Consider the following 96904-nt stretch of genomic DNA (forward strand, 5'->3'; position numbering starts at 1 on the left):
GCGTCGCTCCGACTCGAGCTCGTACCGCGGCTCAGAGGGTCGCGGTTACGAAGGTCGCGGGTCGGACAACCGTGGCTCGGACAACCGTCGTCCCGCATCCGCCCCGCGCCAGGACGAGAACCGATCGGGTGGGTTCCGTAGCCGCACCGAGCGTCGTTCGTACGACGGTTTCGACGGGCCTGCACGCAGCCACTGATCCATTGTTCGAGGCGAAGTCCTGATTCGACGGGCTTCGTCGCTCGAACCCCGAGGTGCCGCATTCTTCGCGAATGCGGCACCTTTTGCGTCGTGTCGGCCGGCGTCGCACCCGACCCAGGGGGTTGGCTCGCGCGAAATCGCGCGGCAAGGAAAGCTGTCTGTATGACCTCAGCAGCAAAAGAGACAGAACTGGCTCAGATCGGAGTCACCGGACTCGCCGTCATGGGCTCCAACATCGCGCGTAACTTCGCCCACCACGGGCACACTGTCGCGTTGCACAACCGCAGTATCGCTAAAACCGACGCGTTGATCGCCGAGCACGGTACCGAGGGCAACTTCATCCGTACCGAGACCATCGAGGAGTTCGTGGCCGCGTTGGCGAAGCCGCGGCGCGTGCTCATCATGGTGAAGGCAGGCGACCCGACCGATGCGGTGATCGAGGAACTCGCCGGTGTGATGGAGGAAGGCGACATCATCATCGACGGCGGCAACGCGCTCTACACCGACACGATCCGCCGCGAGGCGGCCATGAAGGACCGCGGTCTGCTCTTCGTCGGCGCCGGTATTTCCGGCGGCGAAGAGGGCGCGCTCAACGGCCCGTCGATCATGCCGGGTGGTCCGGCCGAGTCCTACAAGGCATTGGGACCGTTGCTCGAGTCCATCGCTGCGCAGGTGGACGGCACGCCGTGCTGCACGCACATCGGCCCCGACGGCTCCGGCCACTTCGTCAAGATGGTGCACAACGGCATCGAATACGCCGATATGCAGCTCATCGGCGAGGCGTACAACCTCTTTCGCGACGCGCTCGGGTACTCGCCTGCGCAGGTTGCAGACGTCTTCACCGAGTGGAACAAGGGCGATCTGGAGAGTTACCTCGTCGAGATCACTGCGGAGGTCCTTCGCCAGGTCGACGCGAAGACCGGGCAGCCACTGGTCGATGTGATCGTCGATGCTGCCGAGCAGAAGGGCACCGGTCGATGGACCGTCAAGGCGGCACTCGATCTCGGAGTACCCGTGACCGGCATCGCCGAGGCAGTGTTCGCACGGGCTCTGTCGGGATCGCGGGCCCAGCGCAAGGCCGCTGTCGGCCTCGCATCGGGAACACTGGCCGACAAGCCGACCGATGCCGAGCAGTTCACTCACGACATCAGCCGGGCGCTGTACGCGTCGAAGATCGTCGCCTACGCACAGGGCTTCGATCAGATCGCGGCGGGTAGCGCCGAATACGATTGGAATCTGCATCCGGGCGATCTCGCCACGATCTGGCGTGGTGGCTGCATCATTCGGGCGCGATTCCTGAACCGCATCAAGGACGCGTACGACGACAACGCCGAACTACCGAGCCTCATCCTGGCGCCATACTTCCGTGACGCTATCGAGAACGCGATCGACAGTTGGCGGCGCGTCGTCATCACGGCTGCGTCGCTCGGCATCCCGGTGCCTGCGTTCGCATCCTCGCTCTCGTACTACGACGCGCTGCGTGCCGAGCGTCTGCCTGCGGCCCTGACACAGGGACAGCGCGACTTCTTCGGTGCGCACACCTACGAGCGCACCGATTCCGAGGGCAAGTTCCACACTCTGTGGAGTGGAGATCGCTCCGAGATCGAAGCCTGACATCGGTCCCCCGCCGGTGGCACCACGCGTACTTTCGTGCGGTGCCACCGGTGTGATCGGTCTTCGCTCGCTCAGAAGGGCACCGGCCCGAGTATCGGTTGCACCACCGTCGACGGAATTCCCTCCCACGGCAGTGCACCTTCGAGGTCCCTCCAGACGGCTTGTACGGCGCTGAAGCGTCCCGTGCCGTACACGTCGGAGGCGACGTACAGGATGTCCGCACAATCCGGTACATCGATGGCCAGAAGATCGAATCCTGCTGCTGCACAACCAATTCCGGATTCGATGTCCAACATCCCCGACGCCACCGAAGTCCCCAGCGCGTTCAGGATCATCGAGGATTCACGTGGCCCGCGTCCCGTCACGACGATTTCGGGACTGCCCAGGTCGGTGAGACCGACCGTGTAGCAGAACGCGGGATGAATGCCGTCTCGATCGACCTCCGATTCCACGTACTGCAGCGCCCACCCGAATGTCTCGATCGTTGCCCTCACATCATCGATGTAATTGTCGACACCGAACCCTCGGCACATCTTGCACATGACTCCCCCACCTTCGCCGTGCAACCGCCCCTGCGGAGATTGCGTCTCGAACGCCATTCGAACTCACGTTCTAGGGCAAGTATTGCGTGCGGTACCGACAAGAACGGTCGAACGCGTCGTCGATCCGGCGGTAAGGTCAGCTCCATGCCGGGTCAATCCACTCGATCGTTCGCAGACCTCGGTCTCCCCGTCGTTCTGGTGCACTCCCTCAGGAATGCAGGTGCTCGCGACCCGTTTCCCATTCAGGTCGCGGCGATCCCCGATGCCCTTGCCGGACGGGACGTCCTCGGGCGCGCACCCACGGGCTCGGGTAAGACCCTGGCGTTCTCACTGCCGATTCTCGTCCACCTCGCCGGCAAGCGAAGCGCACCTGCGGCACCGCGCGGGTTGATTCTCGCCCCCACGCGGGAACTGGCACTGCAGATTCGTGAAGTACTCGACATCCACGGTGCCACCTTCGGACTTCGTACCGTCGGCGTCGTCGGAGGTGTTCCGCTCGAACGCAACGTCCGAGATATTCAGCGCGGAGTCGACATCGTGGTCGCGACTCCCGGCCGGCTCATCGATCTCCTCCAGCGACGCTCGATCACACTCGAGCATGTCGAGGTCACCGTCATCGACGAGGCAGATCGCATGGTGGACATGGGTTTCCTGCCTCAGGTCGATTCACTGCTCGCTGTCACCCCGGAACACGGTCAGAGGATGCTGTTCTCCGCGACGCTGGACGGGGAGGTCGACGGGCTGGTCGAGAAGTTTCTGAAAGACCCCGCTGTGCACTCCACTGCGGCAGCCGTCAGCGAACCCGACATGACCCATTTCGTCTTCCGAATCGACGCGGCCCGAAAGACCGAAGTCGCTGCCGCACTTGCCAACCGCGACGGTAAGACACTTCTGTTCCTACGGACCACCCATGCCGTCGATCGACTCACCGACGAGTGCCTCGCACTGGGTGTGCCGGTATCGTCGTTGCACGGCAACAAGACTCAGGCGCATCGCACCCGATCGCTCGCGGCCTTCGGCGAGGGCACGTCCGTGGCTCTCATCGCAACCGACGTGGCAGCCCGCGGTGTTCATGTCGACGACGTGACTCTCGTCGTTCACGTCGATCCCCCGGTCGATTTCAAGGATTACCTGCACCGCGCCGGACGCACTGCACGTGCCGGTGCCCGCGGAACCGTCGTGACGCTGGCAACGGACGACCAGTTGGATCGCGTCCGATCGATGGCCGACGAGGCCGGCGTTGCCGCCACGGTCATCGATACCGATCTGGACCAGTCCGCGTGGCGTCGACCGACGGGCGCACGCACCCCGATCGGTCGACCGCTACCTGCCCCGGTACCGACGACGAGCGGTGCTGCGGCCGACACCCGAACTGCGCGCGGTGCGGGCCGGACGGGTACGCCGGGCAGGCGTGGGCGGAGCGATGGCACCGGGAGCCGGCGGGGTGGCGGTAGCAGAGGACGACGCGGGTGACCGCGTCCTGGCCGGCGGTCGTACTCGCACTGATTTCGGCGTTCCTGTTCGCTTGCGCGTCGGTCGCGCAACAGAGCGCGGCCGCGTCCGTCCCCGAAGGTGAATCCCTAGTTTCGGCACTGGTGCGTAGCCCGCGGTGGTGGGTGGGCGTCCTCGGAGACGGCGGTGGCTATGCGGTTCAGATCGCGGCGCTGTGGGTCGGCTCGGTGCTGGTCGTTCAACCTCTGCTGGTGACAGCACTGCTGTTCGCTCTCCCGATGTCGGCAAAGCTGGTCGGCAGAACACTGCCTGCCACCACCTGGGCGCTCGCCGTGGCGATGGCCGCGGCACTTGCCGTCTTCATCGTGGTGGGCGATCCGAGCGAGGGCAATACCGACGCCCCTTTCGTGCAGTGGCTCGTTCCATTGATCGTGGTGGCCGTCGTTGTCGGCTGCGCCGCCGCGGGCGGATTGCTGCTCACCTCGCCGGGAGTTCGGGCACTACTGCTCGGTGCAGCGGGAGGTTTGTTGTTCGGCCTGGCGGCTGCGCTGACCAAGAACGTCACCGACCTCGTCGACGGTAACCCGGTCGAGGCGCTGACGGCCTGGCAGACCTACACGCTGATCGGATCCGGCGTCGTCGGTTTCTACCTGCAGCAGCGTGCATTCCAGGTGGGTCCGCTGTCGGCGTCGATGCCGGCAGTGACGATCTGTGAACCACTCGGCGCGGCGTTCGTCGGAGTCACTGTCCTGAACGAGCGAATCAGAACCGAGGGCGCAGCCCTGACGGTCATCGTCGTAGCCGTGGCCGTCATGATCGTCACGACGGTCCTGCTGTCGCGTACGCAGGCCGCGAACGCGTCCGAACCGACCGCTCGGGACGGGGCGTCGAACCCAGGAAGTCCATCCGACCGGTAGTCTCGATCAACGTGCAGTTCCTCGATGGTCACCAGCCGCCCTACGATCTCACCTACGACGACGTCTTCCTCGTCCCGAACCGGACCGATGTCACTTCTCGTTTCGACGTGGACCTCAGCACGGTCGACGGGTCGGGAACGACCATTCCGATCGTGGTGTCGAACATGACCGCAGTATCGGGTCGGCGGATGGCCGAGACCGTCGCACGACGCGGTGCCATTGCCGTCATTCCGCAGGACCTGCCCACCGAGGCCGTGGCCGAAACGGTCGCATTCGTCAAGAGCAGAGATCTCGTTGCCGACACACCGGTCGTTCTCGGCCCCAACGCCTCGGTCTCCGATGCGCTCGCCCTGGTGCACAAGCGCGCTCATGGATCCGTCGTGATCGTCGAGCACGGCAAGCCCGTCGGTGTCGTCACCGAGAGCGCCTGCGCGGACGTCGATCGCTTCGCTCGGCTCAGCTCGGTGGCCGCGACCGACTTCGTGCGGGTGGCCCGCAACGCCTCACCCAAAGAGGTCTTCGAGATGATGGAGGCCGCCCACGCCCAGCTCGCGATCGTCGTCGAGGACGACGGTTCGTTGGCCGGTGTGGTGACGAACACCGGTGCCGTCCGCACCGGCATCTACGCCCCTGCCGTCGACGCGTCGGGACGGCTGCGGATCGCTGCCGCGGTCGGCATCAACGGCGACGTGGCGAAGAAGGCGACGGCACTGGTCGAGGCCGGTGCCGACGTCCTGGTGATGGATACCGCCCACGGGCACCAACAGAAGATGCTCGAAGCGTTGGCCGAAGTGCGTTCGCTCGATCTCGGCGTACCGCTCGCCGCCGGCAACGTCGTCTCCGCTCAGGGCACCCGTGACCTGGTGGCGGCGGGTGCGGACATCGTCAAGGTCGGTGTCGGCCCCGGGGCCATGTGCACCACTCGCATGATGACCGGCGTGGGTCGGCCGCAGTTCTCCGCCGTGGCCGACTGTTCGGCTGCCGCAGCCGAACTCGGTGCGTCGGTCTGGGCCGACGGCGGTGTTCGCCATCCTCGCGACGTCGCGCTCGCGCTCGCGGCCGGTGCCGCCAACGTCATGATCGGATCCTGGTTCGCGGGCACCTACGAATCTCCCGGAGACCTTCGCGTCGACGCGGCGGGCAACCGATACAAGGAAAGCTTCGGCATGGCGTCCAAGCGTGCCGTCGCGGCGCGCACTGCCACCGACGGGGCCTTCGACCGCGCCCGCAAGGCGTTGTTCGAGGAAGGGATCTCCAGTTCCCGGATGCGACTGGATCCGGATCGTCCCGGCGTCGAAGACCTCATCGATCACATCTGCGCAGGTGTGCGCAGCACATGCACTTATGCCGGGGCACGTTCCCTTCCCGAATTGGCCGAACGAGCCGTCCTCGGGGTCCAGTCGGCCGCAGGATTTGCCGAAGGGCGCCCCCTGCCGTCCGGGTGGTAACGCACCGACACGGTTAGACTCACCTACTACGAGTTCGACGACGTTCGCTGTCGTTGCCCGCGCCGAGACGACAACGTCGACTCGGCGCGGTGCGACGACGCGTCGGCCACCACCGGTGTGCCGCAACGCGAACCAGACAGAAGGGAATCAGGTGCCCGAGGCACCCACTATTTCGGTTGCCGGTTCGGCAACTGCGGAGCAGCACGACGACGGTTCCACATCGGAGGGATCCTCTATCGAGCCGGGAGAGAAACCCGGCGACACCGATTTCGACAGGTTTCCGCAGACGAGCGGAGCGGTACTGCTCTCTCAACTTCGGCGGCGTTGACCTGTGGCCACTCTCGTCACCATCGTCAGCCTGATCGGCTTCGTGGCGCTGACGGCAGGTACTGCCCTCTTCGTCGCGGCAGAGTTCTCCCTCACTGCTCTCGAACGCAGTGCGGTCGAGTCTCAGGCCGAGAACGGCGACCTACGCTCGCGCCAAGTTCTGCATGCTCACAAGACGCTGTCTTTTCAGTTGTCGGGCGCGCAGCTGGGCATCACGATCACCACCCTCATCACCGGTTATCTCGCGGAGCCGGTGCTGGCAGGATTCATTCGGCCGGTGACCACCGCGCTCGGTGCCTCGGACTCTCTCGCGTCGGGAATCTCCCTCGCGGTGGCTCTGATCTTGGCCACGTCGTTCTCGATGATCTTCGGTGAACTGGTCCCCAAGAACATCGCCATCGCGAAACCGATGTCGACCGCGCGGGTCACAGCCGGAGCGATGGCCGGGTTCTCCCTGATCTTCAAATGGGCGATCAACGGACTCAACGGCTCGGCCAACTGGCTCGTGCGACGGCTCGGCATCGAACCGGCCGAGGAACTGCGTTCGGCGAGATCACCGCAGGAGCTCGGTTCACTGGTCCGGACGTCGGCCCAGCAGGGCTCGATCGACGAGAACACCGCACGTCTGGTCGACCGGTCGTTGCAGTTCGGCGACCGCACCGCCGAGGAACTGATGACTCCGCGGGTCAAGATCGAGACTCTCGCCACCGACGCGACCGTCGCCGACCTGATCGAAACCGCTGCGCGAACGGGCTTCTCTCGGTTCCCGGTGGTCGACGGCGACCTGGACGACACCGTCGGTGTCGTACACATCAAGCATGCGTTCACGGTGGCCGGAGCGGACCGCCGGTCCACCACTGTCGAGTCCCTGGCGCGCGACGTTCCGGTCGTTCCGTCGAGCCTGGACGGCGACGCTGTGATGGAACGCGTGCGAGCCGACGGAATGCAGGTGGCCCTCGTGGTGGACGAGTACGGCGGCACCGCAGGCATGGTGACGATGGAAGATCTGATCGAGGAGATCGTCGGCGACGTGCGCGACGAACACGACGAGCCGGAACTGGACGTCGCTCGTTCGGGCGACGGCTGGGACTGCGCGGGGCTGCTTCGCATCGACGAGGTTGCGTCGGCGACGGGCTATTCGGCCCCGGAAGGCGAATACGAAACCATCGGGGGCCTGGTATTGATGCAACTCGGCCGGATTCCATCAGAGGGAGACGCGGTGCTTCTACCGTCCCCGGCGACGGAGGACGTCCCCGACGGCGACGGCGGGTGGATGGCGCGCGTGATCCGCATGGACGGCCGCCGTATCGATCGTGTGCTGATCCTGCCGGTCGACGCCGAAGCAGTGGCGCGTCTGCGATCGGACGGTGAGGTCGATGGGTGACTTTCTCGGGGTAGGTCTGGCAGTTCTGCTGCTGGCCGGAAACGCCTTCTTCGTCGGTGCCGAGTTCGCACTGATCTCAGCTCGCCGTGATCGTCTCGAAGCATTGCTGGCGCAGGGCAAGAAGCGCGCGCAGAGCGTCATCGAGGCCGGTCAAAATCTGTCGCAGATGCTCGCCGCGGCACAACTCGGCATCACGATCTGCTCGATTCTGCTCGGCCGCGTCGCGGAGCCCGCGGTCGCGCACTTGATCGAGGTGCCCCTGGAGCTGGTCGGCATCCCCGGCTCGTTCCTGCACCCGATCGCCTTCGCCATCGCGCTGACGCTCGTCGTGGTTCTGCACATTCTCGTCGGCGAGATGGTCCCGAAGAACATCGCCATCGCCGGCCCGGAGAGCACCGCCATGGTGCTCGTGCCCATCCACCTGATGTTCATCAAGGTGGCGTTGCCCCTGATCTCGTTCTACAACCTGTGCGCCAACCTGACGCTGCGCATGCTTCGCATCGAGCCCAAGGACGAACTGAGTTCGTCCGTCTCGGCGGTGGAGCTGTCGCAGATGATCGGCGAATCGCGCTCGGAGGGACTGATCGACGCCGAGGAACACCGCAGATTGCGCCAGGCTCTCGAGACCTCGGGCCGAACCGTGGCCGAGGTTCTGATTCCCTCGCATCAGGTTCGGAGTATCGAGCTGTCCGGGCCGGACCACACTCTCGGTCCGACCCTCGGTTCGGTGGAACGCGCAGTCATCGAAACCGGGTTCTCTCGGTACCCGGTGCGTGATGCGAGCGGTTCCCTGGTGGGCTATCTGCACCTGAAGGACGTGCTCGACGACATGGCCGACGACTCCGCCGGCCCGGAGACCGTCATTCCCCGCAGCGATGTCAGGGCCCTGCCCGTGGTGTCCATAGACACCGTGCTCGACGACGCGCTGACGAAGCTGCGGCGCGCCAGCAGCCACCTCGGTGCCGTGCACGATGCGACCGGTGCCACGGTCGGCATCGTCGCGCTGGAGGATCTGGTGGAGGAGTTCGTGGGCACGGTTCGAGACGGGACTCACCGTGTCGCCGGTCCCCGACCGGGTCAGTCCGCACCTACCGGTACCCCGCGGAACGTCTGAATGGGCGAATCGGCAACGCTGACCGAGGCGGAGTGGACTGCCCGGCGAGACGCGCACTCGGCTCGGGTGGAGAGTCTCGTCGGCAGCTATCTGGTCGATCGCGGACACGGCAATGTGCATCCGGTGGTGGATTTCTTGTTCACCTACTACAGCCATCGCCCGGGTCAGTTGCGCCGATGGAATCCCGGCCACGGCACGGTTCTGACGGGCGATCGGGCGCGTGACTTCGCCGAGTTCGCCTCGTACGAGCAGGTCGAGACTGCGGACGGTCCAGGATTCCGGGTGCGGTCGGATCTGCTCGAGCGACGCCGGCCCAGCATCGAGTTCGTTCTGGGTCTGCTGTCGGCGACGCGGGAGCGACCGCCCATGCTCGGCTGCTTCGGTCTGCACGAATGGGCGATGGTCTACCGCGGCGGCGACGCGGCAGTCCGGCACAGCCAAGTCCCATTGCGACTCGGTCATGAGGGAACCGACGCCGTGGTCGACTCGATGACGTTGCGGTGCACTCATTACGACGCCTACCGCTTCTTCACCGAGGACGCGGTACCGCGTAACGCCCTCGCGTTGTCCCCCGAGTCGCGCCTGGGGTCCGAGCAGCCCGGTTGCATCCACGCGTCGATGGATCTGTACAAGTGGTGCTACAAATTGGGTCCGTTGATCGACTCGGAGTTCGTGACCGACTGCTTCGAGTTGGCGTTGGAGGCTCGAACGATCGATATGCGCGCAAGTCCGTACGACCTGAGCGAGTACCATCTCGATCCCATCCGAATTGAAACTGCGGCTGGACGGGCAGAGTACGTTCGCGCGCAGGGAGAGCTGTCGGAAAAGGCAGCTCCCCTACGCTCGGCACTGATGGATCGGTGTCGAAATCTGCTCACCGGCGGCGGGTTCGGCGTCGGACCTACCGCCGAGTAACATCGACAGCGTTGTCGTGGGGACACCGTCACCGGTGTCCGTGACCGGAAAGAGTGAGGAATTCATGACCGATCGTGTGCAGGCTGGTGGACTTCAGGTCGCCAAGGTCCTATTCGATTTCGTCGAGAAGGAGGCGCTGCCGGGTACCGACGTAGATTCGGAGGCCTTCTGGGCCGGTGCCGCGTCGGTGATCGCCGATCTCGCTCCCAAGAACAAAGCGTTGCTGGCCGTCCGCGACGAGATTCAGGGCAAGGTCGACGCGTGGCACGGCGAGCATGCCGGTGCCGATTACGACCGCGCAGCGTACAAGGCCTTCCTGAAAGGGATCGGCTACCTGCTCGACGAGCCTGCCGACTTCCAGATCACCACGTCCGGCGTGGACACCGAGATCACCACCACGGCCGGGCCGCAGCTCGTGGTTCCCGTGCTCAATGCACGCTTTGCGATCAATGCCTCCAACGCACGATGGGGCTCGCTCTACGACGCCCTCTACGGAACGGACGCCATCCCCGAGACCGACGGAGCCGAGAAGGGCACGAGCTACAACAAGGTCCGCGGAGACAAGGTCATCGCGTTCGCGCGTGACTTCCTGGACGAGGCATTGCCGCTGAGCTCCGGCTCGCACGTCGGGACCACCGGATACGTCGTCGACGCCGCGTCGCTGACGGTGACGTTGGCCGACGGCAGCACCGTCGGCCTGAAGGATCCGTCCCAGCTGTTGGGCTACCAGGGCACACCCGATGCGCCGACGGCAATCTTGTTCGTGCACAACGGTTTGCACTTCGAGATCCAGATCGACCCCGAGAGCCCGATCGGCAAGACCGACGGAGCGGGCGTCAAGGACGTGCTCCTCGAGTCGGCTGTCACCACGATCATGGACTTCGAGGATTCGGTCGCCGCAGTCGATGCCGACGACAAGGTTCTGGGCTACCGCAACTGGCTCGGTCTGATGAAGGGCGATCTCACCGAGGAGGTCTCCAAGGGCGGCAAGACGTTCACTCGCGCGATGAACAGGGACCGCACCTACACCTCGGTCGACGGTTCCGAGCTGACGCTGCACGGCCGTTCGCTGCTGTTCGTCCGCAACGTCGGCCACCTGATGACCTCCGACGCGATCCTCGACGCCGAGGGCAACGAGGTTCCCGAGGGCATTCTCGATGCGCTGTTCACCTCGCTTGCCGGTCTGCATTCGTTGACCCCGGACAACGTGCTCTCGAACTCGCGTACGGGCTCGCTGTACATCGTCAAGCCGAAGATGCACGGACCGGACGAGGTCGCCTTCACCGCCGAATTGTTCGGCCGCGTCGAGCAGGTCCTCGGCCTGCCCACCAACACGCTCAAGGTCGGCATCATGGACGAGGAGCGCCGCACGACGGTCAACCTCAAGGCCTGCATCCAGGCCGCGTCCGAGCGGGTCGTGTTCATCAACACCGGCTTCCTCGACCGCACCGGCGACGAGATTCACACCTCGATGGAGGCAGGGCCCGTCGTTCGTAAGGGAGCGATGAAGGGCGAGAAGTGGATTGCCGCCTACGAGGACTTCAATGTCGACACCGGCCTGGCGGCCGGCCTGCAGGGCAAGGCGCAGATCGGCAAGGGCATGTGGGCCATGCCCGATCTGATGCACGACATGCTCGAGCAGAAGATCGGCCACCCCAAGGCCGGCGCGAACACTGCGTGGGTTCCCTCCCCCACCGCAGCGACCCTGCACGCCTTGCACTATCACAAGGTCGACGTGTTCGCCCGTCAACACGAGATCGCGAAAGCCAAGCGCGCCACCGTCGACGAGATCCTCGAGATCCCTCTCGCGCCGTCCACCGACTGGACCGACGAGGAGAAGCAGAACGAACTCGACAACAATTCGCAGTCCATCCTCGGATACGTCGTGCGCTGGATCGACCACGGCGTCGGATGCTCCAAGGTGCCCGACATCAACGACATCGCACTGATGGAAGACCGTGCGACGCTGCGCATTTCGAGCCAATTCATCGCGAACTGGTTGCGGCACGGCATCGTCACCGAGGAGCAGGTGCGCGAATCGCTGAAGCGAATGGCACCGGTGGTCGACCGGCAGAACGCGTCCGATCCGACGTACAAGCCGTTGGCACCCGATTTCGACACCAACATCGCCTTCCAGGCTGCGAGTGATCTGATCTTCCAGGGCACGAGCCAGCCCAACGGGTACACCGAGCCGATCCTGCATCGTCGCCGACGGGAGTACAAGGCCGTCAACGCCTGACGGACTTGTCGACCACGTGGGTGAACACCGGAACTCAGGGCGCGGACGTTCCATAGCCGCCGGGCCCGTGATCGTCGTACTGACGATCGCGGTCCTGGTGGCAGCCGTGTTCGGATGGTTTGCGCTGCGTGATCGAATTTCGGATCAGGGGATCGAGGCAGCCGACACCTGCGTGGAGGGACCGGCCGTCCTCACCGTGGCGGCCGACCCGGACATCTCCGCCGCGATCGAACAGCTGGCAACACGATTCGACGCGACGGCCCCGGTAATTCGCGATCACTGTGTGACAGTAGAGGTTCGAGCCATCGCGTCCGATGCGGTGCGGGCGGCACTGAACTCCGGCGCCGACAACTGGGATGTCGGTGCGCTCGGCGCTCGTCCGGGTCTGTGGATACCCCAGTCCTCGGCAGACGTCGAGGCCGTCGTCGACCGTGGAGCCATCGACGGTACGCCGCGGCCTGTCGCATCGAGTCCGATCGTCCTCGCTGCACCGAGCGCGGTGGCCGACGCCGTCGTCGCTGCAGGCTCTAGCTGGGCAGATCTGATACGACTGCAACGCAACCCGCAGGCTCTCGGACTCCCCGAGTGGGGTGGGCTTCGACTCGCCGTGCCGTCCGGCTCCGACACCGGCGCGAGCACTCTTGCGGTCACGGCCATCGCGGCAGGCGTACGCGGTGACCCGACCACCGCACTCACCGTCGATGAGGCCTCCTCGACGCCACTGGTGTCGGCGATGTCGGAGTTGGCGGTGACCGATACCGGCGCTGCCGCAACCTCGGCCTCCACCACGTACGACGCCCTCGCGGCGCTCGAGAATGCTGCAGGCCCCGACGCCGCCGTCCACGCGGTCCCGGTCACCGAACAGCAACTCGCGTCGACCGATTCCTCGACGCTGACCGCCGTTCGCCCACAGGGTGCAACGCCTGTCGCCGATCATCCGGCGGTCGTGCTCTCCGGTGACGAGACCTCCACCCGAGCAGCCGCGGCATTCGTGGATTTCGTTCGTCAGCCCGACGGTACGCAGACACTCCTGGACGCGGGATTCAGCGTGGACGAGCCCCAGGACGCGGGCATCGTCGCCCCACCATCGGGGCCGGTTGCCGACGCTCTGCTCGCTGTGCTTCGCAATCCGGTTCTGCCCCGCCGTGCCACTGTTCTACTCGACGTGTCCGAGTCGATGCGTACCACCGAAGGCGGTGCGACGCGGCTGCAGAACACCGTTCGCGCACTGAGCGAGCAGTTCCGACGAGTCCCCGACGCCACCGAACTCGGTCTGTGGAGTTTCAGCGAAGACCTGAACAACTCGCTGCCCTTCCGGGTGGATGTCCCGACCGGACCGATGACAGTTCCCGTCGGTACCACTCCGAGGCGCTCCGCCCTCGATGCGACCGCTGCGGCGTTGACGCCGGCAACCGGCTCGTTCACGTACGCGTCCGTCCTCGTCGCGTATCTCGACGCCGTGGCCGGTTACGTCCCCGGCCGCGTCAATTCGGTCGTGCTGATCACGGACGGCCCGGACGACTCACCCTTGTCGGCGGACGAGCTACTCACCGAACTGACATCGGCGTCCGATCCGGCGCGGCCGGTTGCGGTGAACATCGTGCGCATCGGCGACGACAGCCCTGCCCCCGTGTTCACCGACATCGCAGCTCCCACCGGCGGCACCGTGGACACGGTGCCGACATCGGATTCCCCAGACCTCCTCGATCGACTCGGAAAGTTGCTGTACTAGAACATGTCTCGTGTACTTTTTGTCGGCGTCTTCCTACTCCTCGTCACCCTCTTCCTGCACTGGCGGTTTCTCTCCGTAACGAGGGCACCGGCACGTGTCGGACGCCCGGCAGATCTGTTGCTGATACTTCTGTGGTTGTGCGCGGTGGTCGGCTTCGGCAGCGGCGTCGAGTTCGATCCGTCCTGGGCCCGCGGCCCGGCTTTCGTCGGTCTGACCTGGTTGGCGGTGGTGTTGTATCTGTTCCTCGGCACGGTCCTCGTTGCTCTGATCTGCGCCGTCGTGCGGGTGATGTTCGCACTGTCGCATCGTGATTCGACTGCTGCTCGGCTGCGCATATCGAGGGTCGGCTCCGTTGTCGTGGCTCTCGTCAGCGTCGTCGCAGTGGGGTACGGCCTCGTCGAAGCCGCCTCGCCTCGTGTCACACGCACCCAGGTTGCGCTCGACCGGTTGCCGGCCGAATTCGACGGTCTGCGAGTGGCATTGGTGTCCGATATTCACGCCGGACCGTCTCGCGGTGCGGGCTTCGTGCGCACGGTCGTGGATTCGGTCAACGCGCAGCAGCCTGATGTCGTGCTGCTCGACGGCGATCTCATCGACGGGACAGTGGAGTTGGTCGGAGAAGACCTCGAGCCGCTGCGCGACCTCGAAGCCCCTCTCGGGGTCTTCGCTGTCAGCGGCAACCACGAGTTCTACGCGGGCGACGGCGGAGAGTGGCTCGACTTCTGGTCGACCCTCGACATCGACGTGTTGCGCAACGAGCGCACGACGATCACCCGTGATGGCGTTGCCATCGATATCGCCGGCATCAACGACGCCACTGCCCCGGAACCGTACGAACCGAATCTCGGCGCTGCGCTCGACGGCATCGACCCGGATCGCTTCGTGCTGTTGATGGCTCATCAGCCCAAGCAGGCTGTGGAGGCCTCCGAGCTGGGCGTGGACATGCAGGTGTCCGGACACACTCACGGCGGGCAGATCTGGCCGATCCGCTATCTGGTGCCGCTCCAGCAGCCCAGTGTCGAGGGGCTGGACACGATCGGTGACACCACGCTCTACACCACCCGCGGTGCAGGCGCGTGGGGTCCGCCGGTGCGCGTGGCAGCCCCGCCCGAGATCGCGATGCTCGAACTCACGCGGGGCTGACCATCTGCCCGTCCATCGGGCGAACAGCAGGTCAGGCGAACGCCTCGATCGGCGGGCAGGAACACACCAGGTTGCGGTCGCCGTGCGCGCCGTCGATCCGCCGGACCGCGGGCCACACCTTCGGTCGGTCGTAGCCTGCGGGGTACGCCGCGAGTTCCCGCGAGTACGGGTGGTTCCAGTCGGCGACGAGGCATTGCGCCGTGTGCGGAGCGCCGCGCAACGGGTTGTCCTCTACGGTCCACTCGCCGGAGCCGACGCGGTCGATTTCCCTGCGGATGGAGATCATCGCGTCGCAGAATGCGTCGATCTCCTCCAGATTCTCGCTCTCGGTCGGCTCGACCATCAGGGTCCCCGGCACCGGGAAGCTCATCGTCGGCGCGTGGAAGCCGTAGTCCGCCAGTCTCTTCGCCACGTCGTCGACGGTGACGCCGGTGTCCTTCGTCAGACCTCGCAGATCGAGGATGCACTCGTGCGCCACCATGCCGTTGTCGCCGGTGTAGAGCACGGGGAAGTACTCGTCGAGGCGGCGCGCGATGTAGTTGGCCGACGCGATGGCGGTCAAGGTCGCCCGGCGCAGCCCCTCCGCGCCCATCATCGCGATGTATGCCCACGTGATCGTCAGGATCGACGCGCTTCCGTACGGTGCGCCCGCAACGGTCGGACCGTCGCCCAGTTGCGGTGCCAGCGGGTGGCCGGGCAGGTACGGCTGCAGATGCGAACGGACGCCGATGGGTCCGACGCCGGGACCGCCACCGCCGTGCGGGATGCAGAAGGTCTTGTGCAGGTTCAGGTGACTGACGTCTCCGCCGAAACGACCCGGCCGAGCCAACCCGACCAGAGCGTTGAGGTTGGCACCGTCGACGTACACCTGTCCACCCGCGTCGTGCACCGCGGCGCAGATATCGGATATCTCGTGCTCGTACACACCGTGGGTGGAGGGGTAGGTGATCATGATGGCGGCGAGGGTGTCGGCGTGCTCGGCGATCTTGGCCCGCAGGTCGTCGACGTCGACGTCTCCGTTCGGTCGGCACGCAACCACGACGACGCGCATCCCGACCATCACCGCGGAGGCGGCGTTGGTGCCGTGTGCGCTCGACGGGATCAAGCAGACCGTGCGACCGGTGTCGCCGTTGGCCTGGTGGTATCGGCGGATCGCAAGTAGTCCCGCGTACTCGCCCTGGCTTCCTGCATTGGGCTGCAGGCTGACCGCGTCGTAGCCGGTGATGTCGACGAGCCATTGTTCGAGGTCGGCGATCACCCGGAGTAGTCCGGGGACGTCGGTCGACGGCGCGAACGGGTGTTGGCGCGCGAACTGAGGCCAGGTGATCGACTCCATTTCAGCGGTCGCGTTCAACTTCATCGTGCACGATCCCAGCGGGATCATGCTGCGGTCGAGGGCGATGTCCTTGTCCGACAGCGCGCGAAGGTAGCGCAGCATGGCTGTCTCGGTGCGGTAGCGCGTGAAGGCGGGATGCGTCAGGTACTCGGACGTGCGGGCACAATCGGCCGGGACGGATTCGGCTCCCGGGCCGGCGGGCTCGGCACCGAATGCAGCGAGCACATCGACGATGTGAGCCTCCGTGGTTGCCTCGTCACAGGCGATCGCGACGTGATCGTCGTCGACCGGTCGGAGGTTGATACCGCGTTGTTTGGCGGCATCGACGACGGTGTGGGCCGCGCCGGGGACCGCGGCGAGCACGGTATCGAAGAACTCGGCATGCACCACGTCGATGCCCGCAGCCTGCAACCCTGCTGCGACGGTTCGAGCACGGGTGTTGACGCGACGTGCGATCGCGCGCAGCCCATCCGCGCCGTGGTAGCTGGCGTACATCGCGGCCACGATGGCCAACAGCACCTGGGCGGTGCAGATGTTGGAGGTCGCCTTCTCACGGCGAATGTGCTGCTCGCGCGTCTGCAGGGCCAAGCGGTAGGCCCGATGTCCGTCTGAATCGACGGACACTCCCACCAACCGCCCTGGCAGCTGGCGCGAGTGACCGGAGCGCACTGCGAGATAACCGGCATGCGGACCGCCGTACCCCATCGGAACCCCGAAGCGCTGGGTGGTTCCGAAGCAGACGTCGGCACCGATTTCGCCGGGCGCGGTCACCAGGGTGGCGGCCAGCAGATCGACCCCGACTGCAACCAGCGCACCGCGCTCGTGTGCTGCCTCGATCGTGGCGGTGTGGTCCACCAGACGGCCTGATGCTCCCGGCAGCTGCGCCAGCACTCCGAAGAAGTCGCCTTCGGGCAGGCCGTCGGCGAGGTCGGCGTACACCAGCTCGATCCCGAGCGGTTCGGCGCGCGTAGCGAGCACGGCTTTGGTCTGCGGGAAAATATCCGAATCGACGACGAGGCGGGGTGACTTCGAGCCTCGGTTGGCGCGACGCATGAGCGTCATGGATTCGGCTGCGGCAGTGGACTCGTCGAGCATGGAGGCATTCGCGACATCCATACCGGTCAGGTCCGACACCATCGTCTGGAAATTGAGCAGTGCCTCGAGTCGGCCTTGACTGATCTCGGGCTGATAAGGGGTGTAGGCGGTGTACCAGGCCGGATTCTCCAGGATGCCGCGCGTGAGCACCGGAGGCGTCAGGGTGTCGTAGTAGCCCAGGCCGATCATCGAGGTGGCCACCGTGTTGCGGCCGGCGAGATCGGCCAGCGCGGCCAGCGCATCGTGCTCGCTCAGAGCAGGCGGCAATGTCGCCAGGCCATCGGGAACCCCGTCGACGACGGTATCGAGAATGGACTCGGGAACAGCCTTGCGGGCCAGCTCGTCGAGGCTGTCGACACCGATTGCGTCGAGAATGCGGGCCAGTTCGGTGGTGTCGGGGCCGATGTGTCTGTCGACGAAAGCCGATGCGGTCGAAGTCATTCGGTCGGTCACGGTCTACTCCCAGGGGTCCCAAGACAAGGCGTCGGACGGCCGGGGCATACGCGCCGACCGCTCCTCCCCCTCTGTCGTGTGCTCGCTGACGCGTGCGCCTGAGAGATTCGGTAGAACACGGCGCGCTGACGTGCGCGCACCGGCACCTTTCCCCTTGGGCGGGTGGGTGCTCCCACCACTTTCCAGAGTTGTCGAAGCCCACACGGTCCGTGTGCCTGAGAGATTGACGGGGAGGTATTGCTCCTTCGGCGTCCGAGACTGGATGCCTCGGAACTCTCCCGCGCAGGCGCGACGGTGAGAAGTCTAGCCGGTCTTACGACTCGCGCGATTCTTGCGGCGGGACGCCAGTTCGTCTTCGGGGCTCGGCTGGCTCTCTCCGCCGTCTGCTCGCTCGGCCGGGAAGTCGGCGATGGTGCCGGTGAGCTCGCGCATCGCGCCGTTGACGGCGATACCGAAGACGCCCTGCCCGCCCTGCAGCAGGTCGACTACTTCCTCGGCCGACGTGCACTCGTAGACGGTGGTGCCGTCGGAGAACAGGGTGATGTTGGCGAGGTCGCCGACGCCACGCTGGCGCAGGTGATCCACGGCGACGCGGATGTTCTGCAACGAGATTCCGGTGTCGAGTAGGCGCTTGACGATCTTGAGGACCAGCATGTCCTTGAACGAGTACAGCCGCTGGCTGCCCGAACCTGCTGCGCCTCGGATGGACGGTACGACCAGGCCCGTACGCGCCCAGTAGTCGAGTTGCCGATAGGTGATGCCGGCAATCTGGCACGCGCTGGGTACGCGATATCCGACGAGTTCGTCAGGGACCGAATCGTCGGGGAACAGGCCGGGTTGAATGTCCTGCGGCTGTGCGACAGGGCGATTCGACGCCTCGTCGGGGGTCTCGACCCGAGCATCGGCTGCGGACGCGTCCTCTGTCCGGCTTGCGGCGTCGGATTCTCGACTGCCGTGATGCTGCTGCGGCTGATCTCCCACTGACTGCTCCCTCTCGGATGTCTCACTGCGTTCGGATCCAGTCAGTACTGGGATCCGTCCGAAGCGCGCCTGAACGCCTCGGTGTACTCGCGTGAAGTCATACCGTGTACCAGGGCCAGACTACGCCTCGGCGGCAACCGAAGAGGCGTGAACTGCGTCGGTCCGGACTGCGCCGGCGATGAACTTCACTGGCACGAACGTTATGGGGGCGATCGACCAGATTCAACGCAACGCGCCGTAAACCTGAACCTAAAGTTGAGGTTGAGACTATTCCGTTACCCGTCGGTGGCCTTGAAGTCGTCCGGCGACACCGATTCGAGGAATTCCTTGAACTTCTCCACCTCGTCCTCCCGCTCGTCCGGCATCAGCAGGCCGGCCTCGGCGAGCACAGGCTCCTCCGCATAGATCGGGACTCCGGCACGGAGCGCGATGGCAACCGAATCCGACGGCCTCGCCGACACGCGGATGTCCTTGTCGAATACGAGATCGGCGTAGAAGGTGCCTTCCTGGAGGTCCACGATGCGCACCTCCTTGAGCTCGTGCCCCAACGCAGAGATCAGGTTCTTCACCAGATCGTGCGTCAGCGGCCGAGCCGGCTGCACACCTTGCTGCTCCAAAGCTATTGCGGCAGCTTCGGTTTGGCCGATCCAAATCGGGAGGTACCTATCTCCGTCGGATTCACGCAGCAGCAACACGGGCTGGTTCTGCGGCTGTTCGACACGAATACCGACCACACGCATTTCACTCATCGTGTCCACCTCACACCTCGAGAAATCTTCGCTGGTCGTCGCTGGTCCAGCTCACCAGAACCGAGTCTATTGGAATCCGAACCGGCGCGAGCGAACCTCACCGGTCGAGCGCACCACGCACCGCTGCTTTGACCAGACACGTATGCAAGGTCAACGACAGAGCTGCCAATTCCCGGATCATCTCTTCGGCACGATCACGTGCACCGGCATCGCGCCCCTTGGCGACCGGCCCGGCGATCTGAGCGACGAGACCCGCTTCGCGGTCCGCCGCGAGCTTGAACGCACGGAGGTGACGAACCTCGAGCCCGAACTGCAACATCGCGTGCGCGGTACGAGCGAGCGTGACGGCACCGTCGTCGTAGAACCCGGCCTGCCCGGGAGTGATCAGACCGCTGCGCAGCAACTCGGTCAGGAAGGCGTCGTCGATGCCGGCCTGAGCCAGTAGATCTGCCTTGCTGATGCGGACCTCGCGATCGGGCAGGAACTCCTCCGGCGAGACTTCACCGGCCGCGATCGTCAACGACCGTGGGCGCTTGACCGAGGCGTCTGCTCTCTCGACGGTTGCAACGCCGTGGTCGATCGCTTCGAGTTGTTCCTTGATCACCTTCAGCGGTAGGTACTGATCACGCTGAGCGGTGAGCACGAACCGCAGCCGTTCGCAGTCCGCGATCGAGAAACGCCGATAGCCCGACGGAGTGCGCTCCGGAGAGATCAGACCCTCGGCTTCGAGGAATCTGATCTTCGAGATGGTCACGTCGGGAAAGTCGGGCCGGAGTCGATCGAGGACGGAGCCAATCGACATCCCCCCGCTGGACTGCTGCCCGACGGCGGTCACTGGCTTCCTGCACCCGCAGACGACTCGCCGACTGCAGATCCATTGCCGCCACGGGGCCCGGTGAGGAAGACCAGACGGAACTTGCCGATCTGCACCTCGTCACCGTTGGCGAGCACGGCGGAGTCGACCGGCTCGCGGTTGACGTAGGTGCCGTTGAGGCTGCCCACGTCGACGACCTGGAAGTCGTCCTCGTCCTGGCGGAACTCTGCATGTCGACGGCTCACGGTGACGTCGTCGAGGAAGATGTCGCTGTCGGGGTGACGACCGGCCGACGTGGTCGGCTGGTCGAGCAGGAATCGGGATCCGGCGTTGGGACCACGCTTGACGACGAGCAGGGCAGCTCCGACAGGCAAGCCCTCGACACCCGATACCGGAGCTTCGGTGCTCTGGGCGGTAGCGGAGTTGTCCAGCTCCTGGAGGAAATCGGCGCGGAAGACCGAGGTGGTCTCGGCCGGCGACTCCCCGTAGTTGCTGTCGTTGTCGTTCTGGCTCACCGTTACTCCTTCTCAGTCCGTTGACCCGGGCAACGATCACCTCGGGTAACGCAGTACATGGTCTTCACTTCTGGTTCTGCTGGCGTTCGGTGGTGCGTTTCGGTTCCTCGGTGCGTGGCGGACCACTCACCATGCGCGACCTTCGCCCCGACAGGCTGTTCGCTCGGTGTCGACCGTACCCTGCGCGCCGAGGACCTGTGGTCGGTTGGCCGGTGTGTACGGCCCTTCGTCACTCAGCTGTGATGAGAGCATATCCGGCGGCATCGAGCATCGGTGCCAGCGCCGCGTCCAATGCCTCCGAGGATGCGACCTCGAGCTCGATCAGCCACCCGCCGGTGTACGGTCCGGAGTTCACCTTCTCGGGTTCGGAATCCAGATCTTCGTTCACGGCAACGACTTTGGCCGTGAGAGGACTGAACACGTCGGACACGCTCTTGGTCGATTCCACTTCACCGAGAGAATCGCCCGCGGTGACGCTGTCACCGATCGCCGGAAGCTGAACGAACACGACGTCGCCCAACTGAATCTGGGCGTAGTCGGTGATACCGATTCGAACCGTCGCAGGCCCCGTCCGCTGCACCCACTCGTGCTCGGGGGTGTAAAGCAGATCAGCTGGTGTGTCGATGTCGCTCAACGCGGCATTCCCTTCCATCGTGGCCCGGGGCGAGCGGGCGATCAGTTTCCGGGCTGAGCGTATTGACGTGGGCGCGGATCTCGCAAGGCGGAGACCGTGACCTGGTCCGATCGCTCGACTCGCGAGCTCGCTCCGTTGCGAGCGACCGTGTCGATCACCCCTCCCGGAATGTTCAGTGCAGCTTCCAGAGTCGCCGGATCTCCGATGGCAGTGAAGGTGTAAGGAGCGCGTAGTTCTCGGCCGTCCACCACGACTCGGCCGGCCGGTCCGGCCATCCACGAATCCACACCGATGCGGACCGCGACCCCACCACCGTCGATCTGCAACGCCTCGGCACCGGCGGCCCGCAGCTCCTGCAACGCGTCGAGCAGAACCTCTGCTCCGACGCCGGCGTCGGTGTCGTCGATCGTCAACGTGACGCCGGGTCCTCGGGCCGCCACGGTGCCGATCTGAATGGACAACGCGGACAGTCGTTCCTGGGCTTCCCCCACCGCGGCGTCCGACCCTGAACCGGACTGCCGGAGGGTGGCGAGCGTGCCCTGAAGCGCGCTGATCTCGTCGCGGATCGACGCCTCGCGTCGCGTCAGTGAGTCCAACACCACCAACAGGTCCTCGGGCCGCGAATTCTCCAGATTGCCCGACGTGCTCGTTTCGCGCACCTGTGTCGCGATTCCGATTCCGAGGGCACACATCAACACGAGAGCGAGAATGCCGAACCACGTGCGCTGTCCACGTCGGGTGCGCCGACCGTGCCGTCCGGGGCCTGCGTTCATCGGTCAGGCACCGAAAAGCCGTCGGCGCAACGCAGCGGCGTTGCCGAAGATACGTATACCGAGCACGACGACGATGGCGGTGGACAGTTGCGTTCCGACTCCGAGCTGGTCGCCGAGCCACACGATGAGCGCCGCGACGAGGACGTTGAAGACGAACGACACGACGAACACCTTGGCGTCGAAAATGCCGTCGAGAAAGGCGCGCACGCCGCCGAACACTGCATCGATAGCGGCCACGACGGCGATCGGCAGGTAGGGGGCGACGACTGCTGGAACTCGAGGCCCGGCGACGAGACCGATCACGACTCCGACGACGAGCGCGACCAATGCTGCGAGCGCGAATCCGGCGCGGCCGGTCGCGGCGGGCTCGGTGCCGCCGGGCACCTCGGGACCGGGGCTGCCGGAGTCGGATGGCTCGACGTCCGGGACGTCACTCGCCGTCATCGTGGGGCCACCTCCTTCGCCTCGAACGACTCCCTGGCGACGGCCGGCCCGAACTCGAGATCGGTGGCAGGCCGTACCGAGAAACCGACACCGTAGAGCTGAGCGACCGTGCTCATGCGCAGGTACGCATCGCTGACGGCGAACTGCACCTGAATGCGCTGCGGTGGACCGATCGCATCGATGTCGTAGGGCGAGGTGATCGGGCGATTGTCGAGCAGCATCGCGCCGCCTGCCTGTCTGATCGTCACGTTCGGCCCGACTCGATTGCCGTCGACGGACACCGCTTCGGCACCGCTGGCCCACAAGGAGTTGACGACAGCAGCGATGTCGCGGTCGAGAACGGTTGCGCCGGAACCGGTACGGACCGATCTGTCGGATGCACCGCCTGCGGCAGGTTCTGTCACGACGACCGACAAGCCGGGACCGGTCACCGAGTCGATACCGGCGGCCGACTCGACCGCATCGAGACGGTCCAGGAGCTCGCTCCCGGCAGCATCGGACTGGAGCGCGCGATCACGCTCGGTCGATACCTGCGCTGCGAGTTGATCCCTCGTGACGTCCAGTTCGGCTTCACGCTCCTGGGCAGCACGCACTGCAGCAGAGGCGTCGGCACTGGCCCGGTCGATCTCCGCCGCGTCCGAGGCCAGCTGCGACGTCGCGACCCCGAAGACCACTCCGACAGCGACGGCACCGGTGATCAGCCAGAGGACAGGCGGCACTCTCGGGTTACGCACGTGGTGCGCCGACCGTTCGACGGCAGCGGCTGCGTAACCCGGATCGAGGTGATCCGTCAACAGCGATGTGAGCAGTGACGGAGTCGGGTTCCTCTTCGGTCGTGCTGGTGGCTGCACCGTCACCTGCCCGGTGCGGAGGTGGGCGCGATCGCTCGCGCGACGGCCACTGCCTTGCCGAGGTACAACGCACCGGTCCACGTGTACAGCACCGTCCCCCAGATCAGGAGCGCGTAACCGAGGGGCCCAGCGGCGTCGGCCACGGAACCGGTGCCCACGGAGACCAACAGCACCGGCAGCGCGATCATGACCACGAACGTGGCTGCCTTCCCGAGATAGATCACGTCCGGAGGCGGGAGGGAGCGACGTCGGTAGACGAACATGGTCAGGCCGAGAACCGCGTCTCGCCCGATCAGGATGGCAGCGACCCACCACGGGATGATGCCGCGCACCACGAATCCGACCAGCGTGCTGACGACGTACAAGCGATCGACGAGCGGGTCGAGAATCGCCCCCAGCCGCGACGACTGCCCGAGCAAACGCGCGAGTTTTCCGTCGAGCCAGTCGGTGCCGCCGCTGACGAGCAGAATGACCAGCGCCCAGCCGTCTGCCTGGGGGCCGAGAAGAAGAAACAAGAACAGCGGAACGCCGGCGAGTCGCACGGCACTGAGCAGGTTGGGAACAGTTGCGATCCGATCCGTTACCTCGAGTTCGCTCTTGTCCGTCACCGCTCACCTCCTGTCGCCTCTGGCGTCGTGGCAGCCGGCGCGAGCGCACCGACGGTTCGAGGCCACGTTAGCGCCACGCGAACACCGGCTGCTCGAAGTCCGCGACCCGGGTGTGTCGACCGCGAAGGACCACTTCACGAAACTGGTGCACGATCGCACCCGTGGGAGCATGGATGGCACCGGTTCGGAACGGCCACCGAATCACGGGTCGGGGCGACTCGGGGATCGTGACGAATTCCGCATCGACATCGAGTTCGGCCTCGGTCACCTCGAACACTTCGGCCACCTCGTCGGCACTGGGCTGCAGCGACGACGAATACTCGCCCACCCACACCACGAACGGTGTGATGACGTAACCCGAACGGGTGACGTAATCGTCGAGGCGCCCGAGTACCTCCCCCGGGTCGGTACGAATGCCCAACTCTTCCTGGAGTTCACGCAGGCAGGCCTGTGCCGGGGTTTCGCCCGGATCGACTCCGCCACCAGGTAGCGCGTACTGACCCGGGTGAGCGCGCAATCGGCTCGGCCGTCTGGTCAACAGCAGGCGATGGTCTCCGCGCTCCCCGCCGACCGCCAGAGCAACAGCTGCGTGGCGCAGACCGTCGGCATCTGCTGTCCGAAACTCGAAGTGGCCGAGTGCGCGCTCCATCGAGTCGCGGCCGAGGCAGTCGCTCGACTCGTCGCTACGCGCCATGAGTACCCACCGATTCGATTGCCGTCACGCGGAATCCGCGAGACGCGCGGCCGGAGGAAGGAGTTCGTCGGCGGACGCGGGCCAGGCCAGTGCGTGCTCGGCCAACCCGGCGAGTTGCTCCACTTGTGTTCGACACCAGGGCGATACATCGATTCGGTCTGCGAGCACGTCGGCCGAAAATTCGGACCAGGACACCCATCGCGTTTCGTCGACCTCGTCAGGATCCGGGTCGAGTGTCGCGTCGTCGCCGACCGTCACTCGGTAGACGGGGCAGATCTCGTTCTCGACTATCCCGTTGTCCATCACAGCGCGGTACCTAAAATGCGGCAGCACCAGTTCCGCGGACCGTGCCTGCAGACCCAGCTCTTCGCCGATGCGCCGGAGCACTGCCGACTCCAGGTCCTCGCCGGGTGCTGGATGTCCACAACAACTGTTCGTCAACACGCCGGGCCATGTCGTCTTGCTCGACGCCCGTCGCGTGAGCAACACGGCACCGTCCTCACGCACCACGTAGCTGGAGAACGCCAGGTGCAGCGGGGTCTGTTCGGTGTGCACCGTGGTCTTGTCCTGGGTGCCGACGGCGCGGCCTTCGTCGTCGAGCAGCACCACGTGCTGCGCAGGGGATCGATCCATCGTTCCATGCTCCCACGGACGGACGGCCGGTCTAGTGTCGAACCATGGGACAGGACGACAAGGACAAGACAGACGGCGGCACCTCGACCGAACACGACACGGCGGACTCCCCCAAGGGCGGCCGCCCCGGACCGGTGGACGGCGGAGGCGGCGGTGGGATGGCGACACGAGAGAACGCCCCGGAGATCGCCGACGATCAGGAGTGATATTTCCCGGTGCCGTCGCTGTTTGAATCACAGAGATTGCGTCAATACCCCCGATGTTCCCGCGCTGCGCGAGAGCACGAACCTCCATCAACGGAAGGACCTCGATGAGCATCAACGACGACGACATCACCACCTCAGGCGGATCTGCAGGCGAAGGACCCGCTGACGGCGGATCCAATCCCGGCGGACACGACGGCGGAGCAGACGGCCCGGCCGGAGCAGGCGAAGGACCCGCTGACGGCGGATCGAATCCTGACGGACACGACGGCGGAGCAGACGGCCCAGCGGGTGGAGAAGGCCCGGCCGACGGCGGATCCAACCCCGGCGGACACGACGGCGGTGCGGACGGTTCCGCTTGATCATCGAGTCGAACGACGAGCGCGGACCGGGCAACCGGTCCGCGCTTCGTCGTCTCACCGGAATCGACGCCGCCACTTTCGCGGAGCGTCACTGGGGCACAGCACCCAAGTTCACCCGATCTGCCGAACTGTCCGGATCGTTCGAGGATCTGATGACGGTCGACGCGGTCGACGAGTTGATCGCCGAGCGCGGCGTACGCACCCCGTTCGTGCGGATGGCCAAGGACGGCCGCCTGCTGGAGAAGAACAAGTTCACGGGGTCCGGAGGGTTCGGCGCCGAGATCACCGACCAGGTCGATTCCGCGGCGGTTCTGTCGGCCTTCGCGGCCGGCAACACTCTGGTGCTGCAGGGCCTGCATCGCCTGTGGCCGCCCTTGATTGCTTTCACCGGCGAGCTCGTTCGCGAGCTCGGCCACCCGGTACAGGTCAATTCCTACGTCACTCCGGCTGCGTCCCAGGGCTTTTCGCCGCATTACGATGTTCACGACGTGTTCGTCGTGCAGATCGCCGGAAGTAAGCGGTGGACGATTCACTCGCCGGTGCATCGCCATCCACTGAACAATCAGCCGTGGTCGGATCGACGAGCAGCAGTGGAACGTCACGCCGACGACTCCCCGGAGTTGGACATCGTGCTCGAGCCCGGTGACGTTCTGTATCTCCCGCGCGGCTGGATCCATTCGGCGCAGGCCCTGGGCGAGACGACGGTGCATCTGACGATAGGCGTCGCGTCGTTCAACGATTACGACATCGCCCATCACACCCTCGGTGCTCTTCAGGACGTCGAGGGACTGCGCGCACCGTTGCCGGCCGGATGGGACCCGACCGACTCCGAGTCCGTTCTCCCCCACGTACGCCGCGTCCTCGGCGACATGCGCCGAGCTCTCGACGAGTTGGATCGAGATCCTGAGGTGCTGCATCTGATCACCGAGCGTGTTGCGAGTCGGTACGACGAGCTGGTTCGACCCGAACCGGTGCGCCCCGTTCGCAGTGTTGCCCAGATGGGCGCGCTGCGGGGTCAGGACTCGATTCGGCTCAGGGCCGGGGTGATCGCGCGAGTGGTGCGAACCCCCGAGTCCGCGGCTGTCGTGCTGCGCGACAAAACCGTGTCGATGCCGCCTCAGTGCGCCGATGCTCTCGAATTGTTGCTCGAAGGATCGCCGTGCCGGTTGGATTCTCTGCCCGGCCTCGACACCGACGATGCTGTCGTGGTCGGTCGCAGGCTCGTGCGCGAAGGCATCGCAGTCACCGCCATCGAGTGATGGCGAGCCCGACCATCAGGTGATGGTCACGCCGCCGTCCACTGCGATGGTCTGGCCCGTCACGTATCCGCCCGCGTCGGACGCGAGCCAGACCGCGGTGGCGGCCAGTTCTTCGGGGTCGCCCTTGCGTCCGAGGATCATTCGGGGAGCCAATGCCTCGAGGTATCCCGGCTGGTAGGAATCGGTCATCTCGCTCTCGAAGAAACCAGGCGCAATAGCGTTGACGCGGATGCCTTTTCGAGCGCCCCACTGTTGCGCGAGGTCACGAGTGAGACCGACGATGGCCGCCTTGCTGGCACTGTAGGCAGCCTGAGGCAGACCGGCGGTGGTGAGCCCCAGAATGCTGGATATGTTCACGATCGAGCTTCCGGGCTGCATCACCCGTCCACACGCCTGAGCGGCCCAGTAGGAGCCGTTCAGGTTGATGTCGATGACAGAGCGGAACTGCTCGGGAGTCTCACGGGTGGCGGGGTACGCCGTGCCGACGCCGGCGTTGTTGATCAGCACGTCCACCTTGCCGAACTCGGCGACGGCGGCCTCGACCATGGCCGTGCACTGGTCGGGATCGACCACATCGGTTGCCACGCTCAGCGAACGCCCACCGACGCTGTCGATCAGTGCGGCAGTCTGTGCCAACTTGTCGACGCGACGGGCGGCCAGCACCACGTCGGCTCCGGCCTCGGCCGCCGCTTTCGCGAAAGACACTCCCAAACCGGACGATGCGCCCGTGACGATGACGACGCGGCCGTCGAGGCGGAATTTGTCCAAGATCGACATGTTCTGAAATCTCCTTGTATCGGGTGTCTCGTGCTCAGAACCAGGCGGGTGACATATCGAGGGTCGTTCGATCGAGAAGCGCCAGCAGATCGAGCTGTGCATCGACCTTCGGTAGCTCGTAGACGAAGAAGTACCGTGCAGCAGAGCGCTTTCCGTCGTAGAAGTCTCCGATTCGGTCTCCCACGGCAAGCAGCTGCTCGAGCCACATCCACGCGATGACCGTGTGGCCCATTGCCTCGAGGTAGGCCGTGGAATTCGCCAACGCCACGGCGGCGTCACCGGTACCCCAGACTGCGGCGGTGACCTCGACGATCCTCGAGAACCTGTTGTTCAGTTCGGTGCCGTACTGCTCGGCCGCTCCCCCGTGAGTCGATGCTCGCGTCACGGTCTCGGCGATTCGCTCGGCGAGCAGCGCCAACCCGGCACCGTTCTGCATGACGACCTTGCGGCCGAGTAGGTCCAAGCCCTGAATGCCGTGTGTACCTTCGTGAATGGGGTTGAGCCGGTTGTCGCGGTAGTGCTGTTCCACGTCGTAGTCGCGGGTGTAGCCGTAACCCCCGTGCACCTGAATGGCAAGACTGTTGGCCTCGAGACACCACTGCGAGGGCCAACTTTTGGCGATCGGTGTCAGTACGTCGAGCAACAGTGTCGATCGAGCTGCGTCGGCGGCGTCCGATGCCGAATCCTGGTGGTCCACCAAACGCGAGCAGTAGAGCCCGAGGGCCAATGCCCCCTCGACATACGACTTCTGCGCCAACAACATTCGGCGCACGTCGGCGTGCTCGATCAAAGCGACCGGAGGCGCGGCAGGATCCTTGGCTCCCAGTGGCCGTCCCTGGGTGCGCGTCTTCGCGTACTCGACGGACTTCAGGTAGCCGACGTAGCCGAGTGCGATCGCCAGGAATCCGACGCCGATCCGGGCCTCGTTCATCATGTGGAACATGTACGACAGACCACGGTTCTCCTCGGCGACGAGATAGCCGACTGCCCCGGCTTTCCCACCGGGAGAATGGGTTCCGTCGCCGAACGCGAGCAGAGTGTTGGTGGTACCGCGGTTGCCCATCTTGTGATTGAGCCCGGTCAGCACGATGTCGTTACGTTCGGCGATGCCGCCCTCACCGTTCGGCAGGAACTTGGGAACGATGAACAGCGAGATCCCTTTGACGCCGGGAGGTCCACCCGGCGTCTTCGCCAGAACCAGGTGCACGATGTTCTCGGTCAGTTCGTGATCTCCACCGGAGATCCACATCTTGGTACCGGTGAGCCGGTAGCTGCCGTCGTCCTGCGGCACAGCCTTCGTGGTGATGTCCGCCAGCGACGACCCGGCCTGCGGTTCGGACAAGCACATGGTGCCGAACCAACGCCCGTCGATCATGGGCCGCACGTAGTCGCGCACCTGCTCCGGAGTGCCGTAGGTGGCGATCAGATTGGCGTTGGCCATCGTCAGGAACGGATACGAGGACGTTCCAGCATTTGCAGCCTGGAAGAACGCCATCGCAGCACGAGAGACGGTGGCGGGCAACTGCATACCGCCGATCGATTCGTCGAACTGCCCGGCGATCAACCCCGCGGCGCGGTACACGTCGAGAGCGGCCTTGACCTCGGGGATCAGCTCCACCGAACCGTCCCTGTTCATGGTGGGCTCGTGTGCATCGGCCTTCTTGTTGTGCGGGGCGAAATGCTTGTGGGCGATGTCTGCGCTCAGGTCCAGTACCGCATCGAACGTTTCGCGCGAGTGTTCCGCAAAACGTGGCCGCTCCGTCAACGCAACCACATCGAGCCATTCGTACAACAGAAAATCCAGGTCGCGGCGTGAGAGAACGTCCGACATTTCGCTGCTCCGATCGAGAGGGGTGACGCGTGAGCCGACGGCGTGAGCTCTACGAGGGAGCGGCAACCGCGTCGCACGTGACGTGCAACTCACCATACAAGTCGAGTTCGGTCGTCCACATCGAGTACCTACGCCGCCCGGATACGCGACGGTTGCCCGGCGTAGCAGTACGCGAGAAAGGTTGAAACACAGACATTTCCGGCCAACTGGACTATGAGCAGCGTCACGATTACCTACTCGGCCACGGGCATATACTTACCTTTGATAACGATATTCGACGTACGAGCACGATGATCCGGCGTCGTCCGGTGCATCGTGGAGGGGAGCGAAGCATGACCCGAACAATTGCCATGAAAAGCACAGGGGCCGTCGACAGCGAACACGATCGAGACATCCGCCAACGAGACCGTTTCCAGCATCTGCACGACAGCGATCCGGAGTTCCGGGCTGCCGAGCCGGATCGGTCGGTTGCCGACGCGGCTCGTGAACTGGCACCCAACCTCGCTCGCGTGGTTGCCGAGATCATGACCAGGTACGCCGACCGCCCCGCCCTGGGACGCCGCGCGCGCATGATCGAGGACACCGAAGGCAGCACTACCGCTCGCTTGCTCCCCCGATTCGACACGGTGACCTACGGGCAGGCCTGGGCCGACGCGGGAGCCTTGGCGTCCGCCCTCGGTCACGACGACGGCGGCATCGCTGCAGGCGACTTCGTGGCCACGCTCGGTTTCGCCGGCATCGACTACGTGATCACCGAACTGGCCACCATCCGTGTGGGCGCAGTCGCAGTTCCACTGCAGGCCGGAGCCACCGCAGGTCAACTGAGGGCCATCGTCGACGAGGTCGAGCCGGTGGTCCTGGCCTCCGACGTGGACAACCTCGCCGTCGCGATGGAGGTCGCCGGTCACTGCCGGTCGATCCGCACAGTGGTCGTACTCGACTACGACGACCGAATCGATGCCGACACCCGCGCGCTGACGTCCGCGCGCGAGGGTGTCCACGGGTCCGGCATTGCTGTTCGACCGCTCACCGAACTGGTGGACGAGGGTTCCCGACTCCCCCAGGTGCCGTTGTTCGACGTCGAGGATCCCGAGCGCCTCGCCGCACTGATCTACACCTCCGGCAGCACCGGTACTCCGAAAGGGGCGATGCATACCGAGCAGATCGTGTCCGGTGCGTGGACCGGGGCCTGGCATCGGACGGGTGCCTCGTCCGAGGGTGTCGACGAGCCGGCTTTTCCCGTCATCACTCTCGACTACCTACCGATGAGCCACCTTGCGGGCCGCGGGCTCGTTTTCTCGACTCTGGCGGCGGGCGGCACGGTTCATTTCGCCGGCTCCAGCGACCTGTCCACGTTGTTCGAGGACTTCGCTCTCGCGCGACCCACGCTGGCGTTGTTGATTCCGCGGGTGTGCGAGATGATTCGCCACACCGTGCTCGCCGAAATCGATCGTGCGGTCGACGGTACCGATGCGGGCGAACACGAGCAGATTTCGCGAGGCGTGCTCGAGCGCGTGCGGTCCGAGCAGTTCGGTGGACGAATCCTGGCTGCAATGGTGGGCACCGCACCCATCGCCGCCGAGGTCAAGGATTTCGTGACCGACTTGCTCGACGTTCGGGTTCGCGACAATTACGGCTCGACCGAAGCCGGAATGGTACTTCTCGACGGGATCGTCGCCCGGCCACCGGTTCTCGAATACAAGTTGGACGACGTGCCCGAACTCGGCTATTTCTCCACCGACACTCCCCATCCACGTGGTGAGCTCCTACTCAAGACGACGTCGATCATCCCCGGCTACTACAAGCGGCCCGATGTGACCGCAGACGTCTTCGATTCGGACGGGTTCTACCGCACCGGCGATGTCGTGGCCGAGCTGGAACCGGACCGGCTCGCATACGTGGATCGTCGCAAGAACGTACTGAAGTTGGCCCAGGGCGAATTCGTTGCGTTGGCGCGCCTGGAAGCGGTGTTCGGTACGAGCGAGCTGGTGGATCAGATCTTCCTGTACGGCAACAGCCAGCGGTCGTATCTGTTGGCAATCGTCGTTCCTGCCCAAGCGAACTCGACTGCGGGCGCGATCATGGAGTCGCTACAGCGGATCGCTCGCACGGAGTCGCTGAATTCGTACGAGATACCTCGCGAGGTCGTGCTCGAACCCCAGCCTTTCACTCAGGACAACGGTCTGCTGTCGGGTGCCGGAAAGCAATTGCGCCCCAAACTCGTCGAGCGGTACGGCGACGAACTCGAACGTCGCTACGCAGAACTCGAATCGGGGCAGACCGACCGACTGCGTGAGCTTCGGCGTTCCGGTGCCCAGGCACCCGTGCTCACCACGGTCGGGGATGCCGCCCAGGCTCTGCTCGGCTGCTCGGGCGCAGACATCCGACCCGATGCCCACTTCACCGATCTCGGTGGTGACTCGTTGTCGGCGTTGACATTTTCCACGTTGCTGCGCGACATCTACGACGTCGACGTCCCGGTCGGGGTGATCACCGGACCCGCCATGGACCTGTCGGCCCTTGCCGACTACATCACGTCCGCGATCGACAACGATTCCGACACAGCGACATTCGCGTCGGTTCACGGACGCGAAGCGACCGTCGCGCTCGCATCGGATCTGACCCTGTCGGCATTTCTGGACGCCTCCCTGCTCGATGCCGCTTATCGAATTCCAGGCCCTCGGCCGGTAACGAACACCGTGTTGCTGACGGGAGCGAACGGCTACCTGGGCAGGTTTCTGTGCCTCGAATGGCTCGAGAAGATGGCAGCCGCCGGCGGAAGAGTCATCTGTCTGGTGCGCGGACGCTCCGATGCCGATGCCCGCGGTCGGCTCGACGCCGCCTTCGACAGCGGGGACGCGACGTTGTCCGATCGATATCGCGCCTTGGCCGACGCCGCACTCGACGTGATTGCAGGCGATCTGGGCACTCCCCGGTTCGGGTTGACCGACGATGTCTGGGAAGAACTTTCTCGCCGCGTGGACCGCGTCGTGCACCCGGCAGCACTGGTCAATCACGCGCTCCCGTACGAGCACCTCTTCGGACCGAACGTCGTCGGAACGGCCGAGGTGATTCGGTTGGCCTTGACCGACCACATCAAGCCGGTGACCTACCTGTCGACGGTCGCGGTTGCCGTCGGTGTCGACGACTTCCACGAGAACGGTGACATTCGGGTGGACAGTCCGCAACGAGCAGTCGACGAGTCGTACGCCAACGGTTACGGAAACTCCAAGTGGGCGGGCGAAGTGTTGTTGCGCAACGCTTTCGACGAGTACTCGCTGCCCGTCTCGGTCTTCCGATCCGACATGATCCTCGCCCACAGCACCTGGTCCGGTCAGCTGAACGTGCCCGACGTATTCACGCGACTGATCCTGTCGGTGGTCGCAACCGGGCTGGCACCGAGAAGCTTCTATGCCACCGATGCCGGAGCGCCGACCGACGAGCAGGGCAGGCCACTGGCTCACTACGACGGATTGCCTGCGGACTTCAGTGCAGCGGCCATCACCTCGATCGCGGGCGACGACGTGACGGGCTACCGAACCTTCGACATTTTGAACCCCTACGACGACGACATATCGCTGGATACGTTCGTGGATTGGCTACGTGACGCGGGGTGCACCATCGACATCGTCGACGACTACGACGAGTGGTTCGAAAGGTTCAGCGCGGCAGTGCAGGAACTACCGGAGAAACAACGGTCACACTCGTTGTTGCCGCTGATCCACTCCTACGCGCATCCCCAGCACCCGTCGTCGGGGGCAATCCTGCCGGCAGACGAATTCGCGTCGGCTGTCGGCGATATCCCACACCTGGGGCGAGAACTGATCGAGAAGTATCTGGCCGATCTGGTAGCACTCGGCCTGGTGGCCAAGAGCTGACCGTTACCTGGTGTGGGCCCTTCGGCTCGCACCAGGTAGCCCCGCCCACTACCGCGGTACAGTCGTAAGCCTATGTGGATCGGATGGATAGAACTGGATTTTTTGTTGGGCGACGTGCACTCCCTGAAGGAGAAGCGCTCGGTGATTCGGCCCCGTGATCTCGGAGCTGCATCGAAAATTCGCGGTGTCGGTCGCCGAAACCGACCATCGCGACCTGCACAGACGGGCCGAAATCGGAGCGTCGGTGGTAGCCGGCGACCTCGACCACGTGACCGACATCCTCGACCGGGTCGAGCGGATGGCGGCGTCCCGACCGGAGCTTCACCTCGTAGCCGTTCGGCGGCGCACCCTGAAGAGCGACGACATCTGATCGCGCGCTGTCGACGAATCCGGGTCGACAATTACGGTCATCGACGGACGTCGAACACCTGCTTCTGGATGCCGTTGTCGTACACCTCGTGCTCCACCAGATCCAGGTGAGTCGTGGCCTTGTCGCTGGAGCTGAACAGCCGCTTGCCCGCGCCGAGCAGCATCGGGAAGACCAACAGGTGGTAGCGGTCGACGAGACCGGCATCGGCGAGGCTGCGACCCAGCGTTGCGCTACCGTGCACCGAGATCGGCCCGCCTTCGGTCTCCCGGAGTTCGGCGACGTCGTCGATGCTGCGCAGAATGGTTGCCGGCCAACGGTCGTCGCTGCGCTCCAATGTCGTCGACACCACGTATCTGGGCATCGAGTTGTATCCGGCGAAATCGTCCATCGTGGGCCACACGGGAGCGAACGCCTCGTAGGAGGTACGCCCCAGCAGCATGGCCGTGGCCTCGTCCTGCTCGCGACCCTTGATCTCGTACGCCGCTGGATCGAACTCGATGTCCTTGAACGTCCACCCCGCGTTGCGGTAGCCGACTTCCCCACCCGGCCCCTCCATGACGCCGTCGAGCGATACGAACGCGGTCACGATCACGGTGCGCATGGCAATCCTCGGTTCGGTGTGAGGCAGAAGCGGAACAGGTGCCGGAATCGTAAACCACGCGTCGAACCGACGACAGGCAGTGTCGGGTGGCAAGGTGGTCTCATGGCCGAGCAAGTGGAACGCACCGAAGACGGTCACTATGTCGTCATCAAGGGTCGACGGTGGCGCGCTACCGATCCCGACATTCCCGAGGATCGCAACGCCGAATTGCGCTCGATCCTCATGGCGTGGCGCAGAGACGTCAAACGCACCTCCGGTGCCACAGAGTCTCGCGCGGGCGTTCAGGCCGCCAAAGTCGCCCTGGGAGAACGAGGTACGCCGTGGTGGGAACAATCCCCGGACGAGCGACGGGCCCGCTGGGAGGCCGAGGTGCCGCGGCCGACCGATACCGATCTCGAGAACTGATCACACAATTCGTTGCCATATCGGAAACTATCCAATATGGTTTCCGATATGGAAAGCATCGATAAGCCCACCTCGTCCGAAGCTCGAACGACTCTCGACGACATCGACCGCGTGCAACGCGCCGTGCGCGACACTCCGTGGCCGGTCTGGTTGTACGCCGTCAACGCAGTGCTCATCGGTGCGTTGGCACTCACGCCACTGCTCACCGACTCCCACCGCACTGTCGCCCTGCTAATTCTGGCCGCGGCCATTGTGGCAACGAACGTGATCACCGGGTACCGAATGGGCACACCGTGGGCGCTGCCTACCAGCCGTGGATTTCTGGCGTCGGTCGCACTGTCCGTTGCTTTCGTGGTGGTGGCACTGGCATTCGCGCAGCCATCCCTGCCGAGCTGGACGCTGGTGCTCCTCGCTACAGCAGCGACGGCGACCTACTCGTTCGGTTCGATCGCTCACTACCGGAGCACACACCGATGACGGACGATCTGGATCCGATCATTCATCCGGCAAACCGGCTGCGGATCTGCGCGCTGCTGGCGGCAGGTACGACGCTCGAGCTCGCCGTCGTGAAGGAACACAGTGGATTGAGCGCATCGGCGCTGAGCAAGCAGGTGGCGGCCCTGGTCGACGCCGGCTACGTGGATCAGCAGAGATCACGCACCGACTCGCGGCGGATGTGGCTGTCGCTGACGAGGGAGGGTAAAACCGCCTACCGCCGCCATGTGGCTGCCCTCCGCGCCATTCTCGCCGAGGCCGACGCCAGCCCATCCGAGCCTGGGCGGTGAGTTCTCCCCCAGCTCCGTGTCTGCCTTTTCGACGGATGTAGTCGATGCAGCCCGCACCGGTCGTTCGATTCGAGAAGGAGTCCCCGCCATGCCCACACTCAGTCCGTACCTGTCGTTCCGTGACAATGCGCGCACCGCTATGGAGTTCTACCGCACGGTCTTCGGTGGAGAGCTCACGCTGACCACGTTCGGCGAGGGCCAGGCCACCGACGATCCATCCGAGAAGAACCTGATCATGCACGGCCAGTTGACAACTCCCAGCGGATTCACACTGATGGGGGCCGACACCCCGTCGTCGATGGAACACACACCCGGAAACACGATGAGCGTCTCGCTCTTCGGTGCCGAGCACGAGGAATTGACGGGCTACTGGAACGCGCTGGCCGTCGACGCACAATTCACGATGGGTCTCGACGCAGCACCGTGGGGTGACACATTCGGCATGCTCACCGACAAGTTCGGTGTGCAGTGGATGGTGAACATCTCCGGCTCGGTCGCCGAAAGCTGAGCGACCGAGGAGCAGTGGGTGCCTCTAGTGGGTGCGCGATTCGACTGAGATGACCTCGTGCAGCCCGACGGGCCCCCAGCCCCTGTCGAGCGCCACGATCAGTACCGCGCAACCGACCGCGGACAGCACCAGTGCGGAACCGAACAACGCGGTGTAACCGAACACGTCGCCGATCACGCCCGCCGTAAGTCCGGACGCACCCTGCGCAAAGACGATTGCGCAGGCCATCAGTGTGTAATCGCTTCCTGCATAACGTTTTTCCGATGCATCCATCATCAGCGCGAAAACGGCAACGGTTGCCGCGCCGCCCAGCACGTGTTCGGTGACGTTGGCCGCGACCAGGAGCGGAAACCCGCCGATGCCGAACGATGCCACTACGTACAACGCAAGACTGAGGGTTTGGGCGATTCCGCCGACCAGCAGAGCCTGACGACGTCCGAAGCGAAAGGACAACCACGCGCCGAGCGCAGCACCTCCGAGTGCTGCCACCGACGACAGGCCGCCCTCGACCAGGGCGATCTGAGTCAAGGTCAGTCCGTTGTCCGAAAGGAACGGGCCGACCAGCGCCGAGCCCATCGAGTTTCCGAATTTGAAGCCGACGATGAGAAGGATGAACGCGACCATGCCAGGCCTGCGCAATCGGGACCACCAGGCCACAGAGAGTCGCGCCGGACCCTCGGACTCGGGCTGCCGGTCGGTGTCCACGTCTGCCGCGGCCAGTTGCTTGTTCATGAACCAGACCGGGGCCGTCGCCAACAGGATCAGCAATGCCATCGCAACGAAGAGCACCTGCCATCCCGCAAAGGTGAACAGCCACAACAGTACTCCCCCGCCGCACACCATACCTACCCGGTACGCGCCCACTTGCAGACCGTTACCCAGGCCGCGTTGCGACACCGTCAACGTGCGAACCGCTATCCCATCCGTTGCGATGTCCTGGGTGGCCGACAGCGCGTTGATGACAAAGATTCCGACGAACAGCCAGCGCAACGTCGACGACAGATCGAGAAAAGACAGTGCGAGCGCCACCAGCGCGGCTGACACCTGTAGGGACAGAAGCCACCGCCGCCTCGACCCGTAACGATCGACGTACGGTGCCCACAGAAATTTCAGCGCCCACGGCAGAAACAACACCCCGGTTGCACTGATTTTCACCAACGAGAAACCCGACTCTCGGAGGACGACGGGCAGGGCCTGCGTGAAGAAGCCGAACGGCAGCCCCTGAGCGAAGTACAGGGCTCCGAGCAACGTGAGGGTGCCGACGGTGAACGACGCCGGACGCACCGCATTGGTCATGCCGGTCATCGTGTCAGAGCGAGGCCTCGTCCGCCGAGTACCGCACCGGTTGCCGAAGAATGGTGCGCAGCTTCGCCGGTTCGACCCGTCGTGGGTCACTGAGGTAGATCTCGTGATGACGGCCGGTCATCGTCAGCCCGGCCTGCGGGATGTACCGGTGGTGCATCTCGTCGAGCACAGCGGCCTCGTCGTCGTAGGAACCGATGTGCAGAGTTTGCACGCACAGGCCCTCGTCGAGGGTGTCGAGGCGCATTCCGTCACGTCGGTCCGAACGGTTCTCGGATGCGTCGACCCGTAAGGCGTGCTCGAACATCGTGTGGTCGATCCAGTCGGGCGCCATGATCATCACAGTCCAGAGCCAGTTCGACTTGTCCCGGCGCGTGGTGAAGGCCGCCATGTCCGGCGCCCACCACAAGGCTTCGAGCGGTGGGACGACGTAGTCGCGCTCCAGGTCGTTCTTACTGAAGAATTTCAGCCGATACGCAACGGGGAACAGCGTGGATACAGCATCGGCATATTCCGGCGCGGTATTCGGATCCCCGTGGCCGTCGATCATCAAGTATTTCGTCGATGGCACGGTCAGAATTCGAAACACGTTGCGCCGTGCCGAATACGAGTCGAGGGTCTTCTTGAAATCCGTCTTCATGCCCTCACCTCCTGCCGACTGCGCGTCAGTGTACCGACCACTCCGGGCTGGGGTGCCGTGGTGAACGCTGCCCTGTTCGGAAGCAGTTGGTCGGTCGACCGACACTGTCACAGCTCGGCGTCGACTGCCTTCGATTCGCCCCGACGCACTGCCATGTAGTCGGACAGTTCCCGTTTGACGACCGGCAGCAGCAAGTAGAGGCCCGAGATGTTGACCAACGCCAGAAGGAACAGCGTGGCGTCGGCGAAGTCGAGCACCGAGCCGAGCGACAGTACGGTGCCGATGACGGTGAAGGTGCAGAACATGAGGTTGAAGAAATTGCGCGACAACCGGCTGCGACCGAACAACGATGTCCAGGCCTGTAGTCCGTAGTACGCCCAGGTGATCGCCGTGGACAACGCGAACAGTGCCACAGCGAGAGTGAGTACGTACGGGAACCACGGCAGGACGGTCTCGAAGGCGTCGGAGGTGAGCGTGACGCCGCCCGCCGGCAACTCACCGGTTTCGGCAACTATGGCGCGCTGGTCCTGCCAGGACACAGTATTGGCGATCACGATGGTCAGGGCCGTTGCCGTGCAGATGACCACAGTGTCGATGAAGGGCTCGAGCATTGCCACGAATCCTTCGGTGACCGGATGTCTGGTCTTGACGGCCGAGTGAGCAATGGAAGCCGATCCCAACCCGGCCTCGTTGGAGAAGGCCGCGCGCTGGAACCCGATGATCATCACTCCGAGTACTCCGCCTGCCACGCCCTCGGGTGAGAACGCGCCGTCGAAGATGGCACCGAACGCCGTCGGAACGGACCGGAAGTTCACGGCGATGACGACGCCGCACGCGACGACATAGACCAACGCCATGGAAGGAACGAGTTTTGCGGTGACGGCCGAAATGGACTTCATGCCGCCGATGATGACCAGGCCGATGATGAGTGCGATCACCAGTCCGAACACTGCCTTCGCACCGTCCGAACCGAGGAAGCCTTCGTCGCCACCGGTGACCGAGCGGACCTGCGCGTACGTCTGATTGGCCTGAAACATGTTGCCGCCACTGATGGCGAAGAACGTGATGATGACGGCGTAGAAGACAGCCATCACCTTCCCGACCTTTGCAAGACCTCGCTCGGCGAGTCCCTTGGTGAGGTACTTCATCGGCCCGCCCGAGACGGTGCCGTCCTCGTTGATATCCCGATATTTCACGCCTAGGGTGCACTCGACGAACTTCGAGGCCATTCCCAGCAGTCCGGCGAGGATCATCCACAAGGTCGCCCCTGGTCCACCCAGCGTGACTGCGACCGCCACACCTGCAATGTTCCCCAGTCCCACGGTTCCGGACACTGCGGCCGTGAGAGCCCGGAAGTGGCTGACTTCGCCTGGTGCATCGGCTTCGTCTTCTTTGCCGCTCACCAGGATCAGAGATCGCTTGATACCGCGGAACTGAATGAACTTGAACGTGACGGTGAAGACGACGGCACCCAGAATCAGCCACAGAACGATCAGTGGAACTGCGGCACCACCGATGTTCACGGTGAAGAACACGAAGCTGGAGACAGCGGCGGAGATCGGATCGAAAGCATTGTTGATCGCTGTCTCGATGGAACTGATCGTGCCTCCGTCCGCGGCCGAATAGTCGATGGCGAGACGGTGAAAACTCATGACGTCGAGTCAACATCATCCCGGGCACACGTCACGGTCTTTATCGAAAAACGGGCAAATATTTACATATTCTTGACTTGCAGCGGCTCATTCACGGGTCCGAGCGGGCAATCGGCGGAGCAGAAGCGTCGCCGCATCGAGGACCATGTGTCGGTCGTAGGTCAGGCAGTAGTCGTACAACACGCTTCCGTCCTGGGCAGTTCCGCTCTCAACCGCGATGAGAGCAACGCTGGACATCGGTGCCACGATGACAACCGAGCGCTCCGACGCCAGTGGTTCGTCCTCGCCGACCGTAACGGTCCGAAACCGATGCTCACCCGGCATCGGCCGCGAGTCGAAGACGGCCAGGAGAGCCGTGCGCACAGCGAGGTCGTCGAACAACGCGACACGCTCGGCGGTCGACCCGGCCGACGCGTTCGTCGTCGCCAATACGACGGTCGACGCACCGGTGCCGTAGACACTGCGAAGCAGACCGTTCTCGATGTCGTCGAGAAGCCGTGCGTCAGCGCGTCGACGGGTTCCGAATCGATGGACCAGACCGTACGGCGTCACGGCAACAGGGGCCCGGACGGTTATTGCCGGCTCCAACTCGAGTGTGTTGGCCGTACCGCCGGTGGCTCCGAAGGTGGGTAGACGAGTCGGAGCGCCATACAAGTAGCCTTGGCCGAGAACCGCACCCATGTCGTGCGCAGTCGCTTCGTGCTGCTCCGTTTCGATTCCCTCGGCGAGCACCAGCGCACCGCTGCGTTCGGCCTCTGCGGCGACCGCGGACACCACGGACGCCGTGGCATAGCTCGAACGGCCCTGCACGAGAGACATATCCAGCTTGATGACGTCGGGCCGGAGCAGCGGAATAAGTGCCAGACTCGACGAGTCTGCACCCACATCGTCGAGCGCGACCCGCCATCCCAGGTCGCGGGCATGCTCTACCGCACGCAGCAGCCCGGCGGGGTCACCCATCAGGCCTCGCTCGGTGATCTCGACGATGATCGACAACCGAGATGCCTCGGCCATCAATGGCAGGCACTCTCTCGGAGGTGGCGCGTCCAGGGCGGTGGGTTCCGCGTTGACGAACAACGCGAGTCCTTCGGGGAAACCGGCCTCGACAGCCCCGCTCAGGGCGCTGAGTCTGCACCGCCAGTCGAACTCGGCCGACTCGCCTCGATCGGCCGCCTCGCGCAGCAGCTGCGGCGGCGAGATCGCTTGCGCGTCGCCGCAGGTCCGCACCAGGGCTTCGTAACCCACGACAGCTCGGCCGTCCAACGCGACGATCGGCTGGTAGGTCGACGTGATATCGATCGTCATCGGCGAAAATTGCGCGTGCGAGGCGTCACGATGCACAGGCGGACCTCCCTCGGTACCCCTCGACGGTCCCCACCCGGGGAACCATCATGCCCGATGGTCGCCGGCCGCGCCCTGTTCCCTCGCCGACGGGCTATAGGGTGCTCGGAAGACTTCGGATCGGCGGTGAACATTGGTGGGTGCGAACTCCGACGATCACCTGTTCGCGGGCAGATATCGTCTGGGCAACGTCGTGGGGCGCGGCGGAATGGCAGATGTCGTTCGAGCCGACGACGACGTCCTCGGTAGGCCCGTTGCCGTGAAGATATTCCGTCAGGGTGAACCCGCACATACCGATGCACGGATCGATGCCGAGATCAGGACGCTCGCGTCGCTGTCGCATCCTGGCCTGGTGACGTTGTACGACGCCGGTACCGCCCCCGACACCGGCGGTATCCGAGTGCCGTTTCTGGTGATGGAGTTCGTCGACGGCCCCACTCTGAACGGCTACCGCGCAGGCCGCGCACTACCGGGCGATCTCGTCGCCCGGATGGGACACGAGATCGCTCGAGCCCTTGCCTACATCCACCACCGCGGCGTCATCCACCGCGACATCAAACCGGCCAACATCCTGGTCGCCCGAGAGCCGGCGTCGGGCACGGGACACTGCGTGAAGCTCACCGATTTCGGTATCGCTCGCATCGTCGACGCCGACCGCCTCACCGAGCACGGCACCACCGTCGGCACCGCTCACTATCTCAGCCCGGAACAGGCGACGGGCACCTCTGCGGGGCCTGCAACCGATATCTACAGCCTCGGATTGGTTCTCATCGAATGTCTTACCGGCGCAATGGTGTTCGACGGCAGCGCGGTAGCCGCAGCCGTGGCGCGCTTGCACCGCGACCCCGAGGTACCCGAGCAACTCGGGCCCCAGTGGCATTCGCTGCTGACGACGATGACGGCCAGACATCCCGAAAACAGGCCGACGGCGGACACCGTGGCCGACGCCTTACACAGTCTCTCCAGCGAACCGCCACCACCGCCGGCCACTGCGGTCCTGCCCGTCGCGAACTCGACAGCGGTTGTCGCCGAGCAGGATTCGGCCCCTCGACATACGGAGGGTTCACGGCGTCGCGGTCTTGTCCCTCTGGCTGCGGCCGCACTGTTCGTCGCCGTCGCGTCGGCAATTGCCTGGATGGCAACCGGAACAGGCGACGAGCCGATCGAGACATCGCCGTCCACATCGGTCACCGCTCCGACCAGCCCGGCACCCGTGACAACCTCATCCGAGTCCTCGATGCCGGTTGTCTCGAACCTCCCCCAGGACGTGCCCGCCCCCGCCGTCGAACAGGTGCCCGCCGAGCCGCCACAACCTGCGGCTCCACCGCGAAACGGGAACAACGGCAACGGTAATGCGGGCAATGGCAACTCCGGCAACGGGAGTCCAGGCAACAGCAACGGCAACGGCAACGGCAATTCAGGCAATGGGAACTCCGGCAATGGGAACTCCGGCAACGGCAACCCCGGCCGTGGGAACTGAGCATGTCGGCAACCAATGGAACGGACAGAGCATGACGCACGTCGACACCGTGGTGGTGGGAGCCGGCATTTCCGGTCTCACCGCAGCACGCATTCTGCACCGTGCGGGTCACCGTGTGGTCGTTCTCGAAGCCCGCGACCGCATCGGCGGACGAGTGCACACCCTGCGGACGGACGGACAGATTCTCGATGTCGGTGCGTCCTGGGTTCATGGAATCGACAACAATCCGCTGGCCGACGCGGTACAGGCTTTCGGCATTCCGACCAGCGAGTTCACGGTGGGGAGTTTTCAGCCGGACGGACGGCCCATCGCGTACTACTCACCGAACGGACGGCGTCTGAGCGAGGACGAGGTTGCGAGCTTCGCGTCGGACGTACACGTCGTCGACGAGCTGCTGGCGGCGACCATAGTGACATCGACCCTGGGCACGTCGTACGGGGATGCCGTGAACAGCACCGTGAAACGGCTCGCATGGGATCCTGATCGAATCGAACGGGTCCGGGAGTTCCTGGGTCACCGGGCCGAGGAACAGCTGGGTGTCGACCAGGGGATGCTCGATGCGCACGGGTTGGACGACGACGCGATCGAGGGTGACGAGGTCGTCTTCCCCGAGGGGTACGACCGGCTCGCGGTCTGTCTGGCCGACGGGCTGGATGTACGACTCGGCCGTGAAGTGACACGCATCACATTGAGATCGAACAGCTCCTCCGTCGAGACTCTCACCGAGACGTTCTCGGCCGACCACATCGTGGTGACGGTTCCGATCGGCGTCCTGAAGTCACCGACCTTGCTTATCGAACCGCCGTTTCCCCATCCGGTGTCGACTGCGCTGGACGGACTCCAGATGAACGCGTTCGAGAAGGTGTTCCTACAGTTCCCGCATGCATTCTGGGACGAGGACGTCTACGCGATTCGGCAGCAAGGGGAGGCCGGGCGTTGGTGGCACTCGTGGTACGACGTGACCGTGCCGCAGGGGTTGCCCACGCTGCTCACGTTTGCGGCGGGGCCGTGTGCACAGACGATCCGGCAGTGGTCCGACGCACGTATTGCCGAATCGGTGCTCGACGCGCTTCGTGGCCTCTACGGCGAACGCGTGATCTCCCCGCAGCGGGTGCATGTCACGCGATGGCAGGACGACCCGTTCTCCCGCGGCGCTTACTCGTACCCGGCAGTCGGCTCGCGACCGAGCGACCACGATGATCTGTCGACCCCGGTCGGCGGAGTTCTACACCTGGCCGGCGAGGCAACGTGGACGGACGATCCGTCGACGGTGACCGCGGCATTCCTGTCGGGACACCGAGCTGCGGAGCGAATCCTGGCCCGCACGGTTCCGTTCGACGAGCTCTGGGGCGGCGGCGAACTTCGTCCCGATTAGACGGAGATTCGCGTTTACTTCCCGAAACCGCGCACCGGGATTACTATGACGACTTCATCCAGGCGGATGACCCGTTACCGGTGTGCGCTGCCATTCTTCTGGTCGGTGCCGATGTGGCAGCGGCGCTGTTCGACACGGCAAGGCACAGGGGTGGACCATGGTTTCCGACGTCATCGACTGCAGCACGGTCTTCGCACACGACGTCGAGCAAGTGTGCGGGGTGCTCAGTGCGGTCGAACTGTACCCGCGATATTTCCCCGGGCTCGGGTACTGCCTTCTCAGCGAGTCGGCGAACCGCTACACGTGCGGCGTCGGTGGGGTCGAGCACGCACTCGAAGTCGTGGTGAACAGACGTAACCGGCCGATCATCACCGTCGAGCACGTCGAGTCCGGCGGTTTCATCAGATTCACCCTCAGCGCGCGTTCACCGAGCGAGACCAAGATCGATGTGACGATCTTCAGAGCCGGCCTGGCCGGAACCTACTCGCCGCAACCCGAACACAATCGGGCAGTGGTCGACTGGGTCATGGGTGGCCTGAACAGGTTGGCCGAGTCCCTCTCCGGCGCAACGACATCGATCGTGTCCAACGCCGGCGATTCCCGGTCGCTACAGCTTGCGGTCCTCAAAACGATGATCGGTACCGGCGTCGTTCGTGCCGCGCGTCCTGATCGCGCATACCGGCAGCTGAACTCGCTGGCGAAATGGGGCTTCACCCTCGGCGGTGGCTTCGCGGCCGCCGCCGCCAAGTCACCGGACGAAATTGCCGTGATCGACGATCGCGGTACTCGCACGTTCGCAGAAATCCACCTGCGATCGCATCGGATAGCAGCAGGGTTCGCCGCATCCGGAATTCGCCCGGGAAACACGGTAGGAGTCCTGGCCCGCAATCACACTGCCATGATCGAATGCGTCGTCGCCTGCGGCATGCTCGGTGTCGAGGTCGTACTTCTCAACACCGGCCTCGCGGCCCGCCAGATCGAGACCATCTCGAGTCGTCACCAGTTGCAAGCGCTGTTCGTCGACGACGAATTCGACAAGATGGTTCGCTACCTCCCCAACGACGTCCTCCGCGTCAGCCTGTCGGCTCATACCGTCGTCGCGGGCCGTCGCACTCTGGAGCATTTCGTCGCGGCTCCGTCCGCCACGTTCGACAGACCGCAACGGCCCGGATCCGTTGTCGTGCTGACCTCGGGCACCAGCGGGTCTCCCAAAGGTGCACTTCGCCCGACCCCACGCGGCTTCGGGACCGTCGCGGCCATGTTGTCCCGCATGCCACTTCGTATGAACGAGCGCATGCTGATCGCTGCGCCGATGTTCCACAGCTGGGGGCTGGCGGCGTTGCAGATCAGTACACCGCTGCGGGCAACCGTGGTTCTGCAGGATCGATTCGATCCGGAAGAGTGCTTGCGGGCAATCCAGACTCATCGGTGCACGTCGCTGATCGCCGTCCCGATCATGTTGCAGCGCATACTCGATCTACCCGAGTCCGTGCGATCACGCTACGACACGTCCAGCTTGAAAGTCGTCGCGTGCAGCGGTTCGGCGTTGACGGGGTCGACCGTCTCGCGGTTCATGGACGCGTTCGGAGATGTTCTGTACAACTTCTACGGTTCCACCGAGGTCTCGTGGGCGACCATCGCCACACCGCAGGATCTGCGTGCAGCTCCCACTACCGCGGGTCGGCCGCCGCTCGGCACGACCATCGCCGTACTCGACGCCGACGGCGCAGTGGTTCCGACCGGCACTCTGGGCCGGATATTCGTAGGTAACGACATGCTCTTCGACGGCTACACGAACGCCGAGCCTCCGTCGACTGCTTCGGCTCGCGGTGCCGCACTCATGGATACCGGCGACCTCGGGTACATCGATTGCAACGGGCGGCTCTTCGTGTGCGGGCGGGACGACGAGATGATCATCTCCGGCGGCGAGAACGTGTTTCCCGGGCCGGTGGAGGACGCCATAGCCAACCTTCCTCAGGTCGGCGAGGTAGCGGTGGTCGGCGTACCCGACAACGAGTACGGTCAGCGCCTCGCGGCGTTCGTCGTCGGTCGTGGTGCTGCAGGCCTCGACGCAGATATGGTGCGGGCCTACATCCGAAATCGACTGAGCCGGTTCTCCGTGCCGCGAGACATCACGTTCCTCGAAGAACTCCCCCGAACCGCGACCGGCAAAGTGATCAAGAGGATGCTGATCGAACCTCCCACGGCCGCCGGTATGTAAGCCGGCACGTCGACTTCCTCACCACCCCGCCTTCCGACTCCACCCCGAGAACTCTCAGTTGTTTGACTGTTCAGAATCTGAGACTATTTTGGGAGGAAGCGACACCCGTTCTGCGGGTGAGGGACGGAAGGGACGGAATGGCGATGTCGAGGTCATCGGATGAACCCCGTCAGGCTCGCGCCGCCCAGCCCGGGGATGCGTCGTCGTCCTTCCTGCAGTTGTTTTTCGAGGCAACCCGTGAGAACGGCCTCTCCCCCGGGCCGAGTCCGAACCGTGGAATCCACGACGACCGATCGAGCGACTGGAGAATCGCGAAACCGAGTCGACACTCGAAGCGCGCAATAGAGTCGAATGACTGATGACAGCTCACGACGCCGCAGCCGATACTTCGAACCCGACGGGTTCGAGGAGCGTGATGTCCCAGATACGAGTAGTCATCGCCGATGACGACGTGTTGCTGCGAGAAGGCCTGGCCAGTCTGCTCACCCAGGCGGGCCTCGATGTCGTGGGCCGGGCCGGTGACGCCGAGGAGTTACTGGCGTTGCTCGAGAAAGATCCACCGGACCTGGCGATCATCGACATCAGGATGCCGCCGACCTACACCGCCGAGGGGCTCGACGCGGCTGTGAAGATTCGCGACCGTTTTCCCGACGTCTCTCTGCTGCTCCTGTCTGCTCACGTCGAAGTCGATCACGCACTCGAACTGCTCGACAGCGCGAACAACACCGCCAAGGGTATGGGTTACCTGCTCAAGAGCCGCGTGACCGACATCGCCGACTTCGTCTCGACGATCGATCGAATCGCGGCAGGTTCGTCGGTCATCGATCCTGCACTTGTCTACGAACTGGTTGCGGCCAAGCGTCGAGGTGATCCCCTCGGCGCGTTGAGTTCTCGCGAACGGGACGTCTTGACCTTGATGGCCGAAGGGCTCTCCAACGCGGGCATAGGCAGACGGTTGTGGATCACCGAAGGAACCGTCGAGAAGCACGTCCGAAGCATCCTGACCAAGTTGGACCTGTCGGAAACGGCCGACGATCACCGTCGTGTGCGAGCGGTGATCCTGTATCTGGACACCGTCGGGTGACCCGCCGTCAGGTGCCCAGCAGGGCCTCGATCGCGCTCGCCGACAGCTCGAATTTCGACAGGAAACCCAGGGCGGAACTGTTGTTCACCAGGTCTGCAAAGTCCTCCTCGTCGTGTGTCGACACGAGAATGACGGCAGGCGGAGGCGTCAGATCCTGGGCGTCGATCGCTTCGACCACGTCGAACCCACTGTCGGCACCCAAGTCGATATCGACCAGCACGAGATCGGGGTGGGTGGACAGCACTGCATCGATCGCCGAGGCGAGTGAGGTCGCCGTGCCGACCACCGACATCCCTGCCGATTCCAACAGTCTGCGTGCAGCGACACAGAAAGCGTCGCTGTCGTCGACGATCAGGCACTGCAGGCGGGAGGGCATCACTCTGTCGAGAGTGTCAGAGACGGCTCGGGTCGGCATTACCGCTAGCGGTAATTCGAGCAGTCGGATATGCCGATGACGTCGGACGCCGCCCTCCGCGACCGGCTCGTCACTGTGATACTCCGGCCGAGTGCGCCGCCGGTCGCCTGCGGAATCGCAGTGGCCGCAGCCGCCATCGCCGTCGAGATACTCGTTGTGCTGACGCTCAAACGGGTGTCACCCGAGAATGCTTTCGGTGCGATATTCCTGTTCGGAGTGCTGATCGTGTCTGCGGGGTGGGGCTTTCGTCTGTCGATCGCGACATCGGTCGCCAGTGCCGGCGCGTACGCCTACATCCATGTACTCGAAAGCAGTGAGAGCCTCGTCCCTGCACTGATCGTGTTTCTGGCACTGGCGCTTCTGACCAACGTGCTGGTTGGCCAATCACGGTTGCGCGCAACCGAATCCGATCAACGTCGACGAGAAGCAGATATGTTGGCGGCGTTCGCCAAGACCATCTTGCGCTCGGACCACACCCCGACAATGCTCGATGTTGCCAGCACCCGGCTGGCTGCGGTCCTCGACCTGCCCTTCGCGGTGTTGAAGCAAGGGAATGCCGACGCGTCCGTGGGGCAGGAGAAAATCCTGCTTCGGGACGGGGAGGTCGTCACCGCGTCGCTGCTGGTTCCCGCCGATCTCGATAGCGTCGATGCCCGCCGTATCCGCCGTGTCGTGCCTTCGTTGGAGGCTCTTCTTGCCGCCGCCCGCGACCGTCAGGACATGCACCTGCGTACCGTCGCGCTGGCACGCCAGCAAGCGTCACTGCGGAAGGTCGCAACATTGGTGGCGCTGCGGGCCGATCCGGATGACGTGTACCTCGCAGTCGCACACGAACTCACCGTCGGGTTGGACAACGAACATGTTTCGGTGATCCGCTACGGCGACGGGTATTACACGATTCTGGCGATCCGCGACGACTCCGCCGGTGAGCGCGTGCAAGCCGGTGATCGACTGCCGATCGGTGGGCAGAACGTGGCCACGATCGTCGCCGACACCGGCCGCGCCGCTGCCGTCGACTTCACCGAAGCGACCGGCGGTATCGCTGAGCGACTGGAGGGCAGGGGTATTCGCTGGGTCGAAGGTGTACCGATCACTGTCGACGGCAGTACCTGGGGTGCCGTCATCATCGGCACGACAGCTACGCAGTATGCGGCCGGCGGTGAGACCCGAGATCGACTGGCCGACTTCGCCGACCTCGTTGCCACTGCGGTCTACAACCACGACACACGAGTTCAGCTGACGCGGTCCCGGTCCCGCGTGGTCGCCGCAGCCGACCAAGCCCGCCGAGGTATCGAGCGTGACCTGCACGACGGTGCCCAACAGCGAATCGTCTCTCTCGGAATGGAATTGCGCGGCGCCCAAGCCGCTGCCCCGGAGAATCTGACCGAGCTCCGCGCGATGTTGGACCGCAGCGTCGAGACGCTGTCGCAGGTGCACACCGACCTCCGCGAACTCAGTCGCGGCATCCATCCCGCAATCCTCTCGCGCGGAGGACTCGCACCGGCACTCAAGACGTTGGCCAGACGCAGTCCGATTCCCGTTGCCCTCACCGCCGACATTTCCTCCCGGATGGACGAATCGGTGGAAGTGGCTGCGTACTACGTGGTCGCCGAGGCGCTGACGAACACGGCCAAATATGCCGAGGCCACCGAAGTCGACATCACCGCGCACCTGACCGAGGACAGCTTGGAACTGACCGTGACCGACAACGGCCGCGGAGGTGCCGATCCGAGCACAGGGTCGGGTTTGATCGGATTACAGGATCGGGTGGCCGCAGTCGGCGGCGAACTGACCATCGCCAGCCCACCCGGGGGTGGCACGACACTGTCGGTCCACATCGGTCTGTCTACCGGCTAGCAGGTAGCGGCGCCACCGGAATCTCCTCCCCCGCGTTGGATGGCAGCGGCGACGCTTTCGACCCGGGAACGGACGAATGTTGTCGGTACCCAATCGAACCGAACCAAGGAGCAGGCCATGCCGTACATCACCACCACCGACGGAACCGAGATCTACTACACCGAGCAGGGCACCGGAAAGCCAGTTCTGCTCAGTCATGGCTGGCCACTGTCCTCGGATGCCTGGCAGCTCGAACTGAAGCTTCTCGCAGACGCCGGCTACCGCGCCATCGCACATGATCGCCGCGGCCACGGCCGGTCCTCGCAGACTGCCGTCGGCCACGACATGGACACCTACGCCAAGGATCTGGCCGAACTGGTCGAGGCCCTCGACTTGCAGGAACTCACCCTCATCGGACACTCGACCGGTGGCGGCGAGGTCGTGCGGTACGCCGCGCAGCACGGTGGCAGCCGCGTCGCTCGGGTGATCACTGCCGGTGCCGTTCCCCCGGTCATGCTGAAGTCCGAGGCCAACCCCGAGGGCACGCCGATCGAAGCACTCGACGACATCCGCAACGGCGTTCTCTACGATCGATCGCAGTTCTACAAGGACTTGTCCGAGCCGTTCTTCGGTGCCAACCGTGAGGGCTCCGCCATCTCCCAGGGCGCCAAGGACGACTTCTGGCGACAGGGGATGCTGGTCAATCTGACTGCTGCATACGACTGCGTGAAGGCGTTTTCCGAGACCGACTTCACCGAGGATCTCAAAGCGCTGACCGTCCCGATCTTCATCGCCCACGGTGACGACGACCAGATCGTGCCGATCGCCGCGGCGGCACTGAAAACCGCAGAACTCGTCCAGCACGGCACCCTCAAGGTCTACCCCGGTGCACCGCACGGAATCTACGGCGATTACCAGAAGGCCTTGGACGCAGACATTCTCGCCTTCATCGCCCAGTAGCAGCCCCGCTCTCGCCCTCCGGAACAAAGGTGACAACACGATGATCAGACCGTACGCAGTCGTCGGAGCAACCGGAGGGCAGGGCGGCGCGGTGGTGGATGCCCTGCTGGCGCGGGGGCTACCGGTGCGCGCAGTGGTGCGGCGTCATTCGGCCCGCGCGGATCGGCTACGTGAGCGAGGTGCCGAGATCGTCGTCGCGGACATCACCGATCGGGAATCGTCCGCGGCTGCACTGAGAGACAGTGCCGGTGCGTTCGTGATGACGACGCCGTTCGAGGACGGTCCCGCGGCCGAATTGGCTCAGGGCGCAGCCCTCGTCGATGCGGCGATCGCCGCGGAGGTTCCGCACGTGGTGTTCTCCTCGGTTGCGAGCGCTGACCGCCGCACCGGCATACCGCATTTCGAGACGAAGGCCGAAACCGAGGCACTGCTGCGTCGAGCTGGGCTGTCGTACACGATCGTCGGCCCCACCTACTTCTACGACAACCTTCTCGGCGGACTGGACGACGTCATGGCCGGCCGCCTCGATCTGCCCTTGCCGCTCCACACTCCATTACAGCAGCTGTCGCGGCGGGATCTGGGGCGGTTCGTCACCCTCGTGTTGACCGAACCCGCGCACTTTCGCGAGATGCGAATCGATCTCGCGTCGGACGATCCGAGCTTGGAGGCCATGGCGAACACTCTCGGCGACGTTCTCGGAACCTCGGTGCAGCCGTATTCGAGCCGGGCACGGGACATAGGTTCCGAGGACATGAGAGCGATGTTCCAATTCTTGACCGACGTCGGATACGACGCGGACATCGACGGCTTGCGCACCCGATATCCCGAGGTCGAATGGCAGACATTCGCGCAATGGTCGGCGGGACTGGCGTGAGCGCCACCGACACCACGCCGGCAGCACCGTCCGCGTGGTCACCGCTACGGAATACCGTCTACCGCAGCCTCTTCATCGCACAGCTGGTGTCGAACATCGGCGGCTGGATGCAGACCGTCGGTGCGCAGTGGTTCCTGGTCGAACGTGAGGCGTCGACCACCATCATCGCCGCCGTGCAGACAGCAAGTCTGTTACCCACCCTGTTGCTGGCCCTGCTGGCAGGCGCGCTCGCCGACGCGCTCGATCGCCGCGTTCTGCTCATCGCGGTCGGTGCCGGTTCGATGCTGACCGGAATTATGTTGACCGCACTGGCATGGACCGACACCTTGTCTCCGTGGGGATTGCTCGCCTGCACATTCGTATTGGGTTGCTGGACATCACTGTCCGCTCCCGCCTGGCAGGCCATTCAGCCCGAGCTGGTGAGCCGTGAAGAAATCCCGGCCGCCTCGGCGCTGGGCAGCGTGACCGTCAACGGGGCGCGGGCCGTCGGACCGGCGCTTGCCGGGGTACTGGTGGCGTTGGCCGGGCCGACCTTCGTGTTCGCCATCAACGCCGCCTCCTTTCTCGCAACGTTGAGCGTGCTGATTGCATGGAAACGCCCGAAACATCCACAAACGGATCGAGAAGGCCTTGCCGAGTCGATCCTGTCCGGGGTCCGCTACATCCGGTCCGGCCCGATCGTTCGACGAATCATTCTGCGCTCGGCGTTGTTCGCCTTCCCCGCCTCTGCATTGTGGGCGCTACTGCCATCGGCTTCGTCGTCGGTACTGAAATTGGGCTCGGTGGGATACGGCGTGTTGTTGGGCGTACTCGGGGTCGGAGCCGTGATCGGCGTTGCCGCCACACCGATGCTCCGAAAACATTGCGGCGCAAACACCTTGCTCGTCGGCTCTGCTGTCGGGTACGGCGTGGGAATGGCAGCGCTCGCGTGGCTTCCGCTGTGGGCGGTGGTCCCGGCGCTGTTGTTGTCCGGCATTGCCTGGATCACGACGTTGACCGCACTGAATGCGTCTATCCAGCTTTCGCTCGCCACCTGGGTTCGAGCGCGCGGGATGTCGGTCTACCTTCTGGTCTTCATGGGTTCTCAGGCCATCGGCTCGCTCGTGTGGGGATGGTTGGCGTCGAAGATCGGCATCGTCGACGCACTCGCGGTCGCGGTAGCCGCCTTGGCATTCGTCGCTGCGAGTGTCGCAGTCCTCCCCCTGCGACCCGAGACCGGCGTGCTCGACCGTGCGGTGTCCATGGCGTGGCCGACCCCGACCGTGATGTTCGAACCCGATCCGGACGACGGGCCGGTGCGGATCACCGTTACGTACCGAGTGGTCGACGACGCTCTGGAGCAGTTTCTGACGTCGATGGCTCCGGTCGGGATCGCGCGGAAGCGAACGGGGGCGTACGCCTGGAACCTGTACCGGAGTCTGGACGTCGAGGACACCGTGGTCGAGCAGTTCACTGTGCCGTCGTGGAGCCAGTACCGACGTCAGCGAGAAGAACGGTGGACCGGCTCCGACCACGACGTGGTGCAGAAAGCGCTGGCCCACACCGTCGACGGTGCTACGCACACCGAAACCCATGACATCGCACTGTCGGTGCGAGCGAACCCGAACGGACAATGATGGACAACGCACTCTCGGGCGTGGGGAACGTCTTCTACTTCGCAGACGACCTCGCCGCCGCCGTCGACTGGTACCGAACGCTCCTGGGCACCGACCCCGTCGACGTACACGAGCAACTCGCCGCGTTCGACGTCTCCGGTACGCGACTCACCGTCCACGTCACCGATTCGTACAACCGCCCCGCGGGGACTGCAGGATCGGTCTCGTACTGGAACGTCGACGACGTGGACGCAGTGGTCGCCAACTGCGTCGATCGCGGAGGCGTCGTGCATCGAGGGCCGAAATCGGTGTTCACCGGTGAACGTCTGTGCCAGGTTCTCGATCCGTTCGGCAACCTGATCGGCTTCAGACAGTTCGCCAACGGGAGGAAGCGCGCCTGACGACACAGGCTCGCGCATAGAGCCGGCGAATTGGGTACACCCGCTCCATGCCCGAACTACCCGAAGTCGAAAACGCTCGACAGGTCGTCGAAAAAGCCCTCGGACGCGTCATCGTCTCTATCGATGACACCGACTCGTTCGAGTGCCGTCCACACATGCCGGGCGATATCGCCCACGCCCTGAAGGGCGGCAAGCTCACCGAGGCATGTCGACGTGGCAAGGCGATGTGGTGCGAAACCGTCACCGCCGACGGGTCCAGCGGTCCGACGCTGGGAATCCATCTCGGAATGGGCGGCCGCGTCATTGTCACCGCTCCTGACGGCGATCGCACGTCGCAGTACGGAGGCGGCGATCCGCACGTGGGCGAGCGCGACACCGACAAGCCCGAGTGGACACGCTTTGCCATGACGTTCGAAGACGGGGGTCAGCTCCGGCTCTTCGACAAGCGCCGGCTCGGCCGAGTGCGCCTCGAACCCGATATCGATGCGTTGGGGCCCGATGCTGCGGAGATCACGCGCGACGACTTCCGGCACCGAATCGGTTCCAGCGGAGCACCTCTGAAAGCACGTTTGCTGGACCAAGCAGCAATCGCAGGCGTCGGCAATCTGTTGGCCGACGAGGTGCTGTGGCAGAGCGAGCAATCTCCGTCCAGACGGGCAAAGACCCTCACCACCGAGGAACTCGACGAGCTCCGCGTTGTTCTGCGTCGCGCCATCAGGTCAGCGATCAAGAAGGGTGGCGTGCACACCGGTGAGATCATCCCGTTCCGCAAGGCGGACGCGGCGTGCCCACGCTGCGGTGCCCCGATGACTCGCGGAACGGTGGGCGGCCGCACCACGTGGTGGTGTTCGCGCGAGCAATCCTGATCGGTTCCACGCCGCTTCCTGCTGCTCGATAGCGCTGTAGGACAGCAATTTTCGGAATTGTCAAGCACTGTTGAATGCGGCGAAATCCCGTCCGGGCACGTACCGTGTGGGCAGCTTCGGGTCTACCGAAGCGTTCACTCGGCTGGAGGTTGCATGCTTTCGACGACCGATACGGGCCTCGCTCCGCAGGTCACCTACCTTCCCCGTCGGCACTGTTTCGCTGTCTGGCAACCTGATTCCACAAGGACGGCTACCACAGCGACGACGCCGATCGACCTTGCGCTACCCGATACGGGCGGCACCGTGACCGTACGGACCGTCGAAGCACAGCTCGTCGATCCGCGTCGCGTCGAACTCGAAGCGGCACTGGCACCATCGGCAGGCCTCCCGGAAAGCGCGTCGGCCCGGGGGTGGCTGGCGGTTCTGGACCACCTGGAACATCGGCCCCACTACGCCGAGATTCCTGCATCGCTGCTGGAGTCACTCCCCCCGGCCGCGTACGCGGTACCCAACACGGGTGGGTCCAGCGTGTCGACCGCGCACGGTGCCGTCGACGCCCTACGCACCAGCCTGCACATGCAGGGCAATCTGGGCGACAGTGCGTCCACCTTCACCCCGCGGCCGTATCAGGTGCACGGTGCGTCCTGGATTCCGACCGTCGGAGAAGCCGGGGGTGGAGGAATTCTGGCCGACGAGATGGGGTTGGGCAAGACTCTGCAAGCCATCTCGCACATGATTGTGGGAGCCTCGCGGAGTGAAGGCAATTTTCTGGTGGTGTGCCCGACATCCCTGATCAGCAATTGGCGACGCGAGATCGAGAAGTTCTCTGCCGGCGACCTGACGGTCAATGTCTACCGGGGACCGAACCGCTCGCTCGGTGGATGTGGAGAGGGCGGCTGCGTGACCGTGACCGGATATCCGACACTGCGCTCCGACACCGACCGCCTGGCCGAGATCAGTTGGAACACGGTCTTCTTCGACGAAGCGCACGTCATGAAGAACTCGCGCACCCAGGTTTCCCGTGCTGCGCGACGACTGAGCTCGACAACTCGCATCGCACTGACCGGCACCCCGGTCGAGAACCGTATGGACGAGCTCTGGGCCCTGATCGACCTGACCAACCCGGGTCTGCTCGGGACCAGAGCACGCTTCACTCGGCGATTTTCCGCACCCATCGAGAACGCGGGTTCGGCGGCTGCGCTTGCGCACTTGTCCCATTCCATAGCTCCGGTCGTCCTCCGACGGACGAAAGACGAAGTGGCGACCGACCTTCCACCCAAACAGCAGATAGACGTTCTGTGCCCGATCACGAACGAGCAAGCGATGCTGTACAACTCGACGGTCGAGGCTGCATTCGACACCGGTTTCGGTTCTACACAACGCCGAGGGACTGCGGTGCTCGCTTTGCTGACCTCTCTGAAACTGATCTGCAACCACCCGGGTCTCGTGAACGGCAACATGTCTTCGTCGCCCGACCGTTCCGGGAAACTGGACAGGCTCACCGACATCATCGAGGAGCTCGCCGAATCGTCGCAGACCGCATTGGTTTTCACCCAGTACCGCAAGACCGGCGAGTTTCTCGCCGACCATCTCGCGCGTGTCACTGGAGCCGCCATACCCTTCTTCCACGGCGGACTCGACGTGGACCAGCGCGAGAAAATGGTGGACGAGTTTCAGGGCGGTAGCTGTCCCGTGATGGTGCTGAGCCTCAAAGCAGCCGGCTATGGGTTGAACCTCACCCGTGCCAGCACCGTCATCCATTACGACCGGTGGTGGAATCCGGCGGTGGAATCGCAGGCAACCGACCGGGTACATCGAATCGGACAGACCTCACCTGTGACAGTCATGGCGCTCACCACCGAAGGAACATTGGAGGAGTACATTGCGTCGCTGCACGCCCGGAAGAAAGCAATTGCAGGGTTGACCGAGGGGAACAACGAGACAGCGCTTGCCGCACTGGATGATTCGACACTCAGACAGACGTTGTCGCTGTCGGTGGCACGGTGATGGCATCCACTCCCCAGCCCCCGCCGTTCGGTGCGACTCCATGGGGCAAGGAATGGTTGCGTCGAGTCGAGCCGATCACCGCTACCCGACCCAATCCCATGCTTCCTCGAGCGCGGAGCCTGGCTCGTAGCGAGTCGGCCATCGTGGATACCAACACGATCGGTTCTATTCGCTGCGTGGTCTCAGCAGGAAAGAAAATGGAGACCGCGACATTTACGGTGCCGCGCTATTCGGCGGCTCACAAAAGGGCGGCTCTGCGCATCGTCGCCAGTCATCCGACTCACGGCAGAGGGAGCGGGGATCTGCCCGACGCGCTTCACGCGGAGCTGGTATCGGGGGGTCTGGCACCGGTTCCCATGGACGTCGACACGGCATGCACCTGTTCCAGCAGAACTGATCCTTGCGTTCACGTCACCGCAGCAACGTACGCGATCAGCCTGATCGTGGACCAGTCACCCACGACGGCGTTGGCTATACGTGGCCTGGACCTCGCCGAAGCCGCTGCGTCGACGGACTTTCCAGCTCGATGGATGCACATCGAGAGCGTCGACGCAGCGGCGTTCTACGGCTGAACGTATGCCCGAAAGATCAGGACGTTGCCTCGACAGCGAGGCGTGCAAGTGTGTCGTTCAGCTGATCCTCGGTGACCAGGGGAAACCCGATCTGCTGGAGAAGCTTCTTGTCCGTGACCTTCGACCAGTCGTAGGTGTGCCGCACCAATGTCTCGTTGGGTCCCTGAGACTCCAGTTCCCACAACCATTCCCATCCGGGAGGCTCGTTGCCGGCCGGCGCGGTCTTCCATGCCAGTAGCTTGTCTTTGGCGTACCCGGTGACGACATTGTCGGTCTGGTATTCCCCACCCATGTGATCGCCCTGCATGTTCATCGTGAACTTCTCGCCGACCTTCTGAATTCGGTCTGCGTGGTCAACGCCGCGTACGAATCCCGAGCCGTCGAGTGCCTGATGCCGCTCGGGGTTGGACAGGACGTCGAAAATTGCGTCCACGGGCGCTTCGATGGTGCGTTCCACTGTCAGCTTTGCGTTCTCTGTCATATCTGCACGATGCCCAATACGCCGGATCCTCAATCATGGATACAGCCGAAAACAGGTGGACCGCGAAGGCTGCCTGGTGAGATGCTCGGCCGACACCGGGATTGCGGCACCCAGCGCAGCGGGACGGAGGCATGACGAGAATGTCCACCGATCTTGCTCCTTCCACCGCCACCTGGGTTCTCGAACACCTCGAACCCGGCGAACGTGTGACGGCCGTGGACTCGATGACCGGAGGCATCACGGCCGAGGTGCGTCGGCTCACTGTGGCAGATGATCAGCACGCCGTTCGCGTGCTCGTGTTGAAGAGCTACACGGCACCGTCAGCGCAGGAGCACGCTGAGGAATGGCTCAGACGCGAGGCTGAGGCTCTGACGTTGCTCGAGTCCGACAGCATCATCCCCACGCCTCTGTTGGCTGCAGCCGACGTTGCCGCGACGCAGTGCGCGCATCCATCGCTTCTCATGACCTACCTGCCCGGGCAACCGCTGTACGACGACGGCATCCAGACCCGTATCCGATGCTTGGCGCAGCTTCTTGTGGCAATTCACTTGACTCCCGTGAAAGCCGGGCTTCGCAGATACTCGACAGGGTCTACTGCAGAGAGCGCCGTCGTTCCACCGACCGCCGACACCGATATTTGGTCGGCCGCGACCAGAGTCATCGGCCGCCCACCGTCGCGCTCCCAGGTCCGGTTGCTGCACAGGGACTTTCAGCCCGGCAACGTTCTGTTCGACACAGGACCTACCGGGCCAGCCGTCTCCGGTGTGCTCGACTGGGCCGGAATTTGTAGCGGACCTGCGGATCTCGACGTCGCGCATTGCTGCACGAATCTCGCACTTCTGCACGGGCCGTTGTGGGGTTTGCGATTCGCTGCTGAATACACCGAGGCCGGAGGCGTCCTCGCCGCCGAATAATCCGACCGTCGATATTGGCGAGTGCGAAGTGCACTTGCGTGCTCCGAAGAGCTGCATCAGTGGGTAGTGCCGTGGCGCGCAGCAGGCCGGACAGACCTCTCTGGACCAGTCATCGAGGATCGGTTGAACACTTACCTGGCGCTGACGATGAACGTAGATATGTGAAGCCGTTCAACCCGGGGTCCAGTCAGCAGCAGAGTCATTCATCAGATGTGTGAGTGGTCGCTTCCGGTGCAGAAGGCGTCCACGGCTTCAGCGGCTGCACGACATCCCGGTAGAACGCGTCGAGACCGTCGGTCACGCTACCGATGAAGCTGGCCGCCGACCCTGAGCGCTTGCTGCCCATCTTCGTCGGGGACGTCAGCGTGAAATACTGCAGCTCGCTGGTCCGGCCTGATGTGAGTGATTTCGTGTCTGCTCGTACAGTTGCCAGGTTCTCGCACGATACTTCGCTCGCGTCTGCGAACACGGCTTCGACCAGGATGTCTGCGGGAGCGTTCTTCAGTTGTCTCAGTAGCCATGATGCTCGTCTGAGCGCGGTCCCGTCGGTCGGCGCGTCGATAGCGGTACTGCACTGAATCTTGTTGGTACGCATATCGGCTTCGACGGTGACGTCTCCGGCAGCGTCGGGGATGCGCAGAGTGGCAGTAAGGCATCCGGAGGCCACGAGCTGGTCGACGATGTACTCGTTGCGTGCCTGAGGATCTCCGTTGAACTTCCTCGGAAGGTGATGCTTGACGGTGACGCCGAGATCGGCCGTCATCCTCAACGCCAGGTGCCTCGACAGCGACGCCCACGTGTTCGCAACCGACAGAGCTTTGACATCACTGGAGCGAAGGGTTCCCGCGGTGACGGAATCCCGGACCGCTACCCAGTGGCGACCCATGTCGACGAACTCCGTCGCACCGGATTTCGGGTGCGTCAGGTAGCGCACGAGCTCACTGAGGATCCACACCTGTAACGAGTCGGTGAGGTCCCCGTGCGACAGCAACATTCGGGCCTCGTGAATTACCTCGGACCACGAGATGTGTCGCAGTGAAACCTTGTTGAGCTTGGTCTTGTTGACCTGTACCGGAAGCTCGCCTGCAGAGGCCGGGATGTCGTTGGACAGGCTCAGAACCGTTTCGTATCTGTGCCGTTTGGCGACATCGAGGTAGTTCTCGAGCTGCTCCTTCTGCAGCTTGCCTGTCCCTGTCTTCACTTCGAGCAATGCCGTCCATACCTGCCCCGCACGCAACACCCGGAAAACCCCGTCCGGAATGACCTTGCCTTCGCCTTTGACGAATTGCACCTCGAGGTAACCCTCGAATGGACCTGACGGTGCGCCAGCGTGCGCGCAGATCGCTCGGGCGAAGGGACGAACCGCTTGCATCGTTGCGATCAGCGCCGACGTGGCCCTCTTCTCCTGCTCTTCACCGGACCCGACGCCGGAAATGGAGAACAGCCGAGCCGTCTGCCAGCCCTCTCCCCCAGCAAGCGTGAATTGCGGCGGACTGGCCTTCTTCACGGACGGCTTCTTCGTTCGCACGCCGCGCTTGGTGGGTTCGACGTCGACAAGCGACACATCGACGAGCTCACCGTTCTGGTCCGTAGCCTGTACGTGCGAATCCGCGACCTCGACGACGACCACATCGTCGGCACCGCCTTCCGGTTCGCCGTCGTCGACGTCCACGCCGAAATCCGTTGCGAGCCCTGCAAGCCCGGATTCCCAACCCTGCCCGACCGCGCGCAGTTTCCAGACACCGGCCCTTCGATACACCTCCCCGAACACCAGCGCACGTTCGGCGGTGGCGTCGGCAGTGAGGAACTCCCCCAGCACCGATCCGGTTTGATCCCGTACTTGGAGCGACAACTTTCCGAAGTCGCCCAACGGAGCATTGTCCGAGCTACCCGCTATGACTACTTTCTCGATATCTGCTGGGAGAGAGTCGAGATGGATCGACAGCCGTTCCTGTTTGCCTTCATCGGTGCTACTGCTGCCGAGATAACGCACTGATGCGTCGGCAGACTCCGATTGGTTGTAGAACACGAAGTCCGAGTCCGAGCGAACGTGTCCGGTCGATGTCACCAACAGCGCGGATGCATCGAGGTCTCGCTCCGGGTCGACCCACGACACGATGACATCCAGCTGTGTCGGCTCGTCCGGTAAGGAAATATTCTGGCCCTTGACGAGAATGGGTGAACTCACGCTGACACGCTCCTGTCGGCAAACGGACTTGCGTTGCTCACCCTATTCACAACGCACCGGTGTCAGTCGCCCTCGCTCGACATTCATTCGTTCGATCTACGGCTAGGCCGATTCGGTCCGAGATCAACGATCTGTGCACCCTGCTGTGCGCTAGCTGCCTGTCCCCCACATCGACTCAAATTTTCCGACCGCACGGTCTCCACTATCGTTCGCACCATGTCTCTGGCTTCGAACAGACTTCGTACACTTCTACTCGTCGGTGCGGTGGTTACGCTTGCGCCTCTCACGGCTGCACCTGCTCACGCCGGAACACCTGAGCCGAGCCCGCCGCCCATGACATGTGCAGGCTGGTCGGTCGAGACCGTGACGAGCGGACTCGACGAACCCGAGAATCTCGAGCCCGACGGAGCTGGCGGGTTCTTCGTATCCGGAGCCTCCAGCATCGTGAACGTGGATGCAGACGGTCACGTCGACCCGGTACTCGACAACCTCGCGGCTCCGCGGGGGATGCAGTTGCACGACGGCATCCTCTACTTTGTTGCCGGTCCAGGGCTTTCGCAATTCGACACCCGTACCGGCGAGGTCAGCGCGGTGACCGACATGGCGGCTCACGGACTTCTCCGACTGCCGAACGGGGACTTTCTCACCACCGACGTGGGCACGGACATCGGCTCGCCTTCCCGAGGTCTGACCCGTTACGACCCGACCGCCGACGACGTCGAACAGAACTGGTCGCCCGTTCCTCGATCAGAAGGGTTGGCGCTCAGCCCGGACCACAGCCGGGTGTACACCGACGATCTGTTCACGGGCCAGGTCATCGAAGTACCCCTCGAAGCACCCGACGACTGGTCTGTGGTGGCTACAGTGCCGGGATTCTTTCCGGGACTCGACGACCTGACCATGTCCGACGCCGGCACGCTGTACGCCGCCGCACACGTAGAAGGTTCCGTGTACAGCATCGACCCCAGGACAGGGACAACATGCGTTATCGCAGCAGGCATTTCGCCAGGACGGACGGGACCGAGTTCGGTACGCATCGGACCGTCAGCCAACGGTTGGTCACTGTATGCAACCGTGTTCGACGGCACACTCCGACGCCTCACTCCCCCGCCCGGCGTGGATCTTGCACCGGTGAGATCCTGACCCGGTAGCCCTGCACAACCTGAACGCCGGTGCGATTCTGGACATCGACTCAGCCTGGACAGCCACGTGTTCGTCTCGGCTATCTGTCGTTGCCGAAGAACCACCAGGTGAGAACTATTGCTATGACCGCCGCGATGGCAAACATGACGGCGTTGAGCCAATGCGGGTTGCCAGTGTCGAGATCTGCCAGTGCCATGAGTATTCGCCCATCCGTCCGCCCTTGTGGACAAAACCGACTCCCACGGTCGAGCCTATACACACTGGAACGGATGAGTCCTCATCGCTCGACATCTATTCGTTCGACCCAACCCCCTCTCAGAAGAACGTGCGCTCCTGAGTTGGGACCATCAGTCGGTCGAATCAGAGTATGCGACTCAGAAATTGTTGTGTACGAGCATTTTTGGGTTTGTCGAAGAACTCACCAGGAGGTGCCTCTTCGACGATCTTTCCGTCGCTCATGAAGACGACCCTGTCTGCGGCCGCTTTCGCGAAGCCCATTTCGTGGCTGACCACCACCATCGTCATTCCCTCGTCGCGCAGTCGGAGCATGACGTCGAGAACCTCGTTGACCATCTCGGGATCGAGTGCCGACGTGGGCTCGTCGAACAGCATCACTTCGGGCTTCATCGCCAGTGCACGGGCGATCGCAACGCGCTGTTGCTGGCCACCGGACAGTTGTGACGGGTAGTTCTCCCCTTTGTCCGCCAGGCCGACGAGATCGAGTAACTCCTGAGCTTGCCTGCGCGCCTTGTCCTTCTGAGTGCCCAGGACATGGCGTGGACCCGATGCAACGTTGTCGATCGCGGTCATCATGGGGAACAGATTGAAGCTTTGAAACACCATTCCGGTGTGATGCCGCTGCTTTGCGATCTGCGCCTCCGACAGCGGCATTCGCTTGGCCCCCTCCGAGAAGCCCATCATCTCGCCACAGACTCGGACGGTCCCGGATTCGATCGTCTCGAGACAGTTGAGCGTGCGCAGCAAGGTGCTCTTTCCACTTCCTGACGGCCCGAGAAGCAGAACCACTTCCCCTTTGTCCACCGTGAAATCGATGTCGTCGAGGACGACGAGATCGTTGTAGGCCTTTGTCATATTCCTGACCTCGACCATCGTCATCGCGTTCGTGGTCGCAGACGTCGCACTCGTCATCGGTTCACAGCCTCGGCTTTCATTCCGCTGTCGTCGAGTTTCGGACTCGACGGTCCGCCCTTACGGCGGTAATTGCGGTCGTATCCACGCCCTACTCGTACTTCGATCATCTTCTGAATCAACCCCCACAGAGTCGTCAGCACCAAGAAGTACAACGCCGCCGCGCAGAGCCCCTCCAGCACACGGAAATTCACCTGCACCAAGAACTGGGTCCGTCGCAGCAATTCCTGTACGGAGATGACCGACACCAGAGTTGTGGTCTTGAGCAATCCGTTGAAGCTGTTGCCGAGTGGAGGAATCATCACCCGCAGAGCCTGCGGAAGAACCACCACGCGGAAGACCTTCGTGGGCGACATGCCGAGCGCTCGTGCCGCTTCGGTCTGTCCGGTTGGAACCGAGAGCAATCCGGAACGGACTATTTCTGACAGGTATGCAGCTTCGTTGAGAACCAGACCCACGAGTGCCGCCTCGATCACGCCCAGCTTGATGCCGACCTGAGGCAGCCCGGTGTAGATGATCACCAGCTGCACCAGTAGTGGGGTGCCGCGCATCAGCCACACGTAGAACCCGGCGACTATCCGCAGGGGTACGAGCTTGGATGATCGCGCGGAGGCCACCACCACTGCGAGAGCGAGTCCGAGGATCATGCTGACTACGGTGAGCCAGATCGTGACCCACGCGCCTTCGAGCAGCTGGGCGCTCGTCAGGATGGAAAAGAATGCGTCCCAGGACCACATGTGGGTGCCTTTCGACTTGCGTTGGTCGGATCAGCTGTCGAGAGGACCGGTGCTCACGGCAATATCGCCGTCGTATCCGGTGACGTCGTACTGCTCGAACAGATCGGGAAGATATCCATCGCTCCTCATCTCCGACAGCACACGCGCCACCTCAGCGGAGGATTTGCTGCCCTTGGCGAATCCCATTGCCAGGGGTGCCTCGTTGATTCCACCGACGGCTGTCTCGAAGCGTCCGTCTTCCTGGTAGAACGACGTGACCGACTCCACGATGGAGGTGCCGTCGAGCTGGCCCGCCGAAAGTGCCTGATAGGCATCGGCATTGGTCTTGAACGTCTGCACCGTCAACGCGGGCTTACCCTCGGTCGCGAACTGCTCGGCCAACGCGGTCAACGTGTAGAATTCGTATCCGGGCGCTTCGACGCCGATGGTCTTGCCCGCCAGATCGTCCACACTGGAGATCGATTCGGGATTGCCCGACGGCACCGAGATCGATACTGCCTGCACCTCGTACGGAACAAGATCGATGGTTTCGGCGCGTGCGGGCGTGTAGAACATGCCGGTGTCGATCATGTCCCATCGACCGGCCTGCACACCGGGAATCTGCGCCTCGAACTCGATGTTGACGAACTTCGGCGTCAGACACAGGCGCTTGGCGATCTCCTTGCCGAGGTCGACGCGCATGCCGATCACGTCCCCGTTCGGATCGACGTACTGCATGGGCGGAAGCGTTGCATTGGTGGCCATCGTCAGAGTGCCTTCTTCGGCGAGGTCCGAAGCACCGAGCGTGGGTGTGCAGTCCGTCGGCGCGGCTGCGGAATCGTCCGAGGAACTACAGGCAGTGAGGCCGGCCACCACGACAGCGATAGCGGCGAGTCCTGTTAACTTGCGCATTGATCGAGCCTTTCGATATCGACTGCAGCACTACACGTTCGAGGACGGGGCGGCAGCGACAATGACGGAGTGATTCGAGCAGAGTCGATCCTTTGGGATCGATTGCATCAAGCGTCGCAGACGAATTCGGAGGCGTCAACGTGGTTAACACTGCCGACACGCGGTACATCAACTGTTAACCGTTCACATGTGATCGCGGTCCCGATTCCTGCAATCCGAAAACTCCGATCACAATGCGGCACACGACGCTCGCTCCACCAGACGAGCACCGATTCGATATGTACGCCCATCGGGTTCGAGCGAATCCTTGATCTGCTGAAACAACAGGTCCATGGCCACGTTGGCCAATTGGGCCGCGCCGTTGTCGACCACTGTGATTGCCGGCTGCCACATCGCGAGCCACGGCATATCCTCGTGGCAGATCAGCGACAACTCGTCCGGCACCGACACACCCCTGCCGACGAGCGTGGGCAGGATGCCGAAGACAGCCTCGTGGTTGGCCGCATACAGAGCAGTCATTGCCTGGGGCGCATCCAGAAGTGAGTTGATCGCGTCGGCACCGAATTCGGTGGTGAACGGGCCTTTCCGGACGATCGTCTCGTCGACCGGGATACCTGCGTCCGCCAGCGCAAGTCGATAGCCCTCGAAGCGCTCACGTCCGGACGTCGCATCCTCGTTTCCACCGATATAGCCGATACGACTGTGCCCGAGCTCGATCAGATGCGCTGTGGCGTCGCGAGCACCCGTGACGTCGTCTGCCAGAACCGTCGACGCCGAGCTCCCCTTGACCGAACGGATCAGGTTGACCACCGCGCGGCCCTGCTCCAGGAGCGCATTCGACGCCGCCGCACTTCGACCACTGCCGATCACGATGGTTCCGTCGACGCCATGCTCGCCCAGCATGGCGAGTACGTCGTCCTCGCGCGCCGGATCGGCATCGGTGATGCAGAGCAGGACCTGAAATCCGCTGGCCGCCGCTCTCTTCTGAACGACCTCGGCGACCGTGTGAAAGGTCGCATTGAGCAGGTTGTTCATGACCAGACCGACCAAGTGCGACCTGTTGGAGCGCAGCGCACTCGCAGCCCTGTTCGGCCGATAACCGAGAACACGGGCCGCATCCTCCACCGCTGCCCGCGTCTCCGCCGAGATCAGCGACGATCCACTCAATGCGCGTGATGCCGTGCTGCGCGAAACCCCAGCAGCGCTCGCAACGTCGATCAAGGTGACCGCCATCGGTTCTCCTTCTCTTGCTTCACGCCTCGGACAGACATATTCGACCGTGGTCGCGTTACAAGTACGTTTCCGGCTTGACGACTCGACCACCCCGAAGGCAGTCTATGCAATCGATCCCACAAATGCGGGTACGACGCGTCGTCGATAGTCCCGAGCCCGAAAGGCACTCCCATGAATCGCGATGATGTCGCGTGGTCCGGTTACTGGCCCGCTGCTCCTACACCGTTCACGCAGTCGGGTGACGTCGACACCGAGGCAATTTTCGACTTGATGAATCTTTACGCGCAGACGGGTGTTCACGGTGTACTCGTGAACGGCAGCACGGGCGAATGGTTCAGCCAGAACGACAACGAACGAAAGACCGTCGCGGAAGCATCGATCGATGCAGTTGCAGGCCGCTTCCCTGTCGTTATCGGTGTCAGCGCGTACACAGCTGCGCAGTCCTCCGCGCTCGCGAAGCATGCGGCTTCCGTCGGCGCGGACGGCATACTGGCGACGCCTCCGCCGTATGTACACACCTCGGCAGAAGAGACTTATCACTACTACCGAAGCGTCAGCACCGCAACATCATTGCCGTTCATGGCCTACAACTGGCCACGTGGCGTTGCGGTCGACATGGGCACCACACCCGACCTGTTCTCTCGACTGGCCGACCTGGAGAACGTCGTCGCGATCAAAGACAGCACCGGTAATTGGCTCGCCATGCTCGACACCGTCGAGGCCGTGTCCGACCGCGTTCGTGTATTCGGGAGTTTCCTGCATCGACGCGGCCTTGCCACGCTGCTCGAACTGGGCGGGGACGGCAACATCGACGGCGGTGGGGTGGGCGCGCCCTTCGCGGTTCCGTTCTACGAGGCCGTCGCTGCACGTGACGCCGACACCGCACGCATGTGGGTCGATCGCTATCGCGCGTTCTCGGGCCGGCTCATCGCCTCGGACTACAGCGGCGTGTACGCCTCCCCCATTCCCCAGCTGAAGGCCGTGATGAACCTTCTCGGCCAACCGGGAGGCACCGTGCGCGAACCATTACTGCCGGTCACCGACGCCGACACGCTTGCCGCGCTGCAATCGGTCATCGTCGAATCGGGTATCGACGATGCCTACGCGACCGTAGGAGCTGTTCATGCGGTCTGAGGTCGACGTCGTTGTAATCGGAGCCGGAATCGTAGGTGCAGCAACGGCTCTCGCCCTCACCCGCGCGGGATCCCGCGTTGCTGTGCTCGATCGCACCCTGCCCAACACCGCCGGCTCCGGTACGACTGCGGGCAACCTGCACATTCAGACCATTCATACGCGCAGGCCCGGGCAGGGCACAGCCGTCGACGTCGAACAGCTACTTCCGATGCAGAAGTCGACGAGCACGCTGTGGAACACTCTCGACGAGACGGTGCCCGGTCTCGGGCTGAACCGGTGTGGCGGGTTCATGGTGGCCGAAACCGAGGAGCAGGTCCACGCCCTCCTCACGAAGCACCGATGGGAACGAGCTGCGGGGATCCCGACCGAGGTAATGACCGGCGATGAAGCTCGTCAGGCGCTACCGCTGCTCGGCCCGAGCATTCAGGCCGCAACCTGGTGTCCGTGGGACGGATTCGCGGAACCCGACCTCGCAGGTCCTGCCCTGTTGCGGCAGGCCGCGGCCGAAGGAGCGTCGGTTCATCCGTCGACACCGGTTACCGGATTGATCCACGACGGTGACGGTTGGACCGTCGGCACCGACGGTGGAACGTGGATTGCACCCGCGGTGATAGACGTTGCAGGTCCGTGGATGGCCCCGATCGCGGCTATGGCAGGGGTATCGCTCGATCTCGTCCCGACCTCGTTGCAGATGCACTCGCTCGATGCCGTACCTCGGACACTCGACGTGCTGGTTCAGCACGTCGGGGAGGGAATGTCGATCAAGCAGAATCGATCGGGACGCCTCGTCCTCGGCGGCGGCTGGCCTGCAGGTGCGTTCCACGACAGCGAGCCGGCGCCGAGCAGATCCGACAGCACCACAGGAAACCTGGAGCAGGTTCGACGGCTTCTGCCTGCGCTGAGCCACAATGCGCTCCTCGATACCTGGACCGGGCCTGTGGTCACCACGCCCGACGAAATGCCGGTCATCGGCGAACTGGCCGGAGCCCCGGGACTCTTCGTGGCAGGCGGCACCTACTCCTTCACTTTCGCACCGCTGTGGGGGCACATCCTTACCGAGCAGGTGCACGGTAGAAAACCAGAACTCGACGTAACAGCGTTCTCTCCGAACCGTCTCGTCCGACTCCAAGCTCACTGAAAGAAGGCTTCGCATGGCACTGGTCACGATGTTCGTCAACGGACAGGCGATGTCCGGCGGCACCCTGAACGACGCGTTGCACAAGGCGCGATTCGTGGGGAAAGTCGATACCGCACCGAAATACCGATTCTTCTCCGTGCGTGACGAATTCCCCGGTTTGCACCCGGTCTCAACCGATGGATTCGTGGTACCGGGCGAGCTCTACGAGGTCGAGTACGACGTATTGCGCGACGAGCTCCTGCCCAGGGAACCGAAGGAACTCGAACTCGGGGTCATCGAGTTTGCGGATGGCTCGGGCTCCCTGTCGATGCGAATGCGCGAGAGCTATCTGACGGACACGGGCGTCACCGACATCAGCGACCGCGGCGGATGGCTGACCTACCTCGCGAGCACACGATGAAGGTCGTGCGCGGTGGGACGGTCGTCGAATCCCATTGGGCCGCTCCGGCAGACCTGCTCATCGACGACGGCAGAGTCGTTGCGGTGCTCACCCCAGGGAGCGAGGTCGACGCGGCAGCAGAGGTCATCGATGCAACCGGGAAACTGGTGATGCCGGGTGGAGTCGATCCACACTGCCACGTCGGGTTCACCTCCGGCGAATTCACCTCGCTCGATTCGTATTTCGAGTGCACGACGGCGGCCGTGTTCGGCGGCACCACCACGATCATCGACTTCGCCATCCCCCGTCCCGGTCAACAGCCGCTGGACGCCGCCGAGGTACAGCGTGCGAAAGCGTCAAGCGGACTGTGCGATTCGGCTCTGCACGCCTGCGTCGTCGAGTGGACCGACACCACCGCGGACCAATTGAAGACTCTGGCGGACGGAGGCATCCGGACGGTCAAGATGTTCACCACCTATGCCGGTGAAACGATGGCGAACGAACACACCATTCTGAACACGATGCAGGCCACTCGCGATCTCGGCGGAATGGTCATCATCCACTGCGAGTCCGACGCCATCGTCACCGACGCGCAGAACCTCGCAGCCGCGTCGGACGGAGTCGATGCAGCACACATGTCGCAGACCCGGCCCGAGCTCGCCGAGACTGCCTCGGTCGCCGCCATTCTCGCGATCGCCGAGTCACAGAGCGCGCCGGTCTATTTCGTTCATCAGTCGACTCCGGCTGCAGTCGAACTGGTCGCGGACGCGCGTAAGCGAGGGCTCGTCGCCTTCACCGAATCGGTCGCTCACCATCTGATCCTCGACGACTCGGCCTACGAGGGTGAGCAACCCGAACGTTTTGTCTGCTGCCCACCGCTGCGTTCGGCCGAGGTGGTCGAGGAACTCGGGCGTCACCTGTTCACCGGGCACATCACCACCATCGGTTCCGACCATTGCTGCTACGACACCGCACAGAAGCAGGTGCACAGCCACGACGTGCGGCACATGCCCAACGGACTGCCCGGTGTCGAGACGCGTCTACCGGTGATCTACTCGCACTACGTAGACGGATTGGGTCTGACTGCCAGCAGATTCGTGGAATTGACCTCGGCGAATCCAGCGCGCACCAATGGCCTGTATCCACGCAAGGGATCGCTGATGCCGGGGTCCGACGCCGACATCGCGATCTGGGATCCCAAACTGGAATGGACGGTGACCACCGAAACACTGCACATGGCGACCGACTACACACCCTACGAGGGGCATCGACTTCGAGGAAAGCCGGTCACCGTGATTGTGGGCGGCGAGATTGTTGTCCAGAATGGAGAACTCGTCGACGCCACTCCCCGCGGACGCCACCTCGAAGCAGCACCGCTCGACTTCAGCGGAGCATTGAGTATGTGAGGCCCGGACCTTTACCGTCGGCGGGTTCAGCTACCCGACCGTGCTGCCACTCAGGTCTATTTATCGGCGAGACCTGTTGCCTCTGCCAAGTATTCGCGTGAGTCTCGAAACGTCTGCGCTACACCGCGTCCAGCGATCGCGTGGTACCGACTGATTTGGTCGTCATCGAGAGCATCGAGAACAGTGCTGGAATCTGCGTGCATCCAACCACCGTCTTGGACCAGTTCATGGGCGCGTTTGCCGTGCAGGGCAGAAATTCCCTCGACTCTGATCCCCTGGGGATCGGTCGACGCCGCAAGGTAGTAGGCCTTCTTGCCGGGGTAACCGGCCTTGACCTTCTCACGCAACCGGAAGACGGCGGCGACTGCGTCGTCGATGGCCGACGCCTGCTCCTCGGACTCGGAGGCCGAAACTCGCGCGATCTCCGCATCCAGCGCAGCGAGCAAAGTGGCGAGGTACTCGAGATCACTCATAGGCCCATGATGCCCTAGTGCAGTGTGCTCTCGAACCAACACCTGACGGAAAGAAATCGACGATGCCCCCGTCTCGGGGTCCGCGACGCGACGTACTGACACGCCGACCGTCTACAACTCCGTGACAGCGCCGGGGTTTGTCCCTCGCAGTTCGGGGGTCAACAGGGTCCTGTCGGAAGTCCCAATACCCGACGATAGGGTCATGAGCCGCCGACGACGCGGAGCTGTCCGGACGGTTCGTTGCACCACCTGCAGCTCCCGTCGATGTAGTCGTGGCCGTCTTCACGTTCGCACTCATCAACCGCGCATCCGCTGCCGCATGACAGCATCTGTCCACATCTGCACCGCTCGCCGTCGCACCCCGGGTGGTGAAGCGTTCGCGGCGGGGCACCGCAGTCGTGGCATTTGCTCCTGCCGTTGGGTATTCGACTGGGCCGCCACGTGCAACCCACTGAATCGAGCATTTCCAGATCACACGCCATGCAGATCGCCATGCCGTGCAGAGTCGCACAGAGCACCGACAGAAAATCTTCGATCGAACTCCATGACGCAACGTTGCGCCTCCGTGGCCAGGACGGGCTCAGCAGACGAAAGTGGGCCACAGACACCCACATGAACCGGAGCGTTACGATCGCCCACCGCTCCCCCATCCGAACAACCTTCTCCACCCGAGATGAGCGCCGCCGCCGGATCCGTGAGCTCCTCACCGGCAGCAGTAGATCGTTCACGTACCGAGTGGCCGCCATTCGTCTCCTGCTCCGTACTCAACCGATGGCGAAAATCGCCGCTCTACGCAAACCTGGCCGCTCACCACGGTGGCAGATCGACCCCTTCCATTTCACAGATTTACTGTTGGACAACAGTTTTCAAGGAATCGAAGGCGGCGCATCCTCCGGACCGAAAATGTGCGCCGGAGGTCAGTCGGTTGGCGAATCGAAAATCGCGACTGCTCGAGTCCATCCCGCCGAGGCAGCTGTAATTTTGACTGGGAAGCACGAGATCTCGAAGCCGGTGTGAGGTAGTTGCTCGAGCCCGTTGAGCTTTTCGAGATGGCAGTAGCCGATTTCGCGTCCGACACGATGCCCCTCCCAGATGATCGACGGGTCGTGTTCGGTGGCGTACCGGGCGGCAGTGTGTACGAAGGGGGCATCCCAGCTCCAAGCGTCGGTGCCGGTCAGGCGCACTCCTCTCTCCAATAGGTAGAGCGTGGCATCGCGGCCCATCCCGCAACCGGAGGCGACGTAGTCGTCATGCCCGTAGCGCGCGCCGGCCGAAGTGTTCACGACGACAATTTCGAGCGGCGACAGTTCGTGCCCGATACGGGTCAGTTCGTTCTCGACGTCGGCCGCTGTGACCACGTATCCATCCGGGAAGTGGCGGAAGTCGAGTTTGACTCCGGGCTGCAGGCACCAGTCGAGGGGCACTTCGTCGATGGTCGCTGCCCGCTTCCCACCGTCCATCACCGCAGAGTAGTGGTACGGCGCGTCGAGGTGGGTTCCGTTGTGGGTGGTAGCGCGCACCCATTCGTACGCCCACCCCTCGCCGTCCGGTAGATCGTCCTTGCTCGCGTCGGGAAAGAACGCAAGCAAGTCCTCGACGGTGTCAGCGTGGGTGTAGTAGTCGATGTGGGGTCCGAATCCGGGAGGATCGGACGCTATCCCGGTTTGAAGCGGAGCAGAGATGTCGATCAATTTTCGCATTGTTCGTTCCTTGTCTGTTCACGATGTAATGCGTTGCGGCCCAGAGGCAGTAGGCCTCGCAGTGATGTATCCGCACGTGGAGATGTCCGGCACCCGTACACGATCCTGTTTCCGGCGAGTTTTCGCTGCCGGTTGCGTTCTCGCGGAGGTCTTGCTGTACGGGTGCGGCAGAGGTGACTTCATGTCAGAACCCAGATGACAGCGGAAGGACATCGACGCCCGGAACAACTGTCTGGCGCACCTCTCCGAGTCCTTGCCCGGTCAGGGTCACGACGTCACCGGGACGCAGCCAACGATCGAAATCGTCGAGTTCGGGCGTGTCGACGTGTTCGAGGAGACAACCGCCGGGAACGGTTCCCGAGCGGACCACCTCACCCGGTTGCAGATCGACCCCGCGCGAGACGAAGGCCACGAGTTCGCCGAATTCCCAATCCATTTCGCCCAGGTTGCCACGGGTGATCGCGTCACCGTTGACCGCGGCGGACAGCTCGATAGCGATCCGGCCGTCGCGCCGGTAATCCTCGAGCTCGTCGACGGTAACCAGAGCGGGCCCGAGGGTGAGCGCGCTGTCCTTGCTCTTTCCCATCCCGATGCCGAGGGCGAGATCGCGGAGCTGGTGGTCGCGTGCGGTCCAGTCGTTGAACAGGGTGTAACCGACGATGTGCTTCTCGGCGGTGCGCGGATCGAGGTCGCGGCCACCGCGGCCGATGACCGCTCCCACTTCGAGTTCGAGATCGAACATGGTGCTGCCAGGGGCAACCGGCACGTCCTCGTAAGGGCCCAGGACGCATCCGGCGTTGGAGAAGTAGAACGCCGGGATCTGCGACCACGCCTCGTGCAGCTCAGGGCTGCGTCCCATCGCGCGGTAACAGCCGCGAAGGTGGTCGAGGAAACACAGTCCGTCTCGCACCGAGGGAGGTCGTGGTATCGGTGCCAGCAATCGCACCTGGTCCAGCTCGCGGGTTTCGTCGGGGCATCGTGTCGCCGCCTCGCCGGCCTCGGTGAGGGCGTCGTCACCGGAGTTCAGAATCGACAGCAGACTGACGCCTGCGCGCAGTCCACGCACGGTCTCCCCGTCGATGATTCCGGTTCTCGGGCCACCGCCGCCGTCGTAGGTCACGAATCTCACCGGATCCTCCTGCCTGCCGACGGCACCGCATCGAGCTGACGATGCGGGGGTGAGCAGTGCGGTTGTTCCGTCATCACCGCGAAGCCACCGTCATCGCTTGGATTGCCTGTTCGTGAAAACTGCGCGTGAGCGGCTCGATCGCGGTGAATGCGCCCGGTGGGGTCCCGGGAAGTTCGCGACCTGCATCCCTGAGTCGCCCGAGGATGCGTTCGGACGCTGCATCGACTTCCGCTGTCAGCGACGCCCGATCGGTCACTGTCAGGATCCCGTCTCGTTTGACCACCCGACCGTCGACGATGACCGTGCGCACATCGGCTGCAGAGGTCTGGAACACCAGCGTGGCGTAGGGATCGAGCACAGGATGCTGTTCGAGAGCCGGGCCCACCGATGATCTGGAGATCGGCACGCTTGCCAGGTGTCAGTGAACCGATGCGGTCACCGAGTCCCATGGCCTCGGCGGCGTTGACGGTGGTCCACTTCAGCGCCTCCCGCGCCGGCAGCGCGACTGCGTCGGGCATCTGCCCTGCTGCGTTGATCGGGTCGGCTGCGTCGGCGCGTGCACACGAGAGACCGAATCGAAGTTCGTGCCACAGGTCGCCGCTGTTGAGGGAGATCACGTCGGCCGAGAGTGTGGGGACGATCCCGTGTTGCCGGCAGCGCTCGAAGACCGGACGACCGAAGCCCATGTTCATTTCCGTCTGCGACGAGATCGACACTCGGCCGCCGCTGCGTGCCAAAGCTTCCCATTCGGCGTCGCCGAAGCTGCAGCAGTGCACGTGGACCATGTCCGGGCCGAGCAAGCCCATCTGATCCATTTCGAGTATTCCGTTGCACAAGGCGCTGCCGAATACACACCCGGCGTGATTGACCAGCAGGGCTTTTCGTTCTCGGGCGGCTGCCAGTTCCGAGACCGTGTCCGCCCAGGGAAGGCCGAAGATTTCCGACAACGAGACGCCCAGTGTGAGTCGGCCGTCGGAGGCGAAGTACGTATCGGCGATGCGATGGAAATCTCTGAGACGTGCAGTGTGATCGCCGAATTGCGATCGCTCGGGGGAGCTTTCGAAAAATCCGTAGCAGAACGATGCGCGTATGCCGGATTGCAACAGGCCCTGAACGGCACCGTCGGAGTGGTCGGGAGTGTTGTTGCAGTGCGAGAAGTCCAGCAGTGTGGTGACACCGCTGTTGAGTGCGTCGACTGCGCCGTAGAAGTTGCCCAATCGGACGTCGTCGGCCGTGTAGGCCGGGGAGATTCCCAGCCGCATACCGAAGTAGTAGTCGCCGAGGGTCCAGTCACTGCAGATGCCGCGGAAGAGCGACTGCCACGTGTGCCGATGAGTATCGATGAAGCCGGGCAGCACGATGTGGTTCGAGGCATCGATGATCTCGGCGTCGAGGACCCCGAGGTCCGGTCCGACGGCAACGATCGTGTCGTCCTCGATCAGCACGTCCGCCGAGTCGAAGTCGCCGAGCGCGGGGTCCATGGTCAGGACTCGGCCGTTGCGGATCAGGGTGCGATGCGTGCTCATTGTTACCTCCGGCGAAGTTCATGGGTGTTGTGATCTACGACATTTCGTGTCTTCGTCGAAGTATGCTGACCAGCATCAGCCAGATCATCAGGCAAAAAGGTTGCGATCTTCTCGACCCCAATGGGGCGATCGACGGTACGGACTTGGCGGTGAATATCGGTGGACATACGATCGCTGCGATATGCGCTGACCCTGGCCGAGGAACTACATTTCGGGCGCGCCGCCCAAGCTCACTTCATCGGTGCGCAACCGTTCGGTCGACGCATCCAGGAACTCGAACGCGAACTCGGTACGGATCTGTTTCTGCGCACCAGCCGCAAGGTGGAACTCACCGAAGCCGGCCGAAGGTTTCTTCCCCGCGCGAATCGAGTGCTCGCAGATCTCGACGCCCTGATGGCGGTGCGTGAGGGTGAGCGTGCAGACTCGGTGCTTCGCGTCGGCGTCCTGGGATTCGGGCTGGCCGATAGCTGGTCGGCGACTCGTCAACTGCTCGACCGGCACCATCCGCGGCTAGAGCTGTCCTATGTCGAACTCAATTGGGAAAACCAGTACGACGCAGTACGAACTGGAGAGGTCGACGTTGCGATCCTGCACGACGTCGGCGGTGCCGAGGACCTCCGAGTCGAGCAAGTGATCGAGATCGAACGATGCGCCGTAGTTCCCGCAGAATCGGAACTGGCAGACGCAACCCGTCTCACACCCGATGAGATTCACGACCGGCCGTGCATCAGACCGATAGGACAGCCCGGCCTCACTGCGTGGGCAGCGGGCCGCTACCCGCGTCACGGGGCCCAGGTGCGCTCGCCCCTCAACATCCCATCGGCAGTAGCGATGTCGGGGACGATCGGGGTGTACGCCGAGCCCGCACGGCGCTACCTGCCGAACCCCGACGTCCGCTACATCGCGCTCGACGGGCCACCCGCGATCATCGCCCTGGCATCACGACGGCAGGACCGTCGAGAAGGCACCGCAGCATTCCGCCGTGCCGTGCAGGCAACAACTGCATTGGTCGACCTGACGAGCACAACCGAGCCGCCCGGTTACGCCAGCGATGACCGTTGATCGTCGCGGTCCGGGCAGCTACGGCGTAGGCCCACTCCACAATTCGGTATGGGTGTACGCGGTGTCGACGACATAGGCGTCACGGTGATCGCGAGTCGGCAACGTCGCGTGAGCGGTTCGTCGCGCAACATTGGGAAAACTGCCTACACGCCGCGGCGCATGTCTTGGCTATTCCTGCGAGAGCGAGAGGACTGCACCGCGCGAAATCAGCGCCACGACGGATTTGGGAGCTGTCGAACTGAAAAGCGGTCTCGAAACGGTGACTCGAACGGGCTCGTGGAAAACAGCCATTAGACAGTGACGACGGTGAAATAATTTTCGTGCAGCTGATCCGCTGTCGTCCTGGCCAGGACTACGCGGGGCCTTTACCGTGGATGGTATGGCGACTTTCGCAGACGATCCGCGCGGTACCTACGCTCGTTACATCACCGCCTGCAACGAACGGCGTTTCGGCGACCTCGACGAATTCATCACCACCGATGTCGAAGGTGTCCGCAGCGGCATCGACGGCTACCGCGACGGCCTTCGAGACATCACAGTCGCGTTCCCCGACTTCAGCTGGTGCATGGAGGACTTGGTCGTCGAGGGCCGGTCGATGGCGGCTCGCCTGACGGATACCGGCACCCACCACGGCGAGTTCGATGGGATCGCGGCGACCGGCCGGTATGTGCAGATCCAAGAACTAGCGATGTACCGACTCGATGACGACGGCAAGATCGCGCGCTGCTGGGGAGATCTCGAGGCTTCATTGCGCTGTGAACTGCTGGGCCGCGGAGAATAGCTGGCTGCGATCAGCGAACAGACGTACGAGGAGTTAGCGAGCGCGGTAGAGCGGCAGTAGCGCAAGTCGTCAGATCTACGTTTTTCCAGCGTCACGTCCGGCGTCAACGGGTCCACATTTGAACGTGAGCGGTCAGACAGCGGCTTCGAGACCGAAACGCATTGCCGCCGTGTTCTAGTGGCACAGTGGACTGGGTCGAGAAAGAACTAAGAGTCGCTGGTCTTACCGGTACCTGCACAGCGGTGGGTGTCATGCTCCCCTGGGCCCTCGAAGGGACCGCGCTCCGGTTGGCGCTGCTGGTGTTTCCTGCGTTCTGCGGTGCCGTCGCAGGACTGTTGATCGGTGTGATCGCAGTCGGTGGCGGCCGCTACGCCTTATGGTCGAACCGGATGTGGGCCGCACGATCACACCGCACGTGGCGACACCGATTCGCCGCGTGCACCGCAGCAGCGGTCACGCTGACGACCTCTCTTGCATTGTGCTGGCTGGTCGTCGCTGACAGTGAAATCCTCACTGACACAGATGTATTCCCGTCCTGGTGGATCGCACTGGCAGCGATAGCGGCGGCGAGTTACCTATTCGCCTACCTCCTTGCTCCCACGACAGACTGCACCGCCCGAACACAGGACGGCTTCGGAGAGGTCTAGGTTCCAGCCCCGATCCTTGCTTGGCTTGATCCTGACGTGTGCCAGCCGCTGAACACCGTCGATCTATTGCGATCAGACGAGATGAGGCGGTTCGATCTGGACTCTGACCTCGACGACGATCCCGCTACCGAGTCCGATCATCTCCCGGCGTCGTACGTCTGAATCCGTGACCCCGCTGAACAATACGGCCAGTTCCACCACGCAGAGTCACCATTTCAGTCATTGGTACCTGAGGCGCAAGGCACGTGATCGAGTTCTCGGTCGAGGGCAGAGGAATTCTCAATCGTGGGTGTGCGGGCCTGCCGCCCGAGGATTGATGGTGTCGCAGTCCCACGTGATCCTGGCACCGAGCCACGAGTCGATGGCCTCGAACAGTTCGATCCCGCCGTTGAGCGCATTAGCCAACTCCGTCGCCCCTCCGACATAGGTCGACATGAGATCCACATCGCTAGCTACGAACCACGCACGATCCGCGGGCCACCAGATGTTCGGCAAGAATCCCTGCAACTCCCGCCCCGCGTCACCGACCGACCCACGCCCGAGCAGATGCCTTCGGCCAGGAAGGGGCAACCTGGAATTGTTCTCCGGGACGCCGCCCATCGCAGCGGTCGCGGCGTGGCACGGGCACAGCGCCGAGGAGATGCTGCGGACCTACGCGCACGCGGTGGAGGAATCGCTCACGAGCGCCGGGGCCACCATGTTCACCGAACCCGGCGAAGTCGCCGGATAATCGACCCAGTGCGACGCACGGCATCCAACCCGCGCTCACAGAATCGTAGAAGTTACGCCAGAATGCCAGAATGCCAGAATCGACAACTACCGAACGTGGTGCAGTCCTGGTCGACTATGAGTCGAGGGACTTTCCCGTGTTTCGACCGATCGCAGATCTGTCGCCCGACCAATACGATCGCTTCTCCGACGCGTACGCGACGCTCGCGGCTTGTCGCGACGAGTCGATGTTCAACTTTGTCCGCGCGTGTGTAATGGACTTGATCGACTACATTGTCAAGGTCGGAAATACAGCGATCGAGACCAGGTCGGTACCCAGGACGGACGAGCGGGGATCCGACGTCGGCGAGTATGTCCGCACGCTCAGCCTCTCGGCATCCAACGCCTTCTTCGTCTACAGGGACCATCGGACACACGCAGCAAAAGTGCTCTCAGAGAAACGCGGCGACAGCACCAAGACAACGATCAAATCGATGCTGGATGATCTCAACGCGAACTGCTTCGGCTACCGCTGGTTACTTGAGCTTCGAAACGCATTGATGCACATGGACCTGCGCTCAGTAAGCTTCTCCGTCAAAGTCTCCGCGAACGCCGAACCGTCCTTCACTCTAAACATGGATCGGGAACAAGTACTGCAAACCAACAACCTCAAGAACGCGCGCAACGCGGCGCTCCGAGAAGAGCTCAAAGCTCTACCTGATGACCCCTCGGTCATCGACCTCCTTCAGGAGGCGTTGCCAGCAATCGCCGAAACCGAGCGCGAAGTCTTGAAGGCGCTGTACCCAGAATCCGTGCGTCGAGACGCCGGTCTGGTCGTCTGCGAACTGATCGATTTGTTTGAGGGTCGCAGAGGAACCTATTGCCTGTTCACAGGGCCGGGCTTCACAGCTGAGCACCGCATTCCGCCCCATTACCGACTGGAACCTGAGGTCCTAAGCCACGCTGAAACGTATCGATGAAGCGTCGCCTACAAGCACGCTCCTCGGCCGTCAAAACGACGACCACTCCGACCCACTGGGACATCGACACCGTTGCGACCATTGGCCAACCAACGGCGAAACCCGCTCTGACACAGGTCAGAGCGGGTTTCTTTGTGTCGGGCTGACAGGATTTGAACCTGCGACCACTTGACCCCCAGTCAAGTGCGCTACCAAGCTGCGCCACAGCCCGCCGCACCTCGAAAGGCGCTTGCTGAGATTACCCCAGCCCTACCCCTGAGAGGAAATCGCCTGCTCAGGGGCGGGGTCGGACTAGGTCAGCGGTTGTTGCCCTTGCCCGGCCGTTCCCGCTTCTCGCGGATACGTACCGAGACGCGAACGGGGCTGCCGTCGAAGTTGAACTCTTCACGCAGACGCCGCTCGATGAATCGGCGGTAGCCGGCCTCGAGGAAGCCGGTGGTGAACAGCACGAACGTCGGCGGGCGTGTGCTGGCCTGCGTCGCGAACATGATGCGAGGCAGGCGTCCGCCACGCATCGGCGGCGGGGTGGCTGCCACGACCTCTTTGAGCCACGTGTTGAGGCGTCCGGTGGGGACACGCTTGTCCCACGACTCGAGAGCCGTCTCCAGAGCGGGCACGAGCTTCTGCACGGCACGGCCGGTGTGCGCCGAGATGTTCACGCGTTGCGCCCACGGCACCCGAGCCAGATCGCGGTCGATCTCCTTCTCGAGCTGCTGACGACGATCGTCGTCCACCAGATCCCACTTGTTGAACGCCAACACCAGCGCGCGGCCGGCATCGGAGACCATGCTCAGCACACGCAGATCCTGCTCCGAAATCACCTGTGAGGCATCGAGAAGCAGAATCGCGACCTCAGCGGCCTCGATCGCGGACTTCGTCCGCAGCGACGCATAGAACTCGGCACCGCTGGCATGGCTGACACGCTTGCGTAGTCCCGCGGTATCGACGAATCGCCATGTCTTGCCGCCCAATTCGACCAACGAGTCGACGGGATCGACGGTGGTTCCGGCAACATCGTGCACCACCGAGCGCTCGTCACCCGAGAGCTTGTTGATCAGCGAGGACTTGCCCACGTTCGGCTTACCGACCAGAGCGACACGCCTCGGTCCCCCACCGGGGATCCCTTCGCGCGGGGTCTCGGGCAACGCCTCGAGCACACGGTCGAGCAGATCACCGGTACCACGGCCGTGGGTGGCCGACACCGATAGCGGCTCCCCCAGACCCAGAGACCACAGTGCGGCGACCTCGGACTCGGTGCGACCGTCGTCGACCTTGTTGGCCACCAACAGAACCGGAGTCTTCGACCGACGCAGCACTCGTGCCACTGCCTCGTCCGTCGTCGTCGAACCAACGCGGGCATCGACGACCAACAGGATCGCGTCGGCGGTGTTCATCGCCAACTCGGCCTGGCGCGCAACGGACTGTTGCAGCCCCTTGGCGTCGGGCTCCCAACCGCCGGTGTCCTGCACCAGGAAGCGTCGACCACTCCAGTTCGCCTCGTACGACACGCGGTCGCGAGTGACGCCCGGGACGTCCTCGACCACTGCTTCGCGGCGGCCGATGATGCGGTTGACGAGCGTCGACTTGCCGACGTTCGGTCGGCCCACCACGGCGAGAGTCGGTACGGCAACGGCATCTTCACCGTCCTCACCCTCGTTGAGGTCGACGTACTCCCACTCGCCCTCGTCGCTCCACGTTCCGTCGCCCGCGGTTTCCGCTGCGCCGGAGAAGAATTCTTCACTCACTGCACTGCTCCACTTCTGTCGTTCACCACGAGCAGCAAACGCTCGATCACGCCGTCGAGATCCAGCTCGCTGGTATCGACGATCACCGAATCCTCAGCGGGACGAAGCGGTGACACTGCCCTCGTCGAATCTGCATGATCGCGGCGCTGCACATCCGCGAGCACGGATTCGTAGTCGTCGCTGCGACCCTGTTCGATGTTCTGTTTGTTCCGCCGTTCCGCACGCGCCTCCGGTGAGGCCGTCAGGAACACCTTCACGTCGGCGTCGGGAAGCACGACGGTGCCGATGTCGCGACCCTCAACCACAATTCGCGTCGACGAGCTCGCGAGGTCGCGCTGCATCTGCACCAGCAGCTCGCGAACCGCAGGCACCGCGGACACGGCCGAGACGGCCTTGGTGACTGCATCGCCGCGGATTTCACCGCTGACGTCCTCGCCGTCGAGCAAGACGGTCTCGGACAGAGGATCTTTTCCGATCTCGAGGGGAAGCGCAGCAACAGCTTTCGCGACTGCGTCTGCATCGGTCGGCTCGACGCCCGAACGCAGCACCCATACCGTTGCGACGCGGTACATCGCACCGGTGTCGAGGTAGCTTGCTTCGAGTGCCGATGCGAGCCGGCGCGATACCGACGACTTACCGGTGCCCGACGGCCCGTCCATCGCCACGACGAGCGCACTCATCACAGGCCTACGGATTCGTAGAGCTTGCCGATCTCGCCGCGGCCGAGAACACGCAGTGTTCCGGGACGCTGATCGCCGAGCACGATGTTGCCGACGTCGGTACGCACGAGGCGTCCCACCGGGAATCCGACCTTGTCGAACAACCGACGCACGATGTGCTTGCGGCCCTCGTGCAGCGTCACCTTGACGAGCGACTTGCCGTCCGAGATATCGAGCAGCTGGAAGCCGTCGACCTTCACCGGGCCGTCGTCTAGGGTGACGCCTTCGCGCAGCTGCTTGCCGAGCGTGCGGGGAATGGTGCCGAACAGCGTCGCGAGATAGGTCTTGGACACCTCGTACGACGGGTGCATCAGCCGGTGAGCAAGGTCACCGTCGTTGGTGAACAACAACAGTCCCTCGGTGTCGGCATCGAGCCGACCGACGTGGAACAGACGCTGACCGGCCTGCACGCGCTCGGCGACGATGTCGCCGACGCACGGACGACCCAGATCGTCCGACATGGTGCACTGCCATCCGCGCGGCTTGTTCATCGCGAGATGAACCAGTTCTTCCTTCACGACGACACGAGTGCCGTCGACGCGAACGACGGCGATGTTCGGATCGATGCGGATGCCCTGCTCGGTGACGATGCGTCCGTCCACCTCGACGCGACCGTCGGCGATCAGCTCTTCCGCGGCCCGACGCGACGCGACACCGGCCTGCGCGAGCACCTTCTGCAACCGAACACCCTCACCGGCAGGCACGTGCTTGCGCGGGGACGAATCGGTGTACTGATGCTTCGCCGGCTTGGCGTTGCTGATGGTGGTCGCCGGAGTCTGCTTCTTCTGCGGCTTCGGCGGCTTGGGGCGCGACGGCTTCTTGCGGGGCACCGCGTCGTTGCTGCGATCGTTGATGCCCGTCTCGACGGGCTTGTTCTCGAACGATTCCCCCTGCTCGACGCCTCTGCGCGGGGCCGGTCGGCCACCGGTGCGGGGAGCGCCTGCGCGTGGTCCCCCGGTGCGGGGGGCGCCGGTTCGGGGTGCACCAGCGCGGGGAGCGCCGTCCCGGGGTGCGGCGTCGCGGGTGCGATCTCCGCGGCGTGCGTCACGCGGGGTGTCCGACCGACCTGCGGTGGGCTTCCTGCGTGGGTCTTGTCTCTTGTTACGGTCCGGTGTGCCATCACGGCGAGCGGGCTTGTTCACTTGTCTTACCTATCAGTCGTCCGAGTCGAGCTCGGCTGCCGGATCGGGTTTCGATCCGCGGTTCTTGGTGGAGCGGGTCGTTCTGGGGTCGGTGTCCATGCTGTCACTGATCTCGTCGATCAGGTCCACTCCCGGCAACAGCGGTGCCAGTTCGGGTAGATCACCGAGCGATGCGAGCCCGAGCCGTTCGAGGAACAGCTCGGTGGTGCAGTACATCGTGCCGTTGGTCTCCGGGTCCGTTCCTGCTTCGGAGATCAGTCCACGGGCGAGCAACGTACGCATCACTCCATCGACATTGACTCCACGTACGGCGCTGACTCGTGCGCGGGTCAACGGTTGACGATAGGCGATCACGGCCAGGGTTTCCAATGCTGCACGTGTGAGCTTGGACCGAGCGCCGTCGAGCAGTAGCCGTTCGACGTACGGCGCATAGGCGGTTCGGGTGTAGAAACGCCACCCGTCGCCGGCGTAGCGGAGGTCGATTCCGCTGCGACGTTCGGTTAGTTCCGCGGCCATCCGGTTCAGGGCGGCGCGTACGCGGTCCACCGACGAGCCCACAGCCGATGCCAGTTGTTCGTCGGAGGCGGGAGTATCGACGATGAGCAGAACCGCCTCGAGTGCCGCCGCGAGCGTGACGTCGTCGAGTTCGCCCGACTCGTCGAGATCCTCGAGCTCGAGTTCCGGGTCGGCATTCATGCGTAGTCCTCTTCCCTGACCACGATGGGTCCTTCGTCCTTGCCGGTCCAGCTCACTCGAAGATCGCCGAGTGGTTCGGGTTGTTCGAAGGCGATCACCTGTTGCCGGAACAGTTCCAGCAACGCGAGGAAGCGCGCGATTATTTCGACCTGCACCTCGCAGTCCTGCACTAGCTCCGAGAACGATGCCCACTCGTTGAGTCCCCGGCCCTGCAGGTTCTCCAGCAACCACTCTGCCTGCTCGGGGATCGAGACCGCATGCTGATGAATGTGGTCGAGGCCCACTTGCGGGATCGGCTTGGGCCGAAACGCTGCGGCTGCGATGTCTGCAAACCTGGCCGGGTCGACCCCCAGCAACACCTCGGGAATCAGATCGGCGAATCGATCTTCCACCGACACCGAACGCGGATAACGCCGCAGCGCAGCGGCTTCCAGCTCACCGAACAGCAGGGCCACCTGCTTGTAGGCGCGGTACTGCAGCAACCGGGCGAACAGGAGATCGCGCACCTCGAGCAACGCGAGATCCTCGGCGTCCTCCACATCACCCGACGGCAGCAGACGAGCCGCCTTCAGATCGAGCAACGTCGCCGCGACGACGAGGAACTCCGTTGTCTGATCGAGTCCGACATCGGCACCGAGCGATTTGGTGAACGAGATGAAATCGTCGGTGACGGTGTGCAGCGCCACCTCGGTGACATCCATGCGGTGCTGACTGATCAGCGACAGCAGCAGATCGAACGGGCCCTCGAAGTTGAGCAACCGAACCCGAAATTTCGACGGGTCCGCGTCGGCGGGAACCTCGATCGGGGCCCCGTCGGCAGCGTCGATCGTCACGGACCCGACCGGTAGATCACCTCGCGCGCAAGAGCGCGGTACGCCTGCGCGCCGCCGGATTTGGGAGCCCATGTAGTGATCGGCTCACCGGCAACGCTGGTCTCGGGGAACCGGACCGTGCGAGTGATCACGGTGTCGTAGACGACGTCGCCGAACACCTCGACCACCCGCGTCATCACCTCGCGCGAGTGCAGCGTCCGGGCGTCGAACATCGTGACCACGATGCCCGCCAGCTTCAGTCGCGGGTTCAGCCGATCGCGCACCTTCTCGACGGTGTCGTTGAGGAGAGCCAGGCCGCGAAGACTGAAGTACTCGCACTCCATCGGAATGAGGACCTCGTCGGCACAGGTCAGCGCATTGACCGTCAACAGGCCGAGCGAGGGCTGGCAGTCGATGAGCACGTAGTCGTAGCGGTCGAGAATGGGGTGCAGTACCCGTCCGAGCGTTTGCTCACGCCCCACCTCGGTGACCAGCTGGATCTCGGCGGCAGAAAGATCGATGTTGCTCGGCATCAGATCGAGATTGTCGACGCGAGTCCGCATGATGATGTCGTCGGCCGACACCTTCGCCTCCACGAGGAGGTTGTAGACCGTCAGATCGAGTTCGTGATGTGCGACGCCCAAGCCCGCGGACAGTGCGCCCTGCGGGTCGAGGTCGACGAGCAGCACGCGACGGCCGTAACCGGCCAGCGAGGCACCGAGATTGATGGTCGACGTCGTCTTGCCGACGCCGCCCTTCTGGTTGCACATCGCGATGATCTTGGCCGGGCCGTGACTGGCCAGCGGCTGCGGATCGGGAACCGGCCTCGTCTTGCGACCGGTGGGCCCGAGCTCGTTCGGAGCAGGAATGATGTCGCGTGTCTCCCGACTGGATTCCGGTTGACGTGTATGGAAAAGAGCGCCATCGCTGTGCGGATGAGACGGATGCGTTTCGCCGGTATCGGGGGTGACGGCGGGCTGCACGCCCCACGACGGTTCCGAGGCTGACTCCGCCGCTGGCGGCTGCGGTGTCGACACGTTCCAGCGCTCCCCTGTCCCGTTCGTCTTCGAGTAGTTCACGCAAACGCTACCGCTTGACGCGACGGCATTGTCATCGGACACGCTGACACACGATTGCCGACCGCGTGCTAGCGCGCTCGCGGGTGCGCACCCGCCCACACTTCACGCAACGTCGTGACGGTGACGAGGGTGTAGATCTGTGTCGTGGTCACCGACGCGTGGCCGAGCAATTCCTGCACGACACGGACGTCGGCACCGCCGTCGAGCAGGTGCGTCGCAAACGAGTGCCGGAGCACGTGCGGCGAGACCCCGGCCGTGATTCCGGCCCGCTGCGCGGCGTCCTGCAATACCTGCCAGGCGCTCTGCCGCGACAGTCGACCGCCCCGAACATTGAGAAACAGCGCCGGATTCGAGCGGGCGACGAGCCCCGGCCGCCCGCGCACGAGGTATGCGTCGACCGCCTCGATGGCCGGCCTCCCCACCGGGACGACTCGATGTTTCCCGCCCTTGCCACGCAGGAGCACCGAGCGAGCCTCGGTGTCGATGTCGTCCACATCCAGACCGACGGCCTCGGAGATGCGCGCACCGGTGGAGTACAGCAGTTCGAGCAGTGCGCGATCTCGCAGACCACGCGGTGCGTCGGGACCGGCAATGGACGCCGATTCGAGCAGCGCCACGACCTGGTCGACGGGCAGCGACTTCGGTAGTCGTTTGGCCGGCTGCGGCGGCTTCACCTCGCTCGCGACGTTGCGCTCCACCATGCCCTCGGCCAGGGCAAAGCGGTGCAGACCACGAACCGCGATCAGCGTTCGAGCCGCCGAACTGGCTGCGAGGGACGGGAATTCGTCGTCGCCGCGCCGGAGGTACAGCACGAACTCGGTGATGTCGTTCTCGGTCACCTTGGCCAGATCGGTGATTCCGTACCCGCTGAGGAACCGCTCGTACCGCACCAGATCGCGACGGTACGACGACACCGTGTTCGGTGCCGACCCGCGCTCGACCACCAGATGATCGAGATACGTCGCAATCTGATCGCCGATCACGGTGGCTACTTTCGTGAACTCTTCCGAGACTCGAATGCCGTGGGTCGATCCGCCCACGGGGCGTCGGCCGGACGCAACTCGGTGCCGGTGGCACGAGCTGCCGCCAACGCGAGCACTCCCGACACGGCCGAGGCGTTGACGATCTCCCCTGCCAACGCACGACGGACGGCCTCGTCCATCGGCACGAAGGACAGCTCGATGTCTGCCTCCTCGTCGTGTGCCTCCGGGCGATCGACCTCACTCAGATCCTCGGCGAGGAAAATGCGTACCGCTTCGTCGGTGAATCCGGGCGAGGCCAACACGTCCACCAACACCGACCACTTCCCGGCCGCGAGACCGGTCTCCTCGGCCAGTTCGCGCTGCGCCGCCAACACGGGCTCCTCCCCCGGCTCGTCGAGCAGGCCCGCGGGCAGCTCCCAGAGACGACGCCCGATGGGGTGCCGGTACTGCTCGATCATCGCCACGCGGTCCTGATCGTCGACGGCAAGAATGCCGACTGCGCCGTGATGCTCGATCACTTCTCGCTCGGCGCGACGCCCGTTCGGCATCGCCACCTGATCGAGCCGCAACGCGAGGATTGCGCCGGAGTACGGAACCTCCGAACCGAGCGTCGTGAATTCGTGTCTGGAGTTCTCGCTCATCCGACGGTCTCGGCCTCGGCGTCCGACTTCTCCGCCGCAGCGGTGTCACCGTGAATGTCGACCGGCAGCCGCTCGGCAGCCTTGTACTTCAGTGCCGCGTTGATCAGCGACGCGAACAGCGGATGCGGACGGGTCGGCCGGCTCTTGAGCTCCGGATGCGCCTGAGTAGCAACGAAGAACGGGTGCACCGATGCCGGCAACTCCACGAACTCGACCAGATGACCGTCCGGGGACGTGCCGCTGAAGACCAAGCCGCTCTTGGCAATTCGATCACGGTAGACATTGTTGACCTCGTAACGGTGACGGTGCCGCTCCGAGACGTTCTCGGTGCCGTACGACGCCGCGACGACCGAACCCTTCTGCAGCGTCGCGGGGTACGCACCGAGGCGCATGGTGCCTCCGAGGTCGGCATCGCCGGCGACAGCGTCCTCCTGGTCGGCCATCGTGGAGATCACCGGATCCTTGGTATCCGGATCGAACTCGGCCGAATTGGCATCGGTCAGGCCGACCGAACGAGCCGCCTCGATGACGACGCACTGCAAACCGAGGCACAACCCCAACAGTGGAATCTTGCGGGTACGAGCGAACTCGATGGCACCGAGCTTGCCCTCGATACCGCGGATGCCGAATCCGCCGGGAATGAGCACGGCATCGACATCGCCCAACGCAGCCTGAGCCCCCGCAGGCGTCGAGCACTCGTCGGACGGAACCCACTTGATCTCGACCTTGGCGCGATGAGCGAATCCACCGGCACGCAACGCCTCGGTGACCGAGAGGTAGGCGTCGGGCAGGTCCACGTACTTGCCGACGAGACCGACGCGCACGGTTTCGCGGGGCTGGTGGACGCGCTCGAGCAGTCCGCCCCAGATGGTCCAGTCCACGTCACGGAACGGCAGACCGAGCTGCCGGACGACGTAGGCGTCGAGGCCTTCTTTGTGCAGCACCTTGGGGATGTCGTAGATCGACGGGGCGTCGGGCGTGGAGATGCAGCCGTCGACGTCGACGTCGCACATCAGCGCAATCTTGTTCTTGAGCCCCGGCGGCACGTCGCGATCGCACCGCAGGATCAACGCGTCGGGCTGAATGCCGATGCTGCGCAGTGCTGCGATGGAGTGCTGGGTGGGCTTGGTCTTGAGTTCACCGGACGGTGCCAGGAACGGGACCAGCGACACATGCAGGAAGAACACGTTGTTGCGGCCGACGTCGTGACGGACCTGCCGCGCCGCTTCGAGGAACGGCTGCGATTCGATATCGCCGACGGTGCCGCCGATTTCGGTGATGACGACGTCCGGCTGATGGCCCTGGAGGTCGGGACCGTTCATGGCCAGGATGCGACGTTTGATCTCGTCGGTGATGTGCGGAATGACCTGAACGGTGTCGCCGAGGTATTCGCCGCGACGCTCCTTGGCGATGACCGTCGAATAGACCTGGCCGGTGGTCACATTGGCGAATCCGGACAGATCACGGTCGAGGAAGCGCTCGTAATGGCCGACGTCGAGGTCCGTCTCCGAGCCGTCCTCGGTGACGAAGACTTCACCGTGCTGGAACGGGTTCATCGTGCCGGGATCGACGTTGAGATACGGATCGAGCTTCTGCATGGTCACGCGCAAGCCGCGTGCGGTCAGTAGCTGGCCGAGGCTGGACGCCGTCAGACCTTTTCCGAGCGAAGACGCGACGCCTCCGCTGACGAAGATGTGCTTGGTGTCGGAACGCGACTGAAGGCGTGACAATGAGGCTCCCGTGACGAGTCTGCAGGGCGTGCTCCTATCAGGGGGCTGATAAGAGAGGTAAAGCGTGGAAATTGGGCCTGCTACCCACGGGACTTCACGGTAACACCAGTACGTACCTCACCGCCAACGACACGCGTATTCGACGCGAGCGCCGATCAACTCACCGGCGCTCCGACGGTGACGGCGTTCGCGTTCGCTCCGGTGCCGTAGCGGCCCGAAGCACCGTCCAGCTGCTCCGCCAGGGCGAGAACCGTGGTGATCCGGCCTGCTTCACGGTCGACGTTGTCCACCGTGCTGAGCGCCGACGACAACGCCGAGTCGGCACGCACCACTGCGATCGAGCCGTTGCCCTCTGCCGCACCGGAACGACCTGCCAGTACCGCACCTGCTCCGCGTGAATCGAGGGCTCCTGCGAAGCGAGCGACGATGGCACCTCGGTTGCCGTCCTCGACATCCGAGGCACCCGAACCGGTGACCACCACGGCCAGCTGCGCCGGTGCGACCGCCCCGTTGTCGTAAGCGATGAATCCGCCGCTGCGCAACGTCTCGAGGGCGAGAGACAGCTCCTCGGGGGTCGATTGCGGCTGCGCCGTCTGCGCATTGAGCAGCAACACCGAACCCAGCAGGTCGCCCGCCAGACTTCCTTGGTCGACCGCCCCGGTCCGCAACTGCACCCCGGCCGGAATGACATTGGTCAGTCGGGTGCGCAGATCGTCGCCGTTCGCCGCGGACACGAACGAATCCGTGAGCGATACCCGACCCGTGACCGTGGCCCCGGACGCTCCGATCGACCGCGTGACGCCGTCGACATCGCCGGGATCTGCGTCGGGTGTGGTGATGACCACGACACTGCGATCGACGAGGGTGTCCCGAAGTACTCGACCCGAGACCGCCGCATCGAAACCGTCGGCCGAGTTCAGCTGCTCGCCGAGCTGATTGTTGGTCGACTGCAGATCGTCGACCTGATTCTCGAGACCCGTCTTGTCGTCTCGCAGACCCGAGACCAGTCCGCTGGACAGCAGACCCGAGCCGAGGACGATGCCGATGGCCAACGCAACGAACACGGCAGCCAGCGAAATGGCATGTTGGCGAAGCGAAATCACGAAAGCAACCCCTGGAACCACAGTGCGAATCGGTTCCACAGATCGATCGCCCAATCCAAGGATTCGCCGCCGATGTTGGAGACGGCCATCGCCACGATCACCGCAACGAGCGCAGCGAGAATGAGCAGGGCAATTGCACCGCCCGACACGCGGCTTCGGTACAGCGTGGCCACCGCCTTGGCGTCGACCAGCTTGGCACCGACCTTCAGACGCGTCATGAACGCGGCCGGGTTGGTGTTGCGTCGTCCGCGATCGAAGAATTCGTCCAGGCTGGCCGGGCTACCGACCGACACGATCAGCGACGCACCGTGGTGGTCGGCCAACAGCAGTGCGAGGTCCGCAGCAGCACCGGTCGCCGGGAAGGTCATGGCACCGATGCCGAGATCCTGGATGCGTTCGAGACCTTGCGCGTGTCCGTCCGAATCGGCCGGAAGTACCACTTCTGCACCACATTTGAGTGTCTGCGCCGTGACGTCCTCAGGATCGCCGACGATCAGATCCGGGCGGTGTCCCGCTTTCATCGCTGTGTCCGCGCCCGCACCGACGCCGATGATGACGGGCGAGTACTCCTTGATGAACGGCTTCAGATTCTTCAGGTCCTCCGCGTGCCCCGGCCCGTCGGCAACGATCACGACGTGACGACCCTTGAGGTCGATGTCGATGTCCGGAACCCCGACGCCGTCGATCAGCAACGGACTCTCGGTCCGAATGAACTCGATCGTGTTGCCCGAGAACGCTTCCAGATGGTCGACCAGCCCGGTCTTGGCCTCGATCATCTTGTCCGAGATCTCGGCTTCGCTCTGCTCCTCACCCTTGGCGAGGCGGCGATCGCCGGTGTAGACGCCACCGTCGTTGAGCCGGATCTTGGTGCCGTCCTTGATCTTCTTGAAGATCTCGGTGCCGGCCGAGTCGATCAAGGTGATCCCGTTGGCGACGATGACCTCGGGGCCGAGGTTGGGATAGCGGCCGGAGATCGACGGCGACGCGTTGACGACCGCGAGCACCCCGGCCTCGACGAGCGCATCTGCGGTCAACCGGTCCAGATCGAGCTCGTCCAGAACGACGATGTCGCCGGGGCCGACCCGCTTGAGCAGCTTGGCCGTGTTGCGATCGACTCGCGCGATCCCGGTGATTCCGGGCAGCGAATCCTGACTACGTGACAGCAGTGCCGGCATCTTCATGCCCACCATGATGACCCGATCGACACGCCCGGCCATGGAGGCGCGCCGAAACAACTACCACACTGATCACATCAGCACCAAAAGTTACAGGGCAGCTCGATCCGCGTTTGCGGTGGCCAACAGCTCCTCGGCGTGTGCGCGACCGGTCTCGGTGTCGTCGAGCCCAGCGAGCATCCGGGCGAGTTCGACGACGCGTTCCGAGGACGACAGCGTCCGGACTCCGCTGTTCGCCGCCCCCTTCTTGGCGTCGGTCTTGTCCACCACCAGATGCGTGTCCGCAAACGCAGCCACCTGCGGCAGGTGGGTGACGACGATGACCTGATGAGTACGAGCCAGCCGACCGAGCCGACGACCGACCTCGACCGCCGCCCGACCACCGACTCCGGCGTCGACCTCGTCGAACACCATTGTCGCTCCCTTGTCCGAGCCCGCCAGCACCACCTCGAGCGCTAACATGACCCGCGACAGCTCACCGCCCGAGGCGCTCTTGCTGATCGGCAACGCCTGGGCTCCGTCGTGCGCGGACAACCGGAACTCGACCTCGTCGACCCCGGTACTACCCGCATGCAACTCGGTACCGTCGACGACGATCGGTGCCGTGTCCGACGGTCCGGCCGGCAGCGATCGAACATCTATCTGCAGCTTGGCCTTTCCCATCGCCAGTCCGGCGAGCTCGACGCTGACGGCTTTGGACAGCTTCGTCGCCGCTTTCGACCGGGCAGCGCTCAGCTTGGACGCGGCCGCCGCGACATCGACCGCAGCCGACTCGACACGCGCACTCAGCTCCGCGAGCGCGTCGGCAGAGGTATCGATCCGAGACAAACGTTCGCGAGCGTCCTCGGCCCACGCGATGACACCGTCGACGTCAGCGGCGTACTTGCGCGTCAGAGACTTCAGCTCGGCCTGCCGGTTCAGGATCGTGTCGAGAGCTCCTGGATCCGACGGGAGATCCGACAGATACGTGGTCAGGTCTGCACCGATGTCGCCGACGACGGCCATCGCGTCGTTCAACCGGGGCAGCAGTTCTGTGAGAGCAGCATCGTCGGCGTGTTCGAGACGCGATCGTGCCTCGCCCAACAGATACAGCGCAGACGTGGTATCCGACGCCTCCTCGGTACTCCCGACGAGAGCCGCGGCGGCACCCTCGGCGGTTTCCCGCAGCGAATCGAGGTCGCCGAGCCTGCGCACATCCTCGGCCACGGAGCGATCCTCACCCGGCTCCGGTGCCAGGGAGTCGATCTCCTGCAGGCCGAACTGCAGCCGGTCCGCTTCCTGAGCCAATTCACGGCTGCGTTCGGTGCGGTCGATCAATTCGTTGCGTGCGTCGAGCCACGTCTTACGGGCGGCGCGATACTTCGCCACCAGAGAGGCAACCGAATCACCGGCGAATCGGTCGAGTGCACCGAGTTGCTGATCGGGGCGCAGCAGCCGCAACTGATCGTTCTGGCCGTGCACTGTCAGCAGCGAATCGGTGAAGTTCGACAGCACCGATGCGGGGACGCTTCGTCCACCCAGATGTGCACGTGAGCGGCCGTCCGAATTGACCGTTCGCACGGCAATGATCGAATTGTCTTCGTCGCGTTGACCTCCCGAGGATTCGAGCACCTTCTCGACGTCCTCGATCACCTGTTCCGAGGCGGTGTCGGTGCTGAATCGACCCTCGACCACGGCCCTTTGGGCACCGAGCCGCACCCGACCTGCATCGGCGCGCGCACCCGACAGCAGATGCAAGCTGGTGACCACCATCGTCTTGCCCGCACCGGTCTCGCCGGTGAGAACCGTCAACCCCTCGTGAAATTGTGCACTCGCACCGGAGATGACTCCGAGGCTGTCGATCCGAATCTCTTCGAGCATCCCTACCTCGCTCTCCCCCGCCACCCGGTCACGGGCAGTTCGAATTTCTTGACCATGCGATCGGCGAACGGTGCCGAATCCAGGCGAACCCACTTGATGGGCGATGCTCCCCGCACGACCTCGACGCGTGCTCCCGCCGGCAACCCCAATGTGCGGCGGCCGTCGCAGAACACGAAACCATCGTGCCCGCCGGCATCGATTTCGACGGCGATGATCGACTCGGGGCTGGTGACGAGCGGACGCGCGAAGAGGGCATGGGCGTTGCTCGGAATGACCAGTATGGCTTCGAGTTCCGGCCACACCACCGGCCCGCCTGCAGAGAACGCATACGCCGTCGACCCCGTGGGTGTCGACACGAGCACTCCGTCACAGCCGAACGCAGAGACCGGACGGCCATCCACTTCGAGAACGACCTCGAGGACCCCGAGCCTGGAACCGTTCTCGATGCTTGCCTCGTTCAGGGCCCACCCACGCTCGACGACCTGGTCGCCTACACGGATGGCAATGTCCAACGTCATCCGCTGTTCGATGCGATAGTCGCCGGCCATGACCCGCGCCAGCGCGTCCTCGAGATGGTCGGCCTCCGCCTCGGCGAGAAACCCCACGTGGCCGAGGTTGATACCGAGAACCGGGATGTCGGCTGCCTGTGCGAGTTCGGCCGCGCGCAGGAACGTTCCGTCACCGCCGAGAACCAGAACCATCTCGCACCCGGCGGCCGCATCGGGACCGAACTCGACGACGTTGAGCCTCATGTCCGCCACGAACACATGGTCGTGTTCCTCGGTGTCCGATGCCTCGATCTTGGACGGCTCCACTTCGTCGACGAGAACCCGCAGGCAGATGCCTGCTTCGTCGAACACTTTGCCCACTCGGCGCGCGGTCTCGGCGATGTCCGGCCGGCCGGGGTGTGCGACGAGAAGAATCTCCCGAACGGACTCCTGTGTCGGTGCTGCATGGGACGGAGTCACTGTGGTCCTTCCTCGATCGCGTGACGGACCAACTCGGCGACGTCCACGTCGGTACGCGGCGAACCGTCACCTGCGCCCGCCTTCAACCACAAAAAGTACTCGACGTTGCCCGAAGGTCCCGGCAGTGGGCTTGCGGCGACCGCCTCGACTCGCAGGTTCGACGCAAGCGCGGCATTCGCGACGTCCTCGACGGCCTCCGCCCGCAGCGCCGGGTCTCGCACGACGCCGCCGGAACCGACGCGGTCCTTGCCGACCTCGAATTGAGGCTTGACCATCAACACCATGTCCGTACCCGACGTGGAGCACGCGACGAAAGCGGGAAGAACGAGCTTCAGAGAGATGAACGACAGGTCTGCCACGATGACGTCGACCGGGCCCCCGATCGTGTCGGCATCTATCGAGCGCACATTGGTGCGATCGATGACGTGCACGCGTTCGTCGGATTGCAGTCGCCACACGAGCTGGCCGTAACCCACGTCGACCGCAACGACCTCATGCACACCGCGACTGAGCAGAACGTCGGTGAAACCTCCCGTGGAGGCACCGGCGTCGAGACACCGCGCGTTCTCGACGGTCAGACCCAGTGGCTCGAACGCGTCGAGGGCACCGAGCAGTTTGTGCGCGCCGCGAGACGCCCAGCTGATTTCGTTGTCTTCCTCGGCCACCAACAGCGGAGTGCCCGGCTCGACGGCGGTAGCGGGCTTCGAAGCCACGGTTCCGGCAATCTTGACCCGGCCTGCCTCGATGAGTTCGGAGGCGTGTTCACGAGATCTGGCCAATCCACGACGGACCAGTTCTGCGTCGACACGTGCGCGACGGGCCACGTCAGGTCTTGTCGACGGTGGTCAAGGCCCGAACCAGCACTTCATGGGCCCGGTCCAGCACACTCGCATCACGCGCCAGGGCGTCCGAATCGACGGCCTCCGAGTCGAGGTCTGCCTCCGACCCGATGGTGAGCTGCGCGAGCAGCGACGACACCTCGGCCCTGATGCTGTCCGGGTCTGCGGACGACTGTTCGCCGACCGCATTCGGCCGGTGTTGTCCTGGGAGTGGAATCGACGCGCTCATCACCTCTCACGCTATCGGATGGGTCCGACGAACGCCCGCTCGCGGCCGACTGCACGAACCCGTGTCAGCAACCCAACAACGAGCGCAGATCGGCGAGTCCATCCCCGTCGAAGCGAACATCCGAGAATTCCGAACCCGACCACGCAACATCGAGGACGGCGAGCAGACCCTCGAAGGCATCCATCTCGGCAGCACCCTCGAACCGCACGGACAGGACCTCGTCGTCGATGCCGACCGTCCAGCCATCCTTACCGGCTACCTCGGACGCCGACTCGTCCTTGTTCAGAACCCCGAGATCACTACCGATGTGCGTGGGACGCAGGTGCTTCGGAGCACGAAGCAACTCTGCAGCGGTACTGACACCCGTCAGGACCAACAGCGACGGGAGGGCAGCTTCGTTCGCGCCTGCTATATCGGTATCGAGCCGGTCTCCGACCACGAGCGCCGACTTGGCACCACTTCGCTCGACGGCGTCACGCATGATGGGAGCCGCGGGCTTGCCTGCAACGATGGGCTCGACGTCGGTGGCATTGCGCACTGCTGCCACCATCGAACCGTTGCCGAGAACGAGGCCGCGCTCGGTCGGAAGAGTCGCATCGACGTTGGTCGCGACCCACAGCGCGCCCGCACGCACCGCCAGCACCGCCTCGGCCAACATGGGCCACCCTGTATCGACCGAATGTCCCTGAACCACCGCAACCGGCTGCTCGTCGGCAGAGCGCACCGGCGTCAATCCGACCTTCTCGATCTCGGTCGCCAAGGCGTCGGTACCGACGACGAGGACGCGTGAACCGGGATCGAGTCTGTCCGCGAGTACTCGGGCTGCTGCTTCGGAACTGGTGACGACAAATTCCGCTGTGGTGTCGAAACCGAGTTCACGGAGGTGTTCGGCGACATCGCTCGGTGCGCGACTGGCATTGTTGGTGACGAAGTACTGCTTCTCGGAACCACCCGAAAGCACCTCCACTGCACCCGGAATGGGTTCCTTGCCGGCGTAGACGGTGCCGTCGAGGTCGAGCAGCAGAACGTCGTGGGCGTCGCGCAGTAATGTCACCGACTGCCCCCGGACAACTCCTCGACCCGCTCTTCTGCGTCGGTTTCTCCATCGACATCCGCCGCGGCAGCGTTGAGGAACCACTTCACACCTTCGTCGACGCGACCGGCAGCAACGAGCGCATCGGCGTAGACGTAGAACAGACGAGCCGCAGCCGTACCCGACCGGGACGCGTCGAGATCGGGAGTCTGGAGGGTGACGACGGCCTGGTCGTACTGATTGAGATCCATACGAGCGCCGGCGACGACGATCCGAAGTTCCGACGCCTCTTCACCGGTCAGTTCCCGCGCTTCGTCGCTGCGACCGAGTTCGATGGCCCGCTCGGGGCGCCCGAGTCCGCGTTCGCAGTCGGCCATGACCGCGATGAGGCCGGGGCCGCCGGCCATTCGACGTGCCGCCCGCAGTTCCGACAGAGCCTCCGCCCATTCACCCGCGTGATACGCCGCGATACCGGCTGTCTCGCGTACGACGGCAATGCGGCCGGCCCGCTGACGAGCAGCGCGCGCGTGCAGCAGCGCCAACTGCGGGTCGTCGTCGAGCAGGCGGCTGGTCATCACGAGGTGACGGGCCACAGCAGTGGCATTGTTCTTGTCCAAGCTCAGCAGATCCCGGCGCACTGCCGGCTCGAGCTGGCCGGCTTCGACCTCGTCGGGCAGATCCGGCTCGTCTGGCCGCGGGGCTCGACGGTCGGACGATGCACTGTTCCCGCGGCGATCGCCGGAGAACCCACCTTCCCCACCACGCCTGCGGGGAGGACCGTCCGAACGACGCGGGTCGGCGCGACGGTCCTGAGCGCGGGGGTTGCGATCTCGGGACTCGTTGGGGCGATTGCCACCGTCTGCTCGGGAGGGGCGACGATCGTTGTTGTCTTCCGACACGGGCGTCCTTTCGGATTTTCGGGTACAAACGCAAAAAGGGGACCCACCAAGTGGGTCCCCTTCTTACAACGGGTGTTCGGCGGTGTCCTACTCTCCCACACCCTGTCGAGTGCAGTACCATCGGCGCTGGAGGGCTTAGCTTCCGGGTTCGGAATGGGACCGGGCGTTTCCCCTCCGCTATGGCCGCCGTAACTCTGCGAAACAGTGTCACGAGCGGTCTCAGTCGGAGAACACATCCCCCCACATG

Annotated in this window: 90 protein-coding genes, 1 tRNA gene, 1 rRNA gene, 2 pseudogenes and 1 riboswitch; of the genes and pseudogenes, 43 read left to right on the forward strand and 51 right to left on the reverse strand. The window is 64.1% G+C overall.

Features of this window, described 5'->3' with window-relative positions; translation table 11 throughout:
- Both RFA01S_RS28045 and gnd read left to right on the forward strand, forming a co-directional pair.
- A pseudogene (locus tag RFA01S_RS28045) lies at nt 1-196 on the forward strand (DEAD/DEAH box helicase); the annotation flags it as partial.
- 164 nt (nt 197-360) lie between these two features.
- Nucleotides 361-1812: an NADP-dependent phosphogluconate dehydrogenase gene (gene gnd, locus RFA01S_RS12815; protein WP_027497152.1), complete on the forward strand. Its 1452-nt coding sequence runs from the start codon at nt 361-363 to the stop codon at nt 1810-1812.
- Between the two features lie 71 nt (nt 1813-1883).
- On the opposite strand, the gene RFA01S_RS12820 is transcribed toward gnd, so the two are convergent.
- Entirely contained in the window at nt 1884-2411 is a 528-nt protein-coding gene (locus RFA01S_RS12820) for a DUF4262 domain-containing protein (protein WP_052060886.1), read from the reverse strand.
- 87 nt (nt 2412-2498) lie between these two features.
- Here RFA01S_RS12820 and RFA01S_RS12825 point away from each other — a divergent pair, with 87 nt between their 5' ends.
- The 9 genes from RFA01S_RS12825 (at nt 2499) to RFA01S_RS12870 (ending at nt 15025) form a co-directional block, all read left to right on the forward strand.
- Nucleotides 2499-3827 carry a DEAD/DEAH box helicase gene (locus RFA01S_RS12825; RefSeq protein ID WP_032370572.1) on the forward strand — a complete coding sequence of 443 codons (1329 nt, stop codon included), beginning with the start codon at nt 2499-2501 and terminating at the stop codon, nt 3825-3827.
- Complete coding sequence (locus RFA01S_RS12830; protein ID WP_032388364.1) at nt 3824-4723, forward strand: DMT family transporter; 900 nt, start codon at nt 3824-3826, stop codon at nt 4721-4723. Before RFA01S_RS12825 ends, RFA01S_RS12830 begins: the two co-directional genes overlap by 4 nt.
- A gap of 11 nt (nt 4724-4734) precedes the next feature.
- Nucleotides 4735-6171, forward strand: a complete 1437-nt coding sequence (guaB1, locus tag RFA01S_RS12835) for a GMP reductase (protein ID WP_032366171.1) — start codon at nt 4735-4737, stop codon at nt 6169-6171.
- 331 nt (nt 6172-6502) lie between these two features.
- On the forward strand, nt 6503-7882 hold the full coding sequence (locus RFA01S_RS12845) for a hemolysin family protein (protein ID WP_027497158.1): 1380 nt from the start codon (nt 6503-6505) through the stop codon (nt 7880-7882).
- Nucleotides 7875-8996: a hemolysin family protein gene (locus RFA01S_RS12850; protein WP_032370576.1), complete on the forward strand. Its 1122-nt coding sequence runs from the start codon at nt 7875-7877 to the stop codon at nt 8994-8996. The genes RFA01S_RS12845 and RFA01S_RS12850 overlap by 8 nt, the downstream gene beginning before the upstream one ends.
- A complete protein-coding gene (locus tag RFA01S_RS12855; RefSeq protein WP_032370577.1) occupies nt 8997-9911 on the forward strand; it encodes a hypothetical protein in 915 nt (304 codons plus the stop codon).
- A 64-nt stretch (nt 9912-9975) separates the two neighbouring features.
- Nucleotides 9976-12150, forward strand: a complete 2175-nt coding sequence (locus RFA01S_RS12860; protein WP_032408478.1) for a malate synthase G — start codon at nt 9976-9978, stop codon at nt 12148-12150.
- Nucleotides 12151-12217: 67 nt separating this feature from the next.
- A complete protein-coding gene (locus RFA01S_RS12865; RefSeq protein WP_238325179.1) occupies nt 12218-13882 on the forward strand; it encodes a substrate-binding and VWA domain-containing protein in 1665 nt (554 codons plus the stop codon).
- Between the two features lie 3 nt (nt 13883-13885).
- Nucleotides 13886-15025, forward strand: a complete 1140-nt coding sequence (locus RFA01S_RS12870; RefSeq protein ID WP_032408243.1) for a metallophosphoesterase — start codon at nt 13886-13888, stop codon at nt 15023-15025.
- A 31-nt stretch (nt 15026-15056) separates the two neighbouring features.
- On the opposite strand, the gene gcvP is transcribed toward RFA01S_RS12870, so the two are convergent.
- From gcvP to idi, 12 genes are all read right to left on the reverse strand, one after another.
- Nucleotides 15057-17897 carry an aminomethyl-transferring glycine dehydrogenase gene (gene gcvP, locus RFA01S_RS12875; protein ID WP_032408476.1) on the reverse strand — a complete coding sequence of 947 codons (2841 nt, stop codon included), beginning with the start codon at nt 17895-17897 and terminating at the stop codon, nt 15057-15059.
- Between the two features lie 205 nt (nt 17898-18102).
- A riboswitch (glycine riboswitch) is annotated at nt 18103-18200 on the reverse strand.
- A gap of 12 nt (nt 18201-18212) precedes the next feature.
- A complete protein-coding gene (locus RFA01S_RS12880) occupies nt 18213-18752 on the reverse strand; it encodes a MerR family transcriptional regulator (protein WP_157226114.1) in 540 nt (179 codons plus the stop codon).
- A gap of 413 nt (nt 18753-19165) precedes the next feature.
- Nucleotides 19166-19639: a bifunctional nuclease family protein gene (locus RFA01S_RS12885; protein WP_027497166.1), complete on the reverse strand. Its 474-nt coding sequence runs from the start codon at nt 19637-19639 to the stop codon at nt 19166-19168.
- A gap of 97 nt (nt 19640-19736) precedes the next feature.
- Nucleotides 19737-20474: a transcriptional regulator FtsR gene (ftsR, locus tag RFA01S_RS12890; protein WP_027497167.1), complete on the reverse strand. Its 738-nt coding sequence runs from the start codon at nt 20472-20474 to the stop codon at nt 19737-19739.
- Entirely contained in the window at nt 20471-20968 is a 498-nt protein-coding gene (gene garA / locus RFA01S_RS12895; RefSeq protein WP_027497168.1) for a glycogen accumulation regulator GarA, read from the reverse strand. Before garA ends, ftsR begins: the two co-directional genes overlap by 4 nt.
- 229 nt (nt 20969-21197) lie before the next feature.
- A complete protein-coding gene (gene gcvH, locus RFA01S_RS12900; protein WP_032408475.1) occupies nt 21198-21602 on the reverse strand; it encodes a glycine cleavage system protein GcvH in 405 nt (134 codons plus the stop codon).
- 41 nt (nt 21603-21643) lie between these two features.
- Nucleotides 21644-22375 (reverse strand): DUF881 domain-containing protein, encoded by a 732-nt coding sequence (locus tag RFA01S_RS12905; RefSeq protein ID WP_032408242.1) that lies wholly within the window; start codon nt 22373-22375, stop codon nt 21644-21646.
- A 3-nt stretch (nt 22376-22378) separates the two neighbouring features.
- On the reverse strand, nt 22379-22702 hold the full coding sequence (locus RFA01S_RS12910) for a DUF1290 domain-containing protein (protein WP_205912519.1): 324 nt from the start codon (nt 22700-22702) through the stop codon (nt 22379-22381).
- A 113-nt stretch (nt 22703-22815) separates the two neighbouring features.
- Nucleotides 22816-23670, reverse strand: coding sequence for a DUF881 domain-containing protein (locus RFA01S_RS12915; RefSeq protein ID WP_032408474.1), 855 nt, complete (start codon nt 23668-23670; stop codon nt 22816-22818).
- Nucleotides 23671-23672: 2 nt separating this feature from the next.
- The gene (locus RFA01S_RS12920; RefSeq protein WP_032408241.1) at nt 23673-24278 is read right to left on the reverse strand and encodes a CDP-alcohol phosphatidyltransferase family protein; all 606 of its coding nucleotides are present in this window, start codon (nt 24276-24278) and stop codon (nt 23673-23675) included.
- Nucleotides 24279-24345: 67 nt separating this feature from the next.
- Entirely contained in the window at nt 24346-24972 is a 627-nt protein-coding gene (locus tag RFA01S_RS12925; protein WP_032370581.1) for an NUDIX hydrolase, read from the reverse strand.
- A 24-nt stretch (nt 24973-24996) separates the two neighbouring features.
- On the reverse strand, nt 24997-25605 hold the full coding sequence (idi, locus tag RFA01S_RS12930; RefSeq protein ID WP_032366164.1) for an isopentenyl-diphosphate Delta-isomerase: 609 nt from the start codon (nt 25603-25605) through the stop codon (nt 24997-24999).
- A gap of 44 nt (nt 25606-25649) precedes the next feature.
- Between idi and RFA01S_RS27750 the strand changes: the two genes are divergently transcribed.
- The 3 genes from RFA01S_RS27750 to RFA01S_RS12940 all read left to right on the forward strand — a co-directional run bounded on the left by RFA01S_RS27750 (nt 25650) and on the right by RFA01S_RS12940 (nt 27429).
- Nucleotides 25650-25811, forward strand: a complete 162-nt coding sequence (locus tag RFA01S_RS27750; RefSeq protein WP_167328012.1) for a hypothetical protein — start codon at nt 25650-25652, stop codon at nt 25809-25811.
- 104 nt (nt 25812-25915) lie between these two features.
- On the forward strand, nt 25916-26170 hold the full coding sequence (locus RFA01S_RS12935) for a hypothetical protein (RefSeq protein WP_027497175.1): 255 nt from the start codon (nt 25916-25918) through the stop codon (nt 26168-26170).
- Nucleotides 26167-27429, forward strand: coding sequence for a cupin domain-containing protein (locus RFA01S_RS12940; RefSeq protein ID WP_052060885.1), 1263 nt, complete (start codon nt 26167-26169; stop codon nt 27427-27429). Before RFA01S_RS12935 ends, RFA01S_RS12940 begins: the two co-directional genes overlap by 4 nt.
- A gap of 15 nt (nt 27430-27444) precedes the next feature.
- Here the strand turns inward: RFA01S_RS12940 and RFA01S_RS12945 are convergent, their stop codons facing one another.
- Both RFA01S_RS12945 and RFA01S_RS12950 read right to left on the reverse strand, forming a co-directional pair.
- A complete protein-coding gene (locus tag RFA01S_RS12945; protein ID WP_027497177.1) occupies nt 27445-28206 on the reverse strand; it encodes an SDR family NAD(P)-dependent oxidoreductase in 762 nt (253 codons plus the stop codon).
- 34 nt (nt 28207-28240) lie between these two features.
- The gene (locus RFA01S_RS12950; protein ID WP_032408240.1) at nt 28241-30037 is read right to left on the reverse strand and encodes an acyl-CoA dehydrogenase; all 1797 of its coding nucleotides are present in this window, start codon (nt 30035-30037) and stop codon (nt 28241-28243) included.
- A 332-nt stretch (nt 30038-30369) separates the two neighbouring features.
- On the opposite strand from RFA01S_RS12950, the gene car reads away from it, so the two are divergent.
- Nucleotides 30370-33915, forward strand: coding sequence for a carboxylic acid reductase (gene car, locus RFA01S_RS12955; RefSeq protein ID WP_139278440.1), 3546 nt, complete (start codon nt 30370-30372; stop codon nt 33913-33915).
- 72 nt (nt 33916-33987) lie between these two features.
- Nucleotides 33988-34285 (forward strand): annotated as a pseudogene (locus RFA01S_RS12960) (DUF503 domain-containing protein).
- A 37-nt stretch (nt 34286-34322) separates the two neighbouring features.
- Here the strand turns inward: RFA01S_RS12960 and RFA01S_RS12965 are convergent.
- Nucleotides 34323-34886 (reverse strand): dihydrofolate reductase family protein, encoded by a 564-nt coding sequence (locus RFA01S_RS12965; RefSeq protein WP_032408471.1) that lies wholly within the window; start codon nt 34884-34886, stop codon nt 34323-34325.
- 102 nt (nt 34887-34988) lie between these two features.
- Here RFA01S_RS12965 and RFA01S_RS12970 point away from each other — a divergent pair, with 102 nt between their 5' ends.
- From RFA01S_RS12970 to RFA01S_RS12985, 4 genes are all read left to right on the forward strand, one after another.
- On the forward strand, nt 34989-35291 hold the full coding sequence (locus RFA01S_RS12970) for a hypothetical protein (protein ID WP_032370584.1): 303 nt from the start codon (nt 34989-34991) through the stop codon (nt 35289-35291).
- A gap of 48 nt (nt 35292-35339) precedes the next feature.
- Complete coding sequence (locus tag RFA01S_RS12975; protein WP_032408239.1) at nt 35340-35768, forward strand: hypothetical protein; 429 nt, start codon at nt 35340-35342, stop codon at nt 35766-35768.
- Nucleotides 35765-36076, forward strand: coding sequence for a transcriptional regulator (locus RFA01S_RS12980; protein WP_032388355.1), 312 nt, complete (start codon nt 35765-35767; stop codon nt 36074-36076). Before RFA01S_RS12975 ends, RFA01S_RS12980 begins: the two co-directional genes overlap by 4 nt.
- Nucleotides 36077-36164: 88 nt before the next feature.
- Nucleotides 36165-36584, forward strand: a complete 420-nt coding sequence (locus RFA01S_RS12985; protein ID WP_032408238.1) for a VOC family protein — start codon at nt 36165-36167, stop codon at nt 36582-36584.
- A gap of 24 nt (nt 36585-36608) precedes the next feature.
- On the opposite strand, the gene RFA01S_RS12990 is transcribed toward RFA01S_RS12985, so the two are convergent.
- The 4 genes from RFA01S_RS12990 to RFA01S_RS13005 all read right to left on the reverse strand — a co-directional run bounded on the left by RFA01S_RS12990 (nt 36609) and on the right by RFA01S_RS13005 (nt 41483).
- Nucleotides 36609-37880: an MFS transporter gene (locus RFA01S_RS12990; protein WP_032370657.1), complete on the reverse strand. Its 1272-nt coding sequence runs from the start codon at nt 37878-37880 to the stop codon at nt 36609-36611.
- Between the two features lie 13 nt (nt 37881-37893).
- Complete coding sequence (locus RFA01S_RS12995; RefSeq protein ID WP_032370658.1) at nt 37894-38526, reverse strand: GyrI-like domain-containing protein; 633 nt, start codon at nt 38524-38526, stop codon at nt 37894-37896.
- Nucleotides 38527-38633: 107 nt separating this feature from the next.
- Complete coding sequence (locus RFA01S_RS13000) at nt 38634-40178, reverse strand: alanine/glycine:cation symporter family protein (RefSeq protein ID WP_032370587.1); 1545 nt, start codon at nt 40176-40178, stop codon at nt 38634-38636.
- A gap of 87 nt (nt 40179-40265) precedes the next feature.
- Nucleotides 40266-41483: an EAL domain-containing protein gene (locus RFA01S_RS13005; protein ID WP_052060883.1), complete on the reverse strand. Its 1218-nt coding sequence runs from the start codon at nt 41481-41483 to the stop codon at nt 40266-40268.
- A gap of 172 nt (nt 41484-41655) precedes the next feature.
- On the opposite strand from RFA01S_RS13005, the gene RFA01S_RS13010 reads away from it, so the two are divergent.
- The 4 genes from RFA01S_RS13010 (at nt 41656) to RFA01S_RS13025 (ending at nt 47679) form a co-directional block, all read left to right on the forward strand.
- Nucleotides 41656-42999 carry a serine/threonine-protein kinase gene (locus RFA01S_RS13010; protein WP_238325178.1) on the forward strand — a complete coding sequence of 448 codons (1344 nt, stop codon included), beginning with the start codon at nt 41656-41658 and terminating at the stop codon, nt 42997-42999.
- A 31-nt stretch (nt 43000-43030) separates the two neighbouring features.
- A complete protein-coding gene (locus RFA01S_RS13015) occupies nt 43031-44374 on the forward strand; it encodes a flavin monoamine oxidase family protein (protein WP_032408470.1) in 1344 nt (447 codons plus the stop codon).
- A 157-nt stretch (nt 44375-44531) separates the two neighbouring features.
- Nucleotides 44532-46595: an AMP-binding protein gene (locus tag RFA01S_RS13020; RefSeq protein ID WP_032408235.1), complete on the forward strand. Its 2064-nt coding sequence runs from the start codon at nt 44532-44534 to the stop codon at nt 46593-46595.
- Nucleotides 46596-47010: 415 nt separating this feature from the next.
- Nucleotides 47011-47679 (forward strand): response regulator, encoded by a 669-nt coding sequence (locus RFA01S_RS13025; RefSeq protein ID WP_032366150.1) that lies wholly within the window; start codon nt 47011-47013, stop codon nt 47677-47679.
- 7 nt (nt 47680-47686) lie between these two features.
- Here RFA01S_RS13025 and RFA01S_RS13030 read toward each other — a convergent pair whose 3' ends face one another.
- On the reverse strand, nt 47687-48055 hold the full coding sequence (locus RFA01S_RS13030) for a LytR/AlgR family response regulator transcription factor (protein WP_228139412.1): 369 nt from the start codon (nt 48053-48055) through the stop codon (nt 47687-47689).
- Between the two features lie 75 nt (nt 48056-48130).
- Here RFA01S_RS13030 and RFA01S_RS13035 point away from each other — a divergent pair, with 75 nt between their 5' ends.
- From RFA01S_RS13035 to RFA01S_RS13070, 8 genes are all read left to right on the forward strand, one after another.
- Complete coding sequence (locus tag RFA01S_RS13035) at nt 48131-49951, forward strand: sensor histidine kinase (protein WP_081371331.1); 1821 nt, start codon at nt 48131-48133, stop codon at nt 49949-49951.
- A 117-nt stretch (nt 49952-50068) separates the two neighbouring features.
- On the forward strand, nt 50069-50890 hold the full coding sequence (locus RFA01S_RS13040) for an alpha/beta fold hydrolase (protein ID WP_032366147.1): 822 nt from the start codon (nt 50069-50071) through the stop codon (nt 50888-50890).
- Between the two features lie 40 nt (nt 50891-50930).
- Complete coding sequence (locus tag RFA01S_RS13045) at nt 50931-51764, forward strand: NmrA family NAD(P)-binding protein (RefSeq protein WP_032408233.1); 834 nt, start codon at nt 50931-50933, stop codon at nt 51762-51764.
- The gene (locus tag RFA01S_RS13050) at nt 51725-53380 is read left to right on the forward strand and encodes an MFS transporter (RefSeq protein WP_080731017.1); all 1656 of its coding nucleotides are present in this window, start codon (nt 51725-51727) and stop codon (nt 53378-53380) included. The genes RFA01S_RS13045 and RFA01S_RS13050 overlap by 40 nt, the downstream gene beginning before the upstream one ends.
- On the forward strand, nt 53380-53760 hold the full coding sequence (locus RFA01S_RS13055; RefSeq protein WP_052060882.1) for a VOC family protein: 381 nt from the start codon (nt 53380-53382) through the stop codon (nt 53758-53760). Before RFA01S_RS13050 ends, RFA01S_RS13055 begins: the two co-directional genes overlap by 1 nt.
- 47 nt (nt 53761-53807) lie before the next feature.
- Nucleotides 53808-54626 carry an Fpg/Nei family DNA glycosylase gene (locus RFA01S_RS13060; RefSeq protein ID WP_032388347.1) on the forward strand — a complete coding sequence of 273 codons (819 nt, stop codon included), beginning with the start codon at nt 53808-53810 and terminating at the stop codon, nt 54624-54626.
- A 153-nt stretch (nt 54627-54779) separates the two neighbouring features.
- Nucleotides 54780-56633, forward strand: coding sequence for a DEAD/DEAH box helicase (locus tag RFA01S_RS13065; RefSeq protein WP_072692092.1), 1854 nt, complete (start codon nt 54780-54782; stop codon nt 56631-56633).
- Nucleotides 56633-57205 carry a hypothetical protein gene (locus RFA01S_RS13070; protein ID WP_139278441.1) on the forward strand — a complete coding sequence of 191 codons (573 nt, stop codon included), beginning with the start codon at nt 56633-56635 and terminating at the stop codon, nt 57203-57205. Before RFA01S_RS13065 ends, RFA01S_RS13070 begins: the two co-directional genes overlap by 1 nt.
- A gap of 16 nt (nt 57206-57221) precedes the next feature.
- Here the strand turns inward: RFA01S_RS13070 and RFA01S_RS13075 are convergent, their stop codons facing one another.
- Complete coding sequence (locus RFA01S_RS13075; RefSeq protein WP_027497200.1) at nt 57222-57686, reverse strand: SRPBCC family protein; 465 nt, start codon at nt 57684-57686, stop codon at nt 57222-57224.
- Between the two features lie 131 nt (nt 57687-57817).
- Between RFA01S_RS13075 and RFA01S_RS13080 the strand changes: the two genes are divergently transcribed.
- Nucleotides 57818-58600: a phosphotransferase family protein gene (locus RFA01S_RS13080; protein WP_202902228.1), complete on the forward strand. Its 783-nt coding sequence runs from the start codon at nt 57818-57820 to the stop codon at nt 58598-58600.
- Nucleotides 58601-58799: 199 nt separating this feature from the next.
- Here the strand turns inward: RFA01S_RS13080 and RFA01S_RS13085 are convergent, their stop codons facing one another.
- Nucleotides 58800-60788, reverse strand: coding sequence for a TerD family protein (locus RFA01S_RS13085; RefSeq protein ID WP_032408231.1), 1989 nt, complete (start codon nt 60786-60788; stop codon nt 58800-58802).
- Between the two features lie 363 nt (nt 60789-61151).
- Here RFA01S_RS13085 and RFA01S_RS13090 point away from each other — a divergent pair, with 363 nt between their 5' ends.
- On the forward strand, nt 61152-61931 hold the full coding sequence (locus RFA01S_RS13090) for an SMP-30/gluconolactonase/LRE family protein (RefSeq protein WP_238325177.1): 780 nt from the start codon (nt 61152-61154) through the stop codon (nt 61929-61931).
- A 360-nt stretch (nt 61932-62291) separates the two neighbouring features.
- On the opposite strand, the gene RFA01S_RS13095 is transcribed toward RFA01S_RS13090, so the two are convergent.
- From RFA01S_RS13095 to RFA01S_RS13110, 4 genes are all read right to left on the reverse strand, one after another.
- A complete protein-coding gene (locus RFA01S_RS13095) occupies nt 62292-63023 on the reverse strand; it encodes an amino acid ABC transporter ATP-binding protein (protein WP_272945628.1) in 732 nt (243 codons plus the stop codon).
- Nucleotides 63024-63076: 53 nt separating this feature from the next.
- On the reverse strand, nt 63077-63817 hold the full coding sequence (locus RFA01S_RS13100) for an amino acid ABC transporter permease (protein ID WP_032408229.1): 741 nt from the start codon (nt 63815-63817) through the stop codon (nt 63077-63079).
- Nucleotides 63818-63847: 30 nt separating this feature from the next.
- On the reverse strand, nt 63848-64708 hold the full coding sequence (locus RFA01S_RS13105) for an ABC transporter substrate-binding protein (protein WP_032408228.1): 861 nt from the start codon (nt 64706-64708) through the stop codon (nt 63848-63850).
- 228 nt (nt 64709-64936) lie between these two features.
- Nucleotides 64937-65941 carry a LacI family DNA-binding transcriptional regulator gene (locus RFA01S_RS13110; protein ID WP_032366138.1) on the reverse strand — a complete coding sequence of 335 codons (1005 nt, stop codon included), beginning with the start codon at nt 65939-65941 and terminating at the stop codon, nt 64937-64939.
- A gap of 171 nt (nt 65942-66112) precedes the next feature.
- Between RFA01S_RS13110 and RFA01S_RS13115 the strand changes: the two genes are divergently transcribed.
- Genes RFA01S_RS13115 through hydA form a run of 4 tightly spaced genes read left to right on the forward strand, consistent with a single transcriptional unit; the run spans nt 66113 to nt 69998 of the window.
- Entirely contained in the window at nt 66113-67075 is a 963-nt protein-coding gene (locus tag RFA01S_RS13115) for a dihydrodipicolinate synthase family protein (RefSeq protein WP_032408227.1), read from the forward strand.
- The gene (locus RFA01S_RS13120) at nt 67065-68213 is read left to right on the forward strand and encodes an NAD(P)/FAD-dependent oxidoreductase (protein ID WP_032366136.1); all 1149 of its coding nucleotides are present in this window, start codon (nt 67065-67067) and stop codon (nt 68211-68213) included. The genes RFA01S_RS13115 and RFA01S_RS13120 overlap by 11 nt, the downstream gene beginning before the upstream one ends.
- A gap of 13 nt (nt 68214-68226) precedes the next feature.
- A complete protein-coding gene (locus RFA01S_RS13125; RefSeq protein WP_032408226.1) occupies nt 68227-68613 on the forward strand; it encodes an allophanate hydrolase-related protein in 387 nt (128 codons plus the stop codon).
- Complete coding sequence (hydA, locus tag RFA01S_RS13130) at nt 68583-69998, forward strand: dihydropyrimidinase (RefSeq protein WP_238325176.1); 1416 nt, start codon at nt 68583-68585, stop codon at nt 69996-69998. The genes RFA01S_RS13125 and hydA overlap by 31 nt, the downstream gene beginning before the upstream one ends.
- Before the next feature lie 56 nt (nt 69999-70054).
- On the opposite strand, the gene RFA01S_RS13135 is transcribed toward hydA, so the two are convergent.
- The 4 genes from RFA01S_RS13135 to RFA01S_RS13150 all read right to left on the reverse strand — a co-directional run bounded on the left by RFA01S_RS13135 (nt 70055) and on the right by RFA01S_RS13150 (nt 74826).
- Nucleotides 70055-70471: a hypothetical protein gene (locus RFA01S_RS13135; RefSeq protein WP_032366134.1), complete on the reverse strand. Its 417-nt coding sequence runs from the start codon at nt 70469-70471 to the stop codon at nt 70055-70057.
- A gap of 917 nt (nt 70472-71388) precedes the next feature.
- Nucleotides 71389-72171 (reverse strand): cyclase family protein, encoded by a 783-nt coding sequence (locus tag RFA01S_RS13140; RefSeq protein ID WP_032388338.1) that lies wholly within the window; start codon nt 72169-72171, stop codon nt 71389-71391.
- A 184-nt stretch (nt 72172-72355) separates the two neighbouring features.
- Entirely contained in the window at nt 72356-73300 is a 945-nt protein-coding gene (locus tag RFA01S_RS13145; RefSeq protein WP_032408225.1) for a fumarylacetoacetate hydrolase family protein, read from the reverse strand.
- Nucleotides 73297-74826: an amidohydrolase family protein gene (locus tag RFA01S_RS13150; protein WP_202902227.1), complete on the reverse strand. Its 1530-nt coding sequence runs from the start codon at nt 74824-74826 to the stop codon at nt 73297-73299. Before RFA01S_RS13150 ends, RFA01S_RS13145 begins: the two co-directional genes overlap by 4 nt.
- A gap of 159 nt (nt 74827-74985) precedes the next feature.
- Between RFA01S_RS13150 and RFA01S_RS13155 the strand changes: the two genes are divergently transcribed.
- From RFA01S_RS13155 to RFA01S_RS13165, 3 genes are all read left to right on the forward strand, one after another.
- Complete coding sequence (locus RFA01S_RS13155; protein ID WP_032408224.1) at nt 74986-75888, forward strand: LysR family transcriptional regulator; 903 nt, start codon at nt 74986-74988, stop codon at nt 75886-75888.
- Between the two features lie 379 nt (nt 75889-76267).
- Nucleotides 76268-76669, forward strand: coding sequence for an ester cyclase (locus RFA01S_RS13160; RefSeq protein WP_032408465.1), 402 nt, complete (start codon nt 76268-76270; stop codon nt 76667-76669).
- Between the two features lie 251 nt (nt 76670-76920).
- Nucleotides 76921-77316 carry a hypothetical protein gene (locus RFA01S_RS13165; protein WP_139278442.1) on the forward strand — a complete coding sequence of 132 codons (396 nt, stop codon included), beginning with the start codon at nt 76921-76923 and terminating at the stop codon, nt 77314-77316.
- A gap of 279 nt (nt 77317-77595) precedes the next feature.
- Here the strand turns inward: RFA01S_RS13165 and RFA01S_RS27755 are convergent, their stop codons facing one another.
- Nucleotides 77596-77751, reverse strand: a complete 156-nt coding sequence (locus tag RFA01S_RS27755; RefSeq protein WP_155290163.1) for a hypothetical protein — start codon at nt 77749-77751, stop codon at nt 77596-77598.
- 142 nt (nt 77752-77893) lie between these two features.
- Between RFA01S_RS27755 and RFA01S_RS27450 the strand changes: the two genes are divergently transcribed.
- Nucleotides 77894-78046 (forward strand): recombinase XerD, encoded by a 153-nt coding sequence (locus RFA01S_RS27450; protein ID WP_139278443.1) that lies wholly within the window; start codon nt 77894-77896, stop codon nt 78044-78046.
- A 70-nt stretch (nt 78047-78116) separates the two neighbouring features.
- A complete protein-coding gene (locus RFA01S_RS13175) occupies nt 78117-79004 on the forward strand; it encodes a hypothetical protein (protein WP_032408222.1) in 888 nt (295 codons plus the stop codon).
- 137 nt (nt 79005-79141) lie between these two features.
- On the opposite strand, the gene RFA01S_RS13180 is transcribed toward RFA01S_RS13175, so the two are convergent.
- The 19 genes from RFA01S_RS13180 to rrf all read right to left on the reverse strand — a co-directional run bounded on the left by RFA01S_RS13180 (nt 79142) and on the right by rrf (nt 96848).
- Nucleotides 79142-79215: transfer RNA gene (locus RFA01S_RS13180), tRNA-Pro, on the reverse strand.
- 85 nt (nt 79216-79300) lie between these two features.
- Entirely contained in the window at nt 79301-80749 is a 1449-nt protein-coding gene (gene der / locus RFA01S_RS13185) for a ribosome biogenesis GTPase Der (RefSeq protein ID WP_027497207.1), read from the reverse strand.
- Complete coding sequence (gene cmk, locus RFA01S_RS13190; protein ID WP_032385014.1) at nt 80746-81429, reverse strand: (d)CMP kinase; 684 nt, start codon at nt 81427-81429, stop codon at nt 80746-80748. The genes der and cmk overlap by 4 nt, the downstream gene beginning before the upstream one ends.
- Nucleotides 81429-82610 carry a pseudouridine synthase gene (locus RFA01S_RS13195; RefSeq protein WP_072692094.1) on the reverse strand — a complete coding sequence of 394 codons (1182 nt, stop codon included), beginning with the start codon at nt 82608-82610 and terminating at the stop codon, nt 81429-81431. The genes cmk and RFA01S_RS13195 overlap by 1 nt, the downstream gene beginning before the upstream one ends.
- A gap of 12 nt (nt 82611-82622) precedes the next feature.
- Nucleotides 82623-83306, reverse strand: a complete 684-nt coding sequence (scpB, locus tag RFA01S_RS13200; protein ID WP_032408221.1) for an SMC-Scp complex subunit ScpB — start codon at nt 83304-83306, stop codon at nt 82623-82625.
- On the reverse strand, nt 83303-84133 hold the full coding sequence (locus RFA01S_RS13205) for a segregation and condensation protein A (protein WP_169879445.1): 831 nt from the start codon (nt 84131-84133) through the stop codon (nt 83303-83305). Before RFA01S_RS13205 ends, scpB begins: the two co-directional genes overlap by 4 nt.
- Nucleotides 84134-84135: 2 nt before the next feature.
- A complete protein-coding gene (locus tag RFA01S_RS13210) occupies nt 84136-85155 on the reverse strand; it encodes a ParA family protein (protein ID WP_027497212.1) in 1020 nt (339 codons plus the stop codon).
- Between the two features lie 110 nt (nt 85156-85265).
- Entirely contained in the window at nt 85266-86180 is a 915-nt protein-coding gene (gene xerD / locus RFA01S_RS13215; RefSeq protein WP_032408220.1) for a site-specific tyrosine recombinase XerD, read from the reverse strand.
- Between the two features lie 5 nt (nt 86181-86185).
- Nucleotides 86186-86821: an NUDIX domain-containing protein gene (locus RFA01S_RS13220; RefSeq protein WP_032366114.1), complete on the reverse strand. Its 636-nt coding sequence runs from the start codon at nt 86819-86821 to the stop codon at nt 86186-86188.
- Nucleotides 86818-88551, reverse strand: coding sequence for a CTP synthase (gene pyrG / locus RFA01S_RS13225; protein ID WP_032408219.1), 1734 nt, complete (start codon nt 88549-88551; stop codon nt 86818-86820). The genes RFA01S_RS13220 and pyrG overlap by 4 nt, the downstream gene beginning before the upstream one ends.
- Nucleotides 88552-88706: 155 nt before the next feature.
- Entirely contained in the window at nt 88707-89654 is a 948-nt protein-coding gene (locus tag RFA01S_RS13230) for a copper transporter (RefSeq protein WP_032370606.1), read from the reverse strand.
- On the reverse strand, nt 89651-90835 hold the full coding sequence (gene steA / locus RFA01S_RS13235) for a putative cytokinetic ring protein SteA (RefSeq protein ID WP_032408464.1): 1185 nt from the start codon (nt 90833-90835) through the stop codon (nt 89651-89653). The genes RFA01S_RS13230 and steA overlap by 4 nt, the downstream gene beginning before the upstream one ends.
- 84 nt (nt 90836-90919) lie before the next feature.
- Nucleotides 90920-92689: a DNA repair protein RecN gene (recN, locus tag RFA01S_RS13240; protein WP_032366202.1), complete on the reverse strand. Its 1770-nt coding sequence runs from the start codon at nt 92687-92689 to the stop codon at nt 90920-90922.
- 2 nt (nt 92690-92691) lie between these two features.
- On the reverse strand, nt 92692-93657 hold the full coding sequence (locus RFA01S_RS13245; protein ID WP_027497219.1) for an NAD kinase: 966 nt from the start codon (nt 93655-93657) through the stop codon (nt 92692-92694).
- The gene (locus RFA01S_RS13250) at nt 93654-94481 is read right to left on the reverse strand and encodes a TlyA family RNA methyltransferase (protein WP_032408218.1); all 828 of its coding nucleotides are present in this window, start codon (nt 94479-94481) and stop codon (nt 93654-93656) included. The genes RFA01S_RS13245 and RFA01S_RS13250 overlap by 4 nt, the downstream gene beginning before the upstream one ends.
- 1 nt (nt 94482) lies before the next feature.
- Nucleotides 94483-94725, reverse strand: a complete 243-nt coding sequence (locus RFA01S_RS13255; protein ID WP_032408217.1) for a hypothetical protein — start codon at nt 94723-94725, stop codon at nt 94483-94485.
- A gap of 64 nt (nt 94726-94789) precedes the next feature.
- A complete protein-coding gene (locus tag RFA01S_RS13260) occupies nt 94790-95779 on the reverse strand; it encodes an HAD-IIA family hydrolase (protein ID WP_032408216.1) in 990 nt (329 codons plus the stop codon).
- Entirely contained in the window at nt 95776-96657 is an 882-nt protein-coding gene (locus tag RFA01S_RS13265; RefSeq protein ID WP_072692095.1) for a tetratricopeptide repeat protein, read from the reverse strand. The genes RFA01S_RS13260 and RFA01S_RS13265 overlap by 4 nt, the downstream gene beginning before the upstream one ends.
- Nucleotides 96658-96731: 74 nt before the next feature.
- Nucleotides 96732-96848 (reverse strand): 5S ribosomal RNA (rrf, locus tag RFA01S_RS13270).
- Nucleotides 96849-96904 lie beyond the last annotated feature (56 nt).

Source organism: Rhodococcoides fascians NBRC 12155 = LMG 3623, assembly GCF_001894785.1.
In the GTDB taxonomy this organism is placed as follows: Bacteria; Actinomycetota; Actinomycetes; order Mycobacteriales; family Mycobacteriaceae; genus Rhodococcoides; species Rhodococcoides fascians.

Coding starts and splice junctions, on each gene's coding strand:
- gnd (WP_027497152.1), top strand. CDS start 361: ATGACCTCAGCAGCAAAAGAGACAGAACTGGCTCAGATCGGAGTCACC.
- RFA01S_RS12820 (WP_052060886.1), bottom strand. CDS start 2,411: ATGGCGTTCGAGACGCAATCTCCGCAGGGGCGGTTGCACGGCGAAGGT.
- RFA01S_RS12825 (WP_032370572.1), top strand. CDS start 2,499: ATGCCGGGTCAATCCACTCGATCGTTCGCAGACCTCGGTCTCCCCGTC.
- RFA01S_RS12850 (WP_032370576.1), top strand. CDS start 7,875: ATGGGTGACTTTCTCGGGGTAGGTCTGGCAGTTCTGCTGCTGGCCGGA.
- RFA01S_RS12855 (WP_032370577.1), top strand. CDS start 8,997: ATGGGCGAATCGGCAACGCTGACCGAGGCGGAGTGGACTGCCCGGCGA.
- RFA01S_RS12860 (WP_032408478.1), top strand. CDS start 9,976: ATGACCGATCGTGTGCAGGCTGGTGGACTTCAGGTCGCCAAGGTCCTA.
- RFA01S_RS12870 (WP_032408243.1), top strand. CDS start 13,886: ATGTCTCGTGTACTTTTTGTCGGCGTCTTCCTACTCCTCGTCACCCTC.
- gcvP (WP_032408476.1), bottom strand. CDS start 17,897: ATGACTTCGACCGCATCGGCTTTCGTCGACAGACACATCGGCCCCGAC.
- RFA01S_RS12885 (WP_027497166.1), bottom strand. CDS start 19,639: ATGAGTGAAATGCGTGTGGTCGGTATTCGTGTCGAACAGCCGCAGAAC.
- RFA01S_RS12905 (WP_032408242.1), bottom strand. CDS start 22,375: ATGAACGCAGGCCCCGGACGGCACGGTCGGCGCACCCGACGTGGACAG.
- RFA01S_RS12925 (WP_032370581.1), bottom strand. CDS start 24,972: ATGGCGCGTAGCGACGAGTCGAGCGACTGCCTCGGCCGCGACTCGATG.
- idi (WP_032366164.1), bottom strand. CDS start 25,605: ATGGATCGATCCCCTGCGCAGCACGTGGTGCTGCTCGACGACGAAGGC.
- RFA01S_RS27750 (WP_167328012.1), top strand. CDS start 25,650: ATGGGACAGGACGACAAGGACAAGACAGACGGCGGCACCTCGACCGAA.
- RFA01S_RS12935 (WP_027497175.1), top strand. CDS start 25,916: ATGAGCATCAACGACGACGACATCACCACCTCAGGCGGATCTGCAGGC.
- RFA01S_RS12945 (WP_027497177.1), bottom strand. CDS start 28,206: ATGTCGATCTTGGACAAATTCCGCCTCGACGGCCGCGTCGTCATCGTC.
- RFA01S_RS12950 (WP_032408240.1), bottom strand. CDS start 30,037: ATGTCGGACGTTCTCTCACGCCGCGACCTGGATTTTCTGTTGTACGAA.
- car (WP_139278440.1), top strand. CDS start 30,370: ATGACCCGAACAATTGCCATGAAAAGCACAGGGGCCGTCGACAGCGAA.
- RFA01S_RS12965 (WP_032408471.1), bottom strand. CDS start 34,886: ATGCGCACCGTGATCGTGACCGCGTTCGTATCGCTCGACGGCGTCATG.
- RFA01S_RS12970 (WP_032370584.1), top strand. CDS start 34,989: ATGGCCGAGCAAGTGGAACGCACCGAAGACGGTCACTATGTCGTCATC.
- RFA01S_RS12975 (WP_032408239.1), top strand. CDS start 35,340: ATGGAAAGCATCGATAAGCCCACCTCGTCCGAAGCTCGAACGACTCTC.
- RFA01S_RS12980 (WP_032388355.1), top strand. CDS start 35,765: ATGACGGACGATCTGGATCCGATCATTCATCCGGCAAACCGGCTGCGG.
- RFA01S_RS12985 (WP_032408238.1), top strand. CDS start 36,165: ATGCCCACACTCAGTCCGTACCTGTCGTTCCGTGACAATGCGCGCACC.
- RFA01S_RS12990 (WP_032370657.1), bottom strand. CDS start 37,880: ATGACCAATGCGGTGCGTCCGGCGTCGTTCACCGTCGGCACCCTCACG.
- RFA01S_RS12995 (WP_032370658.1), bottom strand. CDS start 38,526: ATGAAGACGGATTTCAAGAAGACCCTCGACTCGTATTCGGCACGGCGC.
- RFA01S_RS13000 (WP_032370587.1), bottom strand. CDS start 40,178: ATGAGTTTTCACCGTCTCGCCATCGACTATTCGGCCGCGGACGGAGGC.
- RFA01S_RS13005 (WP_052060883.1), bottom strand. CDS start 41,483: ATGACGATCGATATCACGTCGACCTACCAGCCGATCGTCGCGTTGGAC.
- RFA01S_RS13015 (WP_032408470.1), top strand. CDS start 43,031: ATGACGCACGTCGACACCGTGGTGGTGGGAGCCGGCATTTCCGGTCTC.
- RFA01S_RS13020 (WP_032408235.1), top strand. CDS start 44,532: ATGGTTTCCGACGTCATCGACTGCAGCACGGTCTTCGCACACGACGTC.
- RFA01S_RS13025 (WP_032366150.1), top strand. CDS start 47,011: ATGTCCCAGATACGAGTAGTCATCGCCGATGACGACGTGTTGCTGCGA.
- RFA01S_RS13030 (WP_228139412.1), bottom strand. CDS start 48,055: ATGCCCTCCCGCCTGCAGTGCCTGATCGTCGACGACAGCGACGCTTTC.
- RFA01S_RS13035 (WP_081371331.1), top strand. CDS start 48,131: ATGACGTCGGACGCCGCCCTCCGCGACCGGCTCGTCACTGTGATACTC.
- RFA01S_RS13040 (WP_032366147.1), top strand. CDS start 50,069: ATGCCGTACATCACCACCACCGACGGAACCGAGATCTACTACACCGAG.
- RFA01S_RS13045 (WP_032408233.1), top strand. CDS start 50,931: ATGATCAGACCGTACGCAGTCGTCGGAGCAACCGGAGGGCAGGGCGGC.
- RFA01S_RS13050 (WP_080731017.1), top strand. CDS start 51,725: ATGGCAGACATTCGCGCAATGGTCGGCGGGACTGGCGTGAGCGCCACC.
- RFA01S_RS13055 (WP_052060882.1), top strand. CDS start 53,380: ATGGACAACGCACTCTCGGGCGTGGGGAACGTCTTCTACTTCGCAGAC.
- RFA01S_RS13060 (WP_032388347.1), top strand. CDS start 53,808: ATGCCCGAACTACCCGAAGTCGAAAACGCTCGACAGGTCGTCGAAAAA.
- RFA01S_RS13065 (WP_072692092.1), top strand. CDS start 54,780: ATGCTTTCGACGACCGATACGGGCCTCGCTCCGCAGGTCACCTACCTT.
- RFA01S_RS13070 (WP_139278441.1), top strand. CDS start 56,633: ATGGCATCCACTCCCCAGCCCCCGCCGTTCGGTGCGACTCCATGGGGC.
- RFA01S_RS13075 (WP_027497200.1), bottom strand. CDS start 57,686: ATGACAGAGAACGCAAAGCTGACAGTGGAACGCACCATCGAAGCGCCC.
- RFA01S_RS13080 (WP_202902228.1), top strand. CDS start 57,818: ATGACGAGAATGTCCACCGATCTTGCTCCTTCCACCGCCACCTGGGTT.
- RFA01S_RS13095 (WP_272945628.1), bottom strand. CDS start 63,023: ATGACAAAGGCCTACAACGATCTCGTCGTCCTCGACGACATCGATTTC.
- RFA01S_RS13100 (WP_032408229.1), bottom strand. CDS start 63,817: ATGTGGTCCTGGGACGCATTCTTTTCCATCCTGACGAGCGCCCAGCTG.
- RFA01S_RS13105 (WP_032408228.1), bottom strand. CDS start 64,708: ATGCGCAAGTTAACAGGACTCGCCGCTATCGCTGTCGTGGTGGCCGGC.
- RFA01S_RS13110 (WP_032366138.1), bottom strand. CDS start 65,941: ATGGCGGTCACCTTGATCGACGTTGCGAGCGCTGCTGGGGTTTCGCGC.
- RFA01S_RS13115 (WP_032408227.1), top strand. CDS start 66,113: ATGAATCGCGATGATGTCGCGTGGTCCGGTTACTGGCCCGCTGCTCCT.
- RFA01S_RS13120 (WP_032366136.1), top strand. CDS start 67,065: ATGCGGTCTGAGGTCGACGTCGTTGTAATCGGAGCCGGAATCGTAGGT.
- RFA01S_RS13125 (WP_032408226.1), top strand. CDS start 68,227: ATGGCACTGGTCACGATGTTCGTCAACGGACAGGCGATGTCCGGCGGC.
- hydA (WP_238325176.1), top strand. CDS start 68,583: ATGGCTGACCTACCTCGCGAGCACACGATGAAGGTCGTGCGCGGTGGG.
- RFA01S_RS13135 (WP_032366134.1), bottom strand. CDS start 70,471: ATGAGTGATCTCGAGTACCTCGCCACTTTGCTCGCTGCGCTGGATGCG.
- RFA01S_RS13140 (WP_032388338.1), bottom strand. CDS start 72,171: ATGCGAAAATTGATCGACATCTCTGCTCCGCTTCAAACCGGGATAGCG.
- RFA01S_RS13150 (WP_202902227.1), bottom strand. CDS start 74,826: ATGAGCACGCATCGCACCCTGATCCGCAACGGCCGAGTCCTGACCATG.
- RFA01S_RS13160 (WP_032408465.1), top strand. CDS start 76,268: ATGGCGACTTTCGCAGACGATCCGCGCGGTACCTACGCTCGTTACATC.
- RFA01S_RS13165 (WP_139278442.1), top strand. CDS start 76,921: ATGCTCCCCTGGGCCCTCGAAGGGACCGCGCTCCGGTTGGCGCTGCTG.
- RFA01S_RS27755 (WP_155290163.1), bottom strand. CDS start 77,751: ATGTCGACCTATGTCGGAGGGGCGACGGAGTTGGCTAATGCGCTCAAC.
- RFA01S_RS13175 (WP_032408222.1), top strand. CDS start 78,117: ATGCCAGAATCGACAACTACCGAACGTGGTGCAGTCCTGGTCGACTAT.
- cmk (WP_032385014.1), bottom strand. CDS start 81,429: ATGAGTGCGCTCGTCGTGGCGATGGACGGGCCGTCGGGCACCGGTAAG.
- scpB (WP_032408221.1), bottom strand. CDS start 83,306: ATGAATGCCGACCCGGAACTCGAGCTCGAGGATCTCGACGAGTCGGGC.
- RFA01S_RS13220 (WP_032366114.1), bottom strand. CDS start 86,821: ATGAGCGAGAACTCCAGACACGAATTCACGACGCTCGGTTCGGAGGTT.
- steA (WP_032408464.1), bottom strand. CDS start 90,835: ATGAAGATGCCGGCACTGCTGTCACGTAGTCAGGATTCGCTGCCCGGA.
- recN (WP_032366202.1), bottom strand. CDS start 92,689: ATGCTCGAAGAGATTCGGATCGACAGCCTCGGAGTCATCTCCGGTGCG.
- RFA01S_RS13255 (WP_032408217.1), bottom strand. CDS start 94,725: ATGAGCGCGTCGATTCCACTCCCAGGACAACACCGGCCGAATGCGGTC.